Consider the following 115,343-nt stretch of genomic DNA (forward strand, 5'->3'; position numbering starts at 1 on the left):
CTTCTAGTTTTTCGACCGACATACGACAGGGCCCGATCTCATCGCGAGATCGGGCCCTGTCGTATGGGTGAGGTTCTTACGCGCCGATCAGACGTGACGCGATGTAGCCCTCGACCTGATCGAGTGCCACACGCTCCTGCGCCATCGTGTCGCGCTCGCGGATGGTGACGGCATGATCGTCGAGGGTGTCGAAGTCGACGGTGATGCAGAACGGGGTGCCGATCTCGTCCTGACGACGGTAGCGGCGACCGATGGCTCCGGCGTCGTCGAATTCGACGTTCCAGTACTGACGCAGTTGCTGCGCAAGGTCTTTCGCCTTGGGCGTCAGATCGGCGTTGCGCGAGAGCGGGAGCACCGCGACCTTGACCGGAGCGAGACGACGGTCCAGCTTGAGCACGACACGCTTGTCGACGCCGCCCTTGGCGTTGGGGGCCTCGTCCTCGGTGTACGCGTCGACGAGGAATGCCATCAGCGAACGCGTCAGTCCTGCGGCCGGCTCGATGACGTACGGGGTGTAGCGGGTGTCGGTGGCCTGCTCGTAGTAGCTCAGGTCCTGACCCGACGCCTTCGAGTGCACCGAGAGGTCGTAGTCGGTGCGGTTCGCGACGCCCTCGAGTTCGCCCCAGGCACTGCCCTGGAAGCCGAACTTGTACTCGATGTCCACGGTGCGCTTGGAGTAGTGCGACAGCTTCTCCTTGGCGTGCTCGTAGAGCCGCAGGTTCTCAGGATCGATACCGAGATCGGTGTACCACTTCATGCGGTAGTCGATCCAGTACTGATGCCACTCGTCGTCCTCGCCCGGCTTGACGAAGAACTCCATCTCCATCTGCTCGAACTCACGGGTGCGGAAGATGAAGTTGCCGGGAGTGATCTCGTTGCGGAAGCTCTTGCCGATCTGCCCGATACCGAACGGGGGCTTCTTGCGTGAGGTGGTCAGCACGTTGGCGAAGTTGACGAAGATGCCCTGTGCGGTCTCGGGACGCAGGTAATGCAGGCCCTCTTCGTTGTCGACCGGGCCGAGGAAGGTCTTGAGCAGTCCCGAGAATGCACGTGGTTCGGTCCAGGAGCCGGGCTCACCGGTCTCGGGGTCGCGAATGTCGGCGAGGCCGTTCTCCGGCGGGTGGCCGTGCTTCTCCTCGTAGGCCTCGATGAGGTGATCGGCGCGATAGCGCTTGTGGGTGTGCAGCGACTCCACCAGCGGGTCGGAGAACGTCTCGACGTGGCCCGACGCCTCCCACACCTGACGCGGCAGGATCACCGAGGAATCCAGCCCGACGGTGTCGTCACGGCTGGTGATCATGTTGCGCCACCACTGCTTCTTGATGTTCTCCTTGAGCTCGACGCCCAGCGGGCCGTAATCCCAGGCCGACTTGGTACCGCCGTAGATCTCGCCGCACGGGTAGACGAGGCCTCTGCGCTTGGCGAGGTTGGCGACGGTTTCGACTTTGGACTTGGGTGCCACTGGCGGAGCTCTCCATCTTCGGTTACATCGTGTAAGAGGTGACGTGGGCGGTTTTCGCCCTGATCAGACTATCTGGCTCGTCGATCGAATCCGAACAGCGGTCGAGTCGGGAAGTTGACATGCGCACCTGTGCATATCACAATGAATACGATTTGCAATAACAACTACTGCACTAACCTGGTGCCATGACGTCGATCGTGCAGGGAGAGTCCGCCGGCAACGAGCCGGCGACCGAAGGAGCCGCAACCGTGTCCACGGACTCGACAGTGGAAGCAAGTTCGACCCACAGGCAGGACCCCGAGCATCCGTTGCACTCCGGCGATCCGTTCGCCGTCGCTCCCCCGGCTCACATTCCGCCGAAGGAGACACTGACTGCGGCGGGCGACATCCTGCGAGCACTCGCGGCTCCGGTACGCATCGCCATCGTGCTGCAGCTGCGCGAGTCCGAGCGATGCGTCCACGAACTCGTCGTCGCCCTCGGTGTCACTCAGCCGTTGATCAGCCAGCACCTTCGGGTACTCAAGGCAGCGGGTGTGGTGCGCGGAGAACGCAACGGCCGTGAGGTCCTGTACAGACTGGTCGACGATCACCTCTCCCACATCGTCGTCGACGCCGTGGCCCACGCCGAGGAAGGCCGGAACCCGTGACCGACAAGTCCACCGATACCGCAACCCCCAGACGACCGGTCGTCGTCGGGGTGCGAGCCACCAAACAGCGCAGCGCGATCTCGGACCTGCTCGACACCATCGAAGAGTTCAAGTCCGCACAGGATCTGCACGACGAATTGCGCAAGCGCGGTGAGGGCATCGGCCTCACCACGGTGTATCGCACACTTCAGACCTTGGCGGACGCCGGGACCGTCGACGTACTCCGCACCGACAACGGCGAGTCGGTCTACCGGCGCTGCTCGTCCGGACATCACCATCACCTGGTGTGCCGCTCGTGTGGTTTCACCGTCGAGGTCGAAGGCCCCACCGTCGAGAAGTGGTCGCAGAGTGTCGCCGAGTCCAACGGCTTCAGCGACGTGAGCCACACGATCGAGATCTTCGGCACCTGCAGTCAGTGCAGCGCTGCCGCTCGGTGAATCCGCTCAGGCGACGGCCTCTGCCACGCGAGGTACCAACGCGTCGATGGCGAACGGAATCGACAGCACCGAGTTGTACGTGATCGCTCCACGCTGATCGGTGGACAACGGAACGATCGCGTCATTCCGTGCAGCGTCGAGCGTTCCGAAGATCGGGTTCTCGGCCACCACGTCGATGTCGTCACCGGTACCGAGGTAGAGCACCAGATCCGCGTCGAGCATCGAGATGTTCTCGGCCCCGACCGGAACGAAGAAGTTGGTGCCGTCGTCCTCGGCGCGGATCGCTTCCGGGACCTCGAAGCCCAGCGAGGTGACGAATGTACCGCGGGCATCACCGGGCAGAAATGCGCCGAACTGGCCGTCGTACGGAAGCACCACTGCTGCCGTCTTGCCTGCGAACTCGGGATGTTCGCTTCGAACCTGCTCGAGCGCAGCGGTGGTCTGCGCATTCAACTCCTCGCCGCGGTCGCGTTCACCCATCGCGCGCGCGATGGTGTCGGTGGCCACCTCACGATCGACGGCATAGGCGGCAGATCCTGCAGGTCGGGCGACAGTCGGCGCGATGCCGCTGAGCCTTTCGTACGTCGCCTCGTCGAAACCTGCATTGAGTCCGGTGATCAGATCCGGTGCCAAAGAGGCGATCAGCTCGAAGTTCGGCTCGGACTCCGAGCCCAACAGCGTCAACGGCGCGTCACCGACCAACTCGTCGGTCCACGGTCCCAGTCCGGTCTCGTAGAACGTGTACCCGGTGTTGCCGACGGGAACGGTGCCGAGCGCGATGACGGCATCGGCGTCGGACACCCCGAGCGTGACGATGCGAGTGGGCTTCTCCGGAATGGTCGTGCTGCCGTAGATGTGATCGATGACCACCGGGAATGCACCGTCCGCCGACTGCGTTGCCGTGTCGCCGGTGTCGGCGGTCGAACAGGCCGTCACCGCCACACCGAGGGCGATCACCGCCACCACAGCCGTGAGCATTCGGGTCCACCGCACAGTCATTTGCATCCGCCTCTACTGGAAGTAAGTACAGGCAAACCTTAGCTGACGGATCAGGGCAGTAGACCCTCACGGGCCTTCTCGACTCCGGCGAGCACCAGAATGAGCATCGTCAACATTGCCTCGTCGTCCAGGCCGCTCGCGGGAAAGGTGTAGCGCAACAACACATCTGCGAGCTTGTCATGGGTGTTGACCGAGATCGCACCGAACTGCGAATCCGCATTGCGGTCGGCAACTTTCTTGTGCAGAGCCGGCTTCAGCGGCCGGTCCCACGCCAGGACAGCCGTCAGCGAGAGCACCTCGAGTTCGGGCGAGAGTCGAACGGCACGCAGCGAGCACAGAGCGCCCGCGTAGTCGAAACCGAGAGAACCCTCGTCACCGAGTGTGACCGTCGCGAACTGCGAGAGCGCCAACTGGGCACGGGCCTGCAACGAAAGCCCCTCGTCGGGCGCCCCGTTCGCGATGTCACTCATATTTGACTCCACCGAATCGTCGGTCCCGCGAGGCGTATTCGATACACGCCTCCCACAGATCCCGACGGTCGAAATCCGGGAAGAGCTTCTTCTGGAACACGAACTCCGCATAGGCCGACTGCCAGAGCAAGAAGTTCGACGTCCGCTGCTCCCCCGACGGACGCAGAAACAGATCCACGTCGGGCATATCCGCTTCGTCGAGGTACTTGGCGACGGTGGCCTCGGTGATCTTCTCGGGGTTCAGCTTGCCCGCGGCCACCTGCCGAGCGATTTCCCTTGTGGCATCGGCAATCTCGGCTCGGCCACCGTAGTTGACGCACATCGTCAACGTCATCACGGTGTTGTGCTTCGTCAACTCCTCGGCAACTTCGAGTTCCTTGATGACACTGCCCCACAACCTCGGTCGACGGCCGGCCCAGCGAACTCGGACACCCATCTCGTTCATCTCGTCGCGTCGACGACGAATGACGTCACGATTGAAGCCCATCAGGAACTTGACCTCGTCGGGACTGCGCTTCCAGTTCTCCGTCGAGAATGCGTACGCGGACAACCACTGCACCCCGATCTCGATGCACCCGCACACGGTGTCCATGAGGACCGCTTCGCCCTGCTCGTGCCCCGCGGTGCGCGGCAGACCACGATCCTGTGCCCATCGACCGTTGCCGTCCATCACCAGTGCGACATGGCGAGGAATCAGTTCCGGCTGCAGGATGGGCGGCCGAGCGCCCGACGGATGCGGATCGGGAGGGCGCACTGCCGACTGTTCGTCAGGCCGGGGTTGCGGCTCTCGTCGTCGAATCACGGTCCCCATCCTGCCCGACGGTGTCGGCGAACACGGAGTCAGGTTGCGCCAGCGGCACCTGATGCGGGTGCGAGCGTTCGATGAGCGGAAGTGTGCGCAACTGTCGTTCCAGATGCCATTGCAGATGCGCCGCCACCAGTCCGCTGGCCTGCTTGCGGACGGCGTCGGAGGTGGTGACGGTGTAGTCCCACTCCCCTCGTTCGAGCGCGACCATCAGATCGAGAACCCCGCTCGACGGCGTCGCCGATCCCGGCGGACGGCAATGCACGCACACGGCTCCACCGGCAGCGACATGGAACGCTCGATGCGGCCCCACCGCTGCGCACCGCGCGCAGTCGGTCAGTGCGGGAGCCCATCCGGCGAAACCCATCGCGCGCAGCAGGTACGCGTCGAGGACCAGTTCGGGAGGCCTGACGTGCTGCGCGAGGGCCCGCAGGGCACCGACGGTCAACTGATGCAGCCGCTGCGCGGGTGCGTGCTCCTCGCCTGCCAGCCGCTCGGCGGTTTCGAGAACCGCACATCCGGTGGTGTAGCGACCGTAGTCGGCCACGATGTCTCCGCCGAACGCGTCGACCGTGTGCACCTGGGTGACGATGTCGAGGTTGCGTCCCGGGTAGAGCAGAACGTCGATGTGCGCAAACGGTTCCAGCCGCGCACCGAACTTGGATTTGGTGCGGCGAACCCCCTTGGCGACGGCCCGCACGATTCCGTTCTCCCTGGTCAACAACGTGACGATGCGATCGGCCTCACCCAGCTTGTGCTGGCGCAGGACGACTGCGTTGTCACGGTATGGCCTCACGTCATCCAGTGTCCCACGCGCGCTGCGGCGGTGACCGTTCCCGCGCTGACGAGAAGTCGATACTGTGCAGGCGTGGATTTTCATCGGTCGACTCTCGTTGCCCAGGCTGCCGCTCTCGCGTCGGGTCACATCACGTCGGTACAGGCGGTCACCGAATCACTCGATCGCATCGAGAAGAGTCAACCCACGCTCAACGCGTTCCGCATCGTGCGCCGCGACGCCGCTCTCGCCGAGGCAGCCGAAGCGGATCGCCTGCGCGCCGACGGCACCACCGCTCCCCTGCTCGGCGTTCCCATCGCCGTCAAGGACGACGTCGATGTCACGGGCGAACCGACCGCCTTCGGTTGCGCGGGCGACTTCCCACCCGCAACCTCGGATTCGGAGGTGGTGCGCAGACTGCGTGCTGCCGGAGCGGTCATCGTCGGAAAGACCAACAGCCCGGAACTCGGCCAGTGGCCGTTCACCGGCGGTATCTTCGGGCACACACGCAATCCGTGGGACCGCGAGCGCACCCCCGGCGGCTCCTCGGGCGGTAGCTCTGCAGCAGTGGCTGCCGAATTGGTCTCTGCCGCTCTGGGTTCCGACGGTGCAGGCTCGGTGCGGATTCCGGCCTCGTGGACGAACCTGGTGGGGATCAAGCCGCAACGCGGACGCATCTCGTCGTGGCCGGAGCCCGAGGCATTCAACGGCATCACCGTCATCGGCCCGCTCGCACGTACCGTGGCCGACGCAGCCCTGCTCCTCGATGTGGTCTCGGGCAGTCACGACGGAGATCTGCATCGTCCGGCTCCGCTGACCGTCTCCGACGCCGTCGGGCGCGATCCGGGTTCGCTGCGGATAGCGCTCAGCCTACGCAAGCCGTTCATCCCGACGCCCGCACCACTGGACCCGGAGATCGCCGCTGCCGCGTACGAGATGGCAGCGGTGCTGCGATTGCTCGGACACCGCGTGGTCGTCGACGACCCGGCGTACGGAATGTTGTTGGGGCTCAACTTCTTACCGCGCTCGCTCGCAGGCGTGGCGACCTGGCTCGACCGCCTTCCCGATCCGTCTCTCGCCGACCCGAGGACCCGGGCCAACGCCAAGAGCGGCCGGGCACTCGCCGGAGCCCCGTTGCGCGCAGCCCGTGCGGCCGAACCGCGCATCGGACGCCGCGTCGGCCGGTTCTTCGACGAGTACGACGTCGTACTCGCCCCGACGACGGCTACTCCGCCGCCGCGGATCGAGGCCATCGACGGCATCTCCAACGCCGATACCGATCGGGTCATCACCGAACACTGCCCGTACACCTGGCCGTGGAACGTGCTCGGCTGGCCGAGCGTCAACGTGCCCGCAGGATTCACCGCCGCCGGCCTACCCATCGGCCTGCAGTTGATGGGCCACGAATCCTCCGAGCCGCTTCTGGTATCGGTCGCCGCTCAACTCGAGAACGTGCTGCAGTGGCACCGCAAGCGCCCCGATCCCTGGTGGACCCAGGTGAGCGAAACCTCGTAGCCCACACCGAACTTCTGCGCACAGCGGCCCGGGCGCACGTCAACGAATCAGTTGTACCGTCCGATCGAGCGCCGCCCGCAACGCACCGCCCTCCTCCGCGGCCATGCGTACGGCATGGCCCGCACCGTTCGGCAGCTCCGTCGCGGCCAGGTGCACACCGTCCACGTCCGACGTGGACGGCACGGTCGCCGATGATCCCAGCACATACACGGTGCCGAAGGCCCGAAGCGAGCGCGGCCACAGAGTCGCGTTCAGCTGCTGGGCGTCGACCATCAGTGGTTCCTCACCCTCGAAGCAACGGAGCCGGACAGTGGAGCTGATGCTGCCCACGTCGTCCGCGCTCAGTTCGGGATGCAACACGAAGGCGTCCACGACGACGGCGGAACCGTCGCCGATCTCTATCTCGGTCACCTGAACGAAGTGCGCATGCCACATGAGAATTCTCGGCTCGGGACGATGAACCAGCCGACCATCGCCTCGCAAACGCAGCACTGTCGACTCCGTTGCCGCTGCGCAGCCAGGCTTTCCCGTCACCATCATCGCGCCTTGGCCGAGGACCTGAACCCAAGCGCCCGAACCGACCTCGATGCGTTGCTCGATCACATCACCGGGGTGGATCGACGCCCCCGAGTTCTGCACGATCACCGAACCGGAACCGGAATGTGGCCCGGGAAACAGGCGACCCACCGACTGCGGCCAGCGGTAACGCTTCCGGTCGAACACCGTCCGTCCGCCCACGCTCTCGAACGACAGATCCAGTGATCGCGAGATCACACGAACAACACATCGCGATCGAGGTGCGCCACCACCGCGGAAATTCCATCGCCTGTGCGGGCATTGGTGAGTGCGATCGGCTTTCCGGCGCGCACCGCGTCCGCCTCGTGCAGCATGCGCGAAAGATCCACGCCCACATACGGGGCAAGGTCGATCTTGTTGATCACCAACAGATCACACCGAACCACACCAGGTCCTCGTTTGCGGGGGATGTCGTCTCCGCCGGCGACGTCGATCACGAAGATCCAGTAGTCGACCAGATCCCGAGAGAACGTGGAGGCCAAATTGTCTCCACCGCTTTCGAGCAGAATCACCTCGGTGTTCGGAAACTGCGCCTCCAACTCGTCGGCGGCCGCCATGTTGAGCGACGGGTCCTCGCGAATCACCGTGTGTGGACATCCTCCCGCTTCCACCGCACGTACCCGCGCGGGGTCGATCAGGCCGCTGCGTTTGACTCGTTCGGCGTCTTCCGCCGTGACTAGATCGTTCGTGATGACCGAGATGGATCGATCGGCCGCGCCGAAGACGGCGATGAGTTGTTCGACGAGGGCGGTCTTTCCCGATCCGACGGGTCCGCCGATTCCGATACGTGCTGCGCGTCGGTAACTCATCGGAGCAGATACCTCCTCGAGAAGGGGACGGTGGTCGCGGGTTCACCGGTCAGCAGTACGCCATCTGCCCTGACGTCGAAGGTTCGTGGATCGACCTCGACCACCGGAAGTGCCGAATTGCGCACCATGTCGGATTTGCGCAGTCCGCGGACCGACGCGATGGGTACGACGCGTTTGCGCAGACCCAGTCGGTCGGCGACACCAGCGTCGACGGCAAGCGAGGACATGAAGACCAGTCCGAGTTCGGCCGATGCTGTACCGAGCGCACCCCAGTTGGGCCGACTCACCACCGGCTGCGATCGCGAGATACTGCCCGCTGCATCCCCGAGCGCGGCCCACGCGACAAAGCCGTTCTTCATGACCACCTCGGGTTTGACGCCGAAGAATGCCGGTGACCACAGAACCAGATCGGCCACCTTCCCCACTTCGACGGACCCGATGTGCTCGGCGGCACCGATCGAAAGAGCGGGATTGACAGTCAGTTTTGCGATGTAGCGCTTGACTCGCTCGTTGTCGGCTGCCTCGGTCGTCTCCTCGGGCAGTCGTCCCACCCGCTGCTTCATCACATCCGCCAGTTGCCAACAGTTGGCGATGTTCTCGGCCACTCGGCCCATTCCCTGTGTATCGCTTCCGAAGATCGAGATCGCGCCCATGTCGTGCAGAAAGTCCTCGGCGACCATCGTCTGTGGACGAATTCGCGCTTCGGCGAACGCCACGTCCTCCGGTGCCTGCCAGTTCATGTTGTGCGCGGCCATCGTCATCGGTATTCCCTCGTCGAGGGCGTACGCGGTGTATGGGTTGGTGGGGTTGGTCGACGCCGGGATGACGTTGTCGTAACCGACGCATCTGATGAGGTCGGGAGCGTGTCCCCCGCCTGCACCTTCGACGTGATACATGTGGATCGTCCGGTCGCCGATGGTGTTCATGGTCGTCTCCGCGAACCCGAACTCGTTGATCGAGTCGGTGTGCAGGTGCACAGCGAAGTCGGCGGAATCTGCTGCGCGCAGGGTCTTGTCGATCACCGCAGGTGATGCGCCGAAGTCCTCGTGGATCTTGACCGCCCCTGCGCCGGCCGCTACCGATTCCAGGACTGCCCGCTCGTCGGAGGCACCTCTGCCGAAGGCCACGAAGTTCATCGGGGTGTGTTCACCACCGCGAAGAAACAGTCCGAGATTGCGCGCACTTCCGGTTCCCACCTCGAACGCCGGGCCGGGCGAGCCTCCGATCAGAGTGGTCGTCCCGGTCGCCAGCGCGTGTTCGCTCTGCTGGGGAGAGATCAGGTGAGCGTGAGTTTCGATGGCACCGGCCGTGACGATCAGCCCCGCTGCCGGAATCGGCGTCGTCATGTGCCCGACGACCATGCCCTCGGTGACGTCGGGCATCACATCGGGATTGCCTGCCTTGCCGATGCCCGCGATGAGGCCACCGCGAATACCGATGTCGGCCTTGATTACTCCCTGCACCGCATCGATCACCGTAGCCCCGATGAAGACGTAATCGAGTGCGCCGTCCGATGCCGTCGAGGTCGGCCGGTAACCCTCCCCGTCACGCACGTTCTTTCCCGCCCCCGCCAGCAGCTCGTACCCGGGCGTGGTCAGATCACGCTCGACCTCGACGAACAAAGACGAATCTGCGAGCCGAATCCGGTCTCCGACCGTCGGGCCGAACATACGCACATACGAGGCCCGGTGGATCGCGATGTCGCCGGTGTTCATGAGGACCCTGCCGCCGTCGCGTTCTCGTTCTCGTCCAGCGGGCCGTCGACCAGCCCCCGAAAGCCATGCACCACACGCTCACCCGAGATCGGAACCAGCGGCACAACGACTGCCATTCCGGGCTCGAACCTCACCCCCGCCCCCGAGGCAACGGCCAGCTTGCGTCCCCACGTGGCGCGTCGGTCGAATTCCAAGGACTCGTTGGCCTCGAAGAAGTGTGTCTGACTGCGCACTTGAACGTCGCGATCTCCCCTGTTGACGACGGTGACGGTGGTGATCTCGGCACCGTCGAACAGCACCACGGGATGGTCGGCAAGGATGATCTCGCCGGGGACGACATCGCCTGCCGCGGGGGCAATGGGGTCGACCACGGTGATCAGCTTCGTGCCTTCGGCGAACGGCGCGTCCACCATGAGCATGTCCACCAGCGCTGCAACTCCGTCCTGAACCTGCGCTGCGGTGAGCAGGTGACCGGCGTGATCGATCACGTCCTCGAAGCTCAGATCCTTGCGGGCGGCGAGCAGGATTTCGTCGGTCAGATACGCGACTGCCTCAGGATGCGACAGGCGAACACCGTCGCGCAGATGTCGCCGGGCGAACTCGGCTGCGGTGAAGATGGTCAACCGCTCGCTCTCGGTGGGAGTGAGGTTCACGATCGAATTCCGTTCTGGGGTAGGTGTATCGACGTCAACTGGCAAATAGTCGAGCGCCGTCGCCGCGTCGCTGAGCGGAGATGTCTGCGAAGGCACTGAAGGAATACAGAGCGGCCCCTGAAGACGGGTCGCTCAGCACGTCGGCAATCGTCGGCTCGAGGTCGGCCAGAACGCGCTGGGCTCCGAGGTGGCCCACGATTCCGAGCCGAAGGCCTGCACTGGCGATCCCCGACACGGCTTGCCAGACGCTCACCGTTTCCGCCGACTCCAGCGACAGGCCTGCCACACGGAAACACAGTGCCTGGGCCACCGGCAGATGGCCTGGAACGACCCCGAGAAGCACCGACCGGCGGTAATCGGCAATGTCCTCGTATCCGAGTGCAGCGAAGGTCCCCAAGACCGCTGCACCCGCCCGCCGCGAGCCTTCGCGCAGAACCGACATCGTGCTGTGCACCTCGCATCGTCGGTCGGCGAGCTCGGCGGCTCCGCGGGGCCACGCCGCCCTCAGTACTCGGCGATCGACGGTGTTCCAGCGTCCGAGCACCTGCTCGCGCGCAAATGCCCCCAATCCCGACTCGTCGGTCACGAAGCCGTCGCGGTACGAACCTTCGAGCCCCGACGAGAACGCAAAGCCGCCGGAGGGAAAAGCACTGTCTCCCAGACGCAGCGTCATCAGCACCTCGGAAACAGTCACTGCGGCTGCACTTCCACCGACCCGCCGGCGACGAGGTCGGCAATTCGATTCAGATAGTCGCTTTCCTCACCTTCCATCGACACTTCGACGACATCGTCGGTCATGGAGGATTTCCAATGCAGGTGGCCGGCGAGAAAACCGAGCCGTAGTGCCCCCGATACCGAGGTTGCGCGCAGCACCAGTACCCGGGGTTCGCCTGCGCGGACCACCACTGCACGCTCGGACTCGAGCAGCAGCACCGAACCATCTTGCACCCGATGCTCGCGACCGAGTGCGATGCGATAGTAACGCCCGGCATCGGAGCTCACGCGAAGTCGAGTCCGATCCATGTCCTCTGCCGGGATGTGTACGTATTCGACGAAACCGTCGTGCCGTAGCCGGTGAATATGCTCCGCGAGCGACGGCTCGGACTCGTGCCCGACGATCGACTCGACGACGGGCCCCTCGATGTCGGCGGACGTCACGTCACCGAACCGCGCTGCTCGCCGCGACGACTGGAGCGATTCGCCCGACTACATCCGATGACTGCTCCAGCGCGTAGCCCACCCTCAGTATCTCGGCCTCGTAGAACGGCTTTCCGATGATCTGAACGCCGATCGGCAAGCCCTCGGCCGAGAACTCCGCGGGTACCTGCAGTGCGGGGAGACCAGTAACGTTCGCCGGAGCCGACATTCGCGAGTACGCGCTGGTCGAACCCTCCACGGTTCCATCCTCCCATTGGAAGAAGGGATCGCTGCGTAGCGATGCGACACCGGGAACAGTCGGGGCCAGCAACACGTCAATCGTCGAGTACATGTCCCGCCATGCCTCCTGAATTCGCGTACGCAGGCGGACCGCATTGATGTAATCGGTCGCGAGAATTGCTTCGCCCGCTTCGACCAACGTTCGCACTTCGTCGGTGAACAGTTCCGGCGACTGACGCGTCGAATCCATATGGTAGGCACTGGCTTCGGCGGTCAGAATCGCCCACTCTACCGGCAGGACGTACTCTGCGAGCGGCACCTCGACCTCCACCAGAATCGCGCCGAGTCGTTCGAGCGCTTCCGCGGCGCGATGCGCCACTTCGGTGACCTGCGGCTGAACGTTGTGGGTGTAGAAGTTCGACGGTATGCCGATTCGAGTCCCGGCGACTCCGTCCGTTATGCCCGCGAGGAAATCGGGAACCGGCATATCGACGGACGCCGGGTCGCGTCGGTCGTAGCCAGACATCGCACCCAGCACCAGAGCCGCGTCGGAGACGTTGCGGGTCAACGGTCCTACGTGATCGAGAGACCACGACAGCGAAGCGACTCCAGCTCGAGACGCGCGTCCGAATGTGGGCTTGAGACCGACCGTCCCGCAGACACCGGCGGGGATTCTGATCGATCCGCCGGTGTCGCTACCCAGCGCGACGTGCACCACGCCAGCGCCGACTGCGGCTCCTGAACCACCGCTGGAGCCGCCGGGCGTACGAGTGACGTCCCAGGGGTTTCCCGCAGTTGGAGTCGTTGCACCGTAGGCAAATTCGTGCGTCTGGGTCTTTCCGACCATGATCATTCCGGCGTCGTACAGCTTGGCCACCGAAGCACTGTCGGCCGTCGGCACGTTCGCGGCACGCTGCTGGGAGCTCGACGTCGTCAGAATTCCCGCGGTGTCGTACAGATCTTTCACACCGAGCGGGATTCCGTGCAACGGACCACGGTAGTGGCCGCTGCCGATTTCTTGCTCGACCTCTGCTGCTCGAGTCAGAGCTTCCTCGCCCGTGACGGTGACGAATGCCGTGATCGCGGGCTCCACCTCGGCAAGACGGTCGAGAGAGGACTGAGTGACTTCGATGGGCGATACCTCCCGGGTGCGGATCTTCTCGGCTACCTCGGTGAGGGAGAGTTCGTACAACTGCATGTCGGTGGTCCTTTCGTACGACGAGTGAATTCCGGTACGGCAGCGTTCAGGTCCAGGAGGCCTTGAACGCCGCAGCGGGGACGGTCTCTCCGATGCCCGTGACGCTTGCCTTCCGGATGAGTTCGAGCGTGCTGCGATAAACCTCGAATTTGTCCTCGAAGCGCTCCGGCTCGATGTCGAGTCCCGCGTACTCGAAAACTGCTGCCAATTGTTCGCGGGTGGGACCGAAATCCTGTGCGCTCATGGTTGGACTCTTTCTCTCTCGGTGATGACAGGTACCGCTGCGGCACTGTCGGTCAGGGACTGGTACGAGTTGCCCACGGCCAGCGCGAGTGCTTCCTCGAACGGTGGCGTCATGATCTGCAGTCCGATCGGCAATCCTGCGGAATCGAACCCGGCCGGTACCGTCAGCGCCGGCATCCCGGTCACGTTCGCCGGAACCGTCAGAGCATTCAGGCCGTTGAGTATGTCGATATCTTTGCCTGCCAACGCCATTCGCGATGCACCGAACGGTGGCGCGGTGGTGGCGGTGGTCGGTGAGAGCAACGCGTCCACCGAACCGAACATCCTATGCATACCGTCGAGCACTACCGACCGCGCTCGTTGTGCGTCGACGTATGCGACACCGCTGTGAAGGTGGCCCACCCGAAGAGCGTCGACCACATCGGACCCGAACAGATCCGGGCGTTCGTTCGCACGGGCCTGGTGCAGCGATGCGGCCTCCACGGACGCGATGACGCCGACGATGTCGGGGCAGAGCTCGACTCCGTCGAAGCGCACCGGAACGATGGTGGCACCGGCGGTTTCGAGTATCCGCACAGCAGTGTCGAACGCCGCTGCCACGTCCGGATCGAGACGGTCGGTGAAGTAGCGTTCACTGACCCCCAGCCGCAGGCCGCGGACTCCCCTGTCAAGCTGTGCGGTGAAATCCGGCACTTCGATCGCGGTGCTGTACGGGTCGAGTGGGTCATGCCCTGCCAACACACCGAGCATCGTCGCGCAGTCGGCGACCGTCGTCGTCAGCGGACCGGCGTGATCGAGTGTCCAGCTCAGGACCGTGACTCCGCGCTTGCTGATCCGGCCGTAGGTGGCCTTCATTCCGGTAACCCCGCACAGAGCTGCCGGTATCCGAATCGACCCGCCGGTGTCGGTCCCCATCGCAGCCGGGACGAGCCGAGCCGCAACGGATGCACCCGAGCCACCGCTCGACCCTCCGGGCACCCGATCGAGCGCCCACGGGTTCCGTGTAGGCGGAGTGTTGACCCCGTACGCGTATTCGTGGGTGGTGGTCTTGCCGAGCACGATGCCATCGGCGGCACGCAGCCGAGCAACGGTCTCCGAATCTTCCTGCGCCGGAGCATCCGATGAGGCGAGCGAACCCGACCGGGTCGGGATTCCCTCGACGTCGTACAGATCCTTGACGGCGAAAGGCACGCCTCGCATCGGTCCTCCGGGTTCCCCGCGCCGAATGGAATCACGTTGACGTTCGGCCACCGCCCGAGCCTCCGACGCGTTCACCACGACGAAAGACTCCAGGTCGTCGTCCATCTCAGCGATTCGGGCGAGGTATGCATCGACGACGGCAACCGGGTCCAGAACTCCGGACTCGACTCGGCGGTGAATATCGGTCACCGACGCGGCCAGCGGGTCGAGGTCGTCGCGGGCACTGTCAGCACTCATCACAGCTCCTGTCCATGGTCAAGTGCAGCGGTAGCGGTGTCTCCACGGTCAGTGCGGACGCGAGACGGTGTGCCGACTCGATCGCCGCCGACGCCGCGACGTCGGCCAGAGTTCCGCCAACGAGCTCGCCAGACACCGAGCGAGCTGCCAACGCTGCTGCTGCCCAATGCTTCTCGGTCATCGCGTTACCCCGATCGTCGGTTCCAGTACTGCATCGACGAGGGTGCGAGTGATGTCGGTCCTCGGGTTTGTCAGCAGCTCGTCCACGGGTCCGGATTCGACCAGCTTTCCGCGGTCGAGTACTCCTGCGCGGTCGCACATGTGCTCCACCAGCGCGAGGTTGTGCGTGATGAGCAACAGAGTGAGTCCGCGTTCGGCCTGCAAGTCCTTGAGCAGGTTCAGAATCTGAGCCTGGACCGACACGTCCAGAGCGGCGGTCGGCTCGTCGAGAACGATGAAGTCGGGATCGGTGATCAGAGCGCGCGCGATACCGAGACGTTGCCGCTGACCGCCCGAGAATTCGTGAATGTAGCGGTCGTAGTGCGACGGTTCCATGCCGACCCGATCGAACATCTCGAGCACCGCGGCGCGGATGTCCTTCTTGGCGACGAGCTGAAACCGTTCGAGGGCATACCCGACCTGGGAGCCGACGCTACGGCGCGGATTGAACGCGGAGCCCGAATCCTGGAAGACGATCTGCATGTTCTTGCGGTAGCGACGCATGTCCAACGGGCTGAGCGCTGCAATGTCGTTGCCGTCGAACAGCACCGATCCCGAGGTCACCGTTTCCAGTGCCAACACCATGCGTCCGGTCGTTGTCTTGCCCGAGCCGGATTCGCCGATCAACCCGAACGTTTCGCCCCGTCCGATATCGAAGCTGACGTCGTCGACGGCCACGAAATCTGTCATGGATCGGCCGTCACCTCGAACGCGGTAGACCTTTCGTAGATCACGCAGTGAAACCAAGGGCAGTTTGCCGGCCGATGCGGTGGCCGACGACGTCGAGTGATCAAGCTGAGACATTGTTCTTCCCGCCTTCGGAGATCGAATCGTGTGAGAACTCGAACAATCGACGGCTCGAGCGCGGAATCGCTCGCTCTGCGGCCGACAAGCGCAATTTCGGAACGGCGTTCATCAGCCCCTGGGTGTACGGATGTTGCGGTCGTTCGAGAATGTCTGCACGCGTGCCGGTTTCGACGATTCTTCCGTGCCGCATGACGGAAACCTGGGAGCACACATGGGCGACGACGCCGAAGTCGTGGGTGACGATCAGGATTGCCGTGCCGAGTTCGCGGTTGATGTCGAGAAGTAGGTCGAGGATCTGCTTCTGCACCGTTGCGTCGAGTGCAGTGGTCGGCTCGTCCGCCAGCAGCAGTTCGGGCCGGCACGCCAGCGCTATTGCGATGACGACTCTCTGACGTTGTCCACCGCTGAGCTCGTGCGGGTACGCCTTCATTCTTCTCACCGCATCAGGCAGTGCCACCAGCTCCAGTGCTTCCAACGCAGTTCTGCGCGCTGTCCTGGCGTCGACTTTCTGATGCAAGCGAATGACCTCGACCAGTTGAGCACCGATCGTGAACGACGGGTCGAGTGCGCTGAGCGCATTCTGCGACACCAATCCGATGTGGCCACCGCGAATCTCGCGCATGGCTCGCTCGTCTTTCTCCAGCACGTTCTCCCCCCGAAAGAGGATGCGGCCACTGCTGATTCGGGCTCGTCCAGACCCGAGAAGGCCGAGGACGCTGAGCGAGGTGACGCTCTTGCCTGATCCCGACTCGCCGACCAGCCCTCGGATCTCCCCCGGTTCGACCGACAGGTCGACGTGCTTGACCGCCTGCACCACGCCACCGTCGGTGTGGAAATCGACGCTCAGGTCTTCGATTCTCAACAGTGCGGTCATCAGCTCGTCTGCTTTCTCGGGTCGAGGGCGTCGCGGATTCCGTCGCCGACGAGGTTGAACGACAGGGCAACGACAAGGATGACGATGCCCGGAATGGTGGCGATGTGATAGATGCCTTCGAGGAGCACGCTGGAGCCGTCGGAGGTCATGATTCCCCAGTCCGCAGTGGGCGGCACGACGCCGACGCCGAGAAAGCTCAATCCGGCAGCAACGACGATCATCAAGCCGCACAAAGTGGTTGCGTACACGGTGAGGTTGGCCACGACGTTGGGAGCAAGCTCTCGGAACATCAGATGACCGACGTTCGCGCCGTAGGCCCGTGCTGCCTCGATGTATTCCTTGCCCGATTCCTGCACTGTCGCGGTGTATGCCACTCGCGCCATGTACGGCACCAAGGTGATTCCGATGGACAGCATCACGTTGCCGAGTCCTGCACCGAGAACTGCCGACAGCGCGATCGCCAACAGCACGAGAGGAAATGCGAACAGGACGTCGAGAATGCGCATCAGCAATTCGCCTGCTCTGCTTCGCTTGTAGCCGGCGAACAGTCCGATCATCAGTGCAATCGGAAAGACCACAAGTACCGGCACAACCGCCACGACGAGGGAGTTGCGCCCGCCGTACAGCAGACGGGAAAGAATATCCCGCCCTTGCCCGTCCAGGCCGAGTGGATGCCCCTCGGTGCCGATCCCGGCGAGTCTGTTCACCGGATCCCCCATGGTCGGGCTGTACGGGGTCAGCAACGGCGCACAGATCGATGCGAGGACGACCAGCAGCAGGAACACCGCTGACGCCACTGCGACCCTGTCTCGGCCGAAGGCGCGTAAACCGAGCCTCCAGGCCGAGGTCGGAGTCGCCGCTTCCGTGTTCGACGGAGCCGCCGAAGGCCGTCGAAACACTCTGCGACCGGACCGAGCATCGATGCTGACGGATGCGTTCATGCCGATACCTTCTTCCGTGAGCGCGGGTCGAGAAGCCCGACCGCCGTGTCGGCGACGAGATTGATGACGACGAATGCCAGAGCGATGAACAGCACCCCGGCTTGCACGACGGGAATGTCTCGCTGTGTGATCGACGTGTAGAGCTGTTGCCCCAGACCCGGCCACCCGAATACGACTTCGACGAAGACCACGCCGCCCAGCAGGTAGCCGACCTGCAGACCGATGACGGTGACGATCGGTGGCAGCGCATTGCGTAGACCGTGTCGCCAGAGCACCGACTGCTCAGACAACCCCGATGCCCTGAGTGTGCGAATGTAGTCCTGCTGCAACACATCCACCATCACCGAGCGCGACATGCGAGCGATCACCGCCAACGGCACCAGCGCCGCCGCGATCGCCGGAAGTACCAGGTGGGTGAGCATGTCCCCCAGTCCTCCGGGGCTCCGACTGTTGTACATGCCCGAGGTCGGAAACACCCCGAGACGTATCGAGAAGAAACCGATCAGCACGAGTCCGAACCAGTAGACGGGCACACTTGCTCCGGCGAGAGCGGCGAACATGGCGATCCGGTCGAACACACTGTTCTGCTTGCGGGCCGCCGCGATTCCGAGCGGAACGCCGACGATCACACACAGCAGCAGTGCGGCGAACGTGAGAATCATCGTGTTCCACAGCCGAGGCAACATGATCTCCGACACCGGCTTGTTCACCGTCAACGACCGACCGAAATCGCCCTGCAGCAAGCCGCCCATGTAGTCGAGGTACTGAATCGGCAGCGAGCGATCGAGACCGAGCTCGGTCCGTACTGCGGCGATCGACTCGGCGGTTGCACCAGACCCGAGAATGGTCAGCGCCGGATCTCCGGGGACCAACTGAAGCAACAGGAAGACGATCAGGCTGACTCCGAACAGAACCAGGATCGTGGACAGCAGGCGATGTGCCACCGTTCGCGTCATTGTTCGAGCCTCACTTCTTTCAGGTCGTACCATTCCTCGCTGGGCGAGACGAATCCGGATACGTACGGGGCCAACACGTAAGGAGCCTTGTCGTTCACCACAGGTGCCAGCGCAGCGTCCTCGGTGACGATGTCGTTCGCCTGACGCCAGTAGTCGTTCGCGACGTCTTCGTCCGTCGCTCGGATCGCCTGATCCATCACCGAGTCGAGCTCGGGGTTGGAGTAGTACCCCACGTTGACTCCGTTGGGGGACTGCAACTTCGAGGACGTGACGATGTACAGCCAGTACGGCGTCGTCATACCCCACGACATCTGGGCCATACCCACACCGGGCTTCATTCCCTGCGCCCACGTACCGAGGTACGAAATCCATTCCTGCGTCTGGATTTGCATGTCTATCCCGATCTCGGCGAGATTCTGCTGCAGATATTCCGCCATCTGCGTCGGAATGATCTGACCCGAGCCGTCGACGGAGGTGATCAAGGTCGTGGTGAAGCCGCCCTGAAGGCCGACCGAGGCCAGCAACTCCTTCGCCTTGGCGATGTCCCGCGTGTAGGCATCGGTCCTCTCGACGTACGCGCCGTTCGCCGGCGCTTGAACACCGTAGGCGGGGTTGACACTTCCGCGAAGAAGATCATCTGCCATCCCGTCCCGATCGATGGCCAGATTGATCGCTTGCCGCACTTCTTTGATCGCCATGTTCGGGTCCTGCATGTTGAACGAGAGGTACCACACGTGCGGCGGTGTCCCCTCCGACAGCTGATAGCCCTCACTCACCAAGTTGTCGATACTGTCCGGGCTCGGTACCGCAATCATGTCGACGTCACCACTGCGCAATGCAGCTACCCGCGCCGACGCGTCGGGAAGTGGCCGGAACACCACGCCTGAGATCGAGGGCTTCGTGCCCCAATAATTGTCGTTGCGCAGCAGGCTGATTCGCTCACCGCGAATTCGCTCGTCGAAGACGAACGGCCCGGTACCGACAGGATGGTCGCCGACGTCGTCGCCGTATGTCTCGATCGATGCCGGGCTCATGATCGCCGTCGACCCGTTTCCGCCCTGCGCAAGCATGCGAAGGAACGGCGAGAACGGTTGGGACTCGGTCACGACGAGCGTGTACTGATCGACGGCCTGGACATCGGCCGTGTTCTGCCAGATGAAGTTCGTTTGCCCTGCAGCCTTGGCGGAGTACTGCGGGGCACTCTTGTCCCACATGCGGCGAAAGTTGTACTCCACCGCCGCCGCATCGAGCGGCGTTCCATCGTGGAACGAGACGCCCTGACGGATGTGGAACGTGTAGGTGAGTCCGTCCTCCGACACGTCCCAGGACTCGGCCAACCCGGGATCGAGAGCAGGTACCGCCGCCTCCGACGACGGCGTGCGGAGATCTTCGGTCACCAGCGGCTCGAACATCTGCTGATTTATTCGCCAGCTGACCCAGCCGCCTGCAACTTGGGGGTCGAGGACGTCGGCCTCGGATTCGATGGCCACCACGAACGTATTGCCGGTCTCGACGTCCGCGGCACTGGTGGCTCCACACGCCGTGAGCGCGCTCAGCGCGAGAGCCAGGACGGCGGTGGCGGCGACGATCGATCTCGGACGTCGCCGGTACGGCGTGCGCGGGCTCATGCGGTGGCCGTTCTGACAGCCAGTTTCATGGGACATGTTCCTTCGATCTGAGGATTGACCGGCCTGTGGGGACGCGTATTCGGGCTCCGAAAGCGAAGTACGGGTCGAGGATTCCGCGTAGTGCGCCGTCGAACTGTGCGGATAATCAACGGTAAACAGTGGAGTGCGCAGTTCATATACGTCGAAATACGTATCCTTCATGCGCTGAGTCACAGAATTTACCGTTGCAGCACAACATATTTCGATGCTGTTACGTGGCGAAGTCGATCGACCACACGAAAAGACGGCGTCGGTGTCACCGACGCCGTCATGGCAATGCGAGTTGCGTAGTGTTGCGGATCAGCGCAGGGCGGCACGCTGTGAGTCGACGGACCGATCCTCGGAACCCAGACCTAGTTCCGTGGCGTACACCGCAGCGAGGACACGATTGGGAACGCCCAGTTTGCGCAGGATCTTCTCTACGTGAGTGGTGACAGTGCGCGGCGACAGAAAGAGTTGCTCGCCGATCTCGGAGTTGGACATCCCTCGTCGGACGCAGTCCAAAATCTGCAACTCGCGACGAGTGAGCCGAAAGCGCGCTGCGGAACGACGGTCGAGTGCGTACCCGGTGAATGCCGGCCGCATCCGTTCGAGCAGTTCCTTGCCGGTGCCGGGGAAGTTCTGCTTCTCCACGTTTCCATGGCACATCCCGATGATCTCACCGGCGTTGTCGTGCAACAACATCAGTACGCCGTTGTTGAAGCCGTGAGGCCGCAGCACTTGGCTCCCGCTGTAGGAAGTGGCGAACCCCGGAACCTCGGTCCAATCGAAGATGAACTCGTGGTTCGAGAACTGCTTCTCGAATTCGGGTCGCGTATCGATGCTGCCGGTCAGGAAATCAGCAACGGTGTCTCCATATCCACGCTGTCCGACGGTGACGAATCTACCTGCGATGTCATCCTTGTAGGCGAACAGAAAACCGTCGCACTTGCCCTCGAATCTCAGGAAGTCGATCGCGCCGTCCATTCGTCGCTTTGCCACCGGTGACGACAGATCCGCCGCCATGGACGCAATATCGAAAGACATGAATCACGTCCTTCCGCTGGAGTTCTCCTGCGCACGGCAGGTCGAGGACGAACTCCAGTGAACAGCACGACGCTTTCGATCGTGTTAAACCGAGGTTGCAACCGCGCTCACGGATGAGCGATCACAGTGACGTCAGAAGCCGAGCTTGCCCATCTGCTTCGGGTCGGTTTGCCAGTCCTTGGCGATCTTGACGTGCAGGTCCAGGTAGATCCTGGTGCCGAGCAGCTTCTCGATCTGCAGCCGCGACGCCGTGCCGACCTCTTTGAGTCGCGAACCGCCCTTGCCGATGATGATCGCCTTCTGGCTCGATCGCTCGACGTAGAGGATCGCGTGCACGTCGAGCATGTTGTCGTGGCCTTCACGGGGCACGACCTCGTCGATGACGACGGCAAGCGAGTGAGGCAGCTCGTCGCGGACACCTTCGAGCGCGGCCTCACGGATGAGTTCGGCCATGAGGATTTCCTCGGGCTCGTCGGTCAGCTCACCGTCGGGGTAGAACGCCGGCCCCGGTGGCAGTTCGGAGGCCAGCAGATCGACGAGCTTCTCGATCTGCTCGCCCGATTCGGCCGACACCGGAATGACGTGCGAATTCTCGCCGAGCAGCTTCGACAACGACATCAGCTGCTGTACGACGCGTTCCTTCTTGACCTTGTCGATCTTGGTCACGATGCCGATGAGCGTCGTCTTGGGGGCGATGTGCCGCACCTGTTCGAGAATCCATCGGTCGCCGGGCCCGATCTTCTCGTCCGCGGGGATGCAGAGTCCGATGACGTCGACCTCGGAGTAGGTGTCCTGCACGAGGTCGTTGAGACGTTGCCCCAGCAGCGTTCTCGGTCGGTGCAGGCCGGGAGTGTCGACCAGGATCAGCTGGGCGTGCTCGCGGTGCACGATGCCGCGAATGGTGTGCCGCGTCGTCTGGGGACGCGAGGACGTGATGGCGATCTTCGATCCCACCAACGCGTTGGTCAGTGTTGATTTGCCGGTGTTGGGTCGGCCCACGAAACAGACGAATCCGGATCGGAACTCACCGTTGTTCTGCTCGGACACAAGAGCACCTCCAGATTTCAGTGTTGGCGAGTGGCGTCGGACGAGTCGTCGTCCTCGGTGGAGTCTTCTTCGGGTTCGAGCTTCTCGACCAGGACCGTGGCGATACGGACGCGGCCCTTGGGGTCGGCTCCACCTTCTCCGCGCAGCAGCAGGCCATGAGTGATCACCTGCGAACCGGGCAACGGTACTCGACCGAGCTCGTAGCCGAGGAGTCCGCCGACGGTGTCGACTTCCTCCGATTCGATGTCGATACCGAAGATCTCGCCGAGGTCCTCGAGCGGCACCCGCGAGGAGAGTCGATAGCGTCCGTCGTCGAGTTCCTCGATGGGCGCAACCTCGTCGGAATCGTATTCGTCGGCGATCTCGCCGACGATTTCCTCGATCACGTCCTCGATGGTCACCAGCCCGGCGATGCCCCCGTACTCGTCGACGAGCAGGGCCATGTGGTTGCGATCGCGCTGCATCTCGGCGAGCAGACTGTCGAGTGCCTTGGAGTCGGGAACGAAGACGGCCGGACGCATCAGCTCGGACACCTGCACTCCGCGGCCACCGTCGGTGGAGTAATACGTCTGCTGCACAAGATCTTTGAGGTAGACGACACCCACCACGTCGTCCACGTTCTCGCCGATCACCGGGATGCGGGAGTGTCCGCTGCGCACGGCCAACGAGGTGGCCTGTCCTGCTGATTTGTCGGACTCGATCCACACCATCTCGGGGCGCGGGACCATGACCTCACGGGCCGAGGTGTCACCCAGCTCGAACACCGACTGGATCATCCGCCGTTCGTCGTCGGCCACGACGCCGCGCTCGCGGGCCATGTCCACCAGTTCTCGAAGCTCGATCTCGGAGGCGAAGGGGCCGTTGCGAAATCCCTTACCGGGCGTGATCGCGTTACCGATGAGGATGAGAAGTCTGCTGATCGGTCCGAGGAGCCACCCGAGGGCACGCAACGGAAGTGCGGCCGCCAACGCGATCGAGTACGCGTTCTGCCGACCGAGGGTTCGCGGACCGACACCGATCACGACGTAACTGACCAACACCATGGCCACCGCGGTGATCACCAACGCCATGGTGGAGTCGATCAACTGCGTCAGGCCACCCGCGAGCAAGACGGTGCCGCCGATTTCGCACAGAATGCGCAGCAGCACCATCAGGTTGACGTATCGCGGGCGGTCACCGACCACGACGACGAGGCCGGTGGCACCGGGGCGCTCGTCCTTGACCATGTCGTCGATTCGCGCACGCGAGACCGTGTTCAGCGCGGAATCGACGGCGGCGAACAGGCCTCCGAGAGGCACGAGAAGGACTGCGAACACGATGAGCGCAACAGCACTGCTCACGCGCTACGACCCCACACTTCCAGCTGTTCGACCACGCAGGTCATCGATCGAGTCCGTCGACGAAACCGGCCTTGCCGAGGAGCCGGGCATCGCGGGCGGCCTGTTCGGCTGCCTGCTCTGCCCGCCTGGCGTCTTCGTACCATTCGGCCAGCAGCCGGTTCTGCAGCTCGAACATTTCCTTCTCTTCGTCCGGCTCGGCGTGGTCGTAGCCGAGCAGGTGCAGTACACCGTGCACGGTCAGCAACGCCAGCTCGTGCTCGAGCGAATGACCAGCTGCAGCAGCCTGATCGGCGGCGAACGACGGGCACAGCACGATGTCGCCGAGCATCGCCGGTCCGGGTTCGGGGGCGTCGGGACGACCGCCCGGCTCGAGCTCGTCCATCGGAAACGACATCACGTCGGTGGGGCCGGGCAGATCCATCCACCGCATGTGCAGATCTGCCATCGTTGCCGAATCCACCAGCACCATCGACAGTTCCGCGGCGGGATGCACGTCCATGCCGGCGATCGCGAACCGTGCGACCGAGACCAGCTCGGGTTCGGAGATGTCCATCCCCGACTCGTTGGACACTTCGATACTCATCTAGCCACTACCCACGCTCTCGTTGCCTGTCGTTTTCGTACATCCGAATCATCTTCTCGCCGAACGCGGTCCACCGGTGCGGCGTTGCGCCCTGTTGGGAATGACGCCTTCCGATGTCGACTCGAACCGCTCGTACGCGTCGACGATCTCCGAGACCAATCGGTGTCGCACCACGTCGCTGCTGGTGAGCTGCGCGAAATGGATGTCGTCGACGTCGGTGAGGATCTCCGACGCCGCACGCAGCCCGGATCGCGCGCCACCAGGAAGGTCGACCTGAGTCACGTCGCCGGTCACGACGATCTTCGACCCGAATCCGAGTCGGGTCAGGAACATCTTCATCTGCTCGGCGGTGGTGTTCTGCGCCTCGTCGAGAATGATGAATGCGTCGTTGAGCGTGCGGCCGCGCATGTAGGCGAGCGGGGCGACTTCGATGACCCCGGCCTGCATCAGCTTGGGGATCGCCTCGTCGTCCATCATGTCGTGCAACGCATCGTGCAACGGACGCAGGTACGGGTCGATCTTCTCGTGCAGCGTTCCGGGAAGGAAGCCGAGCCGCTCCCCTGCCTCCACTGCCGGACGCGTCAGGATGATGCGGCTGACCTGCTTGGTCTGCAGTGCCTGCACGGCTTTCGCCATGGCCAGGTACGTCTTGCCGGTACCCGCGGGACCGATACCGAACACGATGGTGTTGGCGTCGATCGCATCCACGTACCGCTTCTGATTCAGCGTCTTGGGGCGGATCGTCTTGCCGCGGCGCGAGAGGATGTCCAGGCTCAGCACCTCGGCCGGTGAATCCGACACACCCTCGGTGAGCATGGCGATCGATCGGCGCACCGCATCGGGAGTCAATGGCTGAGCGCGCTTGGCCAACGCGGCCAACTCGGAGATCACCCGTTCGGCCAGCGCCACATCGGCCACTTTTCCGGTGAGCGTTACGGCGTTTCCTCGTACGTGGATATCTGCCGTCAGCATCTGTTCGAGCGCCCGCAGGTTCTCGTCGGACTGTCCCAGCAGTGGCATCACTGCTTCGGGGGCGAGTTCCAAGGTGGACCGAACGTCACGCTCGGCGGGAAATTCGCTGTGTTCGCTCACGTGGTGGCTATGGCCTGCTCTCTGGTGTCGGCTTATCGGACGCGCACTTGGTATGGATCGAGTTTAACGCCGCAGCAACGATGCGCATTCCCATTACTCGCTGGTGGCACCGATCACCGCATCGAGAGAGAGCGCCCAACACCGCGAATCGGGATTCAGGAAAGCGAAGTGGTCCTCCCCCGGCACGATCGTCAGTCGCGCGTCGTCTCCGGCAGCGCGCGCCAGCGCTACGTACCGCTCGCTCTGCGCCGCGGGTACCTGGATGTCCTCGGATCCGTGCAGGGCGATCGTCGGGATGCCGATTGGCGCGCGGGCCGCGGGTGAGGCCGACCGGTACAGGTCGGGATCGTCCTCGTACCGGGCCTGCAACAGCGCCTCGACTGCTGGGTTGGTGCGTCCCGCAGCACCGCGAGGTTCCAGGTCGAGGACACCGGCCTGCGAGACGATGCGCGACGGGCGGACCTTCGTGCCGGTCTCGCCGCCGAGCCACACAGCCAGGTGTCCGCCTGCCGAGTGGCCGATGACGCGGACGTCGTCGATCCCGACCGGGGCATGGTGCTGCAGTTCCCCGGCGACCACCTCGAGTGCTGCGGTCACATCGGACTGCATCTCCTGCCAGTGCCCACCTGCGCCGACGCGTCGGTACTCGATGTTCCACGCGACCGCTCCGGCTCCGGCGACTGCGCGGGCGAACTGGGTACCCAGAGTGGACCCGTACTGTCCGCTCCAGAAGCCACCGTGCACCACCACGACGACCGGCGTCCGGTGATCCATCGGCTCGGCAGGCAGGTAGAGGTGGCCGAACTGCTCCGGGTGATCGCCGTACTCGATCTTGATCCGTGCGCTCACGAGTTCTGGAAGTCGGGCGGTAGTTGGGTCCAGCGCGAGGTCAGGACACCCAGCGCGCCGAGAGCCACAGCTCCTGCCGTCGAGGTGCGCAGTACCGTCGGGCCCAGCACCACCGGCGTCGCACCCGCCTCGGTCAGAGCGGTGACCTCCCTGTCGTCGAGCCCGCCCTCGGGTCCGACGACGATCACGACCTCGGGCACCGAGTCGAACGGCAGATCCCGGAACGCCGAGGTGGCAGCCTCGTGCAACACGGCGACGATTCCGCCGCGCTCCACGACGCCGCGCACGAAGGCGCTGACCTCCCGCGAATCGTGCAGCTCGGAGACCTCGGGGACGAATGCCCGACGCGACTGCTTGGCTGCCTCCGCCGCGGTGCTCCGCCACTTCGCGACGCCCTTGGCTGCCTTCGGGCCCTCCCACCGTGCGACGCATCGCGCGGACTGCCAGGGTACGACCGCGTCGACGCCCGCTTCGGTGGCCAGCTCGACGGCGAGTTCCGATCGGTCCGCCTTCGGCAGCGCCTGTACGAGCGTCACCACCGGAGTGGGACGCGGCATCTCGCTGCGCGACTGCACGGTCAGTTCCAGTCGGTTCTTCTCCGCTGCGGCGACGATCGCGTCGGCCAAGCCGCCTGCTCCGTCACCGAGGAGCACCCGCTCGCCGACGCGGATGCGTCGAACCGTCGCGGCGTGGTGCCCTTCCTTGCCGTCGAGCACCGCGAGCTCGCCGACGTTCGGCAGGGGCGAGAGGTAGAAGACCGTGGGGGCCATCGATCAGCGACCGCTGAATGCTTCCCGCAACCGCGAGAACAGCCCGCCGCTGTGCGCCGAACCGGTGGTGACGACCTCCGCCGAGTCGCGGTCGCGCATCGACCTGAGCTGTTCGAGCAGATGGGTCTGCTTGCTGTCGAGCTTGGTCGGCACGATGACCTCGAGGTGCGCGTGCAGATCTCCTCGAATGCCGGAGCGCAGCTTGGGCATACCGTGACCACGCAGTACCGTCGTCGAATTCGGTTGTGTCCCTTGCTCGATCGAGATCTCGGTGGGTCCGTCGATGATCGCGTCGATGTTGACCGAGGTGCCGAGCGCGGCGTCGACCATCGGGACGCGGACGGTGCAGTGCAGGTCGTCACCGTCGCGCACGAACACCTCGTGCTGCTGTTCGACGATCTCCACGTACAGGTCTCCAGCGGGACCGCCGCCGGGACCGACCTCGCCCTGCAAGGCCAGCCGGATCCGCATGCCGTTGCTCACGCCGACTGGCACCTTGACCGAGATGTCGCGACGCGACCGGACGCGACCATCGCCGCCGCACTTGCGGCAGGGGTCGGGGATGGTCTCGCCTGCGCCGCGGCAGGTGGGGCACGGGCGGCTGGTCATGACCTGGCCGAGGAACGAGCGCTGCACCGACTGCACTTCACCGGCACCGCCGCAGGTTTCGCAGCGAACCGGCTTGGAATCGCCGTTGGTGCCCGAGCCAGTGCACAGGTCGCAGAGAATCGCCGTGTCGACGGTGATGTGCTTGGTCACGCCTGTGGCGCACTCGTCGAGGGTGAGCTTGGTACGCAGCAGTGAATCGGCGCCCGGCTGGACGCGCCCCTTCGGACCGCGCTGGGATCCGCCCGCGCCGCCACCGAAGAACGCCTCGAACACATCTCCCAGGCCGCCGCCGAATCCGGCTCCACCGAATCCCCCGCCGCCGCCTCCGCCGCCCTGCTGCAGCGGGTCGCCGCCCAGGTCGACGATGCGACGCTTCTCTGGATCGGAGAGCACCTCGTATGCGGTGGAGATGTCCTTGAACCGAGCCTGCGCGGCCTCGTCCGGGTTGACGTCCGGGTGCAGTTCTCGCGCCAGCTTGCGGTAGGCGCGCTTGATCTCCTGGTCCGTCGCCTGCTGGCCGACGCCCAAAGTCCCGTAATAATCCCGTGCCACGTCGTCTCTTTCGTCCTAGAAGATGAATCTCGTTCGATGAAGCTGTGTGCCGGCCGCCCGTGCCCCCGCCGCCTGCGTTCGATCGGTTCTCGCTGGTCTCAGCGTTCGGCCAGGACCTCGCCGATGTACCTGGCAACCGCGGCAACCGACGCAATTGTTCCTGGGTAGTCCATTCGGGTCGGCCCGAGAACACCCATTCCTCCGAGGACCATGCCAGCCGACCCGTACCCGGTGGAAATCACCGATGTCCCGCGCATCTCCTCGACCTGCGTCTCCTCGCCGATGCGCACCGTGACGGTGCGAGTGTCCTGCGTCACGGCGAGCAGCTTGAGGACCACCACTTGCTCTTCCAGCGCCTCGAGTACCGCCCTGAGCGATCCGGGAAACCCCGCGTCGCCGGCGAAATCCGCGGCGTTGCGCGTCAGGTTGGCCGTTCCGCCGAGAACCAGGCGTTCCTCGGGATGCTCCACGAGTGATTCCACCAGCACCGTTGCCGATCGGATCATCGCGTCGCGCAGCGCGGGCGGAGCGTTCTCCGCGAGTTCGGCCACCGCAGCCGACGCCGCCGCCAGCCGCTTGCCTTCCAGCGCACCACCGAGAAGACGCCGCAGCCGGGCCAAGTTCTCTTCGTCGATCACGTCGCCGAGCTCGACGATGCGCTGATCGACTCGCCCGGAGTCGGTGATGAGCACCAGCAGCAGCCGGGCCGGGGTGAGCGCCACCACTTCGAGGTGGCGAACCGACGAAGCCGACAGCGTGGGGTACTGCACCACGGCGACCTGACGGGTCAACTGAGCCAGCAAGCGGACGCCGCGTCGCAACACGTCGTCCAGGTCGACGCCGTTCTCGAGGAACTCCAGGATGGCGCGGCGTTCGGCCGCCGACAGCGGCTTGACGTCGGCTATTCGGTCGACGAACTGTCGATAGCCCTTGTCGGTCGGAACCCGACCGGAGCTGGTGTGCGGCTGGGCGATGTAGCCCTCGGCCTCGAGCACGGCCATGTCGTTACGCACCGTTGCACTGGACACTCCCAGGTTGTGGCGCTCGACCAGGGCACGTGAACCGACGGGTTCCTGGGTGGACACGTAGTCCGCCACGATCGCTCGTAGAACCTCGAACCGCCTGTCGTCGGTGCTCGACATCCGGTGCCCACCTCCGTTCTCGTTTCCAATCGTCGCTCGAGTCTAGTAGCCGGCGAACGCATGCTCGTGCAAGGCCTTACTGTGGTCCGAGTGGAAACGTTCTTTCGATTCGGTCCAGCGGCTCGAGGCTCGCGATGATCTTCAAAGGTGTTCGTGACGGAAAGCCGTACCCCGAGCACGGTCTGTCCATCAGAGACTGGTCGAGAATCCCGCCGCGCCAGCTCCGTCTGGACGAGATCGTCACCACCACCAAGGTGCTCGAGCTGGACAGGTTGCTGTCCGAGGACTCCACCTTCTACGGCGATCTGTTCCCCCACGCGGTCCAGTTCCGTGGTGTCATCTATCTGGAGGACGGCTTGCATCGCGCAGTGCGTGCGGCTCTGCGAAATCGAACTGTGTTGCACGCCAGGGTGTTCGACTACGACGCACTGAGCGCCTGAAACAGATTGTTCAGGCGGCTGCGATGGTGCGCACCACCGCGTCGGCGAGCAAACGCCCCCGGTCGGTCAGTACGAGACGATCACCCTGCGCCGCCATCAACCCGTCCGCGACCGTCTGTTCGGCAGCGGCGCGCTCGGCAGGCCCGAGCACACTCATCGGCACTCCCGTTCGGAGTCGGACGGTCAACATCAGTTCCTCGAGGTGTCGATCCTCGGCGCTGAGTAACTCGCTGCCGTGCACCGGCAGAACCCCGGTGGCCAGGCGATCGGCGTATGCCGCCGGGTGTTTGACGTTCCAGAACCGGGTGCCGCCGATGTGACTGTGTGCGCCGGGCCCCGCGCCCCACCAGTCGCCGCCGTCCCAGTAGCCGATGTTGTGGCGGCACTGTGCGTCGGCGTCGGTGGCCCAGTTCGACACCTCGTACCAGGACAGGCCTGCAGCGTTCAACGCCGTGTCGATGCGCTCGTACCTGGATGCCAGCACGTCGTCGTCGGGTGCAGGCAGCTCACCGCGGCGGACCTTACGAGCCATGGCCGTTCCGTCCTCGACGATCAGTGCGTACGCCGACACATGGTCGACGCCAGCCTCGAGAACCGCGGCGAGGGATTGATCCAGATCGCCGTCTCGCTCACCGGGCGTGCCGTAGATGAGGTCGAGATTGACGTGCTCGAATCCCGCCGCTCGTGCTTCCTTGGCCGCGGCGACCGCGCGACCCGGCGTATGTGTGCGATCGAGCACGGCGAGCACATGCGGTGCGGCGGACTGCATTCCGAGCGAGATGCGGGTGAAGCCCGAGTCGCGGAGCCGGTCGAAGAATTCCGGCGACGTCGATTCCGGGTTGGATTCCGTGGTGACCTCGCCGCCGTCGGTCAGACCGAAACTGGACCTGACCGCACCCAGGACGTCGGCCAGACCGTCGCCCCCGAGCAGTGACGGCGTGCCACCGCCGACGAAGACGGTGTCGGCCGTCGGAACGCGGCCCGTACCGGCCTGTATCAGACCTGCCGCGGTGTCCAACTCTCGTCGCAAGCCCTCCAACCAGGACTGCGGCGACGCCGATGAGCCCAGCTCTCCCGCCGTGTAGGTGTTGAAGTCGCAGTACCCACACCGCGTGGCGCAGAACGGAACGTGCACGTAGATCCCGAACGCGCGATCCCCCACCCCGTCGAATGCCTCGACCGGCAGCTCGAAGGTGGACGGGGCGGGTACGACGGTATTCACGCCCCCCAGTGTCCCAGAGTTCACGATCGCTCCAGCCCACCGTTCGCAATCGTGACTGCAACAGCCCTGCCAGCCTATTTACCCCGAAATTTGGGTAAATAGCCGCCGCGGTCGTCCGTCGCCCCGATGACGTGGCACAATGGCACCCGTGACCGACTCAGGAATTCGACTCGTGGCGCGCCGCCATGTCGATCTCGGCCGTGTCTGCAGCGCGTCGTGTCGACACACGACCGGCTGCTGACCAGCCTCCTTCGAGCACGTCCATTCGATCCACCGGTTTCCCACTGTCGTCGAAAGCGCAATTGCCTGCGCCCTCGTCCCGGGTACCGGCCAGCACAAAGATGCAGGAGCAATGCATGTCGTCGACCAGCGACGCGACCACCGACGCTGCCTCCGTCACACCACGGGAGCGCACGCCGCGGCCGACCAAGCGTCGAGCCGAGGGACAGTGGGCACTGGGGTACCGGGAGCCACTGAACGCCAACGAGCAGTCCAAGAAGGACGACAACCCGCTCAACGTGCGTGCCCGCATCGAGAACATCTATTCCAAGCAGGGTTTCGACAGCATCGACAAGGGCGACCTTCGCGGACGTTTCCGCTGGTGGGGCCTCTACACCCAGCGCGAGCAGGGATACGACGGCACCTTCACCGGTGACGACAACATCGACCTGCTCGAGGCCAAGTACTTCATGATGCGTATCCGCTGCGACGCGGGCGCGTTGAACCTGGAGCAGCTGCGTGTCCTCGCCGGCATCTCCCAGGAGTTCGGTCGCGACACCGCCGATCTGTCCGACCGGGAGAACGTTCAGTTCCACTGGGTCGAGGTCGAGAACGTCCCCGAGATCTGGCGTCGGATCGAAGCGGTCGGCCTGAAGACCACCGAGGCGTGCGGCGACTGCCCACGCGTGGTGCTCGGTTCCCCGCTCGCGGGCGAGGCCGTCGACGAGGTCCTCGACCCCACCGCCGCCATCGACGAGATCGTCGAGCGCTACATCGGCAAGCCGGAGTACTCCAACCTGCCGCGCAAGTTCAAGACGGCGATCTCGGGCCTGCAGGACGTGGTGCACGAGATCAACGACTGCGCATTCGTCGGCGTCGTGCATCCCGAGCACGGGCCCGGACTCGACCTGTGGGTCGGCGGCGGCCTGTCCACCAACCCCATGCTCGCGCAGCGAGTCGGCGTCTGGGTTCCGCTCGAGGACGTTCCCGACGTGTGGGAAGGCGTCGTCTCGATCTTCCGCGATTACGGCTACCGCCGACTGCGCACCAAGGCGCGCCTGAAGTTCCTCATCAAGGACTGGGGCATCGAGAAGTTCCGTCAGGTCCTCGAGGATGAGTACCTGCACCGCAAGCTCATCGACGGCCCGGCTCCCGAGAAGCCCGCTCGGCCCCGCGATCACGTCGGTATCCAGAAGCTCAAGAACGGACTCAACGCCGTCGGTGTTGCCCCCATCGCGGGCCGCGTCTCCGGCACCATCCTCGCCGCCGTCGCCGACGCCGCCGAGAAGGCCGGGTCCGATCGCGTGCGATTCACGCCGTACCAGAAGCTGATCGTCCTCGACGTTCCGGACGAGACGCTCGAGCAGCTGATCTCCGATCTCGATGCGTTGGGCCTCCCTGCCCGGCCCTCGCACTGGCGCAAGAATCTGATGGCGTGCAGCGGCATCGAGTTCTGCAAGCTCTCGTTCGCCGAAACCCGCAAGCGTTCACAGGTTCTCGTACCGGAGCTCGAAGAGCGCCTGGCCGACATCAACAGCAAGCTCGACGTGCCGATCACGATCAACATCAATGGCTGCCCCAACTCCTGCGCGCGGTCGCAGATCGCCGACATCGGGTTCAAGGGCCTTCTGGTCGACGACGGAGCCGGGAATCAGATCGAGGGTTTCCAGGTTCATCTCGGAGGCAGCCTCGGACTCGACAGTGCGTTCGGCCGAAAGTTGCGCCAGCACAAGGTCAACAGCTCCGAGCTGGGAGATTACATCGACAGAGTGGTGCGCAATTTCGACAAGCACCGCGAGGACGGCGAACGGTTCGCTCAGTGGGCCGTACGAGCAGACGAGGCGGATTTGCGATGAGTACCAGGCTGAATTTGACGGTGGAGGAATTGAAGGACATCGCCGAGCGCGGTGCCCGCGAGCTCGACGGGGCGAGCCCACTGGAGCTGCTGCAGTGGACCGAGGACAACTTCGGTAACGACTTCATCGTTGCGTCCAACATGCAGGACGGGGTTCTCGTTCACCTCGCTGCACAGGTCCATCCGGGCGTGGACGTGTTGTTCCTCGACACCGGCTACCACTTCGCCGAGACCATCGGGACGCGCGACGCCGTCGAGGCGGTCTACGGCGTGCACGTCGTCAACGCCCGCGCCGAGAAGACTGTTGCGGAACAGGATTCGATCGAGGGCAAGGACCTGTTCGCCCGCGAGCCCAACCGGTGCTGCGCGATGCGCAAGGTCGCCCCTCTGAAGAAGGAACTGGCGAACTACAGCGCCTGGGTCACCGGCATCCGGCGGGTCGAAGCACCCACCCGTGCCAACGCCCCGCTCATTTCGTTCGACGACGCCTTCGGCCTGGTCAAGATCAACCCGATCGCACCGTGGTCCGACGAGGAGATGCAGGCCTACATCGACGAACATTCGATTCTGGTCAATCCCCTCGTCGACGAAGGCTATCCATCCATCGGGTGCGCACCGTGCACCGTCAAACCTGCCCCCGGAGCCGACCCGCGTAGCGGTCGTTGGGCCGGCAAGGCCAAGACCGAATGTGGGTTGCACGCCTCATGACACTCGACCTCACCTCGGCCACCGTCGGTCGAACCCATCTCGACGCAGATCGGTTCGACACGCTCGACGCACTCGAATCCGAGGCCATCCACATCTTCCGCGAGGTGGCGGGCGAGTTCGAGCGCCCCGTCATCCTGTTCTCCGGCGGCAAGGACTCGACAGTCCTGCTCCACCTGGCGATCAAGGCGTTCTGGCCCGCTCCCCTGCCGTTCGCACTGCTCCACGTCGACACCGGCCACAACCTGCAGGAGGTGCTGGACTTCCGCGACCACGTCGTCGCCAAGTACAACCTGCGCCTGCACGTGGCCAGCGTCGAGGAGTACCTCGCCGACGGACGCCTCACCGAGCGCCCCGACGGCATCCGCAACCCGCTGCAGACCGTGCCCCTCCTCGACGCGATCTCCGAGAATCGGTTCGACGCCGTCTTCGGCGGTGCCCGACGCGACGAGGAACGCGCCCGAGCGAAGGAGCGAATCTTCTCGCTGCGCAACGCGTTCGGCCAGTGGGAGCCCAAGAAGCAGCGCCCCGAACTGTGGAACCTGTACAACGGCAAGCATTCCCCCGGCGAGCAGGTGCGGGTGTTCCCGCTCAGCAACTTCACCGAACTCGACATCTGGCGCTACATCGCCCGTGACGACGTGGAACTGGCGAGCATCTACTACGCCCACCAGCGCCCCGTCTACCAGCGCGACGGCATGTGGATGACGCCCGGCGTATGGGGCGGACCGGCCGAGAACGAAGAGCTGCAGACCCTGTCGGTGCGCTACCGCACCGTCGGCGACGGATCCACCACCGGTGCCGTGCTGTCCGAGGCCGCCGACAACCAGGCAATCCTCGCCGAGGTAGCCGCATCTCGACTGACCGAACGCGGAGCCACCCGCGGCGACGACCGCGTCTCCGAGGCTGCCATGGAAGATCGCAAACGAGAAGGATACTTCTGATGAGCAGCACAGGAACTCAGCTTCTTCGCCTCGCCACCGCAGGTAGCGTCGACGACGGTAAGTCGACCCTCGTCGGTCGGCTGTTGTACGACACCAAATCCGTTCTGGCCGATCAGATCGATGCCGTCACTCGGGCGTCGGTGGACAAGGGACTGGCGACACCGGATCTGTCCCTGCTGGTCGACGGCCTACGCGCCGAGCGTGAACAGGGCATCACCATCGACGTCGCGTACCGCTACTTCGCGACGCCGCACCGCTCGTTCGTACTGGCCGACACCCCCGGCCACGTGCAGTACACCCGCAACACCGTCTCCGGTGCGTCGACGGCTCAGCTGGTCATCCTGCTGGTCGACGCCCGCAAGGGTGTCATCACTCAGACCCGCAGGCACGCAGCCGTTCTCGCCCTGCTCGGCGTTCCGCGCCTGGTACTCGCGGTCAACAAGATCGATCTGGTCGAGGACCCCGCAACGGTGTTCGCCGAGATCTCGGCCGAGTTCAACTCGCTGACCTCCTCCCTCGGCTGGTCCAGCGAGGACGTCATCGAGATCCCGGTGTCCGCACTGCACGGCGACAACGTCGCGGTGAAGTCCGAGAAGACCCCGTACTACGACGGTCCGACCCTCATCGAGCACCTCGAGTCGGTCCCGGTCGACGCCGAACCGCACCGGGTCGGTCTGCGATTCCCCGTGCAGTACGTGATCCGGCCCCGCACAGCGGAATTCCCGGACTATCGCGGATACGCCGGCCAGGTCGCAGCGGGCTCCGTCGACGTCGGCGACGAGGTCGTCATCCTGCCCTCCGGCACCCGAACGACAGTCGAGCGCATCGACACCGCCGACGGCGAATTGCGTACCGCTCACGCCGGACGCAGCGTCACCCTCGTCCTCGCCGACGATGTCGACGTCTCGCGCGGCGACACCATCGCCTCACCGCAGGACGCACCCGAGCCGATCGGCGACTTCGAGGCCACGGTGTGCTGGCTCGCCGAGAAGCCGCTTCGCCCGGGCGCTCGCCTGTTGCTCAAGCACGGCACTCGCACCACCCAGGCCATCGTCGGGACGCTGATCGAGCGCTTCGACGAGCAGGAGCTCACCGCACAAGAAGGCCCGGAGTCGTTGGAGCTCAACGAAATCGGCCGAATCTCGGTGCGCGTCGCCGAGCCCATCGTGGCAGACGACTACGCCGTCAACCGGCACACGGGCAGCTTCCTGCTGATCGATCCGGCCGGTGGCAACACGTTGGCTGCCGGGCTCGTGGGCAACGCTCTGGCTGCCGTCGAGCTGGGGTCGGCAGTTCCGGCGTGAGCGCACTGATCGCGGTTGCCCACGGCAGCCGTGACCCGCGCTCGAGCGCCACGATTCACCGCGCCGTCGACGCCCTGCGTCGACGGCGCCCGGATCTGGACGTCCGCGTCGCGTTTCTCGATCTCTCCGAGCCCGGCGTCGATCAGGTGGTCGACGACCTGGCCGATGCCGGACACGGACGCATCGTCGCCGTTCCGATGTTGCTGGGCAAGGCTTTTCATGCGAAAGTCGATCTGCCCGAGCTCTTACAAGCGGCGAGAACGCGACACCCGCACGTCTCGATAACGCAGGCCGACGTTCTGGGAGACGACCGACTCCTCATCGAGGCAGTCCGAGACCGTATCGCCGATACCGGTGTCGCAGCATCCGATTCGACGGTCGGAATCGCCCTGGCAGCTGTCGGCTCATCGGTGGCACCGGCGAATCAGCGCACCCGAGTCATCGCGCAGAAACTGCTCGCCGGAACAGACTGGGCCGGAGCTGTGACCTGCTTCGCGACGTCGGTCTCCCCGTCCCCCACCGATGCGATCACACAGCTGCGCACACTGGGAGCCGACCGCATCGTCGTTGCACCCTGGTTCCTGGCCCCGGGGCTGCTCACCGACAGGATCGAAGAGTCGGTGGCAAGCATACCGAATGTGGTGCATGCCGAAGTGATCGGAGCCCATCCGGCGCTGGCAGATCTGGTGTCGCGGCGCTACGACTCCGCAGTCTCAATGGGTCGTTCCGCAGGCTCCACTCCTGCGGCACGAGCCGTTGCGACACCGGAGCCGAACGCTCGACCGCACCCGTTCAGCGAACCGGTGCACCGTCGATCGCGTCTGCACCGCTAGCGTCTGCAATCTTCGGCACCCGAGTCGCTCGCGCGTACACCGTCTCGCCCTCGCGAAGACCGAGAGCCTCACTGTCACCGCGGGTGATCTGGGCCGCGAACAGTTCACCGGTGGCCGCGTTCTTCAATTCGACCTTCACCTCGAAGCCGAGGTGCACCACCCGCTCGACGACGGCACGCGTGACACCGGCCGATTCGGCCGTCCCGCTGGCCTGGGCCTGCGCCAACGACGGGTCGCGTCCGACGCGAATGTCGTGCGGTCGCACGAGCAGTCCGTTCAGCTTGGCGACCTGACCGAGGAACGACATCACGAAGTTGTTGGCCGGGCGATCGTAAAGATCTTCCGGGCTGCCCACCTGCTCGATGCGACCCTTGTTGAGCACCGCGATCCGATCGGCGACGTCGAGCGCCTCCTCCTGATCGTGGGTCACCAGCACGGTGGTGACGTGCACCTCGTCGTGCAGTCGACGCAGCCACGTACGGAGATCGGCGCGCACCTTGGCGTCGAGCGCGCCGAAGGGCTCGTCGAGCAGCAGCACCTGCGGGTCGACGGCGAGAGCGCGAGCCAACGCCATGCGCTGGCGCTGTCCACCGGACAGCTGCGCCGGGTAGCGGCTCTGGAAACCGGCCAGCCCGACGATCTCGAGCAACTCGTCGACCTTCTTGGCGATCTCGGCCTTGGGCCGCTTGCGAATCTGCAGGCCGAACGCGACGTTGTCTCGCACCGTGAGGTGTTTGAACGCCGCGTAGTGCTGGAAGACGAATCCGATCTCGCGGCGCTGCGGGCTCACCCACGTCACATCCTGGCCTGCGAGCACCACCCGACCGGAGTCGAGTTGTTCGAGCCCGGCGATGGAGCGCAGCAGCGTCGACTTGCCCGAGCCACTGGGGCCGAGCAGTGCCGTCAGCGACCCCTTGGGAATGTCGATGCTGACATTGTCGAGCGCGGCGAAGTCGCCGTAGTGCTTGTTGCCGCCAACGACGGAGATCTCGATCTCGGGGGATGTCTCGGTCATTGTTTCGTCCTCTTCTTGTCGAGAGCAGTCATCAACATCAGCACGATGACGGCGATCGCCATGAGCAATGTGGACGCGGCGTACGCGCCCTGTTGATTGAAGTCCTCGTATCGTGAGTTGACCAGCAACGTCAGTGTTTGAGAGATTCCCGGCAGGTTGGTCGAGACCATGATGACGGCACCGAACTCGCCGAGCGAGCGCGCGACGGTGAGTACGACGCCGTAGGTCAGGCCCCACCGGATCGCCGGAAGAGTGATGCGCCAGAACGTCTGCCACGACGACGCGCCGAGCGTCGAAGCGGCCTCCTCCTGCTCCTCACCGATTTCGTACAGCACGGGTTCGACCTCGCGCACGACGAACGGCAGCGTGACGAAGATCGTGGCGATGACCATGCCGGGAAGCGCGAAGATGACCTTGAAGCCGAGGCTTTCGACGCCACCGAACCAGCCGTTGGCACCCCACAGCAGGATCAGCGCAACGCCGGTGATGATGGGCGACACCGCGAACGGCAGATCGACGATGGCTTCCAGGACACCCTTGCCACGGAACCGTCCTCGCACGAGCGCCAGGGCGGTGACCACACCGAACACGATGTTGATCGGAACAACTATGGCGACGATCAACAACGACAGCTGCAACGCCGACTGCGCGGCCGGCGTGGTGATCTGCTCCCAGAACGTGACGACGCCGTCCTCGAAGGTGCGGAACAGGATGGTGCCGAGGGGAAAGAGCACCAGAACGGCGAGGTACAGCAGAGCTACGGTGCGGAGCGTCAGTTTGATCGGCAGACCGATTTTCACGAGATCTGCTCCTCACGTCGGGCCAGGCGATTGCCCACCACGCGAAGGACGAACAGCACTGCGAACGCGATCGCCAGCAGCACAACGGAGATCGCGGCCGCGTCGGTGGGGCGGTCGTACTCGATGAGCTCACGGATGTACTGGGACGCCACCTGCGTGTCGTTGGGGATGTTCCCGCCGATGAGCACCACCGACCCGAATTCGCCGATGGCGCGCGCGAAGGCGAGGCCGCCGCCGCTGAGGATCGCCGGCAGCAGTACCGGCAGGACGATGCGGCGGAAGATGGTCCAGTTGTTCGCGCCGAGCGAGGCCGCGGCCTCCTCGACATCCTTGTCGAGTTCGATCAGCACCGGTTGCACCGCTCGTACCACGAACGGCAATGTGACGAACAGCAGCGCGACGATCACCGCCGGCTTGGTTGCGTTGAACACCAACCCGATCGGGCTCGCCGGACCGTACAGCGACAGCAGAACCAGGCTGGCCACAATGGTCGGCAACGCGAACGGCAGATCGATCAGGGCATTGACGAAACGCTTGCCCGGGAACTCGTCCCGCACCAGTACCCAGGCGATGAGGGTTCCGAGAAACAGGTTGACCACGGCCGCGGCCACCGACACCTGGAGCGTCACCTTGAACGTGGCCAAGGCGCGTTGCTCGGTGACCGCGTTCCAGAAACCGGTCAAGCCGTCGTCGAACGACTGAACCGTCAACGCCGCCAACGGAAGCAGCACGATGACGCTGAGCCACAACACTGCGACGCCGAGGCCGAGTGGACCGACCGATCCCGGACCCCTGAACTTTCGGCCTTCCCGCCCGGCACGAAACCGTGGTCTCGTGCCGGGCGAGAGGGTCGAAGCCGCAGCTGCGGCTTCGGTGGTCGAAGATGACATCGATCTCTACCGAGTACTTTCCTGATAGATCGTCGTGATCGCACCGTTGTCGCCGAACAGATCTGCGTCCACCTGGGTCCAGCCACCGAGATCATCGATGGTGTACAGCTTTTCGGGGGTGAAGAACTTGTCGGAGTACTCCGACGCGATGTCGGGGTTCGTCGGTCGGAAACCGGCCTCCGCCCAGATCTTCTGGCCCTCGTCGGTGTAGATGAAATCGTTCAGAGCATTGGCGCGATCGAGATTGGCGCTGTCGTTGATCACGGCCACGGGATTGTCGATGCGGAACGTGACGGGAACGTCGACGTGCTCCACGTTCTGTCCCTGTTCCTCGATCAGGAGTGCTTCGTTCTCGTAGCTGAGCAACGCATCACCCTGGCCCTGCAGAAAGGCTTCGGTTGCGGCGCGGCCGGATTCGGGCTGAACCGGGAAGTGATCGGCGACGAGTGTGCGCACGAAGTCGAGACCGGCCTGCTTGTCCTGGCCGCCGTTGCTCTTCGCCGCGTAGGGAGCGAGCAGGTTCCACTTGGCCGAGCCCGAGCTGAGCGGGCTGGGGCTGATGACCTGAACGTCCGGCTTGATCAGATCGTCCCAGGTACGGATGTTCTTGGGGTTGCCCTCGCGTACGACGATGGTCACCACGGAGCCGAACGGCACTCCGCCATAAGCATTCTGATTCCAGTCCTCGTCGACCTTGCCTGCCTGCACCAGACGGGTGATGTCGGGTTCGACAGAGAAGTTGACGATATCGGCGGGTGCGCCGTCGGCCACCTTGCGCGACTGATTGCCCGATGCGCCGTAGTCCGCGTTGATCGCCGTTCCGTCGCCGTCCTCGGTTGCCGCGAAGGCCGGACCGATTGCGTCCCAACCATTCTTGGGGACTGCGTAACCCACGAGGGTCAGCGCGGGGCCGCTCGCGGTGTCCGGCTCACCGCCGACGACGTCACTCGATCCACCGCCGCAGGCAGTGAGTAGAAGGGTTCCCACGGCCGCGAACGTGGTCAGCAGGTAGCGAGAGTTATGCCTCATCGAGAAAAGGCCTTTCATGATGGTGTTCAGTGAGTGCGAGCTGGGCAGAGTCGACATTCCCGAGGTCGAACCGGAGCACCACCGTGGCCGCGTGTCATCGCGAGATCACCGTGAGTGGCAGAAAGTACGTCGTGAACCGCCCGACCGCGAGATGTAGGCGCGTGGGCAACGGATCGACGGAACCGATTCGACGAAGGAAAGAATCAACAACAGTCGATATCGGCGACTGCCAGCATGCCGACAGCAATCAACGCCAACTGATGGCGGACGCGGTACTCGGCGGCAGAAGACACGGTCAGAAATCTAGCAGAGGTTCCGGACCGACTCTAATCGGCTATCGAGTGAGCAACCAGGCGATGACAACCAGCACCAGCAGCGCGATGAGCGCCAGCGTGACCCGAGACCGTGGCATTACTGTCCATCCTTCGTCGTAGTGGTGGCCGCACCCGAGGGCTCCGCGTCGCGAGCAGCCCGGGCATCACGCCCGAGCAAGTGCAGAACTACCGCCAGCACGCGATCGAAGACACGTGCCAGCAGGAACGCGGTAGGCACGATGACCAGCAGCACGACTACCGACTGTGGCACGAACGGCAAACCCGTCACCCACAGTTCGACGCCGTCCCACCAGCGTGCGATCGATTCCACCCTCGCAGCTTAAACCAGCTCGTTCCGCTCTCACGCCACGCCGATCGACGACCAGCAGTGGACGCGTGCCGTGGATCGGTCGATGATTACGCCATGACGGCATACGAAGATGTTTCGCCAGTGCCCCCGGTGGCCGACGAGCCCGCCATGGGGTCGGGGCATCCAGGTTTGGGCGGGGTCGAGGTTCAGGGAGCGTTGGGCAGTACCGACGCACCGGTGTCCACCCTGACGTCCTATCGAAGTGCCTTTCCGCCGATCGACGACTACGCCTTCCTCTCGGACTGCGAGACGACCTGCCTGATCGCTCGCAACGGATCGGTCGAGTGGATGTGCGTGCCTCGTCCGGACTCCCCCAGCATCTTCGGAGCGGTTCTCGATCGGAGCGCGGGCCATTTCCGTGTCGGCCCGTACGGTCAATCGGTGCCGGCGGCACGGCGGTATCTGCCCGGTGGACTGATCGTCGAAACGACGTGGCAGACCGAAACCGGTTGGCTCGTGGTCCGCGACGCACTCGTCATGGGACCGTGGCACAACACCGATCAGCGCTCTCGCACCCACAAGCGCGCACCGAGCGACTGGGACGCCGAACACATCCTGCTGCGCACCATCAAGTGCGTCAGCGGCACGGTCGAACTCGAGATGAGCTGCGAGCCGGCCTTCGACTACCACCGTGCGCCGGCGAAGTGGGAGTACACCGGCAAGGTGTACGAGGAAACCACCGCAACCTGCGAGGCCAGTGCGGGCGGTGATCAGCCCACGTTGAAGCTGACCACCAACCTCCGCATCGGCATCGAAGGACGTGAAGCCCGCGCCCGCACCCGAATGACGGAGGGCGACAACGTGTTCGTCGCGCTGTCGTGGTCGGATCTGCCTGCGCCGCAGACGTTCGAGGAAGCCGCGGACAAGATGTGGCGCACGTCCGAGTGCTGGCGGCAGTGGATCACGATCGGCCGGTTCCCCGATCACCCGTGGCGGGGTTACCTGCAGCGCAGCGCCCTGACACTCAAGGGTCTGACCTACGCCCCCACCGGTGCACTGCTGGCGGCGTCGACCACATCGCTTCCAGAAACTCCTGGTGGAGAACGTAACTGGGACTACCGCTACACGTGGGTACGAGACTCGACGTTCGCACTGTGGGGCCTCTACACACTCGGACTCGACCGTGAGGCCAACGACTTCTTCGCGTTCATGTCCGATGTGGCGACCACTGCCAACGGCGAGGTCAATCCGCTACAGGTCATGTACGGCATCGGCGGCGAGAAGACGCTCGACGAGAGCGAGCTGCCACACCTGTCCGGATACGACGGCGCACGTCCGGTGCGTATCGGCAACGGAGCCTACGACCAAGAGCAGCACGACATCTGGGGCACGATGCTCGACTCGGTGTATCTGCATGTCAAATCGCGCGAGCACGTCCCCGAATTCCTGTGGCCCCTGCTCAAGCGACAGGTGGAGGAGGCGATCGCCAATTGGCGCAAGCCCGATCGCGGCATCTGGGAGGTGCGCGGTGAACCGCAGCACTTCACCTCCTCGAAGCTCATGTGTTGGGTCGCGCTCGACCGCGGAGCCAAGCTCGCCGACATCCACGGCGAGAAGGAGTACTCGGCCAAGTGGAACGAGATCGCCGACGAGATCAAGGCGGACATTCTCGAGAACGGCACCGATTCTCGGGGTGTCCTCACTCAGCGCTACGGTGACCCGTCGCTCGATGCGTCACTGCTGCTCGCACCGCTGCTTCGATTCCTGCCTGCCGAGGACGAACGCATCCGTGCGACGGTGCTGGCCATCGCCGACGAGCTGACCGAGGACGGCCTGGTCCTGCGCTACCGAACCGATACCACCGACGACGGTCTGGCGGGCGAGGAAGGGACATTCACGATCTGCTCCTTCTGGCTCGTATCGGCGCTGGTCGAGATCGGCGAACTCCCGCGCGCCAAGCATCTCTGCGAGCGCCTGTTGGGTTACGCGAGCCCGCTCAAGCTCTACGCCGAGGAGATCGACCACCGCACCGGCCGTCACCTCGGCAACTTCCCGCAGGCTTTCACGCACCTCGCACTCATCAACGCGGTGGTGCACGTCATCCGCGCCGAGGAAGCCCAGGTGTCGGGGCACTTCCAGCCTGCCCACGCCAACCCCTGAGAGTGCGGGCTCAGCGGCCGAGTTGCTTCGCCCATTCGGCGATCAACTCGGCTGCGGGTGCCGCCTGTGTACGGCGAAAACCGGTGCCGGCCCACATCGACAGTCCCGACGGATCCCCTGCCGCTGCGGCCTTGGCGCGCATCGGCGCCGTCAGGTAGTGCAGATCGGGATACGCCAGCGGTGCTGCGTCGGAGTTCTCACGCATGAACTCGTTGACCAGCCCCCGCGCAGGGCGACCGGAGAACGCTTTCGTCACCGCGGTGTCGGGAGCGACGGTCAGTTGCTCTCGGTGCACGGGCTTGGTCCCGGCTTCCGGCGTGTTCAGAAACGCCGTACCGAGCTGCGCGGCATGCGCGGCACCCGAATCCAGCAGTGGCGCAATGTCGTTGCCATCCATCAGTCCGCCCGCGGCGATCCGCGGTAGATCGGATATCTCACGCACTGCGATCAGCAGTTCGGTCAGAGGCTCGTCCGGGGCCGAGCCGTCGAAGGTACCTCGATGACCGCCCGCTTCGGGTCCCTGCACCACCAGCGCGTCAACCCCGTTGGCGGTGGCCACCGATGCGTCCGACGCGGTGGCGACGGTGGCCCACACCTCGGTTCCCACGGCGTGCAACTGGGCGACCTCGTCCGCGTCGAACGTCGCGAACGTACTCGACACCAGCGGTACCGGGTGCGCCAGCAGCCAGGCGAACTTCTCGGCGTAGAAGTCGTCACGTCGAATCAACTCTCCCGGCTCTGCGTCGAAACGCTCGAACCAGGGTGCCAGGTGCTCGGCATAGGACTCCACATCCGCACCCGATGGCTCCTCCGGCAGGAAGAGATTGACACCGAACAGCAGACCGCGCATCGAATCGATCTGCGCCGCAAAGGCTTCGGGCGTCAACAGCGCACCGGCAATCATGCCGAGTCCACCTGCCTCCGACACCGCACGGGCGAGTTCAGGAGTACTCGGACCACCTGCCATCGGCGCACCGACAACGGGAACACGCAGCTGCTTCAGAATCGGCGTCGTCACAGGTTCGAAATGTACTCGCCCGCCATTTCCGACAGGGTTCGGTGGGACCGCGCGCCCCTACTGACGACTGCGCGCCCCTGTTCTGTGGCGAGCGGGGGCGCGCAGTCGGTAGAAAGGGTGTGAGGTCAATTCCTGCGACCCGGAACTGCTGCCCTACTTCTTCGGCTTGTCCGAGGAAGATTCCGAGGACAACGCGGCGACGAAGGCTTCCTGCGGCACCTCGACGCGACCGATCGTCTTCATCCGCTTCTTACCCTCTTTCTGCTTCTCGAGCAGCTTGCGCTTACGGCTGATGTCGCCGCCGTAGCACTTGGCCAGAACGTCCTTGCGGATCGCGCGGATGTTCTCGCGGGCGATGATGCGAGATCCAATGGCGGCCTGGATCGGTACCTCGAACTGCTGACGCGGAATCAGTTCCTTGAGCTTGGTCGTCATCTTGTTGCCGTAGGCAGCAGCAGCGTCCTTGTGCACGATCGCCGAGAACGCGTCGACGGCCTCACCCTGCAGCAGGATGTCGACCTTCACGAGCGCTCCGCTCTGCTCGCCGATCTCCTCGTAGTCGAGGCTGGCGTATCCGCGTGTCCGCGACTTCAGGATGTCGAAGAAGTCGAAGATGATCTCGGCCATCGGAATGGTGTAGCGCAGTTCCACGCGGGTCTCGGACAGGTAGTCCATGCCGCCGAGTTCGCCACGTCGTCCCTGGCACAGTTCCATGATGGAACCGATGAACTCGCTCGGCGAGATGATGGTGCACTTGACCATCGGCTCGAACACCTCGCGCGCTTTGCCCTCGGGCCAGTACGACGGATTGGTGACGATGTGCTCGGCACCGTCTTCCATCTCGACGCGGTAGACGACGTTCGGCGAGGTCGAGATCAGGTCCAGGTTGAACTCTCGCTCGAGCCGCTCGCGGGTGATCTCCATGTGCAGCAGCCCGAGGAAGCCGCAGCGGAAGCCGAATCCGAGCGCCACCGAAGTCTCGGGCTCGTACGTCAGTGCAGCATCGTTGAGCTGCAGCTTCTCCAAAGCGTCGCGCAGGTCGGGGTAATCCGAACCGTCGAGCGGGTAGAGGCCCGAGTACACCATGGGACGGGGCTCACGGTAGCCGGTCAGCGGCTCGGTCGCGCCCTTGCGGAAGGTGGTGACGGTATCGCCGACCTTGGACTGACGGACGTCCTTCACTCCGGTGATCAGGTATCCCACTTCGCCGACGCCCAGGCCCTTGGTGGCCTTGGGATCGGGCGAGACGATGCCGACCTCGAGCAGCTCGTGTGTCGAGCCGGTCGACATCATCGTGACCTTCTCGCGCGGGTTGAGCGCGCCGTCGACCACTCGCACGTACGTGACGACGCCGCGGTAGGTGTCGTAGACCGAGTCGAAGATCATCGCGCGGGCCGGGCCGTCCGGGTTGCCGACCGGGGCCGGAACCAGCTTGACGACCTCGTTGAGCAATTCCTCGACGCCGACACCGGTCTTGCCGGACACGCGCAGAACGTCGTCGGCCTCGCACCCGATGATGTGGGCGATCTCGGCGGCGTAGCGGTCCGGGTCGGCGGCCGGCAGGTCGATCTTGTTGAGCACCGGGATGATGGTGAGCTCTTTGTCGAGAGCGAGGTACAGGTTCGCGAGCGTCTGCGCCTCGATGCCCTGCGCAGCGTCGACCAGCAGCACTGCCCCTTCGCAGGCCTCGAGTGCACGCGATACCTCGTAGGTGAAGTCGACGTGGCCGGGCGTGTCGATGAGGTGCAGGACAAATTCGTCACCGTCGACGACCCACGGAAGTCGCACGTTCTGCGCCTTGATGGTGATGCCGCGCTCGCGCTCGATATCCATCCGGTCCAAGTACTGCGCGCGCATCGACCGGTCGTCGACGACGCCCGTGAGCTGCAACATCCGGTCGGCCAGCGTCGACTTACCGTGGTCGATGTGGGCGATGATGCAGAAGTTCCTGATCCTGGACGGATCGGTGAACGTCGTGTCGGCGAAGCTGGGCACTCGTATCCTTCGGCTGGCGTGTTCGAAATGAGCGAACGGGTTTCTCTATCGTCCCACGCCGAGAACGGTGCGCCGTCCCCGGCTGTCCGACTCGGGTGTTCACGTCGCCGCGGTTCGGGCGATGAGCAGCAGCGTCTGCATCGCTACACTCGCCGCATGGCTGGCAACTGGAGCAGATTCGGCAAGGAACTGGGCAAGATCGCGATGCGCGAGGGCCCTCGGCTACTGCGTCAATTGCAGAAGTCCGGTGCCGTGCAGAAGGGCAAGGACGCGATCAGCGGGACGGCCACGCGCACATCCGCCCCGACTCCTCGTCCGGGGCGTCCGGTGGCGTCGCAGACCAGGCCTACGGCACAACGAGCCCGCACCATCGAGTACTCCCCCGACCTGGACGGCAAAGCCGATCCCGGCGAAGTCGTCTGGACCTGGGTCACGTACGAGGAGGATGCCAGCCAGGGCAAGGACCGCCCGGTGTTGGTCATCGGACGCGAGGGCAACGATCTGCTCGGCCTGATGTTGTCGAGCCAGAGCAGCCGCGACGGAGACCGTGACTGGCAGTCGATCGGGTCCGGGGCCTGGGACGCCGAGGGCCGACCGAGCTGGATTCGCCTGGATCGGGTTCTCGACGTGCCCGAGGACGGTATCCGACGCGAGGGCGCAATTCTGAGCAAGCCCCAATTCGATTCCGTGGCAAACAGACTGCGCCGCGACTTCGGCTGGAACTGATGTGTGCGCGTTGTGCGCCCATGAAAGGGCGCACAACGCGCACCGAGCTCAAGCCAACCGCGTGATTTCCACGACCACGTCGAGAGCCGTCGAACCGCCGCCGGAGAAGATGCCCTTGAGCGGGGGGACGTCGGCGTAGTCGCGGCCGAGTCCGACCGACACGTGCTGCTCGTTGACGGCGATGGCGTTGGTCGGGTCGTAGCCCCACCACGCACCGGTCCAGGCCTCGATCCAGGCGTGGCTCTGGCCTTCCACCGTCGCACCGATCGCGGCCTGTTTCTTCGGGTGCAGGTAGCCCGAGACGTACCGGCTGGGGATGCCGACGCTGCGCAGCATCAGCAGCGTCAGGTGGGCGTAGTCCTGGCAGACGCCCTTCTTCTCCGACCACGCTTCCACGGCCGAGGTGTGCACGCCGGTGGTTCCCGGCACGTAGGACATCTCCTGGTTGACCCAGTTGGAGATCTCGACCACAGATTCCTGCGGCGGTAGGCCCTTCGACAGCTTCTTCGCCACCGACGCGAGTTGCCTGTTCTTCGGCACGTACTCGGTGTTGTCGAGGACCTCGTTGAAACGGTCGATGACCGGATCGCTCGCGAGTTCTTCCCAGGAGGCGTTCTCGTCCGGGTAGACGAAGGGATCGGTCTCGACCACCGACGATCCGGTGACCTCGAGCTCCGTGTGCGGTGCGTGCAGGTCGAACGCCGTCACCGCAGTGCCCCAGTAGTCGGTGTAGCGATAGGAACGCGTCACCGGGTTGGTCTCGACTCGGTTCAGAATCACGTTCTGCCGATTGTCACTTCGCGGCGTCAACCGAGCCTCGTTGTACGACGACGTCACCGGTGCGTCGTACTGATAGCCCGTGGTGTGCACGACACGCATACGCCAGCTCACAGTTCACCTTCCAATTGATCTTCGAATGTTCCGGAGCCGGCGTCCGTCCACGCAACCCACGGAGCGGCGTGGAAATACTGCTTGGAGATCGCATCACCGAGCTCACGACAGGTTTCCTGCAGAGAGAGCAGGCGCTCCTGCAGATCGTCGAGAATTTCCCCGGGACGGAGGAATTCGAGTTCGCTACGAGCGCGACCGAGTAGGCGCTGCGCTTCGGCGCGCGCACCGACTCGACTGTTGGGCTGATGGTCGAGCTGATCCAGCGAACGTTCCGCCTCGTTGAGTGCGTAGAACACCGATCGCGGAAAGAGCCTGTCCAACAACATGAATTCGAGAACTCGTTGGGCGTCGAGCGCGCCGCGGTAGGTGCGCAGGTAGGTGTCGTGGGCACCGGCGGAGCGAAGCACAGTGACCCACGCCGGCGACGACGGCCGGTCGCCGGCTCGCGAGAGCAACAACCGAACGATCATGTCGATGCGCTCGACCGAGCGACCGAGCAGGAGGAAGCGGTAGCCGTCGTCGTGACTGAGGGTGGAGTCCGCGAGACCGGCGAACATCGCTGCGCGCTCTTCGATGTAGCTGAAGAACTCGGCCGGGCCGGTGCGCTTGGACGCCCTGATGCGCTCGTTCAACCCGTTGTACGTGGTGTTCAAGCACTCCCACATCTCACTGGACGTGACTTCACGCGCACCGCGGGCGTTCTCGCGCGCGCTCGACAGTGAGTCCACGATCGAACCCAATCCGTCTCGGCTGAAGGCGACGACCTCGGTGAGCGACCACACGTCGAGCGAGACGTCCGGCTCGTGCTTGAACCCGAGCACTCGCAACAACACTCGCGAGGTGTGGTCGGGATCGACCGTGGCGTCTTCGAGAAGCTGGTGGACGGTGACGTCGAGAATGCGGGCCGTGTCGTCCGCTCTCTCGACGTACCGCCCGATCCAGTAGAGCGACTCTGCGTTGCGCGCGAGCATTTACTGTCCACCGCCGTTCGAGTCCGAGTTCGTTGCTTGCTGCTGTTGCTGTTGCTGTTGCTGATTCATCTGCTGGTCCATCGTCAGCTCGGGGCCTTGTTCGGCCATCGGTGACTCCGGCGGAACGCTGACGATCTCCTCGCCTGCGAGCTCCTGCTCCTCCTGCGACGTTCGGGTGGCCAGAACCCAGGTGTCCTTGCTGCCGCCGCCCTGGCTCGAGTTGACCACCAGAGAACCCTCCGGCAACGCCACCCGAGTGAGACCGCCGGGCAACACCCAGACGTCGTCGCCGTCGTTGACAGCGAACGGCCGTAGGTCGACGTGGCGGGGTACCAAACGGTCGCCGATCTTGGTCGGCACCGTCGAGAGCTGCACGACGGGCTGCGCGATCCAGCCGCGCGGATCCGCGCGAACCTTCTTGCTGATGGTCGCGAGTTCCTTCGGTGAGGCGTCGGGTCCGAAGACGATGCCGTAGCCGCCCGAGCCTTCCACCGGCTTGATGACCAGTTCGTCGATGCGGTCGAGAACTTCCTCGCACTCGTCGTCGAGCCAGCACCGGAACGTGTCGACGTTGGCCAGCAACGGCTTCTCGCCCATGTAGTAATCGATGATCGTCGGAACGTAGGTGTAGACGAGCTTGTCGTCGCCGACGCCGTTTCCGACGGCACTCGAGATGACGACGTTGCCTGCGCGGGCGGCGTTGACCAGACCTGCCACTCCCAGCACCGAGTCGGGACGGAACTGCATGGGGTCGAGGTAGTCGTCGTCGATACGTCGGTAGATGACGTCGACCTGACGCTCGCCCTCGGTGGTGCGCATGTAGACGATGTTGTCTCGGCAGAACAGGTCTCGTCCTTCGACGAGTTCGACACCCATCAGTCGCGCGAGCAACGAGTGCTCGAAGTACGCCGAGTTGGCCACGCCTGGAGTGAGAACCACCACAGTCGGGTCGGCCTCGTTGAGGGCGGCGGATGCGCGCAGTGCTCGCAGCAGGTGCGAGGCGTAATCGCCGACGGCGCGGACGCGGTGGCTGGCGAACAGGTCGGGGAACACCCGGGCCATGGTGCGCCGGTTCTCCATCACGTAGGACACGCCCGACGGCGACCGCAGGTTGTCCTCCAGCACTCGGAAGGTGCCCTGAGCGTCACGGACGAGGTCGATGCCGGCGACGTGGATGCGCACACCGTTGGGTGGCGTGATGCCGACCGCTTCGCGGTGGAAATGCTCGCAGGAGGTCACCAGCCGCTTGGGTACCACGCCGTCGCGCAGAATTTCCTGGTCGCCGTAGATGTCGGCGAGGAACATCTCGAGGGCTTTGACACGCTGCTTGATGCCGCGCTCGAGTCGTGACCATTCCCCTGCTGCGATGACGCGGGGAACCTGGTCGAGCGGGAAGGGGCGTTCCTGACCGGACAGGGAGAACGTGATGCCCTGGTCGATGAAGGCTCGTCCCAGCGCGTCGGATCTCGCGTCCAGGTCCACCGCGTTCGCCGGGGCGAGTGCGGTGTGGATGCCCTTGTACGGAGTTCGGGTGCGCCCGTCCGCGTCGAACATCTCGTCGAAGGCGAGACTGTACTTTCCGACGTCGGAATACCCTCCGAACACTCCGTCGGCTTCGGGTTCGACACGATCCGCTGTCTTGGTTTTGGTCGCTTTGGCCTTGGTGGTGGCAGGCGTTGCCGATCGCGGACTCATTCTGGCCATGTTGCTACAGAGACAGGAGTTAGGCGCGGTAGAAGCGTTAATTTCTTGAAACGCATCGTCACCCCACTCCGGATTGGGTTCTGGCCGACCGTGCTGGTATTCTCGATCTTCGGCGCAGGGCTCCAACGCTCAGCAGCAGACTTCGGGCATTCCAGCATGGATCGCCCTGACCGGAATACCGACGAAGACGACAAGGATTTTACGCGTGGCCAATATCAAGTCCCAGAAGAAGCGGATTCTCACCAACGAGCGTGCACGCCTGCGCAACCAGTCGGTGAAGTCCTCGCTTCGTACCGTCATCCGCTCGTTCCGCGAGGCACAGGCTGCGGGCGACAAGGACAAGGCTTCCGAGATTCTTCTCGATGCAGGCCGCAAGCTCGACAAGGCAGCCAGCAAGGGCGTCATCCACAAGAACCAGGCAGCCAACAAGAAGTCGGCACTGGCTCTCGCAGTCAACAAGCTCTGATACATCACTGAGCTCGATCGAGCCCGCCGCATCCGACCAGGATGCGGCGGGCTTTTTCGTGCTCTCTGCACTCTGCCGACGTCACCTACCCAGTGATGCGACCTCGGCCACTGCTCTCTCCACCGCGTAGTCCGCATCCGCTGCTTGACCTTTGACGTCGGCATTGAGCTGCGCGACAACGCGCAGCGCCTGTGCGATCGATCGGCCGTTCCAGCCGCGCGCCTGACCCTGCGCCTTCTTGATCTTCCACGGCGGCATACCCAGCTCCCCTGCCATTCGGAAGGGGTCGCCGCGGCCCGCCGAGCCCACCAGCGCAATGGTGCGAACGGCATCGGCCAACGCGTCGGCGAGCAGCACGTGCGCCACGCCCCGGTGCATCGCCCAACGTAGAGCCTCCAGAGCGCCGGCACGGTCACCGATCACTGCTTTGTCCGCGACGTCGAATCCGGAGACCTCGGCCTTGCCGGAGTAGTAGCGACGCACCGCGGCGAGGTCTACCTTGCCGCCGGTGTCGGAGACCAATTGCGAACACGCCGAGGCAAGTTCACGAAGTTCGTTGCCGACGGACTCGACGACCGCCTCGATGACGTCGCCGCTCACCCGGACGTCTGCGGTACGAAATTCTCCGCGGACGAAGTCGATGCGTTCGGCGGGCTTGGTGAGCTTGGCGCACTCGTGCACCTGTGCTCCGCATTTCTGCAGTGCACCGACCATCGCCTTGGCCCGGCCGCCGCCGGAGTGCATGACCACCACCACAGCACCCTCGGGCGGATCGGTAGCAGCGTCGAGTACCAGTGCGGCAGCGTCCTTGCCTGCCTCGGCTGCGGCCTCGAGCACGAGAACACGGTCCTCGGCGAACAGCGACGGGCTGAGCAGTTCGGCGAGTTCCGGGGCACTGGCATCACCGGTGCGCAACCGCGTGACCGGCAGATCCTCCCCCGGAATCGCAGCATTCGCACGCACCTGAGCCACGATCGCGGCTACCGCGCGGTCCATCAGAAGTTCCTCGTCGCCGAGAACCAGATGCAGAGGAGCCACACTCGAAGTCACGACCATGATCGTGCCATGCGTGGCCGACACTGCGACCATCCGCTCGAAGTCCGAGCACTCACCACAGAACGTGCGCCGTCCACAATGCGAGTGCCGCCAGGGCCACCGCCGCGGCCACCCACCGGAACACGATGAAACGCAGGGCCGTCAGCAGGGCGGCAGTCGACAACGCTGCCAACGCTGCGCCCCGGACGCCGTCGGGGACCACAACGCCCGCTACCGGCACCGACGCAGCGTCCTCCGCCACCGCGATCAACCACCACAGTGGTGCGGACGCCAGCTGCGCCACCAGTTCCGCGAGCGACCCGCTGACGGTGGCGATCACTGCTGTGACGATCCCCACCACCGTGATCGGAGCGACGACCGGTGCCGCCAGCACATTCGCTGCGACGCCCACCACGCTGAACGTTCCGGTCATGGCCGCGACCACCGGTGCCGTCACCGCGTGTGCTGCCGCTGCGACCGCCACCACCTCCGCTGCCGCCCTCGGCCACCCACGTGCGCGAAGCCAGTCGACCCAGATCGGAGCGACGAGCACGAGCCCCGCGGTGGCGAACACCGACAGTACGAATCCGACATCCACCGCCAGCCTCGGCCACCACGCGAGCAGACCCAACACCGCGCCGCACAGCGCCGGAACCGCCTGCCTTCGTCGGCCGGTGACCAACGCCACCAGACCGATCGACCCCATCACTGCCGCCCGCACCACACTCGGCGACGGCCGGGCCACGATCACGAAGGCCACGAGTACGACGAACGCCACCGCGACCGTTGCGCGGGGACCGATTCCGATTCCTCGCAGCACCAACAGAACCGCCCCGATCACGATGGAGAAATTTGCGCCCGACACAGCTGTCAAATGCGTCAGCCCGGCCGCCCGGAAGTTCTCGGTGACCGTCTCGTCCAACCGGGAAACGTCCCCGACCACGAGACCGGGTAGCAGACCTGCACGATCCGGTGGCATCGAATTCTGCGCAACCGCAGCGAGATTCGACCGGAAGGTGCCGGCGGTAGCAGAGATCGCCCCGGGCTCGTTCACGGTGACGGGCGGACCCGAAGTGCGGATGACGGCCACGCTCATGTCCGGTCGAAGCGGCACACCGAGCCTGCCCCGCACGGTGACCTCCTGGCCCGGCAGCAATGCCGACCAACTCGATTCCGGGGCGATGATCGACACCCGTCCGCCGACGTACAGCGCCTCACCGCCGACGTCCACGCGAGTCATCTCGGCCTTCGTCATCACCGTCGAGGGCCCGGCCGACAACAGCAGGCGTGGGTCCTCCTCCAGCCGCACCGACGCGGTCACCCACGCCCGGTTCTCCGCCGCCGCAGCGACGGGATGTTCTGCCAACGAGCGCATCTGGAGCCAGGTCGCTCCCCCGAAGCACAGCGCCAGCACGATCACCGCGACCGCACCGGACCGACTCGGCCCCGGCCAGGCGTGCCGAATCGCCAACCCGTGCAGTGCTACTGCGACCACCAGCACTACCGCAACCGCCGACGCGGTGGCAGCGAGGGCAGCACCGGGTCCTCCGCGAATTCCGATCGCGGTGATCGACCAGCACACCGCAGCGGCCGGAACCAGACGCACATCGAACGGCAGACGATCCTCGGTCTGCGGCGCACCGGCCGACGCGGTATCGGTGGTCACCCGACATGCACCAGGTCTCGGATCTTCGCCAGTCTGCCGGGCCCGATACCGTCCACCTCGGACAGCTGATCCACAGTTGAGAAGCGGCCATTGATCTCTCGCCAACCGACGATCGAGGTTGCGGTGACCGGCCCGACCCCGGGCAACGCGTCCAGTTCCGCGACGGTCGCGGCATTGAGGTCCACCGTCCCGCCGGGCGCGGAACCTCCGACACCGGCCGGTGCGCCGTCGCTACCGCCTGTCGATGTGCCGACTTCGGATGTCGTACTGCTCACCGGTGGAGCTGCCTCCGGCGGCACGACTCCGACGACGATCTGATCACCGTCGGCGACTCGCGCGGCCATGTTCAGCGCCAGCAAGTCGGCACCCTCGACTGCGCCACCTGCCGCGGCCACGGCGTCGGCGACTCGCGAACCCGGTTGCAGCCGAACCAATCCGGGGCGCGTCACGAGTCCGACGACGCTCACCACGAGTTCGGCCTCGGCGCTCGGCACAGGATCGACTGCGTCGTCGGTATCCACCGTTCCATCGGTATCCACCGTTCCATCGGTATCCACCGTGTCGGTCGCGACCACAGCGAGCGGCGGCGCAGGTGCCGGAGTCGGTGCGTCTCGAAACACCGCGAATCCCGCCACCAGCACGACGAAGACCCCGGCCGCCGCCATCGCCACTGCCCCCTGTTTCCCCGGGTCGACGCGGGCAGATCGCCACCGCGATGGCAGCAGGGTCGACCACGGGGTGCCGGTTCGTTGTGCTTCCGGCAGCAGCCAATCCGGTTCTGTGGACCCGGCGTCGGATCGCGAATCCTCGGGCCCGTCGCGATCGTGGGCGGAATCGTGTTGTCTGCGCACGGAGTTCAATCGCGCCACCGTGTGCGCCCGATCGTCGTTGCCGCCCATGCTCGAGGACGCTAGTGCCCGCGATCGGTTCACTCACCGACGAACGCAGGTCGCCGATTGCTCTGTGTACAAACCCTGAGGCTGTGGATCGACCGAGGGCTCGACCCGATTATCGGCGTCCCGGAGCCACGACGACACCGACCGCGCCGGGTCCGACATGAGCGCCGAGAACGGCACCGAAGGGGTAGACGTCGATGCTGGTCGAGTGCGGAATTCGGGAGGCCAGCATCGCGGCTACGTCCTCGGCTCGCTCCGGGCACTGCATGTGGTGCACCGCGAGCGCAACCCCCGATTCGTCACCGACCTCGGTCGCGGCAACGACGGCGGCGTCGACCAGCTTGTTCAGCGCCTTGGACGAGGTCCGCGCCTTCTCCTTCAGCACCAGTTTGCCGTCGCTGATGTGCAGCACCGGCTTCATGGCCAGCGCAGTGCCGAGCAAGGCCGCGGCCGCGCCGATTCGGCCTCCCCGTCGCAGGTGGTCGAGTCGGTCGACGACGATGAAGCATCTCGACGCCGTCGACGCGGCGACGGCGTCGCGGTACACCTCGTCCAGCTCTGCTCCCCCGGCGGCCGTGTCCGCCGCGGCCAGCACCGCGAAGCCGAGTCCCATTCCGGCCGAGGCGGAATCTACGACTCGGACGGCCGAGCCCACGTGCTCTGCGGCCTGGCGTGCTGCCTCCCACGTGCTCGACAGTCCCCGGGAGATGTGCAAGGCCACCACACCGGCACCTCGGCTGCGTTCGAGCGCCGCGGCATAGACCTCGGTCAGCTCGCCCGGAGAGGCCCCCGCGGTGGTCACCGGCTTGCCCGAGGTGGACTGCTCGGGAATGTCGTCGACGCCCTCGCGATGGTCGATCCCGTCGACCAGCACATGCAGTGGCACCATCGCGATGCCTCGCTCGGCGGCGAGTGTGGCCGGCAGGCAGGACGAGGAGTCGGTGACGACGGCGACGGTCATGGCAATTCGGTCGACGTTCCGGCGGCGACGGGTCGCAGGACCTCAAGCATCGCGTCGGCGACCGCGATGTGGGCGTCCCATCCCCAGTGGATGCCGTCGGGGTTCGCGTTCTCGGACTCGATGTTCGGTCGTACGGCGTCGGCGAGGTCGACCATCGGGACGTTCCTGTCCGCGCTCCAGGCACGCAGCGCGCGAACGGCTGGTTCGCGACCCGAGTGCACCTTGCCGTAGGCATCGCAGCGGTGCACGGACGGATAGGTACCGATGACGGGAAGTTCGGGACGCACGTACGCCAGTGCCGCGCGGGTCTGTTCCAGATACTCGACGCTGAGCCGTGGCGGCAGTGCCACGGGCCAACCGAGATGCGACAGAACAGGTTGTACCGCTTGGTATCCCGCGCGAACCACGCGCCGGAGGGCAGGCGGTCGGACGTATCTGATCTGCTCCCGGAGCGCAGTCGGCAACGGCGACGGGAGTGAATCCATGCCGCCGATTCCGAGCACGACGGCACCGGCACGGGGAATGACTGCCCACACTCGCGGGTCCTGGGTCAGAGCCCACCACGCGTCCCGACTCGTCCAGCCGATCCGCGCAACCAACTCGACCGTCCAACCGAGTTCCGCCGCAACGAGATTGGGCCAGAGCCGCGGGTCGTCGACGGGTAGGCCGCCCTCGGGTCCGTAGTAGCTCAACGAGTCCGCGAGCACGAGCAGCGCGGGTCGCGCCGTCTCAGAGGACGTCACTGGCCACCCGCGCCGAGGCGTTCCACACGTCCAGTCGCCAGGACGGGTTCTCGCCGGGTCCGTGCGCACCGAGCTGAACCCAGCTGGTGTTCGCGAGGCCTCCGAGCACCGGCCAGCGATCGGTCGGCAGATCGAGCAGCGCGGCGGTCAGTGCCGCGATCAGACCTCCGTGTGCGACGAGGACGAGCGGGCGCTCGTTGCCGTCGGCACCCCACTCGGGGACGCCTGCCGCGAGTTCACGAACCAGCGGCACACTGCGTCGGGCGACGTCGATGCGACTCTCCCCACCGGGTGGGGCGATGGTGGCGTCGGCGCGCCAGGCCGGCCGTGCACCGGGGGCGATGTCGTCGACCTCGGTGTGGGTGAGTCCCTGCCACTGACCGAGATGGGTCTCGCGCAGACGCTCGTCCACCGACACCGCCACGCCGGCTGCATCTCCGAGCGCGTTCGCGGTGTCCAGCGCGCGCCGCAGATCCGACGAGACGATCTTGATCGGCTCACGCGTCGCCAGTTCGGCGGCGGCCGTCTTCGCCTGACTGCGGCCGAGCTCGGACAGATCGGTGTCGAGCTGACCCTGCATGCGGTCGGTGGCGTTGTATTCCGTCTGACCGTGCCGAAGCAGGATGAGCCGTCTGATCATTGCTCCGATTCCGGAGCCGCCGGATGCTGGCCGAGACCGGGAACCTCGATGGTCGGGCAGTCCTTCCACAACCGCTCGAGTGCGTAGAAGTTCCGCTCTTCGTTGTGCTGAACGTGCACGACGATGTCGGAGTAGTCCAACAGCGCCCAACGGCCTTCTCTGGTGCCCTCGCGGCGGACCGGCTTGTGTCCGGCCTCACGCAGCTGATCCTCGATGTTCTCCACGATCGCGTTGACCTGACGCTCGTTGGGCGCAGAGGCGATGACGAAGCAATCGGTGATGTAGAGCTGATCGGACACGTCGAGAATCACCACGTCGCCGGCCAGTTTGTCGTCGGCTGCGAGCGCGGCGATCCGCGCCATCTCGGCGGCTTCGGCTGTTGCAGTCACTTCGGTGTACTCCCACTCGTATGGCTCGGGTTCGCGGTCATTGCGCTGGTGACCGACCCTGCCGGTTGCTTCTTCTGGGGCGCTGGTTCCGACATGGTGACGGATCCGTCGAGACGCTGAGCGCCTCGTGGTCTGTAGAGATTCCTCTTCGAGATGTATTGCACGACGCCATCCGGTACGAGGTACCAGACCGGCCGATTCTCACCGGCTCGAAGTCGACAGTCCGTCGACGATATCGCGAGTGCCGGGATTTCCATCAATGTGAGAGTGTCCGCGGGCAACGATCGAAGGTGGTTGGCCAGATGTTCGACGCCGAGCTCGAACCCGGGACGCGAGACACCGACGAACTTGGCGAGCTCGAACAGCTCCTCCCAGTTCTGCCACGTGAGGATCGACTCGAGCGCGTCCGCCCCGGTGATGAAGTACAGCTCGGCATTGGGATGCTGCGATCGCAGATCACGCAGTGTGTCGACCGTGTAGGTCGACTTCTCCCGATCCACATCGACTCGGCTGACCGAGAAACGCGGATTGGACGCCGTCGCGATGACGGTCATCAGGTAGCGATCCTCTGCCGGACTGACCGACTTGCCTTCCTTCTGCCACGGGTTTCCGGTGGGAACGAAGATGACCTCGTCCAGGCCGAACTTGTTCGCCACTTCGCTGGCTGCGACGAGGTGCCCGTGGTGAATCGGGTCGAAGGTGCCACCCATCACGCCCAAACGGCGGACGGGCTGCCCACCGGTGTCGTCGCCGGAGTCGGATTCGCGCTGCACAACCGCCGATTCTACGTCCGAGGTGCCGCTGGGCGTCACACGCCTCACACCGGCAGCAAACGCGAGACCACGGTGGCGAGCTGCTGAGCCGATCGGCACTCGTGCATCGCGATCACGTCGGAGTACACCTTGGCCGCCGAATCGCCGGAACCCCACTGCGATTTCGGTTCGGGATTGAGCCAGTACGCATGCTTGGCCACCGACACGATGTGCGCCAACGCCGGCAGCTTCGGTTCGCGGTAATTGGTGCGGGCGTCACCGAGAATCAGCACCGAGCTGCGACTGGTGACCGCATGCGCGTACTTCTCGTCGAACGTCGTCAATGCATGGCCGTAGTCCGAGTGTCCGTCGTACGTCACGAGATCGGACTCGCGGATGATGCGGCTCATCGCGGCTCCGAGGTCGGAACCGGAATCGAAGAATTGGGTGACCTCGTCGGTGGAATCGATGAACGCGAAGATGCGTACGCGCGAGAACTGCTCTCGCAGTGCGTGCACCAACAGCAGAGTGAAATTGCTGAATCCTGCCACCGACCCTGATACATCGCACAGCACAACCAGTTCGGGGCGTGCTCGCCGAGGCTTGCGTTCGACCAGATCGATCGGGATGCCGCCGGTGGACATCGACTTGCGCAACGTCCGACGCAGGTCGATGGAGCCGTGCCTGCTTCGGCTGCGCCGCACCGCGAGTCGCGATGCCAACAATCGGGCGAGAGGTGTGACGTTGCGTCGCAGCGCCGCCATCTCCGTGTCCGAGGCCCGCAGGAAATCGACTTCCTCCGCGAGCTTGGGCACCCCGTAGCTCGCTACTCGCTCACGGCCCAGCTTTTCTGCCGACCGACGCCTCGTCTCGCTCTCGATCATCTTGCGCAGGTCCGCGATACGTTGCGCTGCAGTGCGTTTGGCAACCTCGGACTCGTAGTCGTCGGTGGGACGATCGGGTGCGTCGTCGCTGCGCCCGAGCAATCCGTCGAGAATCTTGCGCAGCAACGTTTCGGGCGCAACGTCGCGCAGCGCCTGATATGCCGAGAACGACGGCCCGTTGGAGGACTTGTACTGTCCGAGCTCCTCGACCATCTGCGCCGCCAGCATCTGGGTCAACTCCGCGGCCTCGGCCGAATCGTCCGAGAGCAGATCCACCAACAGCTCGCGGAGCGCATCGATGTCGACGTCGCCGGCGTCGGTGCGGGGCAGCGCGGTATCGATCTGCCCCGAGTCCCTGGTGCCCGATGCCACCGGAAACCACAGGTCGAACAGGGCGTCGAACACCCCGCGATGCGTCGGACGGCGCAGCAGCGCACAGGCCAGACCCTCGCGAACGGCTTCTCGATCGAGCAGATCGAGAACCGACAGGACGCGTCCGGCATCGACCGTCTCCGACGGCCCCACCGAAATTCCACGCCGACGCAGTGCGTCGACGAAACCGATGAGGTGACCGGGAATTCCGTGCGGGGCCTGCATGTCAGTTGAGCCGGAGTTCGGCTGCTGCACGGACCTGGTCCGACTGATGCTTGAGCACCACACCGAGTGTGGAGCGAACCGCATCGTCGTCGAGGGTGTCCATACCGAGCGCCAACAGAGTGCGTCCCCAGTCGATGGTCTCGGCCACCGAGGGCAACTTCTTGAGCTGCATCGCGCGCAGTACCCGCACGGTCTTGATCATCTGCTCGGCGATGGCCTCGGGCAGTTCGGGAACCCTGCTGGCGAGAATCCGGCGCTCGAGATCGGCGTCGGGAAAATCGAGGTGCAGGAACAGGCAGCGGCGCTTGAGGGCCTCGGACAGTTCACGAGTGGCGTTGGAGGTGAGCACCACGAACGGCGTCCGCTCGGCCACGATCGTGCCGAGTTCTGGAATGGTGATCGCGAAGTCGCTGAGTACCTCGAGCAGCAGTCCTTCGATCTCGACGTCGGCCTTGTCGGTCTCGTCGATGAGCAGAACCGTCGGATCGGTCCGGCGAATGGCCTGCAGCAGCGGGCGCGCCAGCAGGAACTCCTCGGAGAACACGTCCAGCTTGGTCGAGTCCCAATCGGCAGCGGTGCCGGACTGGATGCGCAGGATCTGCTTGGCGTGGTTCCACTCGTACAGCGCGCGGGCCTCGTCGACACCCTCGTAGCACTGCAGACGCACCAGCTCGGCCCCGGTCGTCTGCGCGACGGCGCGGGCCAGCTCGGTCTTGCCGACTCCCGCCGGACCTTCGATCAGCAGCGGCTTGCCGAGGCGATCGGCGAGAAACACCGAGGTGGCGGTGGCTTTGTCGGCCAGATAGCCCGTCTCGGCCAGGCGCCTCTGGACGTCGTCCACGCTGGCGAACAGCGGGGGTGTCGTCGGTAGGGCACGATCCATGTCACAGCTCCTGATGATCGGGTCTGGCCGGGTACTGCGAGGGGTGTCAGTCTCGGACGTGTCCGTCGCCCCACACGGTCCACTTGGTCGAGGTCAATTCGGGCAAGCCCATGGGTCCACGCGCATGCAGCTTCTGAGTCGAGATGCCGATCTCGGCTCCGAAGCCGAACTGCTCGCCGTCGGTGAACGCCGTGGAGGCGTTGACCATGACCGCGGACGCGTCGACCCGCTGGGTGAACTCACGCGCGGCACGGATGTCGGCGGCGACGATCGCCTCGGTGTGGCCGGTGCCGTATCGGTCGATGTGGTCGATCGCCTCGTCGATGCCGTCCACCACCTTCAGCGCGATGTCGAGTGAGAGGTACTCCTGCGACCAGTCCTCGTCGTGTGCAGGCACGAGCCCGGGCAGGTCCCCGTGCACCGTGACGCTGTGCATCTGGAATGCCTGGAGCAACCGCGGAACCATGGTCTCGGCGATCGCAGCGTCGACCAGCACGGTCTCGGCGGCGTTGCAGACGCTGACTCGACGGGTCTTGGCGTTGAGCACGATCTTCTCGGCCGTGTCCGGATCGGCAGAGGAATGGATGTACACGTGGCAGTTTCCGACGCCGGTCTCGATGGTCGGGACCGTGGCGTCGCGCACGACCGCAGCGATCAGACCCGCTCCACCGCGCGGGATCACCACGTCCACCAGTCCGCGGGCCTGAATGAGGTGGGTGACCGTGGCACGGTCGGCACTCCCCAGAAGCTGCACCGCCGCCTCGGGCAGACCGTGTTCGCGCAACGCTCCCTGCAGTGCCTCGACCAACGCCGCATTGGACTGTGCCGCCGACGACGAACCGCGAAGGAGCACCGCGTTGCCGGACTTGAACGCGAGGCCGAACGCGTCGACGGTGACGTTGGGCCGAGCCTCGTAGACCATGCCGACGACTCCGAGCGGAACTCTCAGTTGCCGAATCTCGAGCCCGTTGGGCAACGTCGAACCGCGAATGATCTCGCCGATCGGATCGGGCAACCCGGCCACCTGCCGCAACCCGGCCGCGATGCCGTCGATGCGCGACGCAGTCAGCCGTAGACGGTCCAGCAGCCCCTCATCGGTACCGGCCGCTCGCGCGTTCTCGATGTCGACTGCGTTCGCGGCGAGTACCGACTCCGCCGCAGCGACCACAGCGTCTGCCGCGGCATGCAGCGCAGCGTCCTTCTCTGCGGTCGTCAGCAGTGCGAGCGCCCGTGATGCGGTGCGCGCTCGGCGCGCTGCGGCGTGCACGTTCTCGCGCTCGTCCGCAGTCGTGGTCACCGGTTCGGCCGAGACGGAAGCTGTCATGAACTACACACTAATAGGGGCCGGGAATGAGCGGCATCGCCGCGTCGTTGCAGCACAGCGTGAAGATCGTCGACCGACCGTCGATGCTGCCCGAAGACCGGAGGAACCACTTGTGAGTGTCCTGTTCGAGCCTCTGACCCTGCGCACTGTCACCTTCCCCAACCGGGTGTGGATGGCACCGATGTGCCAGTACTCGGCCGACGAGGCGGGCGACGATGTCGGCGTCGCGGGCGACTGGCACCGCACCCACCTGGTGAGCCGGGCGATCGGCGGTGCCGGACTGATCATCACCGAAGCCACCGCAGTGAGCCCCGAGGGCCGCATCAGCCCGTCGGACCTGGGCATCTGGAACGACACCCAGGCCGATGCATTGGCGAAGATCGTCGCCGAGATCTCGTCCTTCGGAACCGTCCCGGGCATCCAGCTCGCTCACGCGGGGCGCAAAGCCTCGACCGCTGCTCCCTGGTTGGGTGGCAAGTCCTTGCCTGCCGATGACTCCCGAAGCTGGGAGACCGTCGGCCCGTCGGCAGTGGCATTCGGTGACTACGCAACCCCACGAGAGGCGACGGCCGAGGACATCGCGAAGATCGTCGAGGACTTCCGTACTGCCGCGCAGCGCGCAGTGAAAGCAGGGTTCCAGGTAGCCGAGATCCACGGTGCGCACGGCTACCTGTTGCACCAATTCCTGTCTCCTGCCAGCAACACCCGTACCGACTCGTACGGCGGGGATTTCGCGGGCCGCACACGTCTGCTGATCGAGGTCGTCGACGCCGTGCGTGAGGTGTGGCCTGCAGAGCTGCCGGTCTTCGTACGACTGTCGGCGACGGATTGGCTCGACGAGCCCGAGAACAGCGAGAACGCCGGGTACACAGCCGAATTGGAGGCCCCGAGCTGGACGTCGGATCAGACTGTTGCGTTGTCGCAGATCCTCACCGAACACGGAGTGGATCTGGTCGATACCTCGACCGGAGGTAACGTGCACGCCAAGATTCCGGTCGGTCCCGGTTACCAGGTTCCGTTCGCACGGCGAATCCAGAACGAGACCGCGATGCCCGCCGCTGCGGTCGGCATGATCACCGAACCCAAGCAGGCCGAGGAGATCGTCTCACAGGGCGAGGCAACGGCCGTGCTGCTGGCACGCGAGCTGCTGCGTGATCCGTACTGGCCACGGCGCGCCGCCCGCGAACTCGGTGTCGAGATGCGCCCGGCCGTGGCACCGCAGTACGAGCGGGCCTACTGAGGCTCCGCTCAGGTCGGCACGAAGCCGAGTTTCTTGTCCACGACATTGCGCAGCGGTTCGCCTCGGAAATGCCGAAGTGCGTTGTCCACGAACAGCTCTGCGAGCCGTTGCTTCCACCCCGAGGCATCGCCGCTCATGTGCGGTGTGACGATCACGTTCTCGGCCGTCCACAACGGATGGTCGGCCGAGAGCGGTTCTGTCTCGAACACATCGAGCGCGGCACCTGCGATGTGCCCGGTTGCCAGGTGTGCCAGCAGTGCCTCGGTGTCGAGCAACTCACCGCGGCCCACGTTCACGACGCGTGAACCGGGTTTCATCGCGGCCAGCACCGAATCGTCGACCAGTCCCCTCGTCAGATCGGTCAGCGGGGCGACCAGCACCAGGTAGTCGGCCCGAGATACCTCGGACGCCAGATCGGCACTGGCATGAACGGTGCCGAAATCTCGGTCGCCCTCTCGTGCCGTCCGGCCCACACCAGAGACGGACATTCCCACCGCTGTCAGCAGGCTCGCGATGGCGCGGCCGATTGCACCGGTACCCACGATCATCGCGTGGGCACCGTCGATGCGCTGGGTCTCGCGGTGCTGCCAGACCTTCGAATGTTGCAGTGCGCGCGAACGTTCGGAGTCCTTGGCGAACGCCAGAATCTGGGCCAGCACGAACTCCGCGATCGGTCGGTCGAACACTCCCCGCGAATTGGTCACGATCACATCGGAATCGACCAGGTCGTCGAACATCAACGAGTCGACGCCTGCGGCGGCGATGTGGATCCACTTCAGCGAGCCGCAGCGCGGCCACGCCGATTCGACTGCGGGAGAGAAGAAATCCCACAGCAGCAACGCGTCGGCACCGTCGACCGCATCGCCGAGGGTATCGGCGGTGGCGTACCGGACGTCGGCGACCTCCGCGACGGAGTCTAGTCCGTCGGGAAGATCGCCGGCGTGCAGAACGACGAGAACCGGTGTCACTGCTACTTCTTCTTGTATCCGACGAGCTCGACGCCGGACGCCGCAACCTCGTCGTCGTTGTCGCCTGGGCACTGGGTTCCGCGCAACGAGCGCCCAGCCGTTTCCGGCATCAGCAGAATCGGCACGAAGGCGATGGCAGCCGCGATCATCATGTACCAACCCGGAATCAGGTTCGATCCGGTTCGATCGATGAGGAACGTGAGGATCAGCGGAGCAGTACCGCCGAAGAGCGCCGTCGAGACGTTGTATCCGATGGCGAACGCTCCGTAGCGCACCTGAGTGGGGAACAGCGCGGGCAGGGTCGACGACACACAGGAGCACATGATGACCAGCAACACTCCGAGACCGAGGAGGCCGATGCTCTGGCCGATCAATCCGGTGTTGATGATCAGCAGGAACAGCGGAACGCTGAACACGAAGTACCCGACACAGGCAGCCAGCAGCAACGGCTTTCGGCCCACCCGGTCGGACAGAGCGCCGATCGGGTTGATGATCGCCATCATGATGATCATGATGGCCACGAGGGTGAAGTTGGACTGAGTCGTGCTGTGCCCCAACGTGTCGCTGAGATACGACGGCAGGAACGTCAGCACGGTGTAGTACGCGATGTTGAGCAGCAACACGAATCCCATCAGGATCAGGATCCGCTGCCAGTACGTCATGGTGGCCTTGAGTGAGGTGACGGCTCCGCCTGCACCCTCTTCGACCGTGCCGCCGTCTTCCTTGGCCTCGGCGAATACCGGTGAATCCTCGAGCCGGGTCCGCAGCCACAGTGCAACGATGCCCAACGGGAGCGTCACCAGGAACGGGATTCGCCAGCCCCAGGCCTCCATGGTCTCGTCGCCGAGCCCGACGTTGAGCAGGGTGCACAGGGTGGCACCGCCCACGGTTCCTGCGAGGGTGCCGAATTCGAGGAACGATCCGAAGAATCCGCGGCGTTTGTCGGGCGCGTATTCGGCCATGAACACTGCTGCGCCACCGTACTCACCACCGGTGGAGAAGCCCTGCACCAATCGGCAGACGAGCAGCAGTAACGGTGCGGCGATGCCGATGGTGTCGAATGTGGGCAGCACACCGATCGTCGCCGTGGCCAACGTCATCATCGAGACGGTCAGTACTAGGACCTTCTGACGCCCGATGCGGTCGCCGAGTGGGCCGAGCACGATGCCGCCGATGGGACGAATGATGAACGACGCGGCCAGCACGGCGAAGGTGGAGAGCAGGCTCGCTCCCCCGTCCTCGGACGGGAAGAAGTTTGCGGCGATGTACACGGCCAGGTAGCCGTACACCGCGTAGTCGAACCACTCCACGGCGTTACCGAGAGCGGATCCGCCGATGGCGCGATGCAGAACCTTGGTCTCGTCCGGGCTCAGAGTGTCGGTGCTCGGGGGATATCCGGTCGGCGATGCTGCCGACCCTGATTTTTCGGTCACGGTCGAAATACCTCTCGCTTTTGTGGACAAAGTGGAGCGTCGGTGTGGTACTTCGCAGCGTTCGACATTACGGCGATGCAGAACATGGGTTTCGGCCAACCCCCTCGGGCAGCGCTAAAGTCCTGGTAGTGCAGCAATTCTGGTGGCGATCAATGCGTACGTCCTTGCGCTGTCGGTCAATTGCCGCACGGCGACGGACTCGTCCGGCCGATGTGCTTGTTCTTCGATCTCCCCCGGACCGAGCACGACGGTGGGTATTCCCATCTGCTGTGCCACAAAACCACCATCGCACGATGCCGTCCAGATGTCAGTGGAACGGCCAAATCCGCTGTCGATAACCGATTGCACTGCGGTAGTGACCAATCCGTTGTTCACGCTGGTCAGAAAGCCCGGCATTTCCATCGCGATACCGATGTCGACGTCGATACCGGACCCGGTGAGTTCCGCAGATTCGATGCGTGCCCGCAGATCGCCGACGACGCCGGCGGCACTTTCGCCGGGTAACAAACGGCGGTCGACGGTGACGACACACCGATCGGCGACCATCGAAGTGCCCGTTCCTCCCGCTATCGTCCCCACATTCCAGGTGGCCGGACCCAGTTCGGGGTCCGGGTTCGCGTCCAGCTCGGCCTGGGAGCCCTCGATGATTCCGATGATGCGTGCTGCAGCAGAGATGGCGTTCGCTCCGTTGCGTGGCTGACCCGCATGCGCGGATCGGCCACGAACCTCGATCTCGAGGTTCGTCGCGCCTCGGCATCCGATGATGGTGACCAGGTCCGTCGGCTCTGCCACCACGCAACAGCTGTAATTCCGTTGCGACGACACGGCGACGAACGCTCGGATACCGAGACCGGTGTCCTCCTCGTCGACCAGACACGCCAAGGTCATCGGATACTCGTCCGCGAGACCGGCACGGTGAACTGCGGTCATCGCCGCAACCACTGCGGCCAGGCCGCCTTTCATGTCACAGGCCCCGCGGCCGATGATCCGGCCGTCTCGAACCACGGCGGAGAAGGGATCGGTGGTCCAGCCCGACCCCGCCGGAACCACGTCGGAGTGACCGACGAACAGAACTCCCGGCCGCTCGTCGGATCCGATGGACACGATGACGTTGGGCCGGCCCGGAGCCACCTCGACGGTCCGAACGTCGAATCCCAGTGCCCGACAGTGCTCGGCGAGCACCTTCGCAGTATTTTCCTCCGTGTCTCCTGGGTTCTCGCCGCCGGCGTCGATCAATGCCGCAGTCAGAGAGACGATCTCGTGCTCGTCGATCGAACCGAGAAGAGCGCGTTCGGAAGTCGAAACGGTCATCGGGTGGGATCGGAGGCGAGCAGGTGCTTGGACTTCTCCACCGCGGCCGCCAGTCGTCGGATTCCCTCGTCGATGCGTTCGGGCGTCGACGAGGCGAAGCACAGCCGCAACGAATCGTGGAACTTCCCACCCACCGACAACGCCGGCCCGGGTATGTACGCAACGCCCTCGGCCAGCGCCGTCTCGAACAGGTCCTGCGTCGAGAAGTCGACGTCGTTGCCGCGCAACGTGGCCCAGAGAAAGAACCCTCCCTCGGGATCCGTTGTCGACATCGACTCGCCGAAGTATTTTTCGATGCTGTTCTGCATCGCGACCTTGCGGGGCAGGTACACCGAGGCCAACGATCGAAGATGCTCGTCGAGGAGGCCGCGCCGAATGTACTCGGCCACCATCCGCTGACCGGGCAGATTGGTACACGTGTCCATGGCCTGTTTGGCGTTGACGATCAACTGCCGTGCCTCGGGGGCAGCGTCCACCCACCCCACTCGCAGGCCAGGGGCGATCATCTTGGAGAAGGTCCGCACCGAGAAGATCAACGGGTCGTTGGGACTGAGCGTGCCGAAACTGGGAATCGGATCACCCGAGAAGCGGAGCAGACCGTACGGATCGTCGTCCAGAATCACCGATCCCCACGTGTGCGCCAGCTCGATGAGCAGCCGACGACGCTCGAGCGACAGGGTGACCCCGGACGGGTTCTGGAAGTTGGGGATCACGTAGATCATCTTCGGCACTCGACCCGCACGCTCGACGAGCTCGGGCAACGCCTCGACGATGAGGCCGTCACTGTCCATCGGGGCCTCGAGAATGTCGCCTCCGTAGCTGAGCACGGTGGCGGTTCCGTTGGTGTACGTGGGACTTTCGACGATCACCAGGTCACCCGGATCGATGAACAGCTTGCATGCGATGTCGAGACCCTGCATCCCGCCGGAGGTGATCACCACCCGCTCCTCCGTCGTGGGTTCACCCACCGAATCGAGATAGGTGAGCAACGCGTCGAGCAAGCCCGGATCGCCCTCGGTGGCACCGTAATCGAATGCGTCCGCGGTGAGCACGCTGCCGGCGATGTCGGTGAACGCAGCGGCCGGAACCGTCTCGGCGGCAGGAGATCCCATTGCGAATCGAACGATGTCGTGCTTCTGTGCAGCGAGCAGCGATGTCGAGGAATCGATCACCGATCCCACCAGTTTGTCGGTCCGCAGGGCCCAGGGAATGGCAGGAGTGGAGCCTGCGGAACGACTTTGGGTGGCAGGAGTGGAGCCTGCGGAACGACTCGGTGTGGCAGGAGTGGAGCCTGCGGAACGACTTTGGGTGGCAGGAGTGGAGCCTGCGGAACGACCCTTCGTTGATGCGGTCATGCTCACTCCTTCGTCAGTAGTTCTCGGGGGTATGCGGTGAAGGTTTCGAGGCCGTTGTCGGTGACGCGAACGGCCTCGGATACCTCGTATCCGTAGTCGTCCATCCACATTCCGCCGATGATGTGGAAGGTCATGTTCTCGGCGAGCACCGTCTCGTCGTCGGTGCGCAGGCTCACGGTGCGCTCACCCCAGTCGGGTGCGTAGGCGATGCCGATCGAGTATCCGATGCGTGACGGCTTGTGCAGTCCGTGCTTGGCCAGGCTCGTGTTCCACACCTGCGCCAGCTCGGTGGCGGTGACGCCTGCCCGTACGGTTGCGAGCACGTCGTTCAATGCTTCCCCGGTGGACTTGGCGAGGTAATCCAAACGCGGACTGGGCTTTCCGAGCACGATCGTGCGTGCCATCGGGATGTGGTAGCGGCGAAACACTCCGGCCAGTTCGACGACGGTGGTCTCGCCCCGCACGAAGGGTTGATGCGACCAGGTCAGGTGTGGGGTGTCGGCTCCGGCACCGGTGGGCAGCATCGGGACGATGGCCGGATGGTCGCCGCCGAAGTCCTCGGTGCCGCGCACCTGTGCGTTCATGATGGCTGCGGCCGCGTCGCACTGCCGCTCACCGACCGAGATCGACTGATACGCAGCCGACATGGCCGACTCGCAGACTTTCGCGGCACCGCGCATCAGGGCGATCTCCGCGGGCGACTTGACCACTCGGACCCAGTTGATGAGCTCGTAGGAGTCGGTGAATCGGTATTCGGGCAGCGACTTCACCAGAGCCTCGAATGCCTTGGGGCTGAAGTAGTACGAGTCCATCTCCAGACCCACCTGGCCGTGCTCGAAGTTGTTCACCAGCCCCAGTTCGCGCAGCTTCGCGGCGACCCAGACGAATGGGTGAGTGTCCTTGCGCTGCACGAACGTTTCGGGGTAGCCGAACGTCCGATCCTGCGGCAGCCACGATGTGCGAAACGCACCGTTGGCGTCCATCTCGCGGGCGAAGAAGTACATCTCTCCCTCGAGCGGGACGTACAGCATCTGCGGGGTGTAGAACGAGAGTGCGTTGTACCCGAGCAGGTAGTAGAGGTTCGCGGGATCGGTGACGATGAGTGCGGTGAGGTTCTGCGCTGCCATCCGCTCTCGGACGGCAGCGAGCCGGGCTGCGTACTCCTCGTCGGTGAACGTGATCGGCGTGCTGTTCGGGACATCGGGGTATCGAGCCAGGCCGGGAGCGGCCCGTCCTGCGGTTTCGTCGGGTCCGAGTGCGGTGACGTAGGCGGCGTCGGGTGAGTCGTTCACGGGCACCCCCTTCAATGAGGTCGGTTTAGTAGATTGTTGACAATCAGGCTAGGCGCTGGCGTGAGAGGTTCGCAAGACTTCGGATGTAAATGCTGTGTTGCAGACCGGCGACTATCCCGGAGTGGCCAGTGCCGAGTGTTCGGCCTGCTCCTCGTCCATGGCACGAGTCAGGTCGTGGATGGCGGTGTCCATGTGCTCGTGTACACCCTTTTCCAGTGCGTCCCAATCCGAACCGAGCAACAGGTCGACGATCAGCTGGTGTTCCTCCACCAACGCCTCCGGCCGGTAGTACGCGGTTTCGAGGTTGGCCATGCAGATACGCGCCTCCGCAGCGAGTGTGGCGTACATCCGCGACATTCGGCTGTTGCGCGTCGCCGCGACCAGTGCGGTGTGAAACGCCAGATCCCGTTCGGCAAGACCTCGCCAATCCGCCCGATCGATGAACGGCTGCATCTGCATCACGATGGCCGAGAGCTCGTCGGCGGCCGACACCAGGCGCGCACGATCACCGTGCACCAGAGTCCATGCGGCACCGACCTCGATCGCCGCGCGGGATTCGTAGATCTCGGTGACATCCTCACTGCTCAGCTCGACGACGAACACGCCTCTGTTTCGGTAGCTGACGAGCAGCCCCTCTTGATTGAGGCGCTGCAGCGCCTCCCGCACCGGTCCCCGCGAGATCTCGAGTTCCGCGGCGACGTTGGCCTCGTTGATCTGCTCACCGGGGGCGTAGGACCCGTCGATGATGCGGTCGCGAATCTGGTCGGCAATGACCATCGACGTGTTGCGTGCGTCGATGGGCGTCAGTCGTCTCGAACTGGGCATGATCGAAAACCTCTCTCAGCCTCGGGGAATGGCGAAGTATTTGTACTCCAGAAACTCGTCTATGCCGACTTTTCCGCCCTCACGGCCCAGTCCGGACTGTTTGACGCCACCGAACGGCGCAGCCGGATTGGACACCAGACCCGTGTTGAGGCCGACCATGCCCACCTCGAGGCGCTCCCCCATCCGCAGAGCCCGGTCGATGTCCTGGGTGAAGACATATCCGACGAGTCCCCATTCGGTGTCGTTCGCGAGGGCGATCACCTCGTCCTCGGTATCGAACGGGACGATTGCTGCCACCGGTCCGAAGATTTCCTGTGACATCAGATCCGACGCCGAATCGACGTCCGTGAGGACCGTCGGCGGGTAGAAGTATCCGGGTCCGTCCGGGGCCACTCCCCCGACGATCGCACGCGCACCGCGCCCCAGGGCGTCGTCGACGAGTGTCTGCACCTTGGTGCGGCCTGCGTCGTCGATCAGCGGACCCACCTCGGTACCGTGCGCACTACCGGCCCCCACCGACAACGCACCCATGCGCTCGGCGAGCTTGTCCGCGAACTGCGCTGTCACACTTCGATGTACGAAGAATCGGTTGGCGGCGGTGCATGCCTCACCCATGTTGCGCATCTTGGCGACCATCGCACCGTCCACGGCGCGTGCGAGATCTGCATCGTCCATGACGATGAAGGGTGCGTTGCCGCCGAGCTCCATCGAGGTACGCATCACCGTCGATGCAGCCTGTTCCAGCAGAATCTTGCCCACCGCAGTCGATCCGGTGAAGCTGATCTTGCGGGCCGCCCCGCTGCTCATCCACGAGCCCACGACACCCGACGCATCGGTGGTGGTCACGACATTGACCACTCCCGCCGGGACCCCCGCGTCGTGCAGGATTCCCGCCAGAGCCAGTGCTGTCAGCGGCGTCTGCTCGGCCGGCTTGAACACCACGGTGCAGCCTGCGGCCAGTGCCGGGCCGATCTTGCGAGTTCCCATGGCCAGCGGGAAGTTCCACGGAGTGACGAGGATGCACGGTCCCACCGGTGCGCGGGTGACCACGATCCGGTTCTTCCCGTCTCCGGTGAGGGTGTGATCGCCCGAGATGCGGACCGCCTCCTCGGAGAACCAGCGAAAGAACTCGGCTCCGTACGCCACCTCACCACGAGCGTCGGCCAGCGGCTTTCCCATTTCCGCGGTGATGATCGCAGCGAGCTCCTCCGACCGCGCCATGATCAATTCGTATGCTGTGCGGAGGATTTCGCTGCGCGCACGCGGCGGCATCGCGGCCCAGTCGGCGGCGGCGTCGACCGCTGCGGCCATGGCCTTCTCGGCATCGTCGATGCTGCCGTCGGCGACGCCGGCGATGACCTCGCCGCTGGCGGGATCGATGACATCGAACCGGGCATCGGATGCTGCGGCTGTCCACTCGCCTCCGATGAACAGTTCGGTCGGAGCAGTGATGGTGGGGCGAGTGAGGCCGGTGGTCGAACTGGCGGTCATGTCCGCGGTCCTTTCGTCGAACGTGGATCGAGTATCTGCGCCAGGTGTACGGACGCATCGCTGGTCAGGTCACCGGTGAGTTGACGCACCTGCATGTGGCAGGAGAATCCGTCGGTCAGAATCGGACTGTCTGGCTCGGCATCACGCAGTGCAGGCGCCAGGGCCTGTTCTGCGACGGCCATGCTGAGCTCGTAGTGCCGAGACTCGAAGCCGAAATTGCCTGCCACGCCGCAGCACCCGGTGGCCTCGCGCACCGCCTCGATACCGACGGCCGCCAATGCCGTGCGTTGGGTGGCGTTGCCGAACACCGCGTATTCGTGGCAGTGGGTCTGTACTGTCACCGAATCGGGAACCTCGGCCGAGGGCACCCACCCGGCGGCGGCCTGATCGATCACCGCGCCGGCGAAACTCTGTACCCGCGCGGCGACCCGTCTCGCGGCCGCAGTGGGAACCAGCTCCGGCATGTCCTTGCGGAACGCCGCCGCGCAGCTCGGTTCGGTGACCACGATCGGTCGGTCGGTGCCGTCGTCCAGTGCGGCAACGGCTTTCGTGAGGTGCTTGCGGGCGGCCTTCAGCTGGCCCGTCGAAATCCAGGTCAGACCACAGCACACGTCGGTCCGGCATTCGGTGCTGCGGCCGGAATCCTCGAGCACGCGTTGCGCCGCGCCCGCGACCTCGGGGCGAAAGCCCTGAGTGAACGTGTCGACGACCAACACCACGTCGGCGGCGCGGCCTCCGCCGATCCTGATTTCGTGAGCCAGTTCCTTCGCCGACGCGAAGCGCGGCAACGGCCGCTCGGTGGTCAGCCCACCGAGTCGAGCCGCCAGTGCCGCGATGCGCGGGGTGAGCAGACGGTTGAGCAGCGGTGCCGTTCGCTGCGTCACCTTCAGCCAGCGGGGCAACCAGCCGAGCGAATAGTGCGAGAGCGGTCGCAGTCGCCCCGCATAGTGATGATCGAGGAATTCGGACTTGTACGTCGCCATGTCAACTCCGACCGGACAATCCGACGAACAGGCCTTGCAGGACAGGCACAGATCGAGCGATTCGGCCACGTCTTTCGAGGCCCATCCGTCGGCAACGGTCGGCGAGCTGCGCACCATCTCCTGCAGCACTCGCGCCCGGCCCCGCGTCGAATCCTTCTCGTCGCCGGTCGCGCGGAAACTGGGGCACATGACGCCTCCCGACGCTGTGCGGCACTTGCCGACGCCGACACACGACTGAGTCGCGTGCACGAACGGATCCAGATCCGCCCGGGTTCCGATCTGGTGCAGATCGAAGGTCGTCTTCCATTCCCGCTGCGGGATGCCCTGCAGCATGAGGTTGTCCATCATCGGTTCCGGATCGGTGATCGACCCCGGGTTGAGAATCCCGCGGGGATCCCAGATGCGCTTGAACCGCGCGAACGCGTCGAGCATGCGGGGTGAGTACATCACCGGCAGCAGTTCCGAACGAGCCCTGCCGTCGCCGTGCTCGCCGGACAGGCTGCCGCCGTGCTTGACGACCACACGCGCGGCGGCGCGCAGGAAGTCGTACATCACCCGTCGCCCGGCGTCCGTACGCTGATCGAACGTGATGCGCACGTGCATGCAGCCGGCACCGAAGTGTCCGTACATCACGCCGGTCAGATCATGTTCGGCCAGAAGCACGTTGAGGTCGGCGAGATAGGCGGACAGGTTCTCGGGTGCGACCGCCGCGTCCTCCCAGCCACCCCAGGACTCCACCCCGCTCGACAGGCGGGTCGCCAGGCCTGCACCGTCTTCGCGTACTCGCCACAGCGCTGTTCGATCGGCCGGGTCGGTGACGATACGGCCTTCCTTCACGCGTCCGAGACGACCGAGCGCCTCGAGCAGACGGGCGGCCTTGTTCTCCACCTCGGCGGTATCGGCTCCGTCGAGGTCGACGTAGAGCCACGCGTTCCCGGCCGGCAGCCCGCGGACGGAGTCCGGTCCGCGCCGATACTCCATCGTCTGGGCGATGTTGTCGTCGATACCCTCCACCGCAGCAGGCGAGAACTCGAGTATGGCCGTCACGTCGGCCGCCGCAGCGACCACGTCGTCGTAGCCGAGGCAGAGCAACAGTGCAGCCGACGGAACGGGCACGACGGCAACGGTGACCGAGACGATCACCGCGCACGTGCCCTCGCTTCCGACGAGTGCACGGGCGACGTCGAATCCGTTCTCGGGCAACAGATGCGACAGGTGAAAACCGGACACCTGTCGCGGTATGCGGCCCAGTTCGACTCTGAAGAGAGCGAGGTTGTCCGCCGCAAGCGAGTGCAATTCGCGCGAGATACGTTCGGCGGCATCGGTTGCTGCCGAATCATCCGAATGCACTGCCTCCACACCGCTACGGGTCACGCGAAGAAGGTGCCCGTCGGCGGTGACCACGTCCATGGCCACCGTGTGGTCGGCTGTTCGTCCGTAGCGCACCGAGTGATTGCCGCACGCGTCGTTGCCGACAGCCCCGCCTACCGTCGCGCGTGTCTTGCTGGACGGGTCGGGCGCGAATGTGAACGACCCCGACGTCCGGGCCACCAGCTCACGTTGCAACTCCGAGATCACGATTCCCGGTTCCACCACCGCCGTCCGCGAGTCGGTGTCCACCGAGATCACGCGATTCATGTGGCGGGAGAAGTCGAGCACGATTCCACGGCCGATCGCGTTGCCCGCCATGGACGTTCCGCCGCCGCGGCCGATGACTGCGACTCCAGCGGCCCCGCACAGCGACATCACTGCGACGACGTCGTCGGCGCTGCGTGGGAAGACCACGGCCGCAGGCGGAATTCGGTAGTTCGAGGCGTCGTAGGAGTACTCGGCGAGCCGCCGGGACGAGTCGTCGATCTCGATGCCCAACTCCTGCACTCGCTGCACGAGTGCGGAGACGGGAGACCGAACGGAAGCAGACGTCACAGCACGTTCTTCAGCGTGCGCGACAACGCGTCGAGGCCCTGCCGCATCTCGTCGTCGTTCACGATCAGCGCGGGAATGATCCGGACCACGTTGCCGAGCGCGCCGCAGGTGAGCAGCAACAACCCCTCGTCGATCGCACCCTGTTGCACGCGCAGGGCCGCCGCAGCATCGGGATTGCCTGCGCTGTCGACGAATTCGAGTGCCTGCATCAAGCCGAGTCCACGTGCATCACCGATGGCAGAGTGCTCGGACTTCAGTGCCAGCAGGCCGTCGAGCAGAACTCGGCCCTGCGCGGCAGCGTTGTCGACCAGACCTTCCTCACGCACGACGTCGAGCGTCGCGACACCCGCCGCAGCGGCGACGGCATTGCCGCCGTACGTGCCGCCCTGCGATCCGGGCCACGCCTTTCCCATCAGCTCGGTCGATGCCGCGATAGCCGAGATCGGAAAACCACTGGCAAGGCCCTTTGCGGTGATGACGATGTCGGGCGTGATCGTCGAATGCTGGTGGCCCCAGAACTTCCCGGTGCGTCCGACGCCGGCCTGAACCTCGTCGACGATGAGGACGATCCCGTGGGTGTCCGCCCGTTCGCGGAGTCCCTCGAGGAAAGCCGGAGGCGTGGGCAGGTAACCACCGTCACCGAGTACCGGTTCGATGATGAACGCAGCGGTATCGGCGGGACTGGACATCGTCATCAGCAGGTAGTCGAGTTCCTTGAGCGCGAAAGCGACTGCGGTGTCCATGTCCCAGCCGTACCGGAAGGCGTACGGGAACGGCGCGATGTGCACACCGCCCATGATCGGTGAGAATCCGGAGCGAAACTTGGTGCCCGCGGTGGTCAACGACGCGGCCGCCACCGTGCGTCCGTGGAATCCCCCGTGGAACGCGATGATGTTCGGCCGTCCGGTCGCCATGCGCGCCAACCGAATCGATGCCTCGACGGCCTCCGAGCCGGAATTGGCATAGAACACGCTGTCCAGCCCCGCGGGCAGCACCTCGCCGAGCTTGTCGGTCAGCGCCAGAAGTGGCTGATGCATGACGGTCGTGTACTGCGCGTGGATGATCTTGCCCACCTGCTCGCGGGCGGCCTCGACCACACGGGGATGGCAGTGCCCGGTACTGGTGACGCCGATACCGGTGGTGAAGTCGAGGTACTTGCGCCCGTCCGTGCCGATGATCCAGCTGCCCTTTCCGTGATCGACGACGATCGGGGTCGCCTGCTTGAGTGCCGGGCTGAGGTGAGTGCGAGTCGACGCTGTCATGCCTGTCATCGTCACTCACCGAATTTAGATTGTCAACAATCTGCAATTGGCAGTTCGAGTCGGGTGCAACCGTCGGAGCGATACAGTTCGTCGGTGTCCGCACCGAACCCCCGCATCGTCGTTCTCGGCAGCATCAACATGGACCTGATCACCCGGACGCCCTCCCTGCCCGATCCCGGCGAAACAGTGCTGGGCACATCGTTCACCACCTCACCGGGCGGCAAGGGCTCCAATCAGGCCATCGCCGCCGCCAAAGCCGGCGTGTCGGTGTCGTTCATCGGAGCGGTCGGCGACGACGAATTCGGTGTGACACTGCGACGGACACTGTCGAGCGCGGGCGTGGACGACCGCGCGCTGCGCACGGCGGCAGGTTCGAGCGGAATCGCCGCCATCACCGTCGACGATCACGCCGAGAACAGCATCGTCGTCGTCCCCGGGGCCAACGAACGCGTCCGAAACCTCACCGACGACGATCTCGCCCTCATCTCCGACGCCGATATCCTGTTGTGTCAGTTGGAAATTCCGCTCGACACCGTGGTGACCGCATTCGAGTACGCACGCTCTCGGGGCGTGGTGACGATGCTGAACCCGTCACCGGTTCAGGATCTGCCCGACGCCCTGGTGGCGGCCACCGACGTGCTCGTGGTCAACGAAGCCGAGGAAACCCGTCTCGGACACAGCGTGAACGACGTGACGCACGTGATCACCACACTCGGAGCCAGAGGCGCTCGATACCGCGGCCCGGAGTCGTTCGAGGTCCCCGCTCCGCGCGTCGACGCCGTCGACACCACCGGGGCCGGCGACGCATTTGCCGGAGCACTGGCCGCATCCTGGTTCGACGGCCCGCGTGAGGCCGTCGAATGGGCCTGCGTTGCGGGCTCTTTCGCCGCGACGAGACCGGGTGCGAGCACGTCCTCGGGTACTCGCGACGACATCGATGCACTGCGAGATGCGGCCGCAGGATGAACGCCCCCGACCTCGAGGAGCTCCGACTTCTGCGCCGTGCGCGCGACCGGATGGATCGCGAGTTCGCCGAGCCACTCGACGTCCCGACTCTGGCCCGCACGGCACTGATGTCCACCGCCCACTTCGGTCGCCGCTTCCGCGAGGCCTACGGTGAGACGCCCTACGCACATCTGATGACTCGACGGATCGAACGCGCCAAGGCCCTGCTGCGCCGCGGCGATGTGACAGTCACCGAGGCGTGCTTCGCGGTGGGCTGTACCAGTCTCGGATCGTTCAGTTCCCGGTTCACCGAGATCGTCGGCGAGACACCGAGCGCGTACCGCGCCCGCGACCACCGTGACAGTCAGGCGGTCCCGACGTGTACGGCCATGATTCTGGGGCGTCCGATGCGGGGCAGCAGCGTCACCGCCACCGAACCGAGCAGAATCGAAGAAGCGTCGACGGCCGGGGCGTCCTAGCCTTTCCCCATGAATCTTTCACTGAGCCACGTACACGTCTACACCGCCGACCCCGATGCCTCGTTGGCGTTCTACCGCGATGCCCTGGGATTGGAGGTCAAGAGCGAAGTCGCCAACGACGGCTACCGCTGGATCACTCTGTCTCCCGACGATCAACCCGAGATCGAGATCGTACTGTCGCAGCCCCACGCGGGCCGTTCGCAGGAACTCGGCGATCAGATCGCAGCCCTGCTCGCCAAGGGTGAGCTTCCGGGCCTGTTGTTTCGTGCCGACGACCTCGACGCGGCCTTCGAGAGAATCCGCGCGTCGGGCACCGCCGAGGTTCTGCAGGAGCCGACGAGTCAGCCGTGGGGTGCGCGCGACGCCGCATTCCGTGACCCCGCCGGCAACATGGTGCGCGTCAGTCAGGCGTGAACTCGTCCTCGAATCGACCGTCCTACATCGACGACGCGAGCGCCAGGCCGCCTGCGCACGCGAGTACGGACGCGAGCACGGTGACTGTCACGTTCACGGCGGCATCGCGTCGACGCCCCTGCTGTAGCAACCGCACGGTCTCGACACTCGCCGTGCTGAAGGTGGTGTACCCGCCGCAGAACCCGGTGCCGATGACGGCTTGAACATCGGTGGAGCCGGCTCGGAACATCACCCATCCGGCCAGCACGCCCAGCAGGAACGAGCCGGACACGTTGATGCCGACCGTCGCCCAGGGAAAGCTCGTCCGTGCCGCGAGACGTGACTTCACTTCCGCATCGACGAAGAAGCGAAAGACTGATCCCAACCCGCCGGCCGCCGCAAGCCACAGCGCGATCATCGAATCACCTTGCCCGCCAAAGCGATTCCAGCCCAGGCCGCAAGTATTCCGAGAATCACGCTGACCACGGCGTAGGCCATTGCGAGCCCGGTGAACCCACCCCGAATCCCGTCCACGGTCTCGAGGGCGAAGGTGCTGTACGTGGTGAACGCGCCGCAGAAACCGGTACCGAGCAGCAACCGCAGCCTGCGCCTGACTCCTGCATCGGGCCCGCCGCGAACCAGCGACTCGAGCAGCAGGCCCAGCACGAATGCGCCTGCGATGTTGATCCCGAAGGTCGCCGTCGGCCACTGCGATGCAGAATGCGGCAGTTGCTCCTCGATCACGTAGCGGACCGCCGTACCCACCGCTCCGCCTGCGAACACCACTGCCAGTGCCCACAGGTGACGGTGCACGGGTCCCTGGTCGGCCGGCATCGAATCGGAATCGGGATCGACCAACGCTGATCCTCTCGGGCTGCAGGGCCCGACCGTTTCCGACCGGGCCGCGGTTGATGTCGGATGCTTGCTGCACGATGGAGCCTATGACAACGACCACGGAGCCCACGACCGGGAACTTGCGCGAGAGCGCCGAGGAGTTGTTGCGCGAACTCGCCGGCCCCGATGCGGTGCTGCGGGAAGACCAGTGGACGGCCATCGAGGCCCTCGTGGTGCACCGGCGGCGGGCGCTGGTGGTCCAGCGGACCGGTTGGGGCAAGTCGGCGGTCTACTTCATCGCGGCGAAGCTGCTGCGCGCGCAGGGCCTGGGTCCGACCGTGATCGTCTCGCCACTGTTGGCGCTGATGCGCAACCAGGTTGCCTCCGCCGAGCGGGCAGGTGTCCGAGCGGCCACCATCAACTCCGGAAACATGACCGAATGGGACGACATTCATCAGCAGGTCAACTCCGGTGAACTCGACGTGCTGCTGGTCAGTCCGGAGCGATTGAACAATCCCGATTTCCGCGATCAGGTGTTGCCGTCCCTGGCCGGGGACGCCGGCCTCGTCGTGGTCGACGAAGCTCACTGTGTCTCCGACTGGGGCCACGACTTTCGACCCGACTACCGACGTATCAGAACCCTGATCGCCGAGCTGCGCGACGGTATCCCGGTACTCGCGACCACGGCGACGGCGAACGACCGCGTGGTGGACGATGTCGCGGCGCAGCTGGGTGTCGGCGGCGGCGACACGCTCGTACTGCGCGGTGGGCTCGCACGCGACTCTCTGCGCATGGCGGTGGTGAAGATCGACAACGCCACCGAACGGGCGGCGTGGCTCGGCGATCACCTGAAGACGCTGCCCGGGTCGGGGATCATCTACACGCTGACCGTCTCGGCGGCCAAGGACCTCGCGGCGCTGCTCACCGACCAGGGCCACGTCGTGGCGTCGTACACCGGGCAGACGGACCCGACCGAGCGCGAATCGCTCGAGGGTGACCTGCTGGCCAACCGCGTCAAGGCCCTGGTCGCGACGTCCGCACTGGGCATGGGCTTCGACAAGCCAGATCTCGGCTTCGTCGTGCACATGGGGGCACCGTCGTCTCCTATTTCGTACTACCAGCAGGTCGGCCGAGCCGGACGCGCAACCGAGCGAGCCGATGTGGTGCTGCTTCCCGGTCACGAGGATCGGCAGATCTGGAGCTACTTCGCGTCCGTCGCATTCCCCCGCGAGCATTTGGTGCGGCAGGTCATCGATGCCTTGAACACCGACAAGGCCCAGTCGACCCAGGCGCTGGAACCTCTCGTCGAGCTGGGTCGCAGCAGGCTCGAGATGGTGCTGAAGGTTCTCGACGTCGACGGCGCAGTCAGACGCGTTCGTGGCGGTTGGATGGCGACCGGCGAGCAATGGACGTACGACGCGGCCCGCTACGAGCGTCTCGAAGAGGCCAGAGACCGCGAACAGCAGGCCATGATCGACTACCAGGGCACCGACGGCTGCCGGATGGAGTTCCTGCGGAGGCAACTCGACGACCCGGATCTGGGCGCACCCGGTAGCGAGTCCGACAGATGCGGGCGGTGCGACAACTGCACGGGTGAGCACTTGTCGGCATCGGTGGATGCGGCCTCGGTCGACTCGGCGAGGGCACGACTGGATCGGCCGGGTATAGATCTGCAGCCCAGAAAGCAGTGGCCCAGCGGGATGAAGAAGCTGGGCGTCTCGCTCTCGGGCAAGATTGCCGATCCCCACGAACCCGGGCGCGTACTGGGCCGGCTCACCGATCTGGGCTGGGGCAGCCGATTGCGTACCTTGCTCGATGCACCCGATGCTCCGGCCACGGACGCGCTCGAGAAGGCGTGCATCAACGTGCTCGCCAACTGGGATTGGAAGCAGAGGCCCACTGCAGTTCTGGCTCTCGACTCCCCTACTCATCCGCTCCTGGTGCGGTCGATCGCCGCGCGTTTGGCATCCGTCGGCAAATTGCAGGATCTCGGGGTGATGCAGGTCAGGCCCGGTCACCCGCCGGTATCGGCCGCCAATTCGGCGTTTCGGGTCGCCGGGCTGGTGGACTCGTGGGACGTTCCGGACGTATCGTCCGTGACAGGGCCGATTCTGTTGATCGATCTGGTGACCGATACCGGGTGGACATTCACCTGCGCCACGTCGGTTCTGAGATCTGCGGGTGCCCAGGCGGTACTGCCGTTCGCTCTGGCGACACCGAAATAGGTGTCGATCCGAAGTGGGTGGTTTGAATTTCGCGGCTGCGGGTACAGCCTGCCGGGCAACAACAACGTGACCAGCCTCACATTCGGCGGTTAACCTGGGGAAGCATGTCCGATTCCGGGGTCGATTTCCCGGCGCACTCGATATGCCTGGGCGACCTTGTTACGTTTGTATTTCCTATGAAGCCCGCATTGCTGAGAGGTACCCCACTCACTGCGCCGGACGCAGTGAAGTTTCGTAAGCCACAGATCTCCGACGGAGTCCGGCTCTGGGAGATCGCAAGAGATTCGCGAGTTCTGGATCTCAATTCCAGCTACTCGTACGTGTTGTGGTGCCGTGATTTCGCGGCCACCACCGTCGTATCCGACATCGACGGCCGCGCAGTCGGTTTCGTCACCGGATACATCCGCCAAGACGCCCCGCGCACACTGTTCGTGTGGCAGGTCGCCGTGGATGCGGACCAGCGTGGCAAGGGACTTGCCGGTCGCATGCTGATGGAGCTGCTCGACCGCCTCGAGCCACAGGGCATCACGCATCTCGAAACGACGATCAGCCCGGACAACGAAGCGTCGATCGCAACCTTCACGAGCCTCGCACGCAAGCGAGGCACCGATATCGTCAGGTCGGATTTGTTCGCGCCCAACGATTTCCCTGATAGCCACGAAGCCGAGGAGCTCTACACAGTAGGCCCCGACGCGTCGCGGAATTACGAAAGGAACAAGCAGAACATGACCGAAAAGAACACCGTGACAACAGAGAAGCCCGATGTATTCGAGACCGTCGAGTCCGGCGTGCGCAGCTACAGCCGCCAGTGGCCCGCCGTGTTCACCACCGCGAAGAACTCGGTCATCACCGACGAGAACGGCAACGACTACCTCGACTTCTTCGGTGGCGCAGGAGCACTCAACTACGGCCACAACAACGACATGATCAAGAGCGCGCTGGTCGATTACATCACCAGCGATGGCATCACCCACGGTCTCGACATGTCCACCGTCGCCAAGCGCGAGTTCCTCGAGTCGTTCAAGAAGAACATCCTCGACCCCCGCGGCCTGGACTACAAGGTTCAGTTCCCCGGACCGACGGGCACCAACACCGTCGAGGCAGCGCTCAAGCTCGCTCGCAAGGTCACCGGGCGCGAGGCGATCATCAACTTCACCAACGCATTCCACGGCATGACACTCGGCGCGTTGTCGGTCACCGGCAACTCGATGAAGCGAGCTGGCGCCGGAATCCCATTGGTGCACACCACTCCGATGCCGTACGACAACTACTTCGGCGGCGTCACCGAGGACTTCCAGTGGTTCGAGCGCGTTCTCGACGACTCGGGCAGTGGCTTCAACCGTCCGGCCGCGGTGATCGTGGAGACCATCCAGGGCGAGGGCGGAATCAACGTCGCGCGCCCGGAGTGGTTGCGCGCGTTGGCCGAGCTGTGCTCGCGACGTGAGATCCTGTTGATCGTCGACGACGTGCAGATGGGCTGCGGACGCACCGGCCAGTTCTTCTCGTTCGAGGAAGCCGGCATCACCCCGGACATCGTCACGCTGTCCAAGTCCATCGGCGGCTACGGCATGCCGCTGGCGCTGACACTGTTCAAGCCCGAGCTGGACGTCTGGGCACCGGGCGAGCACAACGGCACCTTCCGCGGCTTCAACCCGTCGTTCGTCACGGCGAAGGCAGCCATCGACCACTACTGGTCCGACGACAAGTTCGAGAAGGAAACCCTCGCCAAGGGCGAGCACATCCAGGATCGATTCATCAAGCTGTGCGCCGAGTTCGACGGCATCTCGACCCGCGGTCGCGGCATGGTTCAAGCCCTGGTGTTCGACGATGCCGAGTTGGCGGGCAAGGTGTCTCAGCTGTGCTACGACGAGCGTCTGCTCGTCGAAACCGCAGGACCGAAGGACGAGGTCGTCAAGCTTCTTCCCCCGTTGACCACAACGATCGACGAGCTCGATCGCGGCCTGGACATCATCGAAAGTGCCGTTGCGAAGGTCCTGTCCTAGAGACCCGTTCGCACGCACCGATATCGAAGGAGGACATCGAATGATCGTTCGTACCACGCAGGAGATCACCGGCACCGACCGCGACATCTCGAGCGAAGACGGCAACTGGCGTAGCAAGAGAATCATTCTCGGCGGCGACAAGGTCGGATTCTCGTTCCACGAGACCACGATCCAAGCGGGCACGGTGAACAACTTCCACTACGCCAACCATGTCGAGGCCGTCTGGCTGATCGAAGGCGAGGGAACGCTCACCGACCGTGAGACCGGCGAGACCTACGAGCTCGGTGCGGGATCGATGTACCTGCTCAACGGGCACGAGCGGCACACCGTCGAGCCACGTACTCAGATGCGCATGCTCTGCGTGTTCAATCCTCCCGTCGTCGGCAACGAGACGCACGACGAGAACGGCGTGTACCCCCTCGTCGAGGTACCCGCGTAACACCAGCACGTCCTCACGGCCCGCACCGACGTAATCCACGTCCGTGCGGGCCGTCGACGTCGGTACGGTGCTCATCCGGCGACGGGTCGCTACCCTGGACGAAGTGAATGCGTCCCCTGTGTCCGCGGCCCTGTACGAGCAACTGACTTCCCTGCTCGACGGCAGGACCGTCACCGTCGTCAGCGGCGCAGGCATGTCCACCGACTCCGGGATTCCCGATTACCGCGGTCCGCAGTCACCGCCGCGCAACCCGATGACGTTCCAACAGTTCATCGGTGACGCCGAATTCCGTCGGCACTACTGGGCACGCAACCACGTCGGGTGGCGACACATGGACGCGGCGGTGCCCAACGAGGGCCACCGAGCACTCGCCCGACTCGAACGGGCGGGCGTCGTCACCGGCATCATCACCCAGAACGTCGACATGCTGCACACCAAGGCAGGCAGCCGACACGTCATCGACCTGCACGGCGTCTATGCCCGAGTTCGCTGCCTGAGCTGCGAGCGACTGATCTCGCGTTTCGAGCTGGATCGGCGACTCGATCGTGCCAACCCCGGCTTCCTCGAGTCGGTTGCGCCTGCGGACGGCGTCGAGATCGCCCCCGATGCCGACGCGATCATTTCCTCGACCGAGCACTTTCGCATGGTCGACTGCGAATCATGTTCGGGGATACTGAAACCCGATATCGTCTACTTCGGTGAGAGCGTGCCCAAACCGCGCGTGGCCGAGGCATACGATCTCGTCGACCGAAGCGACGCGCTGCTGGTACTCGGATCCTCGCTGACCGTGATGTCGGGCTTGCGTTTCGTCAGGCACGCGTCCAAGACTTCGAAGCCCATCGTCATCGTCAACCGCGGTACCACCCGCGGCGACGAATTCGCTTCTCTCACGGTGCATGCCGGCTGCTCGGAGGTGGCGACCGCGTTGGCCGACGACGTCGATCAGGCCGGAACCAGATCGTCGGCGTGAACCACCGGGCGCTGTAGCTCCGCGGCCAACTCCCCTGTCGACCGCCCGAGCATCCCGGCCAGCTCGCCCGAGTCGTACGCGACGACTCCGCGAGCCACCAGCACGCCGACGTGGTCGACCAACGAGACCACGTCGCCGCCGTGGAAGGATCCCGTCACCGAGGTGATGCCGGCGGACAACAACGATCGTCGCCGCTCCACCACCGCACGTACGGCCCCCGCGTCGAGGTGCAGTTCTCCCGCAGCATCGGCGGCATGACGGACCCAGAACTTGCGCGCCGACAACCGCGTCGGCCGGGCCGCGAAAGCGGTACCCACCGCGGACGTCGTCAGCGCATGAGCAGCATCGGATGCCGCGGCCAGCAGGACGGGAACACCCGCGTCCGCCGCGAGACGCGCAGCGGACAGCTTGGACGCCATTCCGCCGGTGCCGAGTGCTCCTCCCGAACCGGCGACGACGCCGTCGAGATCCTCGGGGCTGGTCACCTCCGGGATCAGTGTCGCCTTCCCCTTGCGGGGATCACCGTCGTACAACCCGTCCACGTCCGAGAGCAGGAACAGTGCATCCGCACCGACGAGGTGGGCAACCAGAGCAGCCAGGCGATCGTTGTCGCCGAACCGGATCTCCGCGGTGGCGACCGTGTCGTTCTCGTTGACGATGGCCACGGCACCGAGCGATCGCAGCCGGTCGAGGGTGCGCTGAGCATTGCGATGGTTGGTTCGCCGCGCGATGTCCTCGGCTGTCAGCAGAACCTGTCCGACCGTGCGCCCGTACCGGTGGAACGACGAGCTCCACGCATGAACGAGAGCGAGCTGACCCACGCTCGCTGCGGCCTGTTTGGTCGCCAGGTCTCGTGGACGCTTGGTCAGGCCCAGCGGTGCCATCCCTGCGCCGATCGCACCGGAGGACACGACCACCACGTCGGTGCCGCTACGCATCCGCGATTCGATGGCGTCGGCGAGCAGATCGAGTCGACCCAGATCCAGACCGGTGTCGAGGCTGGTGAGCGCCGAGGAACCGATCTTGACCACGATACGCTTGGCGTCGGCGATCGTGCGACGGGTATCGGTGAGAGCCTCTGCGAGCGAATCGGATTCACGCACCGCCACCACGTCTACTCCTGTTCGGTATCGAGCCCGCGACGTACCTGGCGGGCATGCTTGCGTTCGGATGCGCCGATACGCTCGACCTGATCGAGACGGGCATCGGTACCACGGCCTGTCATCGTGATCTCGACACCGGCCGGAGTCTGCGGTTCCCAGTCGAACGACACGTCGCCGATGGTGACCGAAGCACCGGGCTGAGCGCCGGCCTTGATCAGCGCATCCTCGACTCCGAGCCGCGCGAGACGGTCGGCGAGGTAGCCGACGGCCTCGTCGTTGGTGAACTGCGTCTGGCGCACCCACCGCTCCGGTCGGGTTCCGCGAACGATGAAGCCGTCCGGGATGTCCGGATCCTTGACGACCTTGAAGCTGTCGTCGTTCCGAGCGACCGGGCGCAGCACCTGACGCCGCGGCTCGGGAGCCGGATGCGCAGTGCGGTACTCCTCGACGAGCTTCGCCAACGCGAACGTCAGCGGCTTGAGACCGGCACGCGTCACTGCAGAGATGGTGTACACGGGCCAGCCACGGGACTCGAACTCGGCGGTGACCATCTCGGCGAGCTCGGCACCCTCCGGAATGTCGGCCTTGTTCAACACCACGATGCGGGGCCGATCGGCCAGATCGCCGAGGCTGGCATCCCCGGACAGAGCCGGCTTGTAGGCGGCCAACTCGGCTTCGAGGGCGTCGACGTCGGAGATCGGATCACGGCCGGGATCCAGTGTGGCGCAGTCGACGACGTGTGCGAGAACGGCACAGCGTTCGAGGTGACGCAGGAAGTCGAGACCGAGACCTCGGCCCTGGCTCGCTCCGGGGATCAACCCGGGAACGTCGGCGACGGTGAAGGTGGTGTCTCCGCTGGAGACCACTCCGAGGTTGGGCACCAGTGTGGTGAAGGGGTAATCGGCGATCTTCGGCTTCGCTGCGGACAGCACCGAGACCAGCGACGACTTACCGGCCGACGGAAAACCGACGAGGCCCACATCGGCGACGGACTTGAGTTCGAGGACGAGCTCGCGCTCGATACCCTCTTCGCCGAGTAGCGCGAACCCCGGTGCCCGCCGAGCCTTCGATGCGAGAGCAGCGTTGCCGAGGCCACCACGTCCGCCCGGAGCGGCATCGAAACGTGTTCCCTCGCCGATCATGTCGGCGAGCACGTTGCCCTTCTTGTCCAGGACGACGGTGCCGTCGGGGACCTTGAGAATCAGGTCCTCGCCGTTGGCACCCTCACGGTTGCCACCCATGCCCTGAGTTCCGTTGCCTGCCTTGGCATGGCTGGAGAAGTGGAAGTCGAGCAAGGTGTGGACGTTGCTGTCGACGACGAAGACGACTCCGCCGCCCTGTCCTCCGTTACCACCGTCCGGGCCACCGAGAGGCTTGAACTTTTCGCGGTGAACCGAAGAGCAGCCGTTGCCACCTTTGCCGGCGCTGACGTGCAGCACCACGCGGTCGATGAATCGTGACATAGCTGTCTTCGATCCTTTCTGAAAGAAAAAGCGGGGAAAAAACACGATAGGGGCGGACCGGTCTCATGACCCTGGTCCGCCCCTATCGGGAGCTGTGAACGTACGCCCTGGATGGTCGACTCGAGCAGTTGCCCGGCCGCGTCGGCCATCGTGAGCGCGAGCGCTGCAGAAGGACTAGGCCTCTACAGCGACCGGAACGATGTTCACGGTCTTGCGACCGCGCTTGGCACCGAATTCGACTGCGCCCGGGGCCAGTGCGAACAAGGTGTCGTCGCCGCCACGGCCGACGTTGACGCCGGGGTGGAAGTGCGTGCCGCGCTGACGAACCAGGATCTCGCCTGCGCCTACGGTCTGGCCGCCGAAGCGCTTGACACCGAGGCGCTGAGCGTTCGAGTCGCGACCGTTACGGGAGCTTGATGCACCCTTCTTATGTGCCATGTTGCATACCCTCCTCGGGGTGAATCAGCTTGGAAGAACGCGGGTCTGGAAAGACCTGGTTACTTGATGCCGGTGACCTTGAGGACAGTGAGCTTCTGCCTGTGTCCCTGACGCTTGTGGTATCCGGTCTTGTTCTTGAACTTGTGAATGCGGATCTTCGGGCCCTTGGTGTGCTCGACGATCTCACCGGCGACCGAGATCTTCGCCAGCTTGTCTGCATCTGTGGTCAGGTCGGATCCGTCTACGACGAGGACCGGAGCAAGCGAGACAGCAGTGCCGGGCGCTCCCTCGATCTTCTCGACCTTGACGAGGTCACCAACAGCGACCTTGTACTGCTTTCCGCCGGTCTTGACGATCGCGTACGTTGCCATCGGAGGGCTACCCCTTGCTTCTTCGAACTTGCTCGCGTTGCGCATGGCAACACGACTGGTCTGGTAAAACGTGTTTGCTTGCTCCCTATCGGCCGGCCGGGATGATGATCATCTCGACCCGCTCGAGAACCGTTGTTTCCTACAGGACCACTACGGCACAGCAGAACGGTGTCACCGGGAGCGACTTATCAAGGTTACGGCAGAGAGACGGCCAGGGTCAAACTGCCTGAACTGCTAGGCATCGATGTCCACCGGAGGACCTGCAGGCCGCGCTGCTGCGCGCCGTCTGCGAGGCCGTGCTGCGGGCACGTCCACCGGCTCCACGGGCTGATCGGCCGCCGCCGTGAGCGGTGCCGACGCCTCGTCGGGTGCAGCCCCGGGCTGGTCGGAAGACGTGGTGTCCACCGAATCCTCCGTGGCAGGTACGACGATGACCATGCCCGCGTCGGGCGCAGTGCCGGTGGGCGCGGCAGCCTTGCGTGCCACCCGCCGTCCGCGTCGAGCCTTCGGTGCCACCGGCACCGACGGCTCGTCGGAGGGCTGATCGGTCCGAGTCTCGGTGGCCTCGTCGGCTGCCGTGACGTTCGTCTCCGCGTCGGCCACTGCTGCGGCCGCTACCTGTACATCATCGGCGGAGACCACGGTCACCACGGCGTCGCCGTCGGGTGCTTCGGCCGGTGCCTGTGTCTCGACATCGGCGGGGCTGACGTCGGCCACCACGTCGTCGTGATGCGCCGCCATGGCCAGTGCCACCGGATGCGCTCGTTTGATCGACGGATCGACCACGGGGTGATCGTGTCCGTCTGCCCGATCGTTCGAGGAAGCCCGATCGTTGCCGTCCGTCCGGTCGTTGCCGTCGGCCTTGTTGTCCTTGCCACGTCGACGCCTGCTGCTCGTCCCCGAGTTGCTGGACTCCGCACGCGACGAGTTCGACCGACCGCCGTCGTTGTCCGGCTTGGCGTCGATGGGGAACGGGTGCACGACGATGCCGCGACCCTGGCAGTGCTCGCACGTGGTGGAGAACGCCTCGACGAGCCCCGTACCGAGCTTCTTGCGGGTCATCTGCACCAGTCCGAGCGAGGTCACCTCGGAGACCTGATGGCGAGTCCGGTCGCGTCCGAGGGACTCGGTGAGTCGCCGCAGTACGAGATCGCGGTTGGACTCGAGCACCATGTCGATGAAGTCGACGACGATCATGCCGCCGATGTCTCGCAGACGCATCTGGCGAACGACTTCCTCGGCCGCCTCGATGTTGTTGCGGGTGACCGTCTCTTCGAGGTTGCCGCCCGAACCGGTGAACTTGCCGGTGTTGACGTCGACGACGGTCATCGCCTCGGTGCGATCGATCACCAGGGTGCCGCCCGAGGGCAGCCAGACCTTGCGATCGAGAGCCTTGGCCAGCTGCTCGTCGATGCGATGCGCAGCGAAGACGTCGACCGAACTGCCGTCGGCCTCGTATCGGTGCAGCCGCTCCATCATGTCCGGGGCCACGGTCTCGACGTAGTTGGACGTCGTCGTCCATGCCTTGTCGCCCTCGATGACGAGCTTGGAGAAGTCCTCGTTGAACAGGTCTCGGATGACCTTGACCAGCATGTCGGGCTCTTCGTACAGCGTCTGTGGTTGCACGCCCTTGCCGGTTTCGGCGTTGGCCGAGCGTTCTTCGATGCTGGCCCACTGCGCCTGCAGGCGAGTCACGTCACGTGCGAGCTCTTCCTCGCTGACGCCCTCCGCTGCGGTGCGGATGATGACGCCTGCCTCGGGAGGCACGATGTCGCGGAGGATCTCCTTGAGCCGCTTGCGCTCGGTATCGGGCAGCTTGCGGCTGATGCCGGTGGAGCTTCCACCGGGCACGTAGACGAGGAAGCGACCGGCGAGCGACAGCTGCGTCGTCAGGCGAGCACCCTTGTGTCCCACCGGGTCCTTGCTGACCTGGACGAGAACCTGATCGCCAGGCTTGAGGGCCTGCTCGATCTTGCGCGCGCTTCCGCCGAGACCGGCGGCGTCCCAGTTGACCTCGCCTGCGTACAGCACACCGTTACGGCCACGGCCGATGTCGATGAACGCTGCTTCCATGCTGGGCAGCACGTTCTGAACGCGGCCCAGGTAGACGTTGCCGACCATCGACGCGGTGGCACTGCTGGTGACGAAATGCTCGACCAACACGCCGTCTTCGAGCACGGCAACCTGTGTGGTCAGCGGGTGATCCGGTGTCGCCTTCTCGCGCACGACCATGACGCGGTCCACGGATTCGCGGCGCGCCAGGAACTCGGACTCGGTGAGGATCGGCGGCCGACGACGGCCGGCATCGCGCCCGTCGCGGCGGCGCTGACGCTTGGCCTCGAGACGCGTCGAGCCCGTGATTCCCTGAACCTCGTCCCGGGGTGCCCGACTCTTGTTGCGCGGCTCGCGCTCGTGCACGACCGTGTTGGGCGGATCGTCCTCGGACGACGCGCCCTCGGCAGCGGCCTCGGCTCCGGTCTTGCGCCGACGACGGCGACGGCGACGGCGGCTGGATCCGTCCCCGTCCGAACCACCGTTGTCGGAGTCGTCGTAGTTGTCCTGGGCACCCGAATCGGACTCGTCGTCGTCCTCGGCCGAGGAGTCTGCGGTGCGGCTGTCGTCGGAGGAGTCGGACGAATCCGAGTTCTGCCGGTCCGAGGTACGGCTGCGAGTGCGTGATCGACGCGAACGTCGTCCCGAGTTCGACTGCTGCTCGTCACTTGACGAGGACTCGTCCGAGTCTGCGCTGCCGTTCGAGTCCGCCTCGGTCGACTCTTCGGTGTCGGAGCCGTCTCCGGAATCGTCGTTCGAGTTCTCGTCGTTCGAGTTGTCGTCGTTCGAGTTCTCGTCCGAGGACTGCTCGCCGCGACCACGGCCGCGGCCACGGCGGCCACGACGACGGCGTCGAGGCTGAGATTGATCGTCGTCGCCGTCACCGTCGGTCGAGCTCTCGGCCGCGGCCGACTCGTCGGCCTCGGAAGAGGAGGACCGGTCGGTCGAGACGGCAGAGATCTCCGGCGCACCGGTCTCCGGCGTCACTGCGGACTCGCTGCTGTCGGTGTCAGCGCTGCTCTCGGTGTTCGCGACCTCGTCCTTGGGCGCGGCCTTGCGGCTGCGGCGACGCCGAGCCGGGGGCTCGGTCGGTGATTCGGTCGATTCCGTTGCCGGGGCATCCACGGCGGCGGGCTGCAGAAACAGTGGGGTGGCGAACGTCGTCGCGGTGGGCTGGTCGGCCGTTGCGTCGGGCTCGGCAGCCTGCTGCTCCGGAGCCGGCGCGTTGGTGAACAGCTGCGGCTCGGACCACGGAAGCTCGCCTGCGGGCTCATCGGCATCGGGCACCGGAGTCGGCTCGGCAATCGACGAATCGACCGTCGGCGCTGCGGGGGCGTTGACCGAATCGCGAACGGACTCCGCAACGTCACGGCTCAGGCTCGACTGAGCACTGCGCGCTTCGATGCCGAGCTCACCGAGGGTGACCAGCAACTGTTTGCTGGTGACACCCAGAATCTTGGCCAGTGCGTGAACACGCAGCCTGGTCGGCAGCTCGATGGTGTCGGGTTGTACCGACGACACCGTGTCGGTTTCCGCAGACGACACCGCGCCGGAGGGCTCCGTACGATCTGCGTTTGCGTTCTGTACATCTTCGGGCGGGCTTTGATCGGCCACGTAGTCTCCTCGGGCCCCCGGGCGCGTCCATCCGACTTCGGGTGTGACGCGGCCACGCGAGGGCAATCCTTGTGTACTCACGTCGGGTTGGACGTCAGCTGTTCGGTCTCGCTCCGCACCCGAGCCGATGACCACTTCATAGTTCTCGATGGTCGACGACAGCGTGTGCAGTGCCTGGCTGGATGGTGGTGTACCGGCGATCCGAGCGCCTGATCATCAAGCAAGAACGCGAACGAGCCTGTCTCTCGTTCGAGCATCTGCGATGACGGGCAGCGGATAGACGACAGTCATCCGATCGAATCCACGACACCGGTCTAGCGAACTTCGGTGAAGCCTGGGCTTCGGGTGGAGCGTGAAACCTGTACCTACTGGCGACGTGGAGTCGATCTGTTGTCGAGTATCCCACACGCTGTGATGCGTACTCGCCACGCCGCACCGATCGGGTTCCGAGCGGATGCGGCGTGACGACGAGAACGCTGCTTTTTCTGTCGAGGGTGGAACGGTCAGGCGAGACCGGGGAACCAGAGTGCGATCTCGCGCTCGGCCGATTCCACGGAATCCGATCCGTGTACCAGGTTCTGCTGACCGTCCAGCGCGAGGTCACCGCGGATGGTGCCGGGAACCGCCTTGGCCACGGGATCGGTGCCGCCTGCGATCTGGCGGAACGCAGCGATGGCGCGGGGGCCTTCGAGTACCGCGGCCACCACCGGTCCGGACGTGATGAACTCGAGGAGTTCGGGGAAGAACGGCTTGCTCTCGTGCTCCGCATAGTGAGCCGAGGCCAATTCGCGGGAGACGGTCTTGAGCTCGAGTGCGACGATGCTCAGACCCTTCTTCTCCACGCGGCCGAGGATCTCTCCTACGTAACGCCGGGCAACTCCGTCGGGCTTGATCAGTACAAGGGTGCGGTCGGTCACGTCGACGACACTAATGGAACACGGCGATGCGGCGCGCGGCGCATCGCCGAAACCGACGGGCTTCCCTGTCAGTCGCGCTGCCCCGGCAGCATTCCTCGTCGGATGCGCTCGGTGATGTCACGGCGCAGGTACAGCAGATACAGCCAGACCGCGATGAAGATCAGGCCGACGGCTCCGATGGAAAGGTGGAACACGGCCCCGGCCAGAACGAACACCTGGAGAACGAGGTTGAGCTTCATCGCCCATGGCTCCCCCTGCTTTCCTGCAGCCAGGATCATCACGACGGCCAACGCCACGATGTACGTCGTCGAGAACCAGGTCGCACCGCCACCGAGGGTGGCCACCACCGGCAGCGCGAGCAGCGTCACGATGGCTTCGAGCACGAGAGTGCCCGCCGCGACACCGCGGAAGCCCTTCCACGGATCGTTCGTGGGTGGTCTGAACTCTGTCTCGCTCACGCGGGGTCCTTTCCGAACAGAGTGCGAGCTGCACCGACGGTCACCACGGATCCGGTCACCACGACTCCGGCACCGGACACGGCCTCGCCCGGCTCGGCGACTTCCTCGGCCAAGCCGATGGCAGTCTCCAGGGCATCGGGCAAGGTCGACGCAACCACCACCCGTTCGTCGCCGAACTTGGCCACTGCGACGTCGGCCAACGCGTCCACGTCCATCGCCCGCGCCGACCCGTTGTGGGTGACGACGATGTCGTCGAACACCGGTTCCAGTGCCTCGAGAATCGCTCCGACGTCCTTGTCCGCCATGACGCTGACGACGCCGACGAGTTTGCGGAAGTCGAATTCGTCGGTGAGGGCGGCTGCGAGCGCTGCTGCCCCGTGCGGGTTGTGCGCGGCATCGAGGAACACTGTCGGGGCGTTGCGTACCCGCTCGAGTCGACCGGGGTTGACGATCGTGGCGAACGCAGCGCGCACGGTGTCCTGATCGAGCTGGCGATCCGGCCCGGCACCGAAGAACGCCTCGACCGCAGCGAGTGCAAGGGACGCATTGTGCGCCTGATGCTCGCCGTGCAACGGAAGGAAGACGTCGGTGTACACCCCACCGAGCCCCTGCAGTTCCAGTTGTTGGCCACCCACGGCGATCTGCCTGCCGAGCACGGTGAATTCCGATCCGGCCCGCGCCACCGCGGCGTCCGCCTGCACGGCTGCCCGCAGCAGGACCTCGGAGACCTCGGGTTGCTGCTTCGCCAGAATCGCGACCGTGTCACGCGGCACGAGCGATTCCGGTGCCTTCTTGATGATCCCAGCCTTCTCCCCCGCGATCCCCGCGAGATCGTCGCCGAGGAACTCGACGTGATCGAGGCCGATCGGGGTGATGACGGCAACCTCACCGTCGACGACGTTGGTGGCGTCCCAACGCCCACCGAGCCCGACCTCGATGACGGCTACCTCGACCGGAGCCTCGGCGAACGCCGCGAACGCCATGGCCGTGACCACCTCGAACTTGCTCATGCGAGGTCCACCCGCAGCCTCGGACTGCGCGTCGATCATGTCCACGAACGGTGCGATCTCGTTGTAGGTGTCGACGTAGAGCCGGGGCGAGATGGGCCGCCCGTCGATGCTGATCCGCTCGGTCGCCATCTGCAGGTGCGGACTGGTGGTGCGGCCCGTACGCCGATGGAATGCGGTGAGGAGCGCATCGATCATGCGGGTCACCGAGGTCTTGCCGTTCGTGCCGGCGACGTGAATCGACGGGTACGCCTTCTGCGGGGAGCCGAGCAGATCCATCAGCGCCGAGATTCGAGCAGTCGACGGTTCGATCTTCGTTTCGGGCCAACGCTTGTCGAGCTCGGCCTCCACGAGAGCGAGCTCGGCCAGATCGACCGGACTCGGCGGAGGTAGGGGCAGGGCGGCGTCGGGTTCGGTCACTTAGCTTCCCATCGATTCGAGCCGCGCCGAGATGCGTGCGATCTCTTCGCCCGCGATCGTCTGGCGTGTTCTGATCTTGTCCACCACCGCATCCGGTGCCTTCGCGAGAAACGCTTCGTTGCCGAGCTTGCCGGTGGTCTGCGCGAGTTCCTTCTCCGCAGCGGCGAGATCCTTGACCAGCCGGGCCCGCTCGGCGACGAGGTCGACGGTGCCCGAGGTGTCGAGTTCGACGACCACGGTGGCCTTGCTCAGGCGCACCTCGACCGACGCCGTCGCGGCGAAGTCCTCGGCGGGCTCGGTCAGTCGAGCCAGTGCGGTGACTGCCGAAATCTGCCCGTCCAGATCGGATTCGGACACTCCGACGATGCGGGCCGCCACCTTCTGGGACGGCTTGAGTCCTTGATCGCTGCGGAATCGGCGAATCTCGGTGATCAGTCGCTGCATATCCTCGATGCGTTGTGCCGCAACGGGATCGAGAGACTCGACGGCCGGACTCGGCCACGCCGCGATCACCAGCGACTCGCCGCCGGTGAGCACCTTCCACAGCGTCTCGGTGACGAACGGGATCACCGGATGCAGCAGCCGAAGCAGAGCGTCGAGGACGTTACCGAGAACCCCGCGCGTGGTGGCGGCGATGGTCTCGTCGGCGAATTGCACCTTGGCGATCTCGAGGTACCAGTCGCAGACCTCGTCCCAGGCGAAGTGATACAGCGCCTCGCAGGCCTTACTGAACTCGTAGCGATCGAACGCCGAATCCACCTCTGCCCGAACCTCTTCGAGTCGATCGAGGATCCATCGGTCGGCGTCGGTCAGCTCGGCACGGGCAGGCAGATCTGCCGGTGCCGCGCCGTTCATCAGGGCGAACTTGGTGGCGTTGAACAACTTGTTGGCGAAGTTGCGCGACGACTGCGCATGGTCTTCGCCGACGGACATGTCGGCACCCGGGTTCGCACCGCGAGCGAGCGTGAAGCGCAACGCGTCGGCACCGAAACGATCGACCCAGTCCAGAGGATCGATTCCGTTGCCGCGCGACTTCGACATCTTCTTGCCGAACTGGTCACGAATCAGGCCGTGCAGAAACACATCTCGGAACGGAACCTGCGGCCCCTGCTTACCTGCGGTGATCGCGTCGTCCGCTCCGACGTAGGTGCCGAACATCATCATGCGGGCGACCCAGAAGAACAGGATGTCGTATCCGGTGACGAGAACGCCGGTGGGATAGAACTTCTCGAGATCGGCCGTGGCGTCGGGCCACCCCATCGTCGAGAAGGGCCACAGCCCGGACGAGAACCAGGTGTCGAGAACGTCGGGATCCTGCTCCCAGCCCTCCGGTGCGCTCTCCCCCGGTCCGAGGCAGACGGTCTCGCCGGCGGGTCCGTACCAGATCGGAATCCGATGACCCCACCACAGCTGACGCGAGATGCACCAGTCGTGCATGTTGTCGACCCAGGCGAACCAGCGCGGTTCCTGACTCTTGGGATGAATGACGGTGTCGCCGTTCCGGACTGCGTCACCGGCCGCCTTCGCCAGGGTGTCGACCTTGACCCACCACTGCAGCGACAGGCGCGGCTCGATCGGCTCACCGCTGCGCTCGGAGTGGCCGACGCTGTGCAGGTAGGGGCGCTTCTCGGCGACGACGCGGCCCTGCTCGGCCAGTGCCTCACGAACCTTCACACGCGCCTCGAAGCGGTCCATACCGTCGAATTGCGTTCCGGTCTCGGCGATCCGGCCTGCCTTGTCCATGATCGAGGGCATCGGCAACGAGTGCCGCACGCCCATCTCGAAGTCGTTGGGGTCGTGAGCCGGGGTGATCTTCACTGCGCCGGTGCCGAATTCGGGGTCGACGTAGTCGTCGGCGATGATCGGGATCCGGCGTCCGGTGAACGGGTGCTCGAGGGTGGTGCCGACGAGAGCCTTGTACCGCTCGTCGTCGGGGTGGACCGCAACTGCGGTGTCGCCGAGCATCGTTTCGACGCGGGTTGTCGCGACGATGACATGTGGTTCGGAGTCGTCGAGCGAGCCGTATCGCAGCGACACGAGTTCGCCCTCGACGTCCTCGAACTTGACCTCGATGTCGGAGATGGCGGTCTGCAGCACCGGCGACCAGTTGACCAGTCGCTCGGCGCGGTAGATCAAACCGTCGTCGAACATCCGCTTGAACATGGTCTGCACGGCCTCGGACAGGCCGTCGTCCATGGTGAAACGCTCTCGGCTCCAGTCGACACCGTCGCCGATGCGCCGCATCTGCCCACCGATGGTTCCGCCCGATTCACGCTTCCAGTCCCAGACCTTGTCGATGAACAGCTCGCGGCCGAACTCTTCCTTGGTCTTACCCTCGGCGGCGAGCTGCTTCTCCACCACGGTCTGCGTGGCGATTCCCGCGTGGTCCATACCCGGCAGCCACAGCACCTCGTACCCGAGCATCCGCTTGCGACGACTCAGCGCGTCCATCAACGTGTGGTCGAGAGCGTGACCCATGTGCAGGCTGCCCGTGACGTTGGGCGGGGGCAGCACTATGGAGTAGGGCGGCTTGCCGCTGGTGGCGTCGGCTTCGAAGTACCCGGCGTCGACCCAGGACCGGTACAGCTCCGCCTCGACCGCACTGGGATCCCAGCTCTTGGGCAGGTCGATCGAATCGGCGGGGTTCTCTGAGTGCTCTGGCGCTGAACTGGTCACCGGTCGATTCTAGTGGCCGAGGATTCGGGGCATCGACACCCTCTCGCCCAGCACGTGCTCCGCCAGGAATGCCAGCACCACCTCGTACCAGACCTTGGCGTGCTGGGGACTCAGAATCCAGTGGTTCTCGGCCGGGAAATAGAGGAAACGATGCTCGGTGTTGCCCTCGTCGTCGGCGGGCAGACCGGATTCGCTGAGCAGTTCGTACCACAGCCGCAGGCCCTCGCCGATAGGCACGCGATAGTCCTTGTCGCCGTGGATGACCAGCATCGGCGTCGCGATGTCCGCGACGAACAGGTGCGGGGAGTTCTCCACCGCCATCTCCGGAGACATCTCGCGGGCCCAGTAGTACGGCGCATCGGTGGTCGGCCCGAATTGATCGAGCGCCCACAGGCTCGCATGGGTGACGATGGCGTCGAACCGGTCGGTGTGTCCGGCGATCCAGTTGGCCATGTAGCCGCCGAAGGATCCGCCCATCGCCGCGGTGCGGGTGTCGTCGATCTCGGGTAGCCCGGCCGCGACATCGGTCAACGCCATCAGATCGGTGAACGGGGCCTTGCCCCACGCTCCCCAGCCGCGCTGCACGAACTCCTGGCCGTACCCGGTGGACAGGGCCGGATCCGGCAGCAGCACGGCGTATCCGCGGGCCACCATCAGCCACGGGTTCCACCGCCACGACCAGGTGTTCCACGAGCCGAGCGGACCGCCGTGCACCCACAGCAGCAGTGGTGCGGGCGCCGCGTCCGAGGCACCCTCGGGCAGTGCCAGCCAGCCGCGCACCCGGGCACCGTCGTCGACGACGGTGTCGATCTCGGTGAGAGTTCCCGGCAACGGACAGCGGTCGATGGAGGTGTCGAGGTCGACGACGGTGCCGTCGGACAGGTCGATCGAGACCGGATGCGGAGCGGCCAGATAGGACGCGGCGAGTGCCAGCACCCTGGTTCCGTCCGGGGACACGTGAACGTGGGTGTACGCATCGTCGGTGTTCGTCAGCCGACGCGGCTCCGCGCCGTCACGGACGACGAATATCGGGGACCGGCCGTCGTCGTCTGCGGTGACCAGTACCCCCGACCCGTCCGGCAGCCACACCGGGTCGATCGGCCACCGATCCCAGCCGGGCGCGACGTCGACGACCGAGGAGGACTCGAAATCGTAGCGCTGCAGCGTCATTCGCGGCGCGTCCTCGGGAGTGGAGAGCGATTCACGCACGAACACCACGGACGCGCCGTCGGGCGAGATCGCAGGCGCGCCCAGGTCGGCATCGACGTCGTCGACGATCGTGGTGCGCTCCCCCGTCGCGGTGTCGATGCGCACCAGCACGGTCCGCACGGTCGCCAGAGCGCCGGGGACGGCCCAGGTGGACACGACGAAAGAACCGTCGGCAACGACATCGAATGCCGCTTCGTGGAGTGCCCCGGCCGCACCGGGGGTGAGATCGCGCAGTCCGGTGGAACCCTCCGCCGATCCCGAGAACAAGTGTGGGGTCGCCGGGCCCAGGTCGTGATCCCAGAAACGCACCGGAACCCCGGTGTGCAGAATTGCATCCACCTTGTTCGCCTTGCGCTCGGTGCGCAGGGCGTCGTCGTCCTCATCGGTGCTCGACGATCCGAACACCGGCGAGAACCCGACGAGCCCGAGTCCGGATCGGGCGGTTCGGACCTCGCTCAGACCGGCCGACCGAGTCTCGAGCACTCGCGCCTCGCCGCCCGACGCAGGCAGAATCCACAGCCGGGCCGGATCGTCCTTGCTGGACCGGCGAGAGAACAACAGATCGCCCGCCGAGGTGAACACCGGAGCGCTCTCACCCCACTCGCCGTGAGTGAGGCGTCGGGCAGGCGAACCACCGTCGACATCGATCTCCCACAACGACGTTCGGTACTCGGTCCGCGAATCGTCCAGTGCAGCAATCGCGATCACCGCCCGCGAAAAATCGTGCGATGCCGCCAGGCCCGTGACTCGACGGGCTCCGATGTACTCGTCGACGTCGTCGTACATGCTCATCCAGCGAGCCTAGCTTCACCGGTCGACCGATCGAGTCAATCCGCAGGCTCCACTCCTGCCCTCAGTCCTCGCCGAGGTCCTCACGCAACTGAGCGAGGGTGCGAGCCAGAATTCGCGAGACGTGCATCTGCGAAATCCCCACCTTCTCGGCAATCTGCGTCTGGGTCATCGACCCGAAGAATCTGAGGACGACGATTCGACGCTCTCGCTCGGGCAGCTTCTCGAGTGCAGGGCGCACCGCGAGGTAGCTCTCCATCTTCTCGAGTTCTGGATCGTCGGCACCGAGGGTGTCCATCAGCGGCAACCGATCCTCGCTGACCACCGAGTCGACCGAGACGGTCTGGTACGCGCTGCGCGCAAGCAATGCCTGCGAGGCTTCCTTGACGTCGATCCCGAGTTCGGCGGCGATCTCGCTGGCGGTCGGAGCTCGACCGAGCTTCTGCGACAACGACCCCACCGCCTGGGAGATCATCGAGTTCAGTTCCTTCATGCGCCGCGGCACCCGGACCGACCATCCGGCGTCGCGGAAGTAGCGGCGAGCCTCGCCCATGATCGTGGGTACGGCGAACGACACGAAATCCGATCCACGTTCGATGTCGAACCGGTCGACTGCGTTCACCAGACCGAGACGTGAGACCTGCAGGAGATCCTCGTGTGCCTCGCCGCGACCGCCGAAGCGGCGCGCGATGTGTTCTGCGAGAGGGAGGCAGCGCGTGATGATGCGATCGCGCAGTACTCGGCGCTGCGGAGAGTTCTCGTCGAGCGCCTGCATCTGCTGGATCAGTGCGACAACGTCGCTGTAATCGTCGGACTCTCGCCGTGTGCTTCGTTCGTGCGGCACAGGCACTAGACCTTGCTCCTCCGCTTGACCACGTCGATCGCGACCGCGCGACCCGCCTGGCCCTCGACCGCGTCGTCGGCGCGCAGTTCGATGGTGTCGGTCAACGTCTGCAACACGTGCCAGCCGAAGCTGTCCTTCTTGGGCACGGACGTGGGTGTCAACGTGGATGTGACGACGATCCGGATTCCGGAGTCGCTCACAGCGAACGTGCAGGAGAGCTCCGCATCGGTGACCGAGCCCTTGATCAGCTGCGAACACACCTCGTCCACGACCAGCTTCACATCGGCGATGTCGTCGAGCGTGAAGTCGCTGAGCACTGCGAGAGTCTCGGCGACCGCGCGAACCACCGGAAGTTGGTCGGCCTCGGCACGCACCCTCAGCTCGACCGGTGCACCGGAACCTCGCTCCAGTTCTTCGATCTTGCTGACCCCAGCCATCCGCACTTCCCATCGTCGCCGAGCAGTGTTCTTACCGTTCGCCGAGTCAGACTACCCAGCGCACGGCGTTTCAATCCTGGCAGTCGAGCAACCGGGCCCGCCGATCGTTCGATTCGCACCGATGGCAGGTGAACAACGTCCCGGCCGGCATGACGCGGGCGCAGCGAACTGGCACGATCATCGATGTGGACTACTCGCAGGCACTTCGCTCTCTCGCCCGACGTCTCGGCACATCGACCTCGTACCGAGGCTGGGACGACACCGAACACGAAGTGAGCGACGACACCCTGCGTCAGGTGCTCGCCGCACGCGGCTACGCAACCGAATCCACCGAGGACGTCGACCGCGCTCTTGCCGACATCGAGAACGCGCCGTGGCGGCGCTTGCTTCCGCCCGTGGTGGTGGCCACGCAGGGCACCGATGCCGTGGTGTGGGTGCATGTGCCACACGGCAATCCGGTCGAGGTCTCGATGGTCTCCGAGGAGGGTGAGACCATCGAGGTGGCCCAGGCCGACGTCTGGGTCGATCCCCGGGAGGTCGACGGCCGCCTCATGGGTCGCGCCACGTTCGTCGTTCCGGGTAATGCACCGCTCGGTTGGCACAGCCTGACCGCGACGACCATCAGCGAGGACAACACGGTCCGAACATCGGACGCGGTCGTGGTGGTCACTCCGAAGTCGTTGTCCCCCAATGCAGAACTGGCAGACCGGCAGCGGACGGGTTTGCTCACCCAGTTGTACTCGGTGAGGTCGAGACGATCGTGGGGAATCGGTGATCTCGGCGATCTGGAGGACATGGCCGACATCGCCGGCCGCGAGCACGGGTTCGACTACCTCCTCGTCAATCCGCTGCACGCCGACCGACCCACCACACCGGTCGAGGCGTCGCCCTATCTGCCGACCACCCGCCGGTTCTTCAACTCGCTCTACATCCGAGTGGAGAACATTCGTGAAACCGCGCTGCTGTCACCGGAACAGTTCGGCAAGGTCCAGAAAGCGGCGAAGCGGTTCGACAAGGCCAACAAGCGAACCGGAAAGCTGAACAGAGACTCGACCTTCACGGCGAAACTGCGTGCCATGGAACGTGTTCACAAGGTCGAACGGAGCCCGGCGCGCGAATCCGCATTCCGCGCGTTCGTCGAACGCGAGGGTTCCGGACTGCGTGATTTCGCGGTGTGGAGCGCCCTGGCGGAGAAGTTCGGACCCGAGAATTCGGCCTGGACCGACAAGGCAGCACACCCGCGGACCGACTTCGTGCTCGAGCAGCGCACCAAGCTCGCCGAGCGCATCGACTTCCACATGTGGCTGCAGTGGATCTGCGACGAGCAGTTGGCAGCCGCGCAACGCTCGGCACTCGATGCGGGGATGGACATCGGCATCATGCACGACCTCGCCGTGGGCGTTGCGCGCGGTGGAGCCGATGCCTGGGCTCTGGGTGACGTGTTGGCGTCGGGAGTCACGGTGGGCGCGCCGCCGGACAACTTCAACCAGCAGGGCCAGAATTGGAACCAACCCCCGTGGGATCCGGACCGGCTCCGCGAACTCGCGTACGTCCCCTACCGCGACATGCTGCGCACCATCCTTCGTCATGCCGGCGGCATCCGCGTCGACCACATCCTGGGCCTGTTCCGCCTGTGGTGGATTCCACAGGAGGCCGAGAATGCCGGCGGCGGAACGTATGTCGAGTACGACCACGAGGCTCTGATCGGCATCCTGGCTCTGGAGGCCGAGCGCGCAGGCGCAGTGGTGGTCGGTGAGGACCTCGGTGTCTTCGAGCCGATGGTGCAGGAGTACCTCACCGAACGCGGCATCTTCGGCACCTCGATCCTGTGGTTCGAGGCCGACGAATCGGGGCCGATCCCGCCGGAGAACTACCGCACTCTGTGTCTGACGTCGGTGACCACGCACGATCTGCCGCCCACGGCCGGTTATCTCGACGGCGAACACATCGACCTGCGATCACGTCTCGGCCTGCTCGAGCGCGATATCGATTCCGAGAAGGAGGTCGACGCGCGCAAACGTGAGGCAGTTCTCGACATGGCGCGCGAGCGCGGATTGCTCGGCGCCGACGCCGACAACCACGACACGGTGGAAGCTCTGCATCGCCTCGTCCAGCGCAGTCCATCCCTGCTGATCGGTGTCGCTCTCGTCGACGCTGTCGGAGAACACCGCATTCAGAACCAGCCCGGTACCGACGAAACCCAGTACGAGAACTGGAAGATCCCGTTGGCCGACGCGAAAGGCAAGCGAGTGCTCGTCGACGATCTCGTCGATCACCCCCGCATGGTCTCGTTGGTGAGCGCAATGGCCCACCGAGTCGACGGCCCGAGAACGCCGGGGTCCACAATCGAAGAATGAGTCACCGAAGTCACCGCGAATCGAGCCGATACTGATGGGCCGCATCACCACCCGCAGGCCCGTCGTCCGACTCCGAGGTGAGCACCGCGTCGAACGCCCCGACACCCTCGTGGTGGAGGAGCCGCTCGAGTTGCGGGTGAACGGCGTAGCGCTGGCCGTCACCATGCGCACTCCCGGACACGACGTCGAGCTCGTTCACGGCTTCCTGCTGACCGAAGGTGTGATCGCCTCGGGAGCCGACATCGCAGCGGCTCGTTACTGCGACGGAGTCGACGACGAGGGCGCGAACACCTACAACGTCCTCGATGTCACCCTGGCCGAGGGAGTCGCTCCGCCGGAGACCGGCGTCGAACGGAACTTCTACACGACGTCCTCGTGCGGGGTGTGCGGCAAGGGGTCGTTGGACGCAATTCGCTTGCGCACCGAACACTCCCCCGTGGCCGATTCCGTCGTCGTGACGTCGGCAACTCTGTCCGGGCTACCCGACACGCTGCGCGCTGCGCAGAAGGTCTTCGACACCACCGGCGGTCTGCATGCCGCAGCCCTGTTCACCGCAGACGGCGAGATGCTTGTTCTGCGTGAGGATGTCGGACGCCACAACGCCGTCGACAAGGTCGTCGGCTGGGCGGTGACCAACGATCGGATTCCGCTGCAGGGCACGGTGCTGATGGTCAGCGGCCGCGCCTCGTTCGAATTGGCTCAGAAGGCGGTGATGTCCGGAATACCGATTCTCGCGGCGGTCTCGGCCCCGTCCTCGCTCGCGGTCGACCTCGCGACCGAATCCGGCCTGACGGTCGTCGGCTTCCTCCGCGGTCGGTCGATGAACATCTACTCACACGCCGACCGCGTTCTCGTCTCAGAGGGCAGCGTCGACCAGTAGTTCGGCAGCGGTCGCGTTCCTGACCTCGTCCACGGACACACCGGGCGCGGTCTCGACGAGACGCAGCCCGTTCGCGGTGACGTCGAGAACGGCCATGTCGGAAATGATCCTGTGCACGCAGCCCTTCCCGGTGAGCGGCAGGGTGCAGCGCTCGACGATCTTCGGCTCACCCTTGCGAGAGACGTGCTCCATCATCACGATGACGCGTCGCGCTCCGTGCACCAGATCCATCGCGCCACCCATCCCCTTGACCATGTGCCCGGGGATCATCCAGTTCGCCAGATCACCGGTGGCGCTGACCTGCATCGCCCCCAGTACCGCGACGTCGACCTGACCGCCACGGATCATTCCGAACGACTGTGCGGAATCGAAGTAGGACGCACCGGGAAGGACCGTGATGGTCTCCTTGCCCGCGTTGATGATCTCGGCGTCGAGTTCGTCCTCGGTGGGATACGGTCCGACGCCGAGCACTCCGTTCTCCGAATGCAGGATCACCGAGACGTCGGTGGGGATGTAGTTGGGCACGAGAGTCGGCATGCCGATGCCGAGATTGACGTACTGACCGTCGCTGAGTTCCTGCGCCACCCGAGCCGCCATCTGTTCGCGGGTCATCTTCTCGCTCATGCTCGTACCGTCCTCTGCTCGATGCCGACCTCGACCGGTCCGACATGGACCACCCGCTGCACGTGAATACCCGGGGTGTGCACCTCGTCGGGTCCGATCTCGCCCGGCTCGACGAGATGCTCGACCTGCGCGACGGTGATGCGCCCCGACGCGGCGGCAGGCGGATTGAAGTTTCGGGCACTGGCGTGGAACACCAGGTTGCCGTGGCGGTCGCCCTTCCAGGCGTGCACGAGCGCGTAGTCGGCGACGATTCCGCGTTCCATCACGTAGGTGACACCGTCGAATTCACGGGTTTCCTTGGGCGGACTGGCCAGTGCGATCCCGCCGCTGCCGTCGTACCGCAGCGGCAAACCGCCGTCTGCGACCTGAGTTCCGACCCCTGCGGGCGTGAAGAACGCCGGTATGCCGGCACCACCTGCTCGCAGTCGTTCGGAGAGGGTGCCCTGCGGGGTCAATTCGACTTCGAGTTCGCCGGAGAGATACTGCCGCGCGAACTCCTTGTTCGAGCCGACGTACGAACTGATGGTCCGGCGAATGCGGTGGTGTGCCAACAGCACTCCCAAGCCGAATCCATCCGTTCCACAGTTGTTGCTGATGGTTTCCAGATCGGTCGCGCCCTGGGCGAGTACGGCGTCGATGAGGATCTCCGGCACTCCGACCAATCCGAATCCGCCGACGGCAATCGACGATCCGTCGGGAATGTCCGCTACGGCTTCGGTGGCGCTGGCCACGACTTTGTCCAACATGAGACGCACGTTACCGCATATTGTGCGGAATATGAACAGGTTGCCACAATGCGAACATTTCGCTATTCTGGCTGTTGCGTAGATCACCACAATCGTGAGGAACCTTCGATGCTTCATCTCCCGCCCGAGTATCGGGATCAATCGGGGGTCCATGCCCCGCTCGACTTCCCCGAGTATCGGACCACCGCCCTTCGGCATCCCGCGCAGCCGCTGACCCTGCTCCCCCAGCGACTCACCGAGATCACCGGACCGGTGCTGGGCGAGGGACGCGTCACCGCCGCCGACTCGGACCTCACCCTGGCGAACAACGGTGAGGCACAGGGGCAGCGGATCATCGTGCACGGCCGCGTGCTCGACAGCGACGGCAAGGCGATTCCGAACACACTCGTCGAGGTATGGCAGGCCAATGCAGGCGGCCGATACCGTCACACCGGTGACCGGTGGCCTGCACCGCTCGATCCGCACTTCAACGGCAACGGTCGTGTACTCACCGATGCCGAGGGCAGGTATCGATTCACCACGATCAAGCCGGGCGCGTACCCCTGGGGCAACCACCACAACGCGTGGCGACCCGCCCACATTCACTTCTCACTGTTCGGCCAGGCGTTCACCCAACGACTGGTGACTCAGATGTACTTCCCGGACGACCCCATGTTCTTCCAGGATCCGATCTTCAACGCCGTGCCCGAGGACTCGCGTGCTCGAATGATAAGCACGTTCGATTACGAAGCGACACAGGAAAATTGGGCCCTGGGATTCCGATTCGACATCGTGCTGCGCGGCCGAAACGCAACCCCCTTCGAGGAGGACGACCACGATGACTGATCCCGAGTTCGCCCCGCGCTACCCGGTGAACGCAGGTGCCGACTTCGGTACCGCACCGTTCGGCCAGACCCCGTCCCAGACAGTGGGCCCGTACGTTCACATCGGATTGCTGTGGCCCGACGGTGAGAGCGTGGTCCCGCAGGGCACCGACGGCGAGATCACCGTGTCGTTCACCCTGATCGACGGAGCCCGAAACCCCATGTCCGACGGCATGATCGAGACCTGGCAGGCCGACGGCGACGGCCGGTTCGATCACCCCGACGATCCGCGCGGCGCGGTGCCGTCGCGCACCACAGGCTTTCGCGGCTTCGGGCGAGCGTTCGCCGACGAGACCGGAACGATGGCGATCACGACGATCAAGCCGGGGCCGCTGCCCGCCGAGAACGGTGCCGTCGAAGCACCGCACATCGACGTCGCAATCTTTGCCCGTGGAATGCTCGATCGAGCCGTGACACGAGTGTATTTTCCCGACGAAACCGACGCCAATGCGGTCGATCCGGTGTTGTCCGCCATGCCGGAGCACAAGCGTGCCAGACTCGTCGCAGCACCGGTGCACGGCGGATATCACCTCGACATCGTGCTGCAGAACACCGATCCGGACGGCGACGAGACTCCGTTCTTCGCGCTGTGACACACGATTGGCGAAAGGGGACGATGGAATCCGAACGAGGGGCACTGTTCGATCCGACGTTCGGTAGCGACGAGGTTGCGCCGTTCGTGGGCGACCGGGCCTGGGTGACAGCGATGTTCGCCGTCGAGGCGGCGCTCTCCCGGTCCGCAGTCTCGGTCGGTCTCGTCGACGCCGGTCACGCCGAGGTCATCACCACTGCTGCGGCCGAACTCGGGGCGCAACTGGACATCGCGAGGCTCGGAGTGGACGCGACGGCCGGGGGCAATCCGGTGATCCCGCTGGTGAAGATCCTTCGGAACGAGGTGGCCGAGGCCGGGGTTCCTGCCACCGCAGTACATCCGGGGGCCACCAGCCAGGACGTCATGGACACCGCACTGATGCTCGTCTCCCGCGATGCACTCGGTGTCATCGAGGCCTCGCTCGACGCTGCGAGTGCCGCTGCGCGAGGTCTCGCCCTGGCCCACCGGACCACCCCGATGGCGGCCCGCACTCTCGGCCAGCAGGCATTGCCCACAACCTTCGGCCTGGTGGCTGCGAACTGGTTCTCGGGGCTGTGCCGCGCGCGGACCAGGGTTGCTGCCGTTCGACGCGCGTGCACCGTCCAGTATGGCGGAGCTGCAGGCACTCTCGCGGCCGTGCATCCACACGGACCGGTCATTGCCGCGGCGCTTGCCGTCGAACTGGGCTTGGCTCGACAGACCGCGCCCTGGCACACCGACCGCACCGCAATAGCCGACATCGCGTGCTCCTTGGGCATCGCGGCGGGAACGATCGGCAAGATCGCCGCGGACATCGTGGCGATGTCCGCCACCGAGCTGGGCGAGGTCTCGGAGGACGCGCCGGGTGGATCGTCGGCGATGCCGCACAAGCGCAATCCGGTTGCGGCCGTCACGGCTCGCGCCGCGGCCCGGCGGGTCCCGGGTGCGGTGGCGACGGTGCTGTCGAACATGGACCACGAACACCAGCGCGCCGCGGGAGCGTGGCATGCCGAATGGGAGACCATCACCGATCTGCTGCGCCTCACCGGTGGTGCCGCTCATCGACTCTCGCAGAGCCTGAGCGGGTTACACGTTCATCCCGAAGAGATGGCCCGAAATCTGGACGCAACGGGCGGCGCTCTGCTCGCCGAACGTGTCACCGCGGCATTGGCAACGCACACCGAGCAGGCTCGCGAGATAGTCACCGCACGATGCGTGGCGGGAGCCCCGCTGGACAGCGACCCTGCCATCACGGCATTTCTTCCACCGTCGACGGTGCGCGAACTACTCGACCCGGCCGAGTATCTCGGCCACGCACCCGAACTGGTCGACGCGATCCTCGCGGAGCATGCCCTCGACACCGAACACACCACAGAATCGAAGGATTCACGATGACCGTCGCACTTGCACACGAACGCACCGAGGGGCCCGGCCCCGACGCGGAGACCGTCGTGCTGATCGGATCGCTCGGCTCGGATCGATCGATGTGGAACCCGCAGATCGGAACGCTCTCCGCCTCCGTTCACGTTCTCTCCGTCGACCTTCGCGGGCACGGACGGTCTCCGGTTCCACCCGGCCCCTATTCGGTGAGCGAACTCGCCGAAGACGTGGTGGCACTGCTGGATTCACTCGATCTGGCCCGTGTGCACATCGTCGGACTGTCCCTCGGCGGTGCGGTCTCGCAGTGGATCGCCATCCATCGCCCGGAGCGCGTGCGGACACTGACATTGCTGTGCACCTCGGCGAAGTTCGGCGAGCCGGCGCAATGGCTCGAACGAGCCGCCGCTGTCCGAGCGGCGGGAACGGCGTCGGTGGCCGACGCCGTACTCGCGCGCTGGTTCACCCCCGAACTGGCCGATCGCGACACCGATCTCGTCGACCGGCATCGCCGGATGATCGTCGATACCTCGGACGAGGGCTACGCAGCATGTTGTGAGGCGTTGTCGGACTGGGATTCTCGTTCGGATCTGAGCCGAATCACCGCTCCGACCCTGGTGATCGCGGGACTGCAGGATCCCTCGACCACCCCCGCGGACCTGAAGATCATCGCCGACGGCGTCGCCGGATCGACGTTCCGGGTACTCGACCCGGCCGCACATCTGGCCAACGTCGAACAAGCCGGACCGGTCACCGCGGCCGTTGCCGCACACATCGGATCGGATGCGTATGCCGTCGGACGCGCAGCGGCCCACGATGCCGGAATGGCGGTGCGGCGCAGCATCCTCGGCGATGCGCACGTCGACCGCAGCATCGCCGCACGAACCGATTTCACCGCACCGTTCCAGGATTTCATCACCCGCACCGCATGGGGTGACATCTGGAATCGCCCGGGACTCGATCACCACACCCGCAGACTGCTGACCCTGGCCATCCTGACGGCCGTGGGCAATCAACACGAACTCGACATGCACATCCGGGCGGCCCTACGAGCAGGCACCGCGCCGGACACCCTCGCGGAGGTGTTCCTGCACACCGCGGTGTACGCGGGAGTTCCGAACAGCAACAGCGCATTCGGTCTCGCGAACGCGGCCATCGCCGAGACCGAACCGGGTACCTCGTGAACCCCGCGGAATCGCCGCCGCCGTCCTCGGACTACGTCCAGTCCCTCGGTCGTGGTCTTGCGGTGATCCGAGCCTTCGACGCCGAGCATCCGCGTCGAACTCTCTCCGATGTCGCCCGAGCAACCGACCTCACCCGGGCCACGGCCCGGCGTTTCCTGCTCACACTCGTCGAACTCGGCTACGTCCGTACCGACGGCTCGATGTTCTGGCTCACCCCACGAGTGCTCGAGCTCGGCTACAGCTATCTGTCCAGCCTGTCGCTCCCGGAAGTCTCGGGGCCGCACCTCGAGGCTCTCGCCGAACGAGTTCGCGAGTCGTCCTCGGTCTCGATTCTCGACGGCGACGACGTGGTGTACGTCGCCCGTGTTCCGGTCAGCCGCATCATGACCGTCGGCATCAACATCGGCACCCGGTTCCCCGCGTTCGCGACATCGATGGGTCGTGTGCTGCTGGCCGGACTGCCTGCCGAGGAACTCGCGGCCTACCTCGATCGGGTGCGCTTGACACCTCTCACCGGCAAGACGATCACCACTGCCGATGCGCTCGGACGCGAACTCGCACGAGTGCGGAGCGAGGGCTTCTGTCTGGTGGATCAAGAACTCGAAGAAGGACTGCGGTCGATCGCCGCACCCATCCACGACAACAACGGCGTGGTTGTCGCCGCAGCGAACGTCTCGACTCAAGCTGCGCGTCATTCCGCCGATGCAGTCCGCACCGAACTACTCCCGGCTCTGCTCGACGCCACCCGCGCGATCGAGATCGACCTGCTCCGGGTGAGCACCGGGCCCAACGACAAGCGAGGAAACACCCATGCCTGACGCCGTGATCTGCGAACCCCTTCGAACACCGGTCGGCCGCTTCGGCGGTCAGTTCCGAGACATCTCCGCCCAGGCCCTGGCCAGTACGGTCATCTCCGAACTCGTTGCCCGAACAGGCATCTCCGGTGCCGACATCGACGACGTCATCCTGGGTCAGGCGTCCCCCAACGGTGATGCACCGGCGATCGGACGCATCGCCGCACTCGATGCCGATCTGGGTATCGACGTCCCCGGGATGCAGGTCGACCGCCGCTGCGGCTCCGGGCTGCAAGCGGTACTGCAGGCGTGCATGCAGGTGCAATCCGGGGGCAACGATCTGGTTCTGGCCGGCGGTGTCGAGAGTATGAGTCAGACCGAGTTCTACGCCACCGGCATGCGGTGGGGCGTCAAGGCCGAGGCGGTGGCCCTGTCCGACCGACTCGCCCGAGCGCGAGTGACCGCGGGCGGCAAGAACTTTCCGGTACCCGGCGGGATGATCGAGACCGCAGAGAACCTGCGCGCAGAATTTTCCATCAGCCGCGCCGATCAGGACGCACTCGCAGTCCAGTCCCACCGACGTGCAGTGGCCGCACAGAACAGCGGTGTGTTCGCGGAGGAGATCGTGGGAGTGTCGGTCCCCCAACGCAAATCGGATCCGATGCTCGTCACCACCGACGAGCATCCACGGGCAGACACCACCGTGGAGTCACTGGCGAAGCTGAAGGCGATCCGCGCGTCGGTGGACCCGGAGTCCACCGTCACCGCAGGCAACGCCAGCGGACAGAACGACGGCGCCGCGATCGCGATCGTCACCACCCCGGAAAGAGCTGCCGCGCTCGGCCTTCGGCCGCTGGCGCGATTGGCCGGCTGGGGCGTGGCCGGTGTCGCCCCACGGACGATGGGTATCGGACCGGTCCCGGCGAGCGAGAAGGCGCTCGGGCGGCTCGGACTGAGTCTCGACGACATGGGCGTCATCGAACTCAACGAAGCGTTCGCCGCTCAGGCTCTCGCCGTCACCCGGTCGTGGGGCATCGAGTCCGACGATCCGCGGCTGAACCCACACGGTTCCGGCATCTCGCTCGGCCATCCCGTCGGTGCCACCGGTGCCCGCATCCTGGCGACGCTGTTGCGCGAAATGGACCGACGAGAGGTCCGCTACGGACTCGAGACGATGTGCATCGGCGGCGGCCAGGGACTTGCTGCAGTGTTCGAGCGAATCGGCTGATCGATCAGGACTGCAGTTGCGCCGCCAGTCGCACAGCCGAATTGGTCTCCCCGTAGCCCTCGTAGCCACCCACTCGCTGGACCACCTCGAAGAACAGGTCGTCGCCCACGGTTTCGGTGAAGAAGTGGAAGAACTCACCGCCGGTCGCGTCCGCGTCGTACAGGATCCCGAGACGCTGCATCGCCTCCAGCGTCTCGGAGCCGAGCCCGAATCGCGCGTCGAGGTCGCGATAGTAGTTGGGTGAAATCCGGAGCGGGGTGAGGCCGCGTTCGGTCGTGGCTCGCGCGGCGGCGTAGATGTCCTCGCACCCGAACGCCACATGTCCGACGCCTCCGCGCCGGGCCGCGGGCAGAGGGTCCGAGTCGGACGGACGGCCGGGAACCATGTTGAGCGAGAGCCTGATCGTGCCGTTGGCGGTGGCGAGTGTGAGTGCTCGGCTACGTACCAGGCCGATCGCGTCGACGACGTCCTGGCCCTCGTGTGGCACCATGCCGAACACCGAGCGCAGCAGCAGCATAACGCCGTCCCAGCTCTCGGCGGGCACGGCGAGGGCGATGTGATCCACGTGGGAGACGCACGCCCGGTTCTCCTCCACGACCCTCGGCACCAGATCGAATGCCGACTGCCAGGCTCCCGCGCTGTCGCGGGTACGTAGGTCCAGCGACGTCGCACCGGTCACGGCCAGGCGCACCACTGCATCGGTCGCGTCTGCCACACCGGGCATCGAGACGGTGGACGCGGTGACTCCCAGTGCGCGTGCCCGAGTCAGCCACAGATCCGGTCGTTCGCTGCGAATCCCGATCTGCGCCAACGCCGGTAGGTGAGCCGGGACGCCCGGCGCGGTCCACAGCGTGTCCACCGTGGTGTCGACGGCGACGGCCAGCGGACCCTGGGTGAACAGGCTCAGTCCGTGTTCGCTGTGTGCTGCGGTCAGATCGAAGCCCAGGTGCCGCAGTGTGGTGCCCAGCTGCGCTGCCTTCGCCGGCCCTGCCGCGATCCGCAGGGAGACGACGTTCTCGATCGGGCCCGGCGGTGGCGGTGCGAACAGATCGTTGCCGGCAGAGGGTGTTTCGACGCTGCGCACCTGCTCCTGGAGGTACAGCAGCGACCGATGCGCGTCGGATGCCGTGCGGCCGGTGTCGGAGTGGCGGAAGACGTCGTTGAAGATTTCGAGTGACCACGGGCCGGAATACCCGGAGGCCGCGACATCGGCACCGAAGCGCGCCAGATCGAAGCTGCCCTGACCGGGGAAGCATCGGTGATGCCTGCTCCACTGCAGTACGTCCATCACCAGGTGCGGGGCATCGGCCAACTGGAGGAAGAAGATCTTCTCGCCGGGGATCTCGCGAATGCCTGCGGAATCGTCACCGCGGGAGAGGATGTGGAAGCTGTCCAGGCACGTTCCCAGCGCGGGATGATCGACCTGCCGGACGATGTCCCAGGCGTGGCGGTAGGTGTTGACGTGGGCACCCCACGCCAACGCCTCGTACGCGAGTCGCATTCCGCGCCGATGCGCACGCTCGGCAAGGGTTGCCATCTGTTCGACCAGCAGGGCGTCGTCACGGACGGCACCGGCCAGCGGCGAGGAGCAGACCAACAGCAGATCGCATCCCAGCTGTTCCATCACGTCGAATTTGTGTTCGGCGCGAACGAGGTTGCGGGCGAACTGTTCCGGGTCGGCCGAGTCGGCGTCGCGAAAGGGCTGATAGAGATCGAGGGTCAAACCGAGGTCGGCTGCCTTCTTCGCGATGTCCTCGGGAAGGTCAGGTGAGCTGATCAAGTCCGGCTCGAACACCTCGAAGCCGTCGAACCCGGCGTCTGCGATGGCGCGCATCTTCTCGTCCAGCGAACCACTGAGCGATACCGTGGCCACCGATGTGGCGATGTGCTTCATGCGAGAGCACCTGCGGTCGCACGATCCTCCAGTGCGATCAGCGAGCTCATGTGGGCGATCATGCGATCGGCGTCGGCGGTGCGTCCGGTGAATATCTCGAAGGCGTCGGCGGCCTGGAACACCGCCATTCCGGTTCCGCTGAGCGTTCGGCATCCAGCTCGTGATGCGGCAGCGAGCAACTCGGTCTCGGCGGGTCGATACACGACCTCGGCGACCCACATGCTCGGATTCAGGAGTGCCTCGGGCACAGCAGATCCGGGATGCTCCACCATTCCGATCGGAGTGGCGTGCACCAGCCCGGTTGCCGTGTCGAGAACGGCGGCGAGCCGGTCGAGGCCTGCCGAGAGGATCTCGACGTCCGGGAACATCGCCGACAGGGATTCACGAAGTTGTTGCGCCCGAAGCGGATCGGCGTCCACGAGAGTGAGCCTGCCTGCGCCGCGGCGGGCCATCGCGTAGGCAACTGCTGCACCCGCTCCCCCGGCACCGAGTTGCACCACGTCACCGATGTCGGCACCGGGTAGGCCTCGGCCGAAGTTGCGATCGAATCCGGACCAGTCGGTGTTGTGGCCGACGGCTCGGCCGTCCGCGAACACCACGGTGTTGACGGCTCCGAGTCGGGATGCGTCCTCGGAGAGCGCATCGAGAGTGGAGATGACGCGTTGCTTGCACGGGTGCGTGATGTTGAGTCCTCGAAATCCGAGGTCTGCGGCGGTCGAGACGAGACGGGGCAGGTCCAGGACGGTCAGTCCTCGGCTGTCCAGATCGATAATTCGGTACTGATAGGTCAGCCCGTGCTCGGCGCCCTCCCGTTCGTGCATCGCGGGCGTGAGCGACTTGCCGATACCCGTCCCGATCAGTCCGCAGAGCAGGGATTCCGGCATGTCGATCTCCTCGAGCCTTAATGTACGAATTGGTGAATTAGCTCGACGGTACTACGCGTCCGCCTCGCGCCCAACCCTTTCGCCGGAATCGGCGCCGATAGAGTTGATCCATGGCTCCGCGCGCAACCGACACGTCCGACGACACCAGCGGACCCACCGTCAAACGTCGACGCAACAGCGACCTGACCCGGCACAACATCCTCGAGGTGGCCACCGAGGAGTTCGCGGACAAAGGATTTGCAGGGGCGCGCATCGACGAGATCGCCCAGCGCACGCACACGACCAAGCGGATGTTGTACTACTACTTCACCGACAAGGAAGGCCTGTACAAGGCCGTTCTCGAGCGGTCCTACCTGCGCATTCGTGAGCGGGAGCGAGACGTCGACGTCGAGGGCCTCGGACCGATCGAAGCCATTCGCGCCATCGCATCACTGACGTTCGACCACCACGAGGAGAATCCCGACTTCATCCGCCTGGTCTCCACCGAGAACATCCTGCGCGGCGAACACATCTCCACGTCCGAGGCATTGAGCAACCTCGGCAATCCCGCTGCGGAACTGCTGTCGAGGATCCTGACCCGAGGACAGGCCGACGGGGTGTTCCGAACGGATGTCGATGCCCTCGACGTGCACATGACGATCAGCAGCTTCTGCGTGTTCCGGCTGTCGAACCGGTACACCTTCGAGGCCCTCTTCGGCCGCGACCTCACCGATCCCCAGCATCGCGAGCGTCTGCGCTCGATGCTCGGGGACATGATCATCGCGTTCCTGACCTCGCCTTCTCGCTGATATTCACGCCGTCTCGGTAGGTCTCGTCACTTCAGGGGTTGACACGTGGCATGGATCACGTTCACTATTCAGAGGCACCCGGTGTTAACCGTTTAGTACATTAGCGGTCCGATCGCCGTAGAACGCGTCGTCGACCAGCGCCTAAGCTCCCCCGCCTCACGAAGAGAGACACGAGAACGATGGATTCGCACAACCCTGGCACCCACCCGACGCCGCTTCGCCCCGGGGCGAACCCGCGTAAAGCGGCGACCGCCGCGTGGGTCGGAAGCGCCCTCGAGTACTACGACTTCTTCATCTACGGCACCGCAGCCGCACTCGTCTTCGGCCGCGTGTTCTTCCCGGGCTCCAACCCGGCGACCGGAACCCTGCTGGCCCTGGCCACCTTCGGCGTCGGCTACCTCGCACGTCCGCTCGGTGCCCTGGTCCTCGGCCACATCGGTGATCGCTACGGACGCAAGAAGGTCATGGTCGCCACCGTCCTGCTGATGGGTATCGCCACCCTGGGCGTCGGCGTCCTGCCCTCCTACGAATCCATCGGCATCGCCGCGCCCATCATCCTGGTGCTGCTTCGGTTGTGCCAGGGATTCTCTGCCGGCGGTGAGCAGGCCGGAGCGAACTCGATGACGCTCGAACACGCCCCGGACAACAGGCGCGCGTTCTTCACCAGCTTCACCCTCAGCGGCACCCAGGGCGGACAGATTCTCGCCACCGCGGTGTTCCTGCCCGTCGCCATGCTCCCCGAGGAAGCGCTGCTCAGCTGGGGTTGGCGAATCCCGTTCTTCCTCAGTGCCTTCGTCGTCGTCGCCGC

Annotated in this window: 109 protein-coding genes and 1 pseudogene (1 of these 110 running past the window's edge); 31 read left to right on the forward strand and 79 right to left on the reverse strand. The window is 65.1% G+C overall.

Going from position 1 to position 115,343, the window contains the following annotated elements:
* Positions 1 to 76: 76 nt before the first annotated feature.
* On the reverse strand, positions 77 to 1,462 hold the full coding sequence (locus CH302_RS18240; protein WP_032379159.1) for a glycine--tRNA ligase: 1,386 nt from the start codon (positions 1,460 to 1,462) through the stop codon (positions 77 to 79).
* A 185-nt stretch (positions 1,463 to 1,647) separates the two neighbouring features.
* Here CH302_RS18240 and CH302_RS18245 point away from each other — a divergent pair, with 185 nt between their 5' ends.
* A complete protein-coding gene (locus CH302_RS18245) occupies positions 1,648 to 2,109 on the forward strand; it encodes an ArsR/SmtB family transcription factor (protein WP_306437421.1) in 462 nt (153 codons plus the stop codon).
* On the forward strand, positions 2,106 to 2,546 hold the full coding sequence (locus CH302_RS18250) for a Fur family transcriptional regulator (protein ID WP_037193030.1): 441 nt from the start codon (positions 2,106 to 2,108) through the stop codon (positions 2,544 to 2,546). The genes CH302_RS18245 and CH302_RS18250 overlap by 4 nt, the downstream gene beginning before the upstream one ends.
* A gap of 6 nt (positions 2,547 to 2,552) precedes the next feature.
* On the opposite strand, the gene CH302_RS18255 is transcribed toward CH302_RS18250, so the two are convergent.
* From CH302_RS18255 to recO, 4 genes are read right to left on the reverse strand one after another with little or no spacing between them, the layout of a single operon-like run.
* Positions 2,553 to 3,545 (reverse strand): iron-siderophore ABC transporter substrate-binding protein, encoded by a 993-nt coding sequence (locus CH302_RS18255; protein ID WP_037193032.1) that lies wholly within the window; start codon positions 3,543 to 3,545, stop codon positions 2,553 to 2,555.
* A 50-nt stretch (positions 3,546 to 3,595) separates the two neighbouring features.
* The gene (locus CH302_RS18260) at positions 3,596 to 4,015 is read right to left on the reverse strand and encodes a hypothetical protein (RefSeq protein WP_037193034.1); all 420 of its coding nucleotides are present in this window, start codon (positions 4,013 to 4,015) and stop codon (positions 3,596 to 3,598) included.
* Complete coding sequence (locus tag CH302_RS18265) at positions 4,008 to 4,826, reverse strand: isoprenyl transferase (protein ID WP_052047848.1); 819 nt, start codon at positions 4,824 to 4,826, stop codon at positions 4,008 to 4,010. Before CH302_RS18265 ends, CH302_RS18260 begins: the two co-directional genes overlap by 8 nt.
* Positions 4,783 to 5,616 (reverse strand): DNA repair protein RecO, encoded by an 834-nt coding sequence (gene recO, locus CH302_RS18270; protein WP_032368171.1) that lies wholly within the window; start codon positions 5,614 to 5,616, stop codon positions 4,783 to 4,785. Before recO ends, CH302_RS18265 begins: the two co-directional genes overlap by 44 nt.
* A gap of 72 nt (positions 5,617 to 5,688) precedes the next feature.
* Between recO and CH302_RS18275 the strand changes: the two genes are divergently transcribed.
* Positions 5,689 to 7,110 (forward strand): amidase, encoded by a 1,422-nt coding sequence (locus tag CH302_RS18275; RefSeq protein ID WP_037193036.1) that lies wholly within the window; start codon positions 5,689 to 5,691, stop codon positions 7,108 to 7,110.
* A gap of 39 nt (positions 7,111 to 7,149) precedes the next feature.
* On the opposite strand, the gene CH302_RS18280 is transcribed toward CH302_RS18275, so the two are convergent.
* From CH302_RS18280 to hrcA, 24 genes are all read right to left on the reverse strand, one after another.
* Positions 7,150 to 7,884 carry an urease accessory protein UreD gene (locus CH302_RS18280; protein ID WP_052047849.1) on the reverse strand — a complete coding sequence of 245 codons (735 nt, stop codon included), beginning with the start codon at positions 7,882 to 7,884 and terminating at the stop codon, positions 7,150 to 7,152.
* Positions 7,881 to 8,495: an urease accessory protein UreG gene (gene ureG, locus CH302_RS18285; RefSeq protein WP_037193038.1), complete on the reverse strand. Its 615-nt coding sequence runs from the start codon at positions 8,493 to 8,495 to the stop codon at positions 7,881 to 7,883. Before ureG ends, CH302_RS18280 begins: the two co-directional genes overlap by 4 nt.
* On the reverse strand, positions 8,492 to 10,210 hold the full coding sequence (gene ureC / locus CH302_RS18290; RefSeq protein ID WP_037193040.1) for an urease subunit alpha: 1,719 nt from the start codon (positions 10,208 to 10,210) through the stop codon (positions 8,492 to 8,494). The genes ureG and ureC overlap by 4 nt, the downstream gene beginning before the upstream one ends.
* Positions 10,207 to 10,863 (reverse strand): urease subunit beta, encoded by a 657-nt coding sequence (gene ureB / locus CH302_RS18295; RefSeq protein WP_037193042.1) that lies wholly within the window; start codon positions 10,861 to 10,863, stop codon positions 10,207 to 10,209. The genes ureC and ureB overlap by 4 nt, the downstream gene beginning before the upstream one ends.
* A 34-nt stretch (positions 10,864 to 10,897) precedes the next feature.
* The gene (locus CH302_RS18300; RefSeq protein ID WP_230596342.1) at positions 10,898 to 11,557 is read right to left on the reverse strand and encodes an urease accessory protein UreF; all 660 of its coding nucleotides are present in this window, start codon (positions 11,555 to 11,557) and stop codon (positions 10,898 to 10,900) included.
* Positions 11,554 to 12,021 (reverse strand): urease accessory protein UreE, encoded by a 468-nt coding sequence (locus tag CH302_RS18305; protein WP_230596343.1) that lies wholly within the window; start codon positions 12,019 to 12,021, stop codon positions 11,554 to 11,556. The genes CH302_RS18300 and CH302_RS18305 overlap by 4 nt, the downstream gene beginning before the upstream one ends.
* Position 12,022: 1 nt before the next feature.
* Positions 12,023 to 13,438 carry an Asp-tRNA(Asn)/Glu-tRNA(Gln) amidotransferase GatCAB subunit A gene (locus CH302_RS18310; protein ID WP_037193046.1) on the reverse strand — a complete coding sequence of 472 codons (1,416 nt, stop codon included), beginning with the start codon at positions 13,436 to 13,438 and terminating at the stop codon, positions 12,023 to 12,025.
* A 46-nt stretch (positions 13,439 to 13,484) separates the two neighbouring features.
* Complete coding sequence (locus tag CH302_RS18315; RefSeq protein WP_037193048.1) at positions 13,485 to 13,682, reverse strand: hypothetical protein; 198 nt, start codon at positions 13,680 to 13,682, stop codon at positions 13,485 to 13,487.
* Complete coding sequence (locus tag CH302_RS18320; RefSeq protein ID WP_037193050.1) at positions 13,679 to 15,118, reverse strand: amidase; 1,440 nt, start codon at positions 15,116 to 15,118, stop codon at positions 13,679 to 13,681. Before CH302_RS18320 ends, CH302_RS18315 begins: the two co-directional genes overlap by 4 nt.
* Positions 15,108 to 15,299: a hypothetical protein gene (locus CH302_RS18325; RefSeq protein WP_037193053.1), complete on the reverse strand. Its 192-nt coding sequence runs from the start codon at positions 15,297 to 15,299 to the stop codon at positions 15,108 to 15,110. The genes CH302_RS18320 and CH302_RS18325 overlap by 11 nt, the downstream gene beginning before the upstream one ends.
* Entirely contained in the window at positions 15,296 to 16,027 is a 732-nt protein-coding gene (locus CH302_RS18330; RefSeq protein WP_230596344.1) for an ATP-binding cassette domain-containing protein, read from the reverse strand. The genes CH302_RS18325 and CH302_RS18330 overlap by 4 nt, the downstream gene beginning before the upstream one ends.
* Positions 16,028 to 16,127: 100 nt before the next feature.
* Positions 16,128 to 17,018, reverse strand: coding sequence for an ABC transporter ATP-binding protein (locus tag CH302_RS18335; protein WP_037193055.1), 891 nt, complete (start codon positions 17,016 to 17,018; stop codon positions 16,128 to 16,130).
* Entirely contained in the window at positions 17,018 to 17,959 is a 942-nt protein-coding gene (locus CH302_RS18340; protein ID WP_037193057.1) for an ABC transporter permease, read from the reverse strand. The genes CH302_RS18335 and CH302_RS18340 overlap by 1 nt, the downstream gene beginning before the upstream one ends.
* The gene (locus tag CH302_RS18345; protein WP_037193058.1) at positions 17,956 to 18,915 is read right to left on the reverse strand and encodes an ABC transporter permease; all 960 of its coding nucleotides are present in this window, start codon (positions 18,913 to 18,915) and stop codon (positions 17,956 to 17,958) included. Before CH302_RS18345 ends, CH302_RS18340 begins: the two co-directional genes overlap by 4 nt.
* Positions 18,912 to 20,543, reverse strand: coding sequence for an ABC transporter substrate-binding protein (locus tag CH302_RS18350; RefSeq protein ID WP_037193060.1), 1,632 nt, complete (start codon positions 20,541 to 20,543; stop codon positions 18,912 to 18,914). The genes CH302_RS18345 and CH302_RS18350 overlap by 4 nt, the downstream gene beginning before the upstream one ends.
* A 339-nt stretch (positions 20,544 to 20,882) precedes the next feature.
* Positions 20,883 to 21,608: a response regulator transcription factor gene (locus CH302_RS18355; protein WP_052047851.1), complete on the reverse strand. Its 726-nt coding sequence runs from the start codon at positions 21,606 to 21,608 to the stop codon at positions 20,883 to 20,885.
* Between the two features lie 132 nt (positions 21,609 to 21,740).
* The gene (era, locus tag CH302_RS18360; RefSeq protein ID WP_037193062.1) at positions 21,741 to 22,655 is read right to left on the reverse strand and encodes a GTPase Era; all 915 of its coding nucleotides are present in this window, start codon (positions 22,653 to 22,655) and stop codon (positions 21,741 to 21,743) included.
* Between the two features lie 17 nt (positions 22,656 to 22,672).
* Positions 22,673 to 23,995: a hemolysin family protein gene (locus CH302_RS18365; RefSeq protein WP_037193064.1), complete on the reverse strand. Its 1,323-nt coding sequence runs from the start codon at positions 23,993 to 23,995 to the stop codon at positions 22,673 to 22,675.
* Between the two features lie 40 nt (positions 23,996 to 24,035).
* A complete protein-coding gene (gene ybeY, locus CH302_RS18370) occupies positions 24,036 to 24,578 on the reverse strand; it encodes an rRNA maturation RNase YbeY (protein WP_032394543.1) in 543 nt (180 codons plus the stop codon).
* Between the two features lie 48 nt (positions 24,579 to 24,626).
* Positions 24,627 to 25,670, reverse strand: coding sequence for a PhoH family protein (locus CH302_RS18375; RefSeq protein ID WP_032394544.1), 1,044 nt, complete (start codon positions 25,668 to 25,670; stop codon positions 24,627 to 24,629).
* A gap of 93 nt (positions 25,671 to 25,763) precedes the next feature.
* On the reverse strand, positions 25,764 to 26,519 hold the full coding sequence (locus tag CH302_RS18380; RefSeq protein ID WP_037193066.1) for an alpha/beta hydrolase family protein: 756 nt from the start codon (positions 26,517 to 26,519) through the stop codon (positions 25,764 to 25,766).
* Entirely contained in the window at positions 26,516 to 27,289 is a 774-nt protein-coding gene (locus CH302_RS18385) for a 16S rRNA (uracil(1498)-N(3))-methyltransferase (protein ID WP_037193067.1), read from the reverse strand. Before CH302_RS18385 ends, CH302_RS18380 begins: the two co-directional genes overlap by 4 nt.
* A 3-nt stretch (positions 27,290 to 27,292) precedes the next feature.
* Positions 27,293 to 28,450 carry a molecular chaperone DnaJ gene (gene dnaJ, locus CH302_RS18390; protein ID WP_037193068.1) on the reverse strand — a complete coding sequence of 386 codons (1,158 nt, stop codon included), beginning with the start codon at positions 28,448 to 28,450 and terminating at the stop codon, positions 27,293 to 27,295.
* A gap of 98 nt (positions 28,451 to 28,548) precedes the next feature.
* Positions 28,549 to 29,592, reverse strand: a complete 1,044-nt coding sequence (hrcA, locus tag CH302_RS18395) for a heat-inducible transcriptional repressor HrcA (RefSeq protein ID WP_094650000.1) — start codon at positions 29,590 to 29,592, stop codon at positions 28,549 to 28,551.
* A gap of 134 nt (positions 29,593 to 29,726) precedes the next feature.
* On the opposite strand from hrcA, the gene CH302_RS18400 reads away from it, so the two are divergent.
* Positions 29,727 to 30,032 carry a type II toxin-antitoxin system VapB family antitoxin gene (locus CH302_RS18400; protein WP_032379172.1) on the forward strand — a complete coding sequence of 102 codons (306 nt, stop codon included), beginning with the start codon at positions 29,727 to 29,729 and terminating at the stop codon, positions 30,030 to 30,032.
* 10 nt (positions 30,033 to 30,042) lie between these two features.
* On the opposite strand, the gene hemW is transcribed toward CH302_RS18400, so the two are convergent.
* Entirely contained in the window at positions 30,043 to 31,254 is a 1,212-nt protein-coding gene (gene hemW / locus CH302_RS18405) for a radical SAM family heme chaperone HemW (protein ID WP_037193070.1), read from the reverse strand.
* A 356-nt stretch (positions 31,255 to 31,610) separates the two neighbouring features.
* Between hemW and CH302_RS18415 the strand changes: the two genes are divergently transcribed.
* Genes CH302_RS18415 through CH302_RS18435 form a run of 5 tightly spaced genes read left to right on the forward strand, consistent with a single transcriptional unit; the run spans position 31,611 to position 37,114 of the window.
* Complete coding sequence (locus CH302_RS18415; protein WP_037193568.1) at positions 31,611 to 33,329, forward strand: nitrite/sulfite reductase; 1,719 nt, start codon at positions 31,611 to 31,613, stop codon at positions 33,327 to 33,329.
* Positions 33,326 to 34,036, forward strand: a complete 711-nt coding sequence (locus tag CH302_RS18420) for a phosphoadenylyl-sulfate reductase (RefSeq protein WP_037193073.1) — start codon at positions 33,326 to 33,328, stop codon at positions 34,034 to 34,036. Before CH302_RS18415 ends, CH302_RS18420 begins: the two co-directional genes overlap by 4 nt.
* Positions 34,033 to 34,977, forward strand: a complete 945-nt coding sequence (cysD, locus tag CH302_RS18425; protein WP_037193075.1) for a sulfate adenylyltransferase subunit CysD — start codon at positions 34,033 to 34,035, stop codon at positions 34,975 to 34,977. Before CH302_RS18420 ends, cysD begins: the two co-directional genes overlap by 4 nt.
* Complete coding sequence (locus CH302_RS18430) at positions 34,977 to 36,281, forward strand: sulfate adenylyltransferase subunit 1 (RefSeq protein WP_037193077.1); 1,305 nt, start codon at positions 34,977 to 34,979, stop codon at positions 36,279 to 36,281. The genes cysD and CH302_RS18430 overlap by 1 nt, the downstream gene beginning before the upstream one ends.
* Positions 36,278 to 37,114 carry a sirohydrochlorin chelatase gene (locus tag CH302_RS18435; protein WP_037193079.1) on the forward strand — a complete coding sequence of 279 codons (837 nt, stop codon included), beginning with the start codon at positions 36,278 to 36,280 and terminating at the stop codon, positions 37,112 to 37,114. The genes CH302_RS18430 and CH302_RS18435 overlap by 4 nt, the downstream gene beginning before the upstream one ends.
* On the opposite strand, the gene CH302_RS18440 is transcribed toward CH302_RS18435, so the two are convergent.
* The 6 genes from CH302_RS18440 to CH302_RS18460 form a co-directional block, all read right to left on the reverse strand.
* A complete protein-coding gene (locus tag CH302_RS18440; RefSeq protein ID WP_037193080.1) occupies positions 37,074 to 38,129 on the reverse strand; it encodes a sulfate/molybdate ABC transporter ATP-binding protein in 1,056 nt (351 codons plus the stop codon). The genes CH302_RS18435 and CH302_RS18440 overlap by 41 nt on opposite strands.
* Entirely contained in the window at positions 38,126 to 38,929 is an 804-nt protein-coding gene (cysW, locus tag CH302_RS18445; RefSeq protein ID WP_037193081.1) for a sulfate ABC transporter permease subunit CysW, read from the reverse strand. Before cysW ends, CH302_RS18440 begins: the two co-directional genes overlap by 4 nt.
* Positions 38,926 to 39,819: a sulfate ABC transporter permease subunit CysT gene (cysT, locus tag CH302_RS18450; protein WP_082323739.1), complete on the reverse strand. Its 894-nt coding sequence runs from the start codon at positions 39,817 to 39,819 to the stop codon at positions 38,926 to 38,928. Before cysT ends, cysW begins: the two co-directional genes overlap by 4 nt.
* A gap of 6 nt (positions 39,820 to 39,825) precedes the next feature.
* Positions 39,826 to 40,848, reverse strand: coding sequence for a sulfate ABC transporter substrate-binding protein (locus CH302_RS18455; RefSeq protein WP_037193571.1), 1,023 nt, complete (start codon positions 40,846 to 40,848; stop codon positions 39,826 to 39,828).
* A gap of 203 nt (positions 40,849 to 41,051) precedes the next feature.
* On the reverse strand, positions 41,052 to 41,141 hold the full coding sequence (locus CH302_RS30900) for an Ms4533A family Cys-rich leader peptide (RefSeq protein ID WP_310180897.1): 90 nt from the start codon (positions 41,139 to 41,141) through the stop codon (positions 41,052 to 41,054).
* A gap of 118 nt (positions 41,142 to 41,259) precedes the next feature.
* A complete protein-coding gene (locus tag CH302_RS18460) occupies positions 41,260 to 41,493 on the reverse strand; it encodes a hypothetical protein (protein ID WP_037193083.1) in 234 nt (77 codons plus the stop codon).
* A 93-nt stretch (positions 41,494 to 41,586) separates the two neighbouring features.
* On the opposite strand from CH302_RS18460, the gene CH302_RS18465 reads away from it, so the two are divergent.
* The gene (locus CH302_RS18465) at positions 41,587 to 43,632 is read left to right on the forward strand and encodes a glycoside hydrolase family 15 protein (RefSeq protein ID WP_037193573.1); all 2,046 of its coding nucleotides are present in this window, start codon (positions 41,587 to 41,589) and stop codon (positions 43,630 to 43,632) included.
* A gap of 10 nt (positions 43,633 to 43,642) precedes the next feature.
* Here the strand turns inward: CH302_RS18465 and CH302_RS18470 are convergent, their stop codons facing one another.
* Complete coding sequence (locus CH302_RS18470) at positions 43,643 to 44,650, reverse strand: nitronate monooxygenase (RefSeq protein ID WP_037193085.1); 1,008 nt, start codon at positions 44,648 to 44,650, stop codon at positions 43,643 to 43,645.
* A 153-nt stretch (positions 44,651 to 44,803) separates the two neighbouring features.
* Positions 44,804 to 46,651 (reverse strand): translation elongation factor 4, encoded by a 1,848-nt coding sequence (gene lepA, locus CH302_RS18475; protein WP_052047853.1) that lies wholly within the window; start codon positions 46,649 to 46,651, stop codon positions 44,804 to 44,806.
* 150 nt (positions 46,652 to 46,801) lie between these two features.
* Here lepA and CH302_RS18480 point away from each other — a divergent pair, with 150 nt between their 5' ends.
* Positions 46,802 to 47,371 (forward strand): type II toxin-antitoxin system PemK/MazF family toxin, encoded by a 570-nt coding sequence (locus tag CH302_RS18480; RefSeq protein WP_037193575.1) that lies wholly within the window; start codon positions 46,802 to 46,804, stop codon positions 47,369 to 47,371.
* 48 nt (positions 47,372 to 47,419) lie between these two features.
* Here the strand turns inward: CH302_RS18480 and CH302_RS18485 are convergent, their stop codons facing one another.
* Genes CH302_RS18485 through CH302_RS18495 form a run of 3 tightly spaced genes read right to left on the reverse strand, consistent with a single transcriptional unit; the run spans position 47,420 to position 50,928 of the window.
* Complete coding sequence (locus CH302_RS18485) at positions 47,420 to 48,250, reverse strand: transglutaminase family protein (RefSeq protein WP_037193089.1); 831 nt, start codon at positions 48,248 to 48,250, stop codon at positions 47,420 to 47,422.
* Between the two features lie 8 nt (positions 48,251 to 48,258).
* Complete coding sequence (locus tag CH302_RS18490; protein ID WP_032394562.1) at positions 48,259 to 49,233, reverse strand: alpha-E domain-containing protein; 975 nt, start codon at positions 49,231 to 49,233, stop codon at positions 48,259 to 48,261.
* Positions 49,234 to 50,928 (reverse strand): circularly permuted type 2 ATP-grasp protein, encoded by a 1,695-nt coding sequence (locus tag CH302_RS18495; RefSeq protein ID WP_082323755.1) that lies wholly within the window; start codon positions 50,926 to 50,928, stop codon positions 49,234 to 49,236.
* A gap of 214 nt (positions 50,929 to 51,142) precedes the next feature.
* Between CH302_RS18495 and rpsT the strand changes: the two genes are divergently transcribed.
* Complete coding sequence (gene rpsT / locus CH302_RS18500; protein WP_027497522.1) at positions 51,143 to 51,403, forward strand: 30S ribosomal protein S20; 261 nt, start codon at positions 51,143 to 51,145, stop codon at positions 51,401 to 51,403.
* Between the two features lie 81 nt (positions 51,404 to 51,484).
* Here the strand turns inward: rpsT and holA are convergent, their stop codons facing one another.
* From holA to CH302_RS18555, 11 genes are all read right to left on the reverse strand, one after another.
* The gene (gene holA / locus CH302_RS18505) at positions 51,485 to 52,453 is read right to left on the reverse strand and encodes a DNA polymerase III subunit delta (RefSeq protein WP_037193579.1); all 969 of its coding nucleotides are present in this window, start codon (positions 52,451 to 52,453) and stop codon (positions 51,485 to 51,487) included.
* Between the two features lie 58 nt (positions 52,454 to 52,511).
* Positions 52,512 to 54,104, reverse strand: a complete 1,593-nt coding sequence (locus tag CH302_RS18510; protein WP_094650001.1) for a ComEC/Rec2 family competence protein — start codon at positions 54,102 to 54,104, stop codon at positions 52,512 to 52,514.
* Positions 54,101 to 55,003 carry a ComEA family DNA-binding protein gene (locus CH302_RS18515; RefSeq protein WP_037193091.1) on the reverse strand — a complete coding sequence of 301 codons (903 nt, stop codon included), beginning with the start codon at positions 55,001 to 55,003 and terminating at the stop codon, positions 54,101 to 54,103. The genes CH302_RS18510 and CH302_RS18515 overlap by 4 nt, the downstream gene beginning before the upstream one ends.
* Positions 55,004 to 55,112: 109 nt before the next feature.
* Entirely contained in the window at positions 55,113 to 55,961 is an 849-nt protein-coding gene (locus tag CH302_RS18520) for a DegV family protein (protein ID WP_037193093.1), read from the reverse strand.
* The gene (gene octT / locus CH302_RS18525) at positions 55,958 to 56,704 is read right to left on the reverse strand and encodes a diglucosylglycerate octanoyltransferase (protein ID WP_037193095.1); all 747 of its coding nucleotides are present in this window, start codon (positions 56,702 to 56,704) and stop codon (positions 55,958 to 55,960) included. The genes CH302_RS18520 and octT overlap by 4 nt, the downstream gene beginning before the upstream one ends.
* On the reverse strand, positions 56,691 to 57,344 hold the full coding sequence (locus CH302_RS18530) for a histidine phosphatase family protein (protein WP_037193097.1): 654 nt from the start codon (positions 57,342 to 57,344) through the stop codon (positions 56,691 to 56,693). The genes octT and CH302_RS18530 overlap by 14 nt, the downstream gene beginning before the upstream one ends.
* Positions 57,341 to 57,733 carry a ribosome silencing factor gene (gene rsfS / locus CH302_RS18535; RefSeq protein ID WP_037193100.1) on the reverse strand — a complete coding sequence of 131 codons (393 nt, stop codon included), beginning with the start codon at positions 57,731 to 57,733 and terminating at the stop codon, positions 57,341 to 57,343. The genes CH302_RS18530 and rsfS overlap by 4 nt, the downstream gene beginning before the upstream one ends.
* The gene (nadD, locus tag CH302_RS18540; RefSeq protein ID WP_052047902.1) at positions 57,730 to 58,443 is read right to left on the reverse strand and encodes a nicotinate-nucleotide adenylyltransferase; all 714 of its coding nucleotides are present in this window, start codon (positions 58,441 to 58,443) and stop codon (positions 57,730 to 57,732) included. The genes rsfS and nadD overlap by 4 nt, the downstream gene beginning before the upstream one ends.
* 107 nt (positions 58,444 to 58,550) lie before the next feature.
* On the reverse strand, positions 58,551 to 59,966 hold the full coding sequence (locus CH302_RS18545; RefSeq protein ID WP_037193101.1) for a vWA domain-containing protein: 1,416 nt from the start codon (positions 59,964 to 59,966) through the stop codon (positions 58,551 to 58,553).
* A 1-nt stretch (position 59,967) separates the two neighbouring features.
* A complete protein-coding gene (locus tag CH302_RS18550) occupies positions 59,968 to 60,849 on the reverse strand; it encodes an AAA family ATPase (RefSeq protein WP_037193103.1) in 882 nt (293 codons plus the stop codon).
* A gap of 46 nt (positions 60,850 to 60,895) precedes the next feature.
* Positions 60,896 to 62,173: a glutamate-5-semialdehyde dehydrogenase gene (locus tag CH302_RS18555; protein WP_037193105.1), complete on the reverse strand. Its 1,278-nt coding sequence runs from the start codon at positions 62,171 to 62,173 to the stop codon at positions 60,896 to 60,898.
* 112 nt (positions 62,174 to 62,285) lie between these two features.
* Here CH302_RS18555 and CH302_RS18560 point away from each other — a divergent pair, with 112 nt between their 5' ends.
* Positions 62,286 to 63,413 (forward strand): NADH:flavin oxidoreductase/NADH oxidase, encoded by a 1,128-nt coding sequence (locus CH302_RS18560; RefSeq protein ID WP_037193106.1) that lies wholly within the window; start codon positions 62,286 to 62,288, stop codon positions 63,411 to 63,413.
* A gap of 8 nt (positions 63,414 to 63,421) precedes the next feature.
* Here CH302_RS18560 and CH302_RS18565 read toward each other — a convergent pair whose 3' ends face one another.
* From CH302_RS18565 to CH302_RS18605, 9 genes are all read right to left on the reverse strand, one after another.
* A complete protein-coding gene (locus CH302_RS18565) occupies positions 63,422 to 64,381 on the reverse strand; it encodes a D-2-hydroxyacid dehydrogenase (RefSeq protein ID WP_037193108.1) in 960 nt (319 codons plus the stop codon).
* A 2-nt stretch (positions 64,382 to 64,383) separates the two neighbouring features.
* Positions 64,384 to 65,814 carry an MFS transporter gene (locus CH302_RS18570; protein ID WP_230596345.1) on the reverse strand — a complete coding sequence of 477 codons (1,431 nt, stop codon included), beginning with the start codon at positions 65,812 to 65,814 and terminating at the stop codon, positions 64,384 to 64,386.
* A 114-nt stretch (positions 65,815 to 65,928) separates the two neighbouring features.
* Positions 65,929 to 67,125: a M20 family metallopeptidase gene (locus CH302_RS18575; RefSeq protein WP_037193111.1), complete on the reverse strand. Its 1,197-nt coding sequence runs from the start codon at positions 67,123 to 67,125 to the stop codon at positions 65,929 to 65,931.
* Positions 67,122 to 68,480 carry an aminotransferase-like domain-containing protein gene (locus CH302_RS18580; RefSeq protein ID WP_230596346.1) on the reverse strand — a complete coding sequence of 453 codons (1,359 nt, stop codon included), beginning with the start codon at positions 68,478 to 68,480 and terminating at the stop codon, positions 67,122 to 67,124. Before CH302_RS18580 ends, CH302_RS18575 begins: the two co-directional genes overlap by 4 nt.
* 2 nt (positions 68,481 to 68,482) lie before the next feature.
* Positions 68,483 to 69,661 carry a M24 family metallopeptidase gene (locus CH302_RS18585; RefSeq protein WP_037193586.1) on the reverse strand — a complete coding sequence of 393 codons (1,179 nt, stop codon included), beginning with the start codon at positions 69,659 to 69,661 and terminating at the stop codon, positions 68,483 to 68,485.
* A 222-nt stretch (positions 69,662 to 69,883) separates the two neighbouring features.
* On the reverse strand, positions 69,884 to 70,597 hold the full coding sequence (locus CH302_RS18590; protein ID WP_230596347.1) for a GntR family transcriptional regulator: 714 nt from the start codon (positions 70,595 to 70,597) through the stop codon (positions 69,884 to 69,886).
* 15 nt (positions 70,598 to 70,612) lie between these two features.
* Entirely contained in the window at positions 70,613 to 72,088 is a 1,476-nt protein-coding gene (locus CH302_RS18595) for an NAD-dependent succinate-semialdehyde dehydrogenase (RefSeq protein ID WP_037193114.1), read from the reverse strand.
* Complete coding sequence (locus CH302_RS18600) at positions 72,085 to 74,997, reverse strand: FAD-binding and (Fe-S)-binding domain-containing protein (RefSeq protein WP_082323740.1); 2,913 nt, start codon at positions 74,995 to 74,997, stop codon at positions 72,085 to 72,087. The genes CH302_RS18595 and CH302_RS18600 overlap by 4 nt, the downstream gene beginning before the upstream one ends.
* Positions 74,994 to 76,259: an aspartate aminotransferase family protein gene (locus tag CH302_RS18605; RefSeq protein WP_037193116.1), complete on the reverse strand. Its 1,266-nt coding sequence runs from the start codon at positions 76,257 to 76,259 to the stop codon at positions 74,994 to 74,996. The genes CH302_RS18600 and CH302_RS18605 overlap by 4 nt, the downstream gene beginning before the upstream one ends.
* A gap of 138 nt (positions 76,260 to 76,397) precedes the next feature.
* Here CH302_RS18605 and CH302_RS18610 point away from each other — a divergent pair, with 138 nt between their 5' ends.
* Genes CH302_RS18610 through CH302_RS18620 form a run of 3 tightly spaced genes read left to right on the forward strand, consistent with a single transcriptional unit; the run spans position 76,398 to position 78,097 of the window.
* Positions 76,398 to 77,225 (forward strand): ribokinase, encoded by an 828-nt coding sequence (locus CH302_RS18610; RefSeq protein ID WP_052047905.1) that lies wholly within the window; start codon positions 76,398 to 76,400, stop codon positions 77,223 to 77,225.
* Positions 77,222 to 77,683, forward strand: coding sequence for a helix-turn-helix transcriptional regulator (locus CH302_RS18615; RefSeq protein ID WP_037193118.1), 462 nt, complete (start codon positions 77,222 to 77,224; stop codon positions 77,681 to 77,683). Before CH302_RS18610 ends, CH302_RS18615 begins: the two co-directional genes overlap by 4 nt.
* A gap of 9 nt (positions 77,684 to 77,692) precedes the next feature.
* Positions 77,693 to 78,097 (forward strand): VOC family protein, encoded by a 405-nt coding sequence (locus CH302_RS18620; RefSeq protein WP_037193120.1) that lies wholly within the window; start codon positions 77,693 to 77,695, stop codon positions 78,095 to 78,097.
* A gap of 22 nt (positions 78,098 to 78,119) precedes the next feature.
* Here CH302_RS18620 and crcB (CH302_RS18625) read toward each other — a convergent pair whose 3' ends face one another.
* Together crcB (CH302_RS18625) and crcB (CH302_RS18630) are read right to left on the reverse strand one after the other, a co-directional pair.
* On the reverse strand, positions 78,120 to 78,494 hold the full coding sequence (crcB, locus tag CH302_RS18625) for a fluoride efflux transporter CrcB (protein WP_037193122.1): 375 nt from the start codon (positions 78,492 to 78,494) through the stop codon (positions 78,120 to 78,122).
* On the reverse strand, positions 78,491 to 78,910 hold the full coding sequence (crcB, locus tag CH302_RS18630; RefSeq protein ID WP_052047906.1) for a fluoride efflux transporter CrcB: 420 nt from the start codon (positions 78,908 to 78,910) through the stop codon (positions 78,491 to 78,493). The genes crcB (CH302_RS18625) and crcB (CH302_RS18630) overlap by 4 nt, the downstream gene beginning before the upstream one ends.
* A gap of 107 nt (positions 78,911 to 79,017) precedes the next feature.
* Between crcB (CH302_RS18630) and CH302_RS18635 the strand changes: the two genes are divergently transcribed.
* The 5 genes and pseudogenes from CH302_RS18635 to CH302_RS18650 all read left to right on the forward strand — a co-directional run bounded on the left by CH302_RS18635 (position 79,018) and on the right by CH302_RS18650 (position 84,547).
* Positions 79,018 to 81,135 carry a RecQ family ATP-dependent DNA helicase gene (locus CH302_RS18635; protein ID WP_037193126.1) on the forward strand — a complete coding sequence of 706 codons (2,118 nt, stop codon included), beginning with the start codon at positions 79,018 to 79,020 and terminating at the stop codon, positions 81,133 to 81,135.
* Positions 81,136 to 81,311: 176 nt separating this feature from the next.
* Positions 81,312 to 81,812, forward strand: a pseudogene (gene ectA, locus CH302_RS30650) (diaminobutyrate acetyltransferase); the annotation flags it as partial.
* Positions 81,813 to 81,878: 66 nt separating this feature from the next.
* Positions 81,879 to 83,138, forward strand: coding sequence for a diaminobutyrate--2-oxoglutarate transaminase (gene ectB, locus CH302_RS18640; RefSeq protein ID WP_037193595.1), 1,260 nt, complete (start codon positions 81,879 to 81,881; stop codon positions 83,136 to 83,138).
* A gap of 40 nt (positions 83,139 to 83,178) precedes the next feature.
* Positions 83,179 to 83,577 carry an ectoine synthase gene (locus CH302_RS18645; RefSeq protein ID WP_032379201.1) on the forward strand — a complete coding sequence of 133 codons (399 nt, stop codon included), beginning with the start codon at positions 83,179 to 83,181 and terminating at the stop codon, positions 83,575 to 83,577.
* Positions 83,578 to 83,680: 103 nt separating this feature from the next.
* Positions 83,681 to 84,547 (forward strand): Sir2 family NAD-dependent protein deacetylase, encoded by an 867-nt coding sequence (locus tag CH302_RS18650; RefSeq protein WP_037193597.1) that lies wholly within the window; start codon positions 83,681 to 83,683, stop codon positions 84,545 to 84,547.
* Here CH302_RS18650 and proB read toward each other — a convergent pair.
* The 12 genes from proB to CH302_RS18710 all read right to left on the reverse strand — a co-directional run bounded on the left by proB (position 84,520) and on the right by CH302_RS18710 (position 100,345).
* Positions 84,520 to 85,659, reverse strand: a complete 1,140-nt coding sequence (gene proB, locus CH302_RS18655) for a glutamate 5-kinase (protein WP_170945984.1) — start codon at positions 85,657 to 85,659, stop codon at positions 84,520 to 84,522. The two genes, CH302_RS18650 and proB, sit on opposite strands and share 28 nt — an antisense overlap.
* A gap of 2 nt (positions 85,660 to 85,661) precedes the next feature.
* A complete protein-coding gene (gene obgE, locus CH302_RS18660) occupies positions 85,662 to 87,113 on the reverse strand; it encodes a GTPase ObgE (protein WP_037193128.1) in 1,452 nt (483 codons plus the stop codon).
* A gap of 174 nt (positions 87,114 to 87,287) precedes the next feature.
* The gene (gene rpmA, locus CH302_RS18665) at positions 87,288 to 87,551 is read right to left on the reverse strand and encodes a 50S ribosomal protein L27 (RefSeq protein ID WP_032379202.1); all 264 of its coding nucleotides are present in this window, start codon (positions 87,549 to 87,551) and stop codon (positions 87,288 to 87,290) included.
* A gap of 59 nt (positions 87,552 to 87,610) precedes the next feature.
* Complete coding sequence (rplU, locus tag CH302_RS18670; RefSeq protein WP_032394581.1) at positions 87,611 to 87,922, reverse strand: 50S ribosomal protein L21; 312 nt, start codon at positions 87,920 to 87,922, stop codon at positions 87,611 to 87,613.
* Between the two features lie 234 nt (positions 87,923 to 88,156).
* Positions 88,157 to 91,588 carry a translation initiation factor IF-2 N-terminal domain-containing protein gene (locus CH302_RS18675; RefSeq protein WP_037193602.1) on the reverse strand — a complete coding sequence of 1,144 codons (3,432 nt, stop codon included), beginning with the start codon at positions 91,586 to 91,588 and terminating at the stop codon, positions 88,157 to 88,159.
* Between the two features lie 503 nt (positions 91,589 to 92,091).
* The gene (gene ndk, locus CH302_RS18680; protein WP_032394582.1) at positions 92,092 to 92,505 is read right to left on the reverse strand and encodes a nucleoside-diphosphate kinase; all 414 of its coding nucleotides are present in this window, start codon (positions 92,503 to 92,505) and stop codon (positions 92,092 to 92,094) included.
* Positions 92,506 to 92,573: 68 nt separating this feature from the next.
* Positions 92,574 to 92,963, reverse strand: a complete 390-nt coding sequence (locus CH302_RS18685; RefSeq protein WP_037193130.1) for a DUF4233 domain-containing protein — start codon at positions 92,961 to 92,963, stop codon at positions 92,574 to 92,576.
* Positions 92,960 to 94,390, reverse strand: coding sequence for a bifunctional tetrahydrofolate synthase/dihydrofolate synthase (gene folC / locus CH302_RS18690; RefSeq protein ID WP_052047856.1), 1,431 nt, complete (start codon positions 94,388 to 94,390; stop codon positions 92,960 to 92,962). The genes CH302_RS18685 and folC overlap by 4 nt, the downstream gene beginning before the upstream one ends.
* Positions 94,391 to 97,066 (reverse strand): valine--tRNA ligase, encoded by a 2,676-nt coding sequence (locus tag CH302_RS18695; RefSeq protein ID WP_037193132.1) that lies wholly within the window; start codon positions 97,064 to 97,066, stop codon positions 94,391 to 94,393.
* 9 nt (positions 97,067 to 97,075) lie between these two features.
* Positions 97,076 to 99,067 (reverse strand): S9 family peptidase, encoded by a 1,992-nt coding sequence (locus CH302_RS18700; protein WP_037193135.1) that lies wholly within the window; start codon positions 99,065 to 99,067, stop codon positions 97,076 to 97,078.
* A 61-nt stretch (positions 99,068 to 99,128) separates the two neighbouring features.
* On the reverse strand, positions 99,129 to 99,914 hold the full coding sequence (locus CH302_RS18705) for a SigB/SigF/SigG family RNA polymerase sigma factor (RefSeq protein WP_037193137.1): 786 nt from the start codon (positions 99,912 to 99,914) through the stop codon (positions 99,129 to 99,131).
* Entirely contained in the window at positions 99,914 to 100,345 is a 432-nt protein-coding gene (locus tag CH302_RS18710; protein ID WP_037193139.1) for an ATP-binding protein, read from the reverse strand. The genes CH302_RS18705 and CH302_RS18710 overlap by 1 nt, the downstream gene beginning before the upstream one ends.
* A 149-nt stretch (positions 100,346 to 100,494) precedes the next feature.
* Between CH302_RS18710 and malQ the strand changes: the two genes are divergently transcribed.
* Positions 100,495 to 102,702 carry a 4-alpha-glucanotransferase gene (malQ, locus tag CH302_RS18715; protein ID WP_052047909.1) on the forward strand — a complete coding sequence of 736 codons (2,208 nt, stop codon included), beginning with the start codon at positions 100,495 to 100,497 and terminating at the stop codon, positions 102,700 to 102,702.
* 34 nt (positions 102,703 to 102,736) lie between these two features.
* Positions 102,737 to 103,582 (forward strand): formate dehydrogenase accessory sulfurtransferase FdhD, encoded by an 846-nt coding sequence (gene fdhD, locus CH302_RS18720; protein WP_037193141.1) that lies wholly within the window; start codon positions 102,737 to 102,739, stop codon positions 103,580 to 103,582.
* Here the strand turns inward: fdhD and CH302_RS18725 are convergent.
* Positions 103,559 to 104,206 (reverse strand): CoA transferase subunit B, encoded by a 648-nt coding sequence (locus CH302_RS18725; protein ID WP_037193144.1) that lies wholly within the window; start codon positions 104,204 to 104,206, stop codon positions 103,559 to 103,561. The two genes, fdhD and CH302_RS18725, sit on opposite strands and share 24 nt — an antisense overlap.
* Positions 104,203 to 104,952, reverse strand: a complete 750-nt coding sequence (locus CH302_RS18730; RefSeq protein ID WP_179274629.1) for a CoA transferase subunit A — start codon at positions 104,950 to 104,952, stop codon at positions 104,203 to 104,205. Before CH302_RS18730 ends, CH302_RS18725 begins: the two co-directional genes overlap by 4 nt.
* A 108-nt stretch (positions 104,953 to 105,060) precedes the next feature.
* On the opposite strand from CH302_RS18730, the gene pcaH reads away from it, so the two are divergent.
* Genes pcaH through CH302_RS18760 form a run of 6 tightly spaced genes read left to right on the forward strand, consistent with a single transcriptional unit; the run spans position 105,061 to position 110,969 of the window.
* A complete protein-coding gene (gene pcaH, locus CH302_RS18735) occupies positions 105,061 to 105,777 on the forward strand; it encodes a protocatechuate 3,4-dioxygenase subunit beta (RefSeq protein WP_037193146.1) in 717 nt (238 codons plus the stop codon).
* Positions 105,770 to 106,408 carry a protocatechuate 3,4-dioxygenase subunit alpha gene (gene pcaG, locus CH302_RS18740; RefSeq protein ID WP_037193148.1) on the forward strand — a complete coding sequence of 213 codons (639 nt, stop codon included), beginning with the start codon at positions 105,770 to 105,772 and terminating at the stop codon, positions 106,406 to 106,408. The genes pcaH and pcaG overlap by 8 nt, the downstream gene beginning before the upstream one ends.
* A gap of 23 nt (positions 106,409 to 106,431) precedes the next feature.
* Entirely contained in the window at positions 106,432 to 107,781 is a 1,350-nt protein-coding gene (pcaB, locus tag CH302_RS18745) for a 3-carboxy-cis,cis-muconate cycloisomerase (protein WP_037193150.1), read from the forward strand.
* Positions 107,778 to 108,947 (forward strand): bifunctional 3-oxoadipate enol-lactonase/4-carboxymuconolactone decarboxylase PcaDC, encoded by a 1,170-nt coding sequence (pcaDC, locus tag CH302_RS18750; protein WP_037193152.1) that lies wholly within the window; start codon positions 107,778 to 107,780, stop codon positions 108,945 to 108,947. Before pcaB ends, pcaDC begins: the two co-directional genes overlap by 4 nt.
* Positions 108,944 to 109,765: an IclR family transcriptional regulator gene (locus CH302_RS18755; RefSeq protein ID WP_037193155.1), complete on the forward strand. Its 822-nt coding sequence runs from the start codon at positions 108,944 to 108,946 to the stop codon at positions 109,763 to 109,765. Before pcaDC ends, CH302_RS18755 begins: the two co-directional genes overlap by 4 nt.
* Positions 109,758 to 110,969: an acetyl-CoA C-acetyltransferase gene (locus tag CH302_RS18760; protein ID WP_037193157.1), complete on the forward strand. Its 1,212-nt coding sequence runs from the start codon at positions 109,758 to 109,760 to the stop codon at positions 110,967 to 110,969. The genes CH302_RS18755 and CH302_RS18760 overlap by 8 nt, the downstream gene beginning before the upstream one ends.
* Before the next feature lie 4 nt (positions 110,970 to 110,973).
* Here CH302_RS18760 and CH302_RS18765 read toward each other — a convergent pair whose 3' ends face one another.
* Positions 110,974 to 112,863, reverse strand: coding sequence for a sugar phosphate isomerase/epimerase and 4-hydroxyphenylpyruvate domain-containing protein (locus CH302_RS18765; RefSeq protein ID WP_037193159.1), 1,890 nt, complete (start codon positions 112,861 to 112,863; stop codon positions 110,974 to 110,976).
* On the reverse strand, positions 112,860 to 113,747 hold the full coding sequence (locus tag CH302_RS18770; RefSeq protein WP_037193161.1) for a shikimate dehydrogenase: 888 nt from the start codon (positions 113,745 to 113,747) through the stop codon (positions 112,860 to 112,862). Before CH302_RS18770 ends, CH302_RS18765 begins: the two co-directional genes overlap by 4 nt.
* A 110-nt stretch (positions 113,748 to 113,857) precedes the next feature.
* Between CH302_RS18770 and CH302_RS18775 the strand changes: the two genes are divergently transcribed.
* Both CH302_RS18775 and CH302_RS18780 read left to right on the forward strand, forming a co-directional pair.
* Positions 113,858 to 114,535 carry a TetR/AcrR family transcriptional regulator gene (locus CH302_RS18775; RefSeq protein WP_052047858.1) on the forward strand — a complete coding sequence of 226 codons (678 nt, stop codon included), beginning with the start codon at positions 113,858 to 113,860 and terminating at the stop codon, positions 114,533 to 114,535.
* A gap of 179 nt (positions 114,536 to 114,714) precedes the next feature.
* Positions 114,715 to 115,343, forward strand: partial view of an MFS transporter gene (locus CH302_RS18780; protein ID WP_037193164.1) — the beginning only. Its footprint extends 742 nt past the window's final position; only the first 629 of its 1,371 coding nucleotides appear in the window; its start codon is at positions 114,715 to 114,717; its stop codon lies off the right edge, out of view.

The sequence above is a fragment of the Rhodococcus sp. 15-2388-1-1a genome (genome assembly GCF_002259145.1).
Lineage (GTDB): Bacteria > Actinomycetota > Actinomycetes > Mycobacteriales > Mycobacteriaceae > Rhodococcoides.

Bases quoted from the DNA above. Each gene is read 5' to 3' on its own strand.
- CH302_RS18480 (WP_037193575.1), top strand. From the start codon at position 46,802: ATGGCTGGCAACTGGAGCAGATTCGGCAAGGAACTGGGCAAGATCGCG.
- CH302_RS18590 (WP_230596347.1), bottom strand. From the start codon at position 70,597: ATGCCCAGTTCGAGACGACTGACGCCCATCGACGCACGCAACACGTCG.
- CH302_RS18315 (WP_037193048.1), bottom strand. From the start codon at position 13,682: ATGAGCGCACAGGATTTCGGTCCCACCCGCGAACAATTGGCAGCAGTT.
- CH302_RS18400 (WP_032379172.1), top strand. From the start codon at position 29,727: ATGATCTTCAAAGGTGTTCGTGACGGAAAGCCGTACCCCGAGCACGGT.
- cysD (WP_037193075.1), top strand. From the start codon at position 34,033: ATGACACTCGACCTCACCTCGGCCACCGTCGGTCGAACCCATCTCGAC.
- CH302_RS18620 (WP_037193120.1), top strand. From the start codon at position 77,693: ATGAATCTTTCACTGAGCCACGTACACGTCTACACCGCCGACCCCGAT.
- CH302_RS18355 (WP_052047851.1), bottom strand. From the start codon at position 21,608: ATGTCTTTCGATATTGCGTCCATGGCGGCGGATCTGTCGTCACCGGTG.
- crcB (WP_052047906.1), bottom strand. From the start codon at position 78,910: ATGCCGGCCGACCAGGGACCCGTGCACCGTCACCTGTGGGCACTGGCA.
- CH302_RS18730 (WP_179274629.1), bottom strand. From the start codon at position 104,952: ATGTTGGACAAAGTCGTGGCCAGCGCCACCGAAGCCGTAGCGGACATT.
- obgE (WP_037193128.1), bottom strand. From the start codon at position 87,113: ATGTCACGATTCATCGACCGCGTGGTGCTGCACGTCAGCGCCGGCAAA.
- CH302_RS18310 (WP_037193046.1), bottom strand. From the start codon at position 13,438: ATGCAGTTGTACGAACTCTCCCTCACCGAGGTAGCCGAGAAGATCCGC.
- CH302_RS18605 (WP_037193116.1), bottom strand. From the start codon at position 76,259: ATGACAGCGTCGACTCGCACTCACCTCAGCCCGGCACTCAAGCAGGCG.
- hrcA (WP_094650000.1), bottom strand. From the start codon at position 29,592: ATGTCGAGCACCGACGACAGGCGGTTCGAGGTTCTACGAGCGATCGTG.
- CH302_RS18710 (WP_037193139.1), bottom strand. From the start codon at position 100,345: ATGGCTGGGGTCAGCAAGATCGAAGAACTGGAGCGAGGTTCCGGTGCA.
- CH302_RS18545 (WP_037193101.1), bottom strand. From the start codon at position 59,966: ATGCAGGCCCCGCACGGAATTCCCGGTCACCTCATCGGTTTCGTCGAC.
- CH302_RS18765 (WP_037193159.1), bottom strand. From the start codon at position 112,863: ATGAAGCACATCGCCACATCGGTGGCCACGGTATCGCTCAGTGGTTCG.
- CH302_RS18700 (WP_037193135.1), bottom strand. From the start codon at position 99,067: ATGAGCATGTACGACGACGTCGACGAGTACATCGGAGCCCGTCGAGTC.
- CH302_RS18330 (WP_230596344.1), bottom strand. From the start codon at position 16,027: ATGACAGATTTCGTGGCCGTCGACGACGTCAGCTTCGATATCGGACGG.
- CH302_RS18440 (WP_037193080.1), bottom strand. From the start codon at position 38,129: ATGACCGAGACATCCCCCGAGATCGAGATCTCCGTCGTTGGCGGCAAC.
- rpmA (WP_032379202.1), bottom strand. From the start codon at position 87,551: ATGGCACATAAGAAGGGTGCATCAAGCTCCCGTAACGGTCGCGACTCG.
- CH302_RS18420 (WP_037193073.1), top strand. From the start codon at position 33,326: ATGAGTACCAGGCTGAATTTGACGGTGGAGGAATTGAAGGACATCGCC.
- CH302_RS18325 (WP_037193053.1), bottom strand. From the start codon at position 15,299: ATGACCGAGAAGCATTGGGCAGCAGCAGCGTTGGCAGCTCGCTCGGTG.
- rplU (WP_032394581.1), bottom strand. From the start codon at position 87,922: ATGGCAACGTACGCGATCGTCAAGACCGGCGGAAAGCAGTACAAGGTC.
- CH302_RS18350 (WP_037193060.1), bottom strand. From the start codon at position 20,543: ATGAGCCCGCGCACGCCGTACCGGCGACGTCCGAGATCGATCGTCGCC.
- ureC (WP_037193040.1), bottom strand. From the start codon at position 10,210: ATGAACACCGGCGACATCGCGATCCACCGGGCCTCGTATGTGCGTATG.
- CH302_RS18345 (WP_037193058.1), bottom strand. From the start codon at position 18,915: ATGACGCGAACGGTGGCACATCGCCTGCTGTCCACGATCCTGGTTCTG.
- CH302_RS18495 (WP_082323755.1), bottom strand. From the start codon at position 50,928: ATGAGTCCGCGATCGGCAACGCCTGCCACCACCAAGGCCAAAGCGACC.
- ureG (WP_037193038.1), bottom strand. From the start codon at position 8,495: ATGAGTTACCGACGCGCAGCACGTATCGGAATCGGCGGACCCGTCGGA.
- CH302_RS18580 (WP_230596346.1), bottom strand. From the start codon at position 68,480: ATGACCGCATCAACGAAGGGTCGTTCCGCAGGCTCCACTCCTGCCACC.
- pcaB (WP_037193150.1), top strand. From the start codon at position 106,432: ATGGAATCCGAACGAGGGGCACTGTTCGATCCGACGTTCGGTAGCGAC.
- CH302_RS18265 (WP_052047848.1), bottom strand. From the start codon at position 4,826: ATGGGGACCGTGATTCGACGACGAGAGCCGCAACCCCGGCCTGACGAA.
- CH302_RS18760 (WP_037193157.1), top strand. From the start codon at position 109,758: ATGCCTGACGCCGTGATCTGCGAACCCCTTCGAACACCGGTCGGCCGC.
- CH302_RS18610 (WP_052047905.1), top strand. From the start codon at position 76,398: ATGGACCTGATCACCCGGACGCCCTCCCTGCCCGATCCCGGCGAAACA.
- CH302_RS18455 (WP_037193571.1), bottom strand. From the start codon at position 40,848: ATGAGGCATAACTCTCGCTACCTGCTGACCACGTTCGCGGCCGTGGGA.
- CH302_RS18530 (WP_037193097.1), bottom strand. From the start codon at position 57,344: ATGATCAGACGGCTCATCCTGCTTCGGCACGGTCAGACGGAATACAAC.
- pcaH (WP_037193146.1), top strand. From the start codon at position 105,061: ATGCTTCATCTCCCGCCCGAGTATCGGGATCAATCGGGGGTCCATGCC.
- CH302_RS18485 (WP_037193089.1), bottom strand. From the start codon at position 48,250: ATGCGTGTCGTGCACACCACGGGCTATCAGTACGACGCACCGGTGACG.
- ybeY (WP_032394543.1), bottom strand. From the start codon at position 24,578: ATGAGTATCGAAGTGTCCAACGAGTCGGGGATGGACATCTCCGAACCC.
- CH302_RS18550 (WP_037193103.1), bottom strand. From the start codon at position 60,849: ATGGATCGTGCCCTACCGACGACACCCCCGCTGTTCGCCAGCGTGGAC.
- CH302_RS18415 (WP_037193568.1), top strand. From the start codon at position 31,611: ATGTCGTCGACCAGCGACGCGACCACCGACGCTGCCTCCGTCACACCA.
- CH302_RS18260 (WP_037193034.1), bottom strand. From the start codon at position 4,015: ATGAGTGACATCGCGAACGGGGCGCCCGACGAGGGGCTTTCGTTGCAG.
- CH302_RS18635 (WP_037193126.1), top strand. From the start codon at position 79,018: ATGACAACGACCACGGAGCCCACGACCGGGAACTTGCGCGAGAGCGCC.
- CH302_RS18595 (WP_037193114.1), bottom strand. From the start codon at position 72,088: ATGACCGCCAGTTCGACCACCGGCCTCACTCGCCCCACCATCACTGCT.
- CH302_RS18385 (WP_037193067.1), bottom strand. From the start codon at position 27,289: ATGGCCCCCACGGTCTTCTACCTCTCGCCCCTGCCGAACGTCGGCGAG.
- nadD (WP_052047902.1), bottom strand. From the start codon at position 58,443: ATGGGTGGCACCTTCGACCCGATTCACCACGGGCACCTCGTCGCAGCC.
- CH302_RS18775 (WP_052047858.1), top strand. From the start codon at position 113,858: ATGGCTCCGCGCGCAACCGACACGTCCGACGACACCAGCGGACCCACC.
- pcaDC (WP_037193152.1), top strand. From the start codon at position 107,778: ATGACCGTCGCACTTGCACACGAACGCACCGAGGGGCCCGGCCCCGAC.
- crcB (WP_037193122.1), bottom strand. From the start codon at position 78,494: ATGATCGCGCTGTGGCTTGCGGCGGCCGGCGGGTTGGGATCAGTCTTT.
- CH302_RS18245 (WP_306437421.1), top strand. From the start codon at position 1,648: ATGACGTCGATCGTGCAGGGAGAGTCCGCCGGCAACGAGCCGGCGACC.
- CH302_RS18770 (WP_037193161.1), bottom strand. From the start codon at position 113,747: ATGCCGGAATCCCTGCTCTGCGGACTGATCGGGACGGGTATCGGCAAG.
- CH302_RS18555 (WP_037193105.1), bottom strand. From the start codon at position 62,173: ATGACAGCTTCCGTCTCGGCCGAACCGGTGACCACGACTGCGGACGAG.
- CH302_RS18430 (WP_037193077.1), top strand. From the start codon at position 34,977: ATGAGCAGCACAGGAACTCAGCTTCTTCGCCTCGCCACCGCAGGTAGC.
- fdhD (WP_037193141.1), top strand. From the start codon at position 102,737: ATGGGCCGCATCACCACCCGCAGGCCCGTCGTCCGACTCCGAGGTGAG.
- CH302_RS18255 (WP_037193032.1), bottom strand. From the start codon at position 3,545: ATGACTGTGCGGTGGACCCGAATGCTCACGGCTGTGGTGGCGGTGATC.
- CH302_RS18615 (WP_037193118.1), top strand. From the start codon at position 77,222: ATGAACGCCCCCGACCTCGAGGAGCTCCGACTTCTGCGCCGTGCGCGC.
- CH302_RS18645 (WP_032379201.1), top strand. From the start codon at position 83,179: ATGATCGTTCGTACCACGCAGGAGATCACCGGCACCGACCGCGACATC.
- pcaG (WP_037193148.1), top strand. From the start codon at position 105,770: ATGACTGATCCCGAGTTCGCCCCGCGCTACCCGGTGAACGCAGGTGCC.
- CH302_RS18340 (WP_037193057.1), bottom strand. From the start codon at position 17,959: ATGAACGCATCCGTCAGCATCGATGCTCGGTCCGGTCGCAGAGTGTTT.
- CH302_RS18725 (WP_037193144.1), bottom strand. From the start codon at position 104,206: ATGAGCGAGAAGATGACCCGCGAACAGATGGCGGCTCGGGTGGCGCAG.
- malQ (WP_052047909.1), top strand. From the start codon at position 100,495: ATGACGCGGGCGCAGCGAACTGGCACGATCATCGATGTGGACTACTCG.
- CH302_RS18335 (WP_037193055.1), bottom strand. From the start codon at position 17,018: ATGACCGCACTGTTGAGAATCGAAGACCTGAGCGTCGATTTCCACACC.
- CH302_RS18575 (WP_037193111.1), bottom strand. From the start codon at position 67,125: ATGACCGTTTCGACTTCCGAACGCGCTCTTCTCGGTTCGATCGACGAG.
- cysT (WP_082323739.1), bottom strand. From the start codon at position 39,819: ATGTCATCTTCGACCACCGAAGCCGCAGCTGCGGCTTCGACCCTCTCG.
- CH302_RS18515 (WP_037193091.1), bottom strand. From the start codon at position 55,003: ATGGGCGGCAACGACGATCGGGCGCACACGGTGGCGCGATTGAACTCC.
- CH302_RS18520 (WP_037193093.1), bottom strand. From the start codon at position 55,961: ATGACCGTCGCCGTCGTCACCGACTCCTCGTCCTGCCTGCCGGCCACA.
- CH302_RS18465 (WP_037193573.1), top strand. From the start codon at position 41,587: ATGACGGCATACGAAGATGTTTCGCCAGTGCCCCCGGTGGCCGACGAG.
- CH302_RS18490 (WP_032394562.1), bottom strand. From the start codon at position 49,233: ATGCTCGCGCGCAACGCAGAGTCGCTCTACTGGATCGGGCGGTACGTC.
- CH302_RS18320 (WP_037193050.1), bottom strand. From the start codon at position 15,118: ATGAGTGCTGACAGTGCCCGCGACGACCTCGACCCGCTGGCCGCGTCG.